The following is a 96946-nucleotide window of genomic DNA, read 5'->3' as shown; positions in this document are numbered from 1 at the left end:
GCATAGCAATCTCCTTTTCTGGAGATTGAATCACATACCAGCACCAACATGAACCCCGTTATGGGGACACGGCCTAGGTAAGGAACTCGTCATGTCCATCCTGCTTCTCACCGCGAGTCCGCGCCCCGGTTCGTATTCGACCCAGATCGCCGTCGAGCTTACGGAGCGACTAAAAGCGGCTAACCCTGCCACGGCGCTGGTTCATCGTGACCTCGCGGCCAACCCACTGCCACACATGGACAGCAATTTTGCTGTTGGGATCCGCAAGCCTGTCAGCGACCTGAACGAGGCGGAAGCCGCGATCATCCGCCTGTCGGATGAGTTGGTCGACGAACTCAGCACGGCGGAAACACTGGTCATTGGCACCGCGTTCATCAACCTGACCATCCTTTCGAGCCTTAAATCATGGATCGATTATATCGTCCGGGCTGGAAAGACTTTCAAATATACCGCTGGTGGCCCCGAGGGGATGCTTAAAGGCAAGAAGGCCTACATCGTGCTGGCCTCGGGCGGGACCTATTCCGAAGGGCCGGTGGCGGCACTTGATCACGCCACGCCATACCTGTGGGCCCTTCTGGCCCTCATCGGCATCACGGATGTCGAGCTGATCCGTATCGAAGGTGTGAGCCGCGGCCCCGACGCGGCGACAAACGCTATTACCCACGCGCGGGCTCAGATTGCTCGCATCGCCGCCTGAAGCCCCATTACCGAAGAGGAAATTCCCATGCAAGAGAACATTGTCTCTACGTCCGTTCCGCCTGTCGCCAAAATATTGCAGATCAGCCTCTGGACCGTTCAGACGCTTCTGTTCGTCACCTTCCTTGTGTTCGGCTACCAGAAGCTCTTCATGCCCGCCGAAGCTCTGGCAGCTATGTGGGGAACGCCATGGCCGACCCAATATCCAACGCTGTTGCGATTGACAGGCATCGTTGATGCGGCGGGTGGGCTTGGTATTCTTCTGCCCGCTTTTACCCGCATCCAGCCGCGTTTGACCGTTCTGGCGGCGCTGGGCTGCGCCGTGCTGCAAATCTTCGCCATTACTTTCCACGCCTCGCGTGGTGAATTCGCAGCCCTACCGCTCAACTTTGTTCTGCTTCCTCTCGTGGTCTTTGTCCTTTGGGGCCGCGGTAAGAAGGCACCTATCTCTCCACGGTGATTTTGGCAGACAGGACGCCGCCGCCATGGTCTCTTCCAATAAATTGTCTCGCAGGGGGCTGCTCGCTGGCGCAACGATCCTCACGGCGGGTGGGCCAGCCGTAGCCAGGGATGCTCCTACCGTTGACGGCGTGGTGATCCTGATCGACAGCAGCGATCCCTATGTTATGGGACACGCAATCAGCTATTCTTCCAACCTCGCCAAACACTTCGCCGACAAAGGCGCAAGACTGCTGATTGAGGTCGTCGCCAATGGCAGGGGCATCGAAGTGTTTCGAGCGGACAAGACAACGCTTGCCGAGCCGCTCGCAGCGCTACGCCAGATGCTGCCAGACCTCACCTACAGCATGTGCGCATCGTCCAAGGCAATTGCGGAAGCCAAGGAACATATCTCCATTCCACTGATACCCGACGCTGGGCTGGTCCCCTTCGGTATCGGGCGAGTGGTTGACCTGCAACTCAAGGGCTGGGCCTATATTCATGCGTAATGCTACGTTCGCTCCTTCCGTCTCCCTGTCCAGACGATCGCTACTGATGGCGGCGCCGGCACTGCTTGTAACTCCCCGCGCAAGTCATGCGCAGGGCAAGGATCCCGCGTGGCCTCCGGTGTTTGAAACGGTCCGCAGCCAGTTCACGCTGTTGGAACCCCGTGTGACGATGGCGCCGCTTCGGCTTCGGGATCTGCATGGCAAAGACGTCGTGGTGACAGCAAAGCCAGGACGTATCACGCTGGTCAATCTTTGGGCGACGTGGTGCGCGGCTTGTCGGGAGGACCTGCCGGTCCTTGCAAGCCTTGCCGGATCGCAAGGCAGCCAGCTTGATGTCGTCACGATTTGCACCGACACGGCGGACCTGCAGAAAATACGCACATTCCTCGATAGTATCCCTGTACAAAACCTCGCCTGCTACACCGACGTGTACAAAGCGGCAACCGGGTCATCCGCTTCGGTGTTCACGCTTACTGGCATGCCCACCACCTATCTGGTGGGGACTGGCGGTCGCATCGAGGGCTACATTACCGGCGCGGCCGAGTGGTTGTCGCCGGCAGGCGCAAGGTTGCTGCAATTCTATCGTGAGCAAATCTAGAGTGGTCCAACATCGGATCATACCGATCCAACGGGGATGCGAGCCACGAAAACAAACTGTTACACACGATGATCCGATACTTTCAAAGCCACGATCGACGAAATCGAACATCTGCGGATAGCGAATGAACGTGATCCCGACCCTGCAGAGGATGTGTCGGAAGACGCTCGCGAGGAGCGGGCAAATGACTGGCCGGCCGCAAGCATGTGAGTACGAAACCTGCGACCCGCCGTGATTGAGAATGTGGTATGCTACGGTGCCCCAATCTGTTTTGACAGATAACCTGAGATCCGCGTTTGATTTCACGGCAGGACGGCGTGGGCCGCAACTACGGATCCAAATAATTGATTCTAAAACACTAAAATTGAGAGCTGATTTCGAGAGGTGACGGAAATTTGCGGCAGCGCGAACGTCAAGGCTTAGTTCCGCCCATCGTCTGCGATCCGTTTCTCGAGCGCTCTCGCCTTCGATTTCAGATAGCGGTTCTTCCCCGCAACCTTTTCGATCGCAGCAATGGCAAGGTCGCTCGCGATATAGTCCGATTTATGCCCGAGATTGTGGACAACCAGAAACTCCGCACCCCTTATGTCGCGTGCGAGATGGCGCGCATGAACGTCAGGAGAAACGATCTCGTCCGCATCTCCCGTGATGATGACGGTCGGCGCTTTGATTTCGTGATATCGCCTGGAGGCGATCTCTGCCCAATTGCTCAGCGCCGCGATCTCCTGTGCGTTGTGACGAAAAGCTATGGGCCTTAGGGCCTGCAGGGCTTTGGTTTTTTCGATATAGCCGGGGGGTGGCGAATTCGGCGCGAAAACCTCCTTCGTTGCCCGATCGATCGCCAGAAGTCCGATCGAAAGAGCGACGATTGTACTGAACAGTGGACCGGTGATCGGCGCGCGCGCCGCTTGGTAATACCAGGCGATCCCGCCCGGCCATGGGTAGACCGCGGGCGACAGAAACACGAGCCCGACCACCTTTTCCGGATAACGGACCGCGAGAGCGGCGGCAATGGCCCCACCGAACGAATGGCCGACGATGATGGCCTTGCGGATACCGCGTTTTTCCATCAGGCGGGCTATTGCATCGGCCTGGCCATCGGGAAGGATATTCTCACTCCCTCCGATATCGGAGCGTCCATGACCCGGTCGATCGACAAAGAGCAACTCCGCCCTGCCCTCCAGCTTGTCGCGGAACGACAGCATCGGGTCATAGAGGCTCGTGCTCGCGCCATGGATGAAGACGATCGGCGGAAGATCGGCCTTTCCGGTTGCGCCGACAAGAACACTGTTGAGCTTGAAGCCGCCGACATCGATGCGGACTTGGCCCCCCGGCGGTTCGGCGGCCATCGCAGAAATGCCGAGAATATTCATTGCGAAAATCAGGGTGATGAGAATGGGGATAGGCCGAAAAATACGGTCGGTCATGATCTCTCTTGATAGGTTCGGGATCAACGCTGTTTGCAGCTAGAGACAAGACGAAGAGCAGACGTAAATAGTTTCAGCGCCACCGCGAAATATCATCGCGGCAACGGGAGATCCCCCTCTCCTTAGGAAAAGATCAAGATCTGCGGGCGACACCACTCGCAATCACCGGACCGGTGGGCAAGCCTGTCGGCGAGCCGCCAAATGGTTCTAGACTGACGGCGAAGGTCGCGCCCTCGGCCATGCTCCCGCGAAGGTCGGCCGGGATCACAAGTTCGCCGTCCGCGCCCGGTTGGAAGACGCCGAGCGACTTCGGATTGCCGCTGCCTGGCACCAGCCAAAGCTGCAGTGACTTCTCCCCCGTCCCGCTTGCGGCGACCGGCACAATGCGCAGACGGCCGCTTGCGGCGTCATAGGAAGCCAGCAGATTGACCTGATTATTCGGTGCGGAAAGTTCCGCCACCAGTGGCGTTGTGCTGTGCGTCGTTGGAACGGCGCCGGAAGTATAAACCAAGGCAATGATGGCGACAGCAGATGTCGCGAGCCAAAGCCGGCGCCAGAAAATGGCGGAATTCCAAAAACCATGGGATGGCGTTGCCAATTCGACAGGACCAAACAGGCGCCGCTCAATCTGCGTAAAGACGGCAGCGCTTGGCGCGAGCTCCTCATAATCGTCGTTGAACGATGCAAAGTCCGTCTGCCATCGTTCAATGACTGCGGCAAAGGCTCGATCGTTCGCGATGCGCTGCTCGACCCGGCGCCGCGCTTCAAGCGACAACACGCCGAGTACATATTCGCCGGCCAGGATTTCGTCCTGCGCGCGTCCACCTTGACCTTGATCGCCCGATGTCATCGCTGCATGCACTCTCTGAGTTTGAGTAGGCTCCGGCGCAGCCATGTGCGTACGGTATTCAAGGGAACCTTCAATTCCTCCGCCAGCTCGAGATAACTCAAACCGTCGACATAAGCGCTCCGAACCGCGCGGGCACGCACTGCATCCAGTTCCTGCATGCAGCTATCGATCCGACGGCCCTCGTCAGCGATCGCCACCTGCTGCTCCGGATCGGGGCTATTCTCGTCCGCAAGATCATAGGCCTCGTCAAGATCGTCGGCCACCGGCTTTCTTGCCCTGATAGTATCGATCGCATGATTGCGTGCGATCGCAGCCAACCAGACGGATGGCGCCCCCGCACTCGTTGCAAAGGTTTTGGAGCGCTGCCAAACCTTGATATAGATTTCCTGAAGGGCTTCCTCCGCGTCCGTTCTGTCCTTCAAAATACGAAGACATATCGAGAAAAGTTTCGGGTTCGTCGCCCGATACAATTTTGCAAAGGCCGCGCGATCTCCCATCGCGACGTGATTGATCAGAGCTGCGATCTCATTGCTTTGCATTCGGAAAGAACCTTCTCGCCCTCTGTATATAGAGACGGGAGATCTGGAAAAACAACCCGCATTCGTCGCGAAAACACGGCGTTGAGGAATGGCGAAGACGGGCTGCGTCAAGTCGCGAGCGTTAGCCATCAAGGTTGTTCGCGCGTTGTCTTAGCGCACCGTCGATCCCACTCGTGATCCATCGGCCGGCGCCGGAGGCGAAAGCAGAAAGAAGAGTGCCCCAGATGAGGTCCGCCACCGTAAGTGTCGTCGACCAGTTCTTCAGCGTTGCCTGGTTGGTAAGATCGTAAGCCGCATAGGCCGTGAAGCCGAGTACCGCGCCATGGAGAACCGCTATACCAAACGAGCCGGATACCAGTCCTGGGCGAATGGCAAGGAACGTCAAACCGGCGACATAGACGAGATAGAAGAGTACGGCGGGCGTCAGCCGGAAATCCGAAGTCAGCATATCGCCCATCGCCGGTCGATAGAGACGATCTGCCATGGTCACGAGCCAAATGCTGTCGATCGCCACGAAGACCGCCAGAGTGACGACATAGGCGATGATGTAAGTCTTCATGGAAAGCTTCGGCATGTCTGCACTCCGTTTGGCTAGTTGATGCGCGACCAATTGACGTCCTTGCAGAGGAGCCCCGCGAGCACGCAGCCTCTCGTGGTCATCGTATCGCCCTTGACGCTCACGCTTATCTTGTAGGTCAGGTTGCGCTGCGGATCGAAGGCCGTACCCGAGTACCCGCCGTCCGAAACCGGCTTGATCGTCATCGTCAATATGTCGCCGGCCTTCTCACTCGGAGTACCGGGCTTAATCCAGGTATTGGTGGCACAGATGTTCGATCCGCATGGCGCGATCCTTACCTTGGCATTGCCGTCACCGCGCGCCCACTGGCCATCTATACCAGCCGCATTGGCCATGGTTGCAGAACCCAAGCTCAACATTGCCGCAACCGTTACAATCCACTTGAAGTGCATGTCTCGTTCCATCGCTACCGCCCCTTAGGCTCGGAATGTTCGATCGTGTAGAATCCGACGTTGATCGCCCCCTCTTCGAAGCCGGCCTCGCAGTAGCAAAGGTAATAGTTCCAAAGCCGTCTGAAGCGGTCGTCGAAACCGAGGGCGGCAATTGCCGGCCAGCGAGCATGGAAACGCGACCGCCACTCGGCGAGTGTGCGAGCATAGGATTTGCCGAAATGCTCGGTCTCGATGAGTTTCAGGCCTGCCTTGGCGATCTCGGCCGCAACGGCGGAATCCGAGGGCAGGAAGCCGCCGGGAAAGATATATTTTTGGATGAAATCCGTATCCCGACGATAGGTTTCGAAACGGCGTTCCTCGATGGATATGATCTGCAGAACCGCCCGGCCGCCCTGCTTCAGGCATCGCTTCAGCGTCTGGAAGTAAGTTGGCCAATAGGCTTCACCGACGGCCTCGAACATCTCGATCGAAACGATACGGTCAAACTGTCCGTTCGTATCGCGATAGTCCTGCAACCGAAGATCGACCTGCTTGTCCCGGCCGGCCTTAAATACAGCATTCTTCGCCCAGGAGAGTTGCGAGGGCGAGAGCGTGATGCCGGTCACCTCCGCATCCGCTTCACAGGCAAGATGCATGGCAAGAGCGCCCCAGCCGCAGCCAATCTCGAGAATTGTCTCGCCGCCGCTCAATGAGAGCTTTTTGCGGACCCTCTCAAGCTTGCGCTGCTGGGCGGCTTCGAGCGTCGGTGTAGCCGCGTCCCAGATTGCCGAGGAATAAAGCATCGAAGGATCGAGCCATTCCTTGTAGAAGTCATTCCCGAGGTCATAATGCGCCTCGATATTCTTTCGGCTGCCGCGTTTCGTGTTGGCGTTCAGCAGATTTCCCAGACGATAGAGCAGCCGCATCAACGGGGATCCATGGATCGCCGGGGCAAGAGCCTCACCGTTCCTTGCCGCAAAGCGGATAGCCGCGGTCAGGTCCGGCGTAGTCCAGTCTCCATGGATGAAGCTCTCGGCAAATCCGATGTCGCCGCCAGTCAGAAGACGGCGCAGCATGCGCCAGCGTCTCACGACGATCGTAGCGTCCGGCCCGGGCTCCGATCCGGTTTTCTCGATCAATCCGCCTGATGGCAGTTCTATTCTCAATCGTCCATAGCGGATATTGCCGAGCAGCCGCTCAAGCAATCTGCCGCCAAAACCGAGCCGGTCCGTTTCGGTGGAAACATCGAGCGGAATACCGGGGGAATCTTCAAACGAGCTCATGAACCTCGACCTTGCTGTATGTGGGCGCTGTGTGCGGATGGGGGGCGAACGAGGGAGACGGGCATTTCCGGCGGACGCGGGTGCTCACGCAGACGGATGCCTTTCAGCCAGATCTTGAGGGCCTCCCAGTGGATGCCTCCGATCACCCTGAGCGTCAGGAACGGGATCGCGACGAAGGCTTTTAGCAAGGCGGCATCCGAAAGCTCCACGCGCCGCGCTACGTGCCGTGCCGTCAGCACCAGACCTTTGCAGTCGAACGTGTCGATCCGGATCACCAACGTGTCGGTGGGCAACGAAACATGAAAAGTGTAACGGAGGTCCATGTCCATGAACGGCGAGACATGGAACACCTTCTCGCAATGCTGGACGATCGCGTCACCGACTTCATCCTCGACGGGGATCATGTAGCCATGGCGCTCACCGAAGGTGTTGTCGACCTCCCAGAGGATGGCCTTGATTTGCCCGTTCCTGTCGTAACAGAAGAAAACGCTGAGCGGATTGAAGGCCCAGCCGAGAAGCCGCGGCATCGTCAAAAGCCGGATCGGGCCGCCGTCCGGTTCCACACCGACCGCACGCATGCAGCGCTCCACCTGCGCTCGAAGGTCCGAGCCCGAGCGGTCGCCGCGATCCCTGCGGTAAAATGAAAAGAGATTGAACCGATCGACGGAGAACCAGCGCAGCCGGCGATCGAGTTCATCAAGTTCATCGAGATCGATGAGCAGCGAATAGATGCGATAGGCGAGCTTATGCGCCTTCGGTGTCAGTCGCGCATGCGTCACATGGCCGGGAAAGAGGGCTGATTGCAGTATGGCCTTCATGCCAACACCTCTTGCGTGGTCGAGCCGATGACCGGCTTGCGAACAATGCGGGCGCTTTCCTGTGCCACCTGCCAGGGCCGGCGCAGGCCACCGAGATCTTCGGCCACGGCAAGTCCCGCCTGCATTCCGTCCTCATGAAAGCCGGAACCGAAATGGGCGCCGCAGAACCATGTGTTTCGAACGCCCTGCAGCGACCAAATCTCCCGTTGCGCCCGCTCCGTACCCATGTCGAAGACCGGATGTTCGTAGACCTCGCGGCGGATAATCGTCTCCTCGCGCGGCGATCGGCGTGGGTTGAGCGTCACGAAGGTCGGCGGAGCCTGGCCGAGCGGCTGCAGCCGGTTCATCCAGTAGGTGATTGACGGTTGGGTCGCCGCCTCGCGCGTGTCGGCGAGATAGTTCCAGCTCGACCATGCGGCTTGGCGCTTCGGCATGAGACTGGTATCACCATGCAGGACCGCTTCATTGCGGGAATAGGAAAACGCCCCGAGGATGCGCCGCTCCTGCGGGCTTGCGTCAGTCAGCATGCGCAACGCCTGGTCCGCATGGGTGGCGATCACCACATCGTCGAAGATATGCCGGCCACCCTGGGCGTCGATGATCTCCACATTGTCGGTACCGCGGCGGATCGCCTTTACCGGCGTCGAGAGCCGGATGCGATCTGCGAACCCGCTCGTCATCCGCTTCACATATTCACGGCTTCCCCCCTTGACCGTGCGCCAGATCGGCCGGTCCCAGAGTTCGAGCAGGCCGTGATTGCGGCAGAATTTCACGAAGTGCGCCGCCGGATATCGGCCGACCTCCATGGCCGGCGTCGACCAGATGGCCGCCGCCATCGGATAAAGGTGATCCTCGCGGAAAGCACGGCCATAGCCGTTGCGCACCAGATAATCGTCCAGCGAGATGCCACCCATCGTTGGCAGATCGTGTGGCGCTTTGCGATAGAAGCGCACGAGATCGCGCATCATCGACCAGAAGCGCGGGTTGATGACATTTGATTTTTGCGCGAACAGACCGAACCCGGTACCGCCGGAATATTCATAGGCCCCGTCGTTGAGCGATACCGCAAACGACATGCTGGAAGCAGCCGTCGGGACATCCAATATGCGAAACAGGGCGGTGAGATTGGGATAGGTGACCTCGTTGTAAACGATGAAGCCGGTATCGACCGAAATGCTGCCTGCTGTATCGTCGAAATCCACCGTATTGCTATGGCCACCGACGCGATCGGCCGCTTCAAATACGGTGATGTCGTGGCGCTGCGACAGCAGCCACGCGGCCGAGAGACCTGAGATACCGGTGCCGATGATTGCGATGTTCAAGCGACGGCCGCCCGTGTTTCGATCGTAATATCCCATGAAATCCTCTCTTCCGCGCGACGATCCCAGCCGTCTCTTCGGCCGCTTCGAAACAGTTACGAGAGGTCTCCACGACGAGTTTCACCAAGCCCGTATTTTTTTGATCGATTTTTTGACGCGGGACGAAACTAGTTTTGCCCACCCTCCGTAGATACGGGAACGAGCGCAATGACGCGTTCCGCAACGCGAGGGGTTTGATGGACTACCTTCTTCTGGCTTTCATCGCGATCTGCCTTTCCCTTGCAATGACGGGTGCCTGGACCGTGCAGCGCGAGACCGGCGCAAGCGGCTGGATCGATACGATCTGGTCCTTCGCGGTCGGGCTCGGCGGCATTGGCGCGGCGATCTTCGCCGGCGGCGCGGTTGACCGGCGCATCGCGGTTATCACCATCATCGCCGCCTGGTCGCTCAGGCTCGGCTGCCATATCGGTGCGCGCACCAGAGCTGGTGGCGAAGATCCGCGCTATGCCAAACTTGTCGAGGAATGGGGCGATTCGGCCCCCTGGCGTCTTTTCGTGTTCCTGCAGGTCCAGGCGCTTGCTGCCTTCATACTCGTGCTCGCCGTCTATCTCGCGGCCGCCAACACCGCGCCTTATCCACGCGCATCCGATCTCGTCGCCATCCTCGTCGCAGTCATAGCGCTCAGTGGGGAGGCAATCTCGGACGTACAGCTTGCCCGCTTCCGCAAGACGCCCGGCGCCAAGACTGCCGTCTGCGAGACCGGGCTCTGGCGCTATTCCCGCCATCCCAATTACTTCTTCGAATGGCTCGGCTGGTGCGTCTGGCCGCTCTTCGCCCTCTCAGCATCCCCCTGGAGCTGGCTTTCGCTACTCGCGCCGGCACTGATGTACTGGCTGCTGGTCTATATCTCCGGCATCCCGCCGCTCGAAGAACACATGCTGAGATCGCGCGGCGAGACGTTCCGCGCGCTGCAGACCCGCGTCAACGCCTTCTTCCCCGGACCCCGCAAACATGGAGATTTGCAATGAACATGTTGGCCTTCGCCATCAACACCGCAGAGCGGGCTCCGCTCACCGACGGCATGACGCTCGCAGCCATCGATTTCCTCTGCGGCCGCACCAAGCGCAAATTGGCTGCCGCGCCCGAGAAAGCCGAACGCGCTTTCCTTGAGACGATGAAGCATTTCCCCGTCGCCACCCATACCGATGAGGCGAACCGTCAGCACTACGAAGTGCCGGCCGAATTCTTCTCCCTGGTGCTCGGACCGCAGCGAAAATACTCAAGCTGCCTCTATCCGGGTGCCGATACGACGCTTGCCGCAGCGGAAACTCATGCGCTCCTGCAGACGGCGAAGCATGCCGACATTCAGGACGGCATGAACATCCTCGAACTTGGCTGCGGCTGGGGCTCCTTGTCGCTCTACATGGCGCGGCGTTTCCCGAATGCCCGGATCACCTCAGTCTCCAATTCAGCCTCGCAACGCCAATATATTCTACAGCAGGCGAAACAGCGCAGTTTGGACAATCTCTCAGTCATCACCGCTGACATGAACGATTTCTCGGCAGGTCAGACCTATGACCGGGTCGTCTCGGTCGAAATGTTCGAGCATATGTCCAATTGGCGCACCCTTCTCGAACGGGTCCACAGCTGGTTGAAGCCCGACGGCAAGCTTTTCCTGCACGTCTTCACGCACAGGGATTGCTCCTACCGCTTCGATCACTCCGACCCCGCCGATTGGATCGCCCATCACTTCTTCACTGGCGGTATCATGCCGGCTTTCGATCTGCCACACCGTTTCGGCGATCTCTTCAAGGTAGAACAGGACTGGCGTTGGTCGGGCACGCATTACCGCCGCACGGCTCTCGATTGGCTCGCCAACTTCGACCGGGAGATCGACCGCGTCCAGCCAATTCTCAAAAGCGTTTACGGCAAGGACGCCTGGCTATGGCAGCGCCGCTGGCGCCTGTTCTTCCTGGCAACAGCCGGCCTGTTCGGCCATGACAACGGCGATATCTGGGGCGTCGGCCACTATCTTCTGACGCCAGTCGCCTGATGTCGGGGCTTGGAATATCACCGGATCCTCTCACCCGGGCGAGCATCACGATCGCCTGGGTGATTATAGCGAACAAGCCTTTCTACCCGCTCTATGTCTGGTGGCTCGTAGGAAATGGCATTGTGGCTTCGCTCGGCACGCTGATTGCAGTACCTTTCTTCCTGGCCATTCCGTTTCTTGCAAGCCGCTCGCCGCTCGCAGCGCGCCTCGCGCTGCCTCTCATTGGTACGATCGATACGCTCTTCGAGACAAAGCTGTTCGGCACTGGATCGGGCACTGCGCTTTTCCTGGCACCCTGCATCATGCTGGCAGCGCTGTCATTTCATGGCGGAGAGAAATGGTGGCAGCGAGGCGTGACAGCCTTCATCTTTCTGGCTTTCATCATCTCGCGGATTTATATCGGCTTGCCACTTCACGCTTGGACGGACACAGATCTATCGACCTTGCTGAACCTCAACGCCTTCGCGGTCGCGAGCCTGATGGCTTTCATCGCGCTTCGTTACGCTGGCGTCCGATAAATTCCATTTATGAGGCTGGGAGACCCTGCCAGGATCGCTCCCCACGAAGGTCCCCGGATAGACCGCGCGTTCACCGGAGCTCTAGGGCTCCACGGCAATATTCGTTGGGAGCATTACAGCCCGAAGCCTCCCATGGACGATGAACATAGCGTGCATCTGTATCTTTGAGGGCGGGTATCCATTCCTTAGCGTACACGCCGTTCGGGTCAAATCTCTCCCCCTGAAGGATGGGATTGAAAATACGATAGTAAGGGGCTGCGTCGGTGCCGGTGCCCGCAACCCACTGCCAACTCGCGGGATTGTTGGCGGGGTCCGTATCGATGATGCGTGTCCCAGAACCAGGCCTCGCCTTCGCGCCAGTCGATCAACAGATGCTTGACCAGAAATGAAGCGGCAATCATGCGAACACGATTGTGCATCCAACCGGTAGCCCAGAGTTGGCGCATTCCGGCATCGACGATGCGGATAACCGATTCTACCCTGTGGCCAGGCCTTGAATGCCGCTGGGTCTCTTCTCCACGCCATACGGTCGAATTTTCGCTGCAGGTTTTGCGTGCTCAAATCTGGATTATGGTAGAGCAGATTATAGGAAAACTCTCGCCAGCCGAGTTCGGATAGAAATTTATCCGGCTTTCGCAGATTCATCTGCTGGTGTTCCGCTCCTGCAGCGATTGCCGCATGCCAGGCTTGGCGAACGGAAATGTTTCCGAAGCTGAGATATGGCGACAAATGTGACGTCAGATGTTTGTCTGGGCGATCCCGGCTCTCGGCATAGTCCGATAGCTGGTCGGCCAGAAAACGGCCGAGCTCATCCTGCGCAGCAGGCTCCCCATGCCGCCAAGCAGCTCGCAATCCGCCCGCCCAGTCAGGCGAGGAAGGCTCAAGCTTCAGCTCCTCAAGTTTCACCAAGAAGCGTGACACCCGATCCGGGTTGCTCGCGAACGTCATTCCGTTTGGTGTGGCAATTGGCACCGGCGGTCCGCCGAGCTTATTCACCGCTCGCCAGAAGGGGGTGAACATCCGAAACGGCTCGCCCGAAGCGTCTTTAATGGTCTTAGAAAATAAAATCGGCTTATTTTATGGACTTATGTGGAAAAAAGGGTTTCGGCTCAGGGTCTTAATATCGGCAAAGCATACGCGCCGGTCGGCGGGCTCGCTGCGGCACCCTCGAACGGCAGAGATGTATCTGGCCATGCGCCCTACCCTGCGGAAAATCTGTTTGCCGGACGAGCCAGACCCAGGCGTTCACGCAGTGTCCCGGGTTCGTATTCGGTGCGGAAAAGACCACGCTTTTGCAGTTCAGGAACCACCTGAGTCATGAAATTTTCCCAGTCTTCAGGCAAGAGCGGAAACATGAGGTTGAAGCCGTCGGCCGCACCCGAAACGAACCAGTGTTCCAATTCGTCCGCTACTTGGCGCGGCGTACCCGCGACAAGCGGGACGGAGCCGGTGTTGGCGATCTTGCGCGCCAGTTGCCTGATCGAAAGCCCCTTATTGGCCTCGTTCCGGACAATCGCAAGCCAGGTTCTCCAGCCATTGTAGCTGGCCTCTTCGGGCAGGTCTGGCACAGGGCCGTCGAGAGGGTAGATAGACAGATCCGTACCAGCCCAGCTCGACAGGAGATCGACGGCGACCTCATCAAGCATCAGTGATTCCAAATATGCCTGCTTTTCCTGCGCCTCGGAGGTCGATGAAGCCACGATCGGCAGGATGCCTGGCAGCAGCTTAAGGCTTTCGGCTTTGCGTCCGTATTTTGCCAGCCGATCATTGATGTCAGCGCGATAGGCAAGCCCTTCCTGCTCATTGCGAACAATGGCGAAATGCAAATCTGCTTGCGCGGCGGCGAGTTCCTTGCCGGCATCCGATGAGCCGGCTTGGACAATCAGCGGATGCCCCTGCGGCGGGCGCGGAACGTTAAGGGGACCTTTGACCTTGAAGTGCTTTCCATGATGGTTGAGGGCGTGCACATGGTCGCGATTGGCGAAAATGCCCGAGCTTTTGTCAATCACCAGCGCATCATCTTCCCAGCTGTCCCATAGAGACTTCACGACGTCGAGGAATTCGTTGGCACGCTCATAACGTGTCGCGTGATCGATGTTTGAATCGCGCCCGAAATTGACGGCCTCTTCCTCGAGTGCCGACGTCACTACATTCCAGCCCACGCGTCCCTGGCTGATGTGGTCGATCGAGGCAAACATTCTGGCAGTGTTGAAAGGCTCTGTGTAGGAAGTGGATGCAGTGACCAGGAACCCAATGTCCTTGACGACAGCGGACAGGGCGGAAACGAGTGAGAGAGGCTCCAGGCGGGGATTGGCATAATGGGTCAACCCGCTTCCATAGGTATCCCAGACGCCGAGATGGTCCGCAATAAAGATTGCGTCCAGCTTGGCACCTTCGGCAATGCTGGCAAGCCGACGGTAGTAGTCGAGATCGAGAAATTCGTGACGAGGCGCGCGTGGGTGCCGCCATGACAGGCGGTGGTCTCCCTGCGGATTGAAGAAGAAACCAGCCAGGATCATGCTTTGGCGCGACATTCCGCACTCCATTTCGGGGTTCAGGATGGTAAGACAATGCAGCGCCTGCTTCCTAGCATGCGCTTTCTGCGGCCAATTTAGGCAAGTTTACTTTCGGGTAAAAACGATTATTTCTACCGGAATGAAAAGCTCAGCTTAACTTTGGTGCATGCATGACTGGTGTTCTATCCCTTCGAGGTCTGCAGGCGTTCGAGGCTGCGGCCCGGTCAGGAAGTTTTGTCGCGGCCTCCGAAGAACTGGGGATTTCGGCGGCAGCCGTCAGTCAGCTCATTCGCGCCCTCGAGGAGCAGGCCGGACGAAAACTGTTTCACCGCGCCAATAGGCGTGTCGTGCTGACGGAAGCAGGAATGGACGTGTTTCCGCAACTTCTCAACGCCTTCGCGGACCTGCGCAGCGTTGCACGCGAGCTTGACGGGGGCGACCGCCGGTCCTCGCTGGTGATATCGGTGGCACCGTCGGTGGCGATGGGGTGGCTATCCGCGCGCCTGCCGGACTTCCTTCGCTTACACGGCTCGGTCGATATTTCCCTGCGCGGGGAAGATGATCCCGTGCCATTCGAACGTGAGCGGATCGATTTCCGTCTCTCCTATGGGCGCTCGCATTACCCGCAGCATCATGTGGAAGACATTGTCACTGACGCCGTCTATCCGGTCTGCTCGCCCGCATTCCTGGACAAATATGGGGGGGCGCTCTCCACCGAGAGCATGCTGGAGGCGACCTTGATCCACACGGACTGGGGACCTTCCGCCGCATCGTTCCCGTCATGGAGAACCTGGTTTGAAAAAGCCGGCTTGACACCAAACCGCCAGATGCAACGCGGCATCACGGCGAATTCATCCATGGCAGCGATCGATTTCGCTTGTGGCGGCTTGGGTATCGCGCTTGGTCAAGGACTGTTCTGCGCCGATCTGGTCGAAGCGGGTCGTCTGGTTGTCGCCACAAAACAGAGACTCCTGCTCGCAAATCCGTATTGCATCTACCTACCTCAGCGCAGCGCAAACCGCCCCTTGGTGACGTCGTTCAAAGCCTGGTTTGCGGCAGAGTGCGTGCGGTGTGTCGAATCGCCAGCGCTTGTCGCATGACCTGATGTATCGATAAAAACGGGCATCACAGATGGATCGCCGAGAAGCGCGAAACATTGCTCCTTCCAAATGTTGCGGGCGAGTTGCAATTCCAACCATGCCCATCGGCGCCTTGGAATGCCATGGCTCTATCGCACAACTTGAAGGCATGTTTTTCTATTGCCACGCAAAAGTTGATGATTTTCGACCACTTCACTCAAGGGTCTGTGCTATAATCTCCTAATGATATCATAGATTTGCTCACCTGCCGGAGTCGGGGTCACGCACGTTCTTTCGGGTAATTTCATGCGATCGCGATTTGACCAGCCACCGGCCGAGAACAAGACCATTTAAAATGCCACAGCTTGGTTTCTCTCAGTATAATCGTCCTAATCGGCATCATATCGAGGGCCGCCGTCTCTGCCGGACTGACGATGCTTGGGACGGCAGCGCTTATCAAAGAGCAACTTTTTCACCCCAATGACTATTAACAAACGGAGTAGCTTGCATGACATTTAAGATGATCACCGCCGTTGGTGCATTCGCGCTTATGGCCCTTTCAGCCGCGTCGGTACTCGCAGCAGACGATCCGCTGTCGGCAGCCCCGGCTGTGCGAAGCGACACCACGACCATCATCGTCGGTTCCGCGGATTTTCCTGAAAGTCAGCTATTGGCGACGATTTACGCCAAGGCGCTGGCTGCCAAGGGTGTTCCAGTGGAAACGAAGCTGAACATTGGCAGTCGCGAGGTATATATTCCTGCGCTGATCGACGGATCGATCGATCTTCTGCCGGAATATGCAGGCGCAACATTAAATTATCTCGACAAGAACGCCACCGCCCACTCGCCAAGTGATGTTGCCGCGGCCCTCAAGGTGGCCCTCCCCAAAGGAATCTCAATGCTGACGCCTTCCGCAGCACAGGATTCCGACAGCATTGCCGTGACGCGTAAAACAGCTGAGAAATACAAACTGAAGACGATCGCTGATCTTACACCAGTCGCATCGCAACTCGTGCTTGGCGGCCCGCCGGAATGGAAGACGCGCAAGGAAGGCATGATCGGCCTGAAAGATCTCTACGGCATAGAGTTCAAATCGCTAAGAGCGCTCGATGTGGGCGGACCTTTGACGCTTGCGGCACTCGTGAATGACCAGGTGCAGGTCGCAAATCTATTTTCGACTGACCCCGCTATCGCCGAAAACGACCTCGTTGTGCTGGAAGACGTCAAAAATCTTTTCTCCGCTCAGAACATCGTTCCGGTGATCGCCACTCCCAAAATCAGTGACGTCGTAACCAAGACGCTCGATGCGGTCTCTGCCGCTCTAACGACAACGGATCTTGTTATCATGAATGGCCGTCTGGCCAACCATGACAGCTTCGATGTCGTGGCCGGCGATTGGCTTGCGAAACACAAGTTGGACTGATTGCAATCAGGTGGGGCGCGGCGTTCGGCGCGCTCCACGCATGGCCTATCGTGTATATTTCCGAATTTATACGGGGTCTCGGAGATGGTGAATCGTGAAGACTTGCCATCTCCGCTCTATGGGTTTTGAACGAAGAAGACTCATGAAATCATGAGGTCCATATCGTCACAATTCGTTGCGCTTCAAAAGCAGGTGCTTGCCGCGATCCACGCCGGATCGCAAAGTGAGTTGGAACATTGATTCTGCCAATGTGAAGCAGTTGCGTATTTGACCTCAGTTCGAAGGAAAAGCCATGTTCGAAACCCTCACTGCCGCCCCGCCAGACAAGATCCTCAGCCTCTCGATTCTCTACAAGAACGACGAACGGCCGACGAAAATGGATCTCGGCGTCGGCGTCTACAAAGACTCGCACGGTGCGACCGTCATCATGCGGGCCGTGCGTGACGCCGAGAAGCGTCTTTATGAAAGCCAGACGACCAAGACCTATGTCGGCATGGCAGGCGATGAAGGTTTCAACAGGGCCATGCTGAAGCTGGTCTTTGGCGAGAACACCGATCTCTCGCGCATGTTCGCCTGCCAGACAGCGGGCGGCTCGGGCGCGCTTCGCACGATCGCCGATCTGCTTGTAAAGGCCAGGCCTGACGCCACCGTCTGGCTCTCCGACCCGACCTGGGTGAATCATGTGCCGATCCTGAAGGCTGCAGGCTTCAAAACCGCGACTTATCCGTATTTCGATCCCACCAGCGGCACGGTGAAGGCCGATGCCATGCTCGAGGGATTGAAGCAGGCGAAGGCCGGCGACATCATCCTATTGCATGGCTGCTGCCACAACCCGACCGGCGCCAATCTGACGATCGAGCAGTGGGCTCCGGTCGTGGATCTTCTCATCGAGCGCGACCTTTTCCCCTTCGTCGACCTCGCCTATCAGGGCTTCGGCGACGGTTTGGAGGAAGACGCCGCCGCCGTTCGCCTGCTCGCAAGCAAGGTGCCGGAAATGGCTGTCGCCACCTCCTGCTCGAAGAACTTTTCGGTTTACCGTGACCGCCTCGGCGCCGTCATCCTGATGGGCAAGAGTGCGGAGAGCGTAAAGATCGCCGGCAGCCAGGCGCTCGCTACCACTCGCGTACTGTATTCCATGCCGCCGGACCATGCGGCCGCCACAGTCCGCATCATCCTCGAGGACGATGCACTGCGCGCTGACTGGAAGTCCGAACTCGAAGCCATGCGGCTTCGCATGCTCAATCTGCGAAAGGGCTTTGCCGAGGCGCTCCGTCGCCAATCCAACTCCTCTCGCTTCGATTTTATTGCCGATCATCGGGGCATGTTCTCGCGGCTCGGCCTGACCGAAACACAGGTCGATCGTCTGCGAGACGAGTTCGGTATTTATATGGTCAGCGATTCTCGCTTCAACGTCGCGGGCCTCAGAGAGGATCGGCTCGACGACCTCGCCAAGGCCGTGGTTGCCGTGCTGTGAGGGAAGTTTGAAACACTTGAGGAGCCGGCGCGAGCCGGCTTTTCAGCGCGATGACATGCCCGGATCTTTGGACTGGGTATTTAAGGGCTCAAACCTCGCGTGATTAGGAGCCGTCGGGCAGTTCCCCATGCCTTCCGCGTGAACCGCTCATGGGGTTCCCATACCGATAGGTACGGCAAACAATTGTTCTCGCCGAGGTGATCAGGGTCATTGCGCAATGACTATTCACAGTCCTGATTGTCGGCCATCGAATTATATCGATACGCGCGCTGCGCGGTCGTTGGCGTGAATTTTCGGTGATGCGCCTCCAAATGCGGAAGAAGGGCGCCGATGGCATTCCACGCCTGCGTCTCTGTCTGCGTTTCCGGGCCTTTGAGTATATCTGCAATTTCGAGCAGTACGGCCTCACGGTCGATCGTGGTAACCTTGCCGTTGTCAACGACCAGACACCCGCCGATAAACACCTGATGGACGGCATGTCGCCCCCCGCGATGCAGAACGGCATCCGCCGGAGATGTTCTCATGTTGAGATGCGGGCGGCCAATCTTTCGCCGATCCATCAGCACGATATCAGCTTGCAGACCGGGTTCGAGCCGGCCCGTAAAGCCGCCGAAGCCGACGGATTTGGCGCCATGTTCCGTGGCCATCTGCAGCACAGCACCGGCATCGGGCCGGTCGTTCCACAGTCCGGTTTCGCGATGCAGCGCCCAGACAAGTTTCATTTCGAGCGTCATATCGCGATCGTCGGCGATGTTCGACTGGTCGATGCCGAGCGCCACCGGAATGCCGCGACGCCGCATCTCGTTGACGGGAGCAATGCCACTGCCAAGCCGGAGCCCCGAAGACGCGTTGTGACATATGGTACAGCCGCAGTCGGCGACTATGTCGAGATCGGCGCGGCTCATCCAATTGCCATGGCCAAGCGTCACATTGGGGCTGAGGCACTCGAGCGCCTTCAAATGCTGTACAGCGCTGTGACCGAACTTATTATGGGCAAAACCTGATTGCCGCTCGGTTTCCAGAAGATGCATATGCACCTGTGCGTCAGAGGTGCGCGCCGTTTCGAAGATCGTCTGGAGGCATTCATCGGTGCACCAGTGAAGGTTCGCCGGCGCGAGATTGATGCGGACATGATCGGGCTGCGCCGCCAACCAGCGCTCGCTGAGCGCTCTGTAAAACGCCATGAGCTCTACGATTGGCACTGCGGCAGCGTTAAGTTTTGGCGCAATCCACGCGCGCACGGCTTCGGGAAGGGCGGCAAGAACGTTTGCGTCGTCATCATAGGTCAGAATATTGCGGTCGCGGATCATGAAAGAGAAACCGGCCCGCATGCCGATCTCGGTATAGGCTTTAAGCGTCGCATCTGCCGTGGCCATCCAGCCATCCGGTGCGCCGGCAAATCCACTGTTGATATGCTGTACCATCGTGGTGCCACTTTCCAGCATCTCGATCGCCGAATAGAGCGTGTCGAGCCTGACATCGATGTGACGCATCGCCCGGAACTGCGGCAGCCATAATTCCAGCGGCGCAAAGGGCACGCCCTGCATCAAGGGAGTTATGCCGAAATGATGGTGGCTGTTGACCAGTCCCGGCATGGCAATCATGTCGCGGGAGCCAAACCGAGGAAGATGGTCGTTGCCATAGGCAACCGCCGGCATCGGTCCGATCTGAGCAATCATGCCGCCATCGACACGGATGCCCACGTCATGGCGCATCGCCATGCTGCCATCGGGCGCAAGGCCGCAAAGCACCGTCCCGGCTTCGATAATACAATCGGCGGTTCTCGACGTCGCTGCCGTCATTTCAGGTAGTCTCCGATAAGACCTAGGCGACGAGCAACCACAACACCATAGAGCGGGTCGCCATAGACCTTCATTTCCTCGCTTGCGGAAAAGGCAAGGCTGATATCGTGCTCATCATAACTCTGCGCGGCGATCGCGTGTATCTCGGACCAATCGGGGGCCTGTATGTTACGCCAGCGATCAACCACGACTTTGTCCGGTATCTCGGGAAAACCAAGCTCGCCCATCAACGCGGCAATACCCTGCCAGAATACCCGCAACATCCGATAGAGCGTTTCCTCATCGCAATGAGGTGCAAGCAGGCGGATCCAGTGTAGTCCGGTGATGACATGCAAGGCTGCAAAATGCTGGGTTGCGGCAAACAGCGAAAGGGCGGTGGATGCCATTAGCTCCATGGTCTCCGGCCCAATTTCAAGCCAATCGACGACGGGTGCAAACGCCGGCACGTTGCCGGCGTCCCGCATATTTTGCCACAACAGCTCATGCAGCTTCATGCCATGCAATGGTGCAATCTTTGCGGTCATCGCAAGCACTTCGGCTGGGTCGCGCGTTATGGGCGGCGTCCCCTTTGCTGATGGAAGCGGCAGATAGGTGGCGGCCCAATAGGCAAGCGCGATTGCGACATCTGCCTCGTTGCCTCGAAGAACGCCATAGGCCGTTCGCATCAGTGCGTGAAAAGCGCTGGCAGCAATACCGGCCGCAAGATCGGGGAGATAGAGCTGCAAGGCACCATGGATCCCCAGCCTCGTCAGCTCGCCTGAGAAGAATATACGCAGATCGGGTTCCCGCTCGCGCGCTCCGATTGCCGCTTTCCAACTGTTGCCATCGAGGGACGCAATCGGCTGAGCGAAGGGTATGAGCTGCTTTGCATCTCTGTAGTGATCAAAGAAGCGCCGAAGTTGAGGAGGCGCGCCACCGATGCGGTCGAGTGCCACGAGAACCATTGGGGCGTGATTGGCGAATGTGTGCGAAAATTCCGATCCCCACCCCGGCATGTCGGCCAGGATTGCCTCAAGGCCCTCGGCGGCTTCTTCATTGGAGATCGCTGGCATATTGAGCCTTTCTAAGAGTGGCGGCAGCACTTTCGGCGCCAGTCTCCGCCAGGAGCCGCAAGCGGATGGCAGAGGAGTGGGCATCACCGGATCGAAGCACGAGTGTTGTGACAAGCCCGTCGATAAAAGCCGCGTGCTGGGGACGGACGCCGGTGCCCGGATTGACCGGGAAAGCTGGAAACGATGCCGCCTGAATAGAAAGGCGCAGACAATGTCCCACCGGCACCGTCATGCACATCGGACGCATCTTGACGATAATCACCGATACGTTGTCTTGTACCATCATAGTCTTATGACCGGCGGTCACTGTGATGGCCGCCCCGTCCGGGGCGAGTGCACTTAAGGTGCAGTCAAGATCGAAGCTTGGTCGGTCGCAGGTCAAAAACAGCTCAACGTCCGGTGCTCCAACCAGAAAGAGCGGGCTGTCGAGAGGTTCCGAGGTATAGACGGCCACATCGGCCCGGTCATCGATCGCTGCCCTGTCGACAAAGTCCGATGGCGTCCCAAGATGCAGACCGACGCTTGGAGCTGGCCGCCATGGATCGTGCACCAGATAGTCGGAGCTCCAGGAGCCCGCCTTTTCGTCAAGCTTGCCATCGACACTCGTCGGCGCCGCCCGGCCGCTCGATCTGAGATGGAGCAACAACTCGTCGGTCTTCGGCAGGTTTTCGAAACCGACCCAGGCCTTCCTGCCTATATCGAACAGCCGGATTTTCGGATGGCGGTTTTCGCGGCCTTTCAGGACCTCGTCGAAAAACGCTATTATCTCCGGGTCGATCCCGCCTGCAGCTTCGAGCCCGGCATCCAGCGCGCCGACCCGTCGTCCCCAGGGGAGGTGCGACCAGGGTCCGACGGACAACCGCTGCAGGCAGGGACCCGACGAAAAAGCGTCAAAGGCCGCAAAGGTGCCCTCAAGCATGATGTCGTTCCATCCGCCGACATGCAGAACCGGAACGTCCAGCGTTACGCCCTCAAGCACCGTCTTTGGCGACCTTTCCCGCCAATAAGCCGGATCGTCGGCGGGCCAATCATGGTAATGCGTGTATCGCGATGCATGCTTCAACGCTTCCGGCTTTGCCGAAATCGGGTCGGAGTGCAACGATGGCAGAGCGGCGCGCAAGGCGTTGACGGCAGCAATGTCACCAGCCAGCCGGGCATTTTCAACCGCCATTTGACAGGCCCACACCTGGTTTGACTGCAAACGGAACCCGTCGCCCTCGAAGGCCCAATGATTGCGCACGTCGAAGGCTGCCATCGCGATCGCCATGGCATCAGGAACTTTTCCGCCCGATCGTTTCGCACCCGCAAGCGCCATGAACTGGTTCATGCCATGGTAGCTGAACCCGTAGCTCGCCACCCTGCCATTACCGCCGGCAAGATCGGCTGCCAGCGAAAGTGTGAGCGCGCCATCGGCGATATCGTCTTCGAGAACCCTGAATACGCCCTGCGAACCGCCCCTGCCCCGCACGTCCTGCACCAGAACGATATAGCCTTGGGCTGCATACCAGGCGGGATGTGCCAGAACGACCGTCGAGGCAACCTTGCGTCCGTAGGGCAACCGCATCACCAGAACCGGATATGTTTCCGGTCCGACGGGGCGATAGACATCGGCAGCCAACTGCACTCCGTCTGTCATTTGCATATGAAGAGTTTCGACGTCGCGGATCGCCAGCATGGCTTATCTCATTGCCGAAAAGCGGGTTTCGGAGGTGAGCTGGCCTATGTCAAAACTGCGAACGGCTTCGATAAGACGAACCAACGCAGCCGCAGCACGATCAAGAACGACCACACCCTTGTCGGCATCAGCATTGGCGGCATTGCCGCAAACGCCGGCCGGATGAAGATCCTGCGCCTGCCAGCCGAAGCCCACCGCGCCTTCTGCCGTTAGCAGGCTGCCGGACTGTTCGATGCCGACCGTTAGCGGCACAAAGTCTTCTGCCTTGTCCATGACGACCAGCTCTGGCGCAATAGCAAGCATCATGCTGGTTTCGATATCCCCGCCGTGGATACCATGAAGAATTTCCGCCGAAGAAAACAGATCTTCGACCGGCGCTATCCGGAACCAGGAGCAGGCAACCGCAAGCATATCGAGCTCCACACGGATATCACGGCAGGTCATGTCCATGAGCGAGATCTGCCCGCCATGCGAATTGAAAAGAATGAGCTTTCGGGCGCCCGCACGCTTCACGCTTCTGGCGATGTCGAGCCAGACGAGGCGCAGTGTTTGCCCGGAGATGGTGAGCGTGCCCGGATAGGCCAGATGCTCATCCGATTTGCCAACGTTGAGTGCCGGCAGGATCAAGACGTCGGCACCAGCGTCAAGCAAGAGCGTCATTCGATCAAGGATGCCGGCATTGATCGCCGCGTCCACCTTCACAGGAAGATGAGGGCCATGCTGCTCGATAGCCGCGATCGGCAATATGACGACCGTCTCGCTCAAATCACGGGAAGCGAAATCGGCGGTCGAGTGATCGGTCCAATAAAAAGAGGTCGTCATGAGGTACCCTCAAACACGATTGTCGGATTGATCCGCGCTTGCCGGACGCGAATTTGCCGTGGCAACACGATCTTCAAAATCATCGGAGACCGGCAGATCGGGCGAGGCATAGGCCGCCAATGCCGGCAGGATCGTTTCTTCCTGATCGAGAAGAAGCCGGCGCAGAACACCGCGCACGAGGCGGGGAACGCCATGCTTATGTCCGCTGATCGAGGTCGAGTGCGGGCCGTGGCTGATAAAACTGCTGCTGTTGAAGGCAAATACGCGGCTGAGCCAGGTGTCGGCAGCGTCTTTTGGGACAAAGCCGTAGAACGCATCGAGATAGGGAAGCTGTGCGAGACGAGCATCCTTATCGGCGTCCTCGGGCGTGTAGCGTTCGCCCCAAAGTGCAACCTTATCATGGATGCTTGTGAGTTCCGGTCGGGCAGCAAGGTCGATCTGCATGCCAGTCGCAAGCAGGAGATGGTCGAACTCCAAAATGCCGTCTGGCGTATCGACTCGGATTGCGTCCGCTTGCTCAGAAACCGCGAGCCACGGCGTGGCGGGGCGCAGCCGAAACCCGGCAAGACCCATGGCGGTTTCGAAACTCCGCACCGGCGGCGGCTGGTCGACGCTGCGGAAGAAGCGCGAAATATTCCAGCGCGTACTGTCGGAGAGATCCGGATAATGCGTCATCATCCCGGGTGTCTCAATTGCGCGATGCGGGTTCGTGCGTGGCAGCTTCTCACGCCGAAAGCAGAGATCGACAGAGGCAGCACCCGCTTCAAGAGCCTTGATCGCGTTGTCGAATGCCGATGCGCCATGCCCAAGCACGCCGACGCGCAAGCCCTTCAAAGCTTCAAAATCAATGGGACCATTTGTATGATTGAACCTGTTCGGCGGTAACCCCTCGGAGACGAAACCTGGAACTCGCCATGCACCCGCACCATCATATCCCGTGGCCAAGACAACTGCGCGCGCCAGAGACTTTTCCACCACGCCGCGGACATTGGTCGTGACGGCGATGACATCACCTTCAGGAGCCACGTCGACAACCTCGCAATGATTTGTAATCGCGATTTCGAAGACTTCGGCATACCAATCCAGATAGGCTTTCCAGTCCTTTCTTGGAATACGTGGAAGCTCCTCCCAGGCGTGACGCCCGTAAACTGTCTCGAACCAGCGACGCACAGACAGATTGACGACATTGAATTCGTTGCCGACCTGCGTTTTCGGGGTGCGCAATTCCTCCATGCGGGCAAAGGTCAGCCACGGCCCTTCAGCCCCTGGCGCCGCACTGTCGAGAACGCGCACGTTACTCACCCCATCCCACTTCAGCGCTGCCGCGATCGTGATGCCGGACTGGCCGGCACCGACGATGATGACATCGGCGATCTCTATTGCATCAGGCCGTTGCAGATCGGCGATCCATGGCGGGTTCGGATAGCCAAGCGCGGCAAGATCGGCGCGGGCGGCCTGCTTCAGGTCGTCAACCGTCATCCGCGGCACATCGGCGGGGGAGAATGTCATGTTTGATCTCGCAAATGAGCCGTACGTCCGCGTAGACGGCGTCGGCGATTAATCTCTGTCAGCGCCACGATCAGGGCAGTCAACAGGAGGACGACCACCTGCATCGCATTGAGGTCAGGCTTGAGTTCCCGCCGAAACTCCGATGCGACGATAAGGGAAAGCGGCTGCGTGCGGCCGGCCAAAAACATCGAGATTGTCAAATCCGCCAACGACAGAATAACCCCGATGGAATAGGCGGCACTCAGTGCGACATTGAGCTGCGGAAGCAGAACACGCCGGAAACTCTGCCACGGCGTAGCACCCAGATCCCGGGCCGCCTCCTCCAGCCGTGGATCGAGCCGAATTAACACGGCGGCGATGATCGTTGTGGTGAAGGGGACGGCAACAATCGTTTGTGCCAGAATGAGAGCTGTCGCTCCGCGTCCCAGTCCCACCCAGCTCATGAGCATTGCCTGCGCGATGGAAAGGACAGTCTTCGGCACGAGAAAGGGCACGAGGATCAAAACGGCAAATGCGCCCCGAAACCACATTCGCGGCGACGTCAGGGCCAAGGCGGCGACGAGGCCGATGAACGCAGCCAGAAGCCCGACAGGTTGGGCGATCAAAAAGCTGGTTATGAAGCCGTCCTGAAACGCCGCGTTGCCAACAAGATCGGCGTACCAGGCAAAGGTAAAGCCGCTTAGGGGAAAAGCCATCGTGCTTGACGCGTTAAAGGAAAAAATCGCGAGAACGACAATCGGCAGGTAGAAAAAGCAGGCCGCAAGACCAAGTGTGAACATCGCAAATCGGGTCATTTCAACCCCCGCCGGAAGACTGCCCTTGCACCGTTGAGCCGAAGAAGGACGGTGGCGAACCCGATGGCAAATGCGAAAAGGACGACAAGAAGGCTAAGGGCCAGAGCCGACGCCAGAGGCCAATCGAAGGCAGTACCGAACAGATTATCGATCATCGCCATCGGCGTCGCGCCCGACGTTCCGCCAAGAAGACTGGGCGTCATCATATCGCCGGCAGCCAGGGCAAAGACTGTAAAGACGCCGACGGCCAGCCCGGGAGTGGTCAAAGGCAGGATAACCTTCAAGAACGCATCCGATGGCCGGGCGCCGAGATCCCGGGCGGCCTCAATCAGCCTTTTGTCAATCAACTCGGCTGAGATCCAGATCGCCAGAACCATGAATGGCAGATTGTTGTAAAGCAGCACGAGATGCGTGGTGAACGGCGAAAATAACAGGAATTTCAAAGGTTCATCGATAAGACCGAGCCATTGCAGGACGGCGTTGATCAACCCTTCGGAGCCAAGAACGACACGCCAGGCATAAATTCGCACGATCTCGCCGGTGTAGAGCGGCGTCAGCAGGACGATACTTGCAATCCCCTTCCAAAGAGCAGGCAGGCGCGTCATCGAAATCGCTATCGGATACCCGACAAAAGTCGCCAGCACCGCCGTCCCCGCACCTGAGATTACTGCCTTGCCAATCAGAAAGGCGAAGACCGGATTGGTAAAAATCTGCGACCAGCTCTGTCCCGAAAATGCCGGAACCATCGTGAAGGCGTCGAGATCCACCTCAAAGAAGCTGAACACCAGGAGCAAAGCGAGCGGCAGAACGCAACCCACCAATAAAAGACATGCGACGGGCACGGCAAAATGCGCGCGGTGAAACACCAGGGCCATCACTCGACCCTCGTGATGAAGGCGCGATCGGGATCCAACGCCAGGCCGACATCCGTTCCTGGAGCAAGAGGATGATCCGCCATGAACCGCAAGGTGATGCCTTTCACCCCAGCTTCGATGAGATATCTGTCACCCTTGAACACGACATGTTGGATCGTCGCGTTTATCACACCCGCACCTGTGGCAATGCGAAGATTCTCAGGTCGAATGGCAAGCACCGCCTTATCCCCACGCGACAACCCCTCCACAGACGGGCACTGGGCGATGCCTATTGCCGTGTCGATCGCAGCCGATCCGGGGATCGCACCGCTGCCGGCAATCTCGCCGGGAATAAGTGTCGCAGCGCCGATGAAATCAGCAACGAAGGCGTTGGCGGGACGAGCATAGATCGTCAAAGGGTCGCCCCTTTGAACGATCCGTCCCTTGTTCATGACGACGACGATGTCTGAGAGCGCGAAGGCCTCGTCCTGATCGTGGGTCACATAGACAAAAGCGATACCGAGGCGTCGCTGCAGGTCCTTCAGTTCGATCTGAAGATGGCCGCGCATCTTTTTATCCAGCGCCGACAAGGGTTCGTCGAGCAGGAGCAGATGCGGCTCGGCGATGATCGCACGTGCCACCGCGACCCGCTGCTGCTGACCGCCTGAGAGCTGGTGTGGATATCGTTCGCCAAACTCCGCCATATGCACGGCGTCCAGCGCCCTTTTGACGCGCGCAGCCACATCGACATTGCTCTGGCGCCGAAGCGTCAGCGAGAACGCGACGTTCCCGAACACGGTGAGGTGCGGAAACAAGGCATAGCTCTGGAAGACGGTGTTGACCGGACGCCGCTCCGGCGGAACGCCGGAAAGCGAGCGTCCGTCAAGCACGATCGATCCCGCGTCCGGCGTCTCGAAGCCGGCAATCATGCGCAGTATCGTGGTCTTGCCGCAGCCCGAAGGGCCGAGAAACGTAGTGAAAGCTCTTTCCGGAATGTCGAGATCGACACTGTCGACCGCGCGGTCCTTGCCATAATTCTTGGTCAGGCCGCGGGCCGACAGCAAAAGCCCGGACCTTGACGGATCGGACACCATGTCAGGCGTGTTGACTTTCATCAGCTTGCCTTGACTTCATTCCATACCTTCAGCCACTCCGAGTAATTCTCCGGGGCGACGGGCCACATGAAGGATTTCATCACATCCATGTCGTCAACGAAGATCGTTTCCTGCTCCTCCTTCGACAGCTTGTCGCGAATAATGGACGAAGTGGTCGCGTAGTTGCCGATCTTGGCAATCTGGGTCGCGAAGTCTGCGCCAAGCAGATAGTCGACGAATTTATAGCCGATTTCGGTCTTTTCCGGAGACAGTGTTGCCGGCATGGCAAAGCAGTCGCACCAGCCCATGATCCCGGCTTTCGGCTTCGCCATCCCCATGTTCAACTTGTCTTTAAGTGCGTCATAGGGAACTCGCCACGAAAACGCACACGAGACCTCGCCCGTAGCAAAGAGGTTTGTGAGATCGCCGATCGTCTGCCAATAGGTACGCAGCAACGGCTTTTGCGCGATCAGCAGTTTTTTGGCTTCCGCCAGCTCCTTGGTCTCCATGAGGAAAACTTTGTCGCGCGGTATGCCGGCGACCAGACCGGCTATCCCTATGGATTCCAGCGCATAGTCGCGCATGGCGAGCTGGCCCTTGTATTTCTCGTTAAACAGTGTCGTGTAGTCAGGCTCGCTTTCGAACCTGTCTTTGCGATAGACAATCGGGTTGAGGCCCCAGAGGTAGGGAACCGCAAAATGCTTGCCCGAGGCATCAAGAACCTTTGGCGTCGTCTTGAAGACATCGTACATTTTGGCGGCATTTGGGATTTTGCCCATGTCGATTTCTTCAAGCAGTCCTGCCTTGATGTAGCGCCAGCTTCCGTTGAGGGACGGATTGATCATGTCCCAGTCAGACGCTGTCCCGGTTTTCAGAGCCGCGAACTGTGCGTCCTCGCTGGAGAGATAGGACAGCTTAACCTTGACGCCGGTCTGCGCTTCGAAGGCCGCAATATATTCAGGATGGCCGTTGGAATCCCAGGTCGCCCAGACCATTTCGGAAACGGCGGCTCTGGCGCTGCTCAACGAACCGAACATCCCTGCTGCCGCACCGGCCGCAATCCCTGCAAGCACTTCACGTCGGGTAATTCCTGAACCGGCCATCATGCCCTCATCTGGTTGGTATTGGACTGCAACCAGTGTGGTCCGTTTGGAACGAAACGGCCATAACCGAACATAAATAGACTATATTGCACCGCGAAGAGACCGGCAGCGGCGTGTTAATAGCGATCCAGCGCGGTTCAACCGAATGCGGGCGTTTTGGAGCGTATAGATTTAAGCGGTTCCGACGCGGTTGTATCGCTGGCACGAACGTCGGCTGCTACCGATTTTATCATCTGTCGCAACCAGACATGGTCAGGCGACTGATGCTTGCACTCGTGCCAGAGCATATAGAACTGCATCTGTCCAAGCTCGCGAGGCGCCTCCAGAACGACGAAGGGAAACGCTTGGGCGATCTGCTCCGCGAAAATTCGTCCAGTGGTGAAAACGAGGTCGGATTGGGCGAGGACATAGGGCGCAATTGCGTATTCCGGGACCGATGTGGCGATATTGCGTTTAAGGCCGAGTTCGATCAACCGCCCATCGATCGGGCTTAGGTGAGCGCGTTTATCTGGCGTCGGAGAAAGATGCTTTTCCGTCAGGAACTCTTCCATCCGGATAGGCTCGCTGCGGTTCGCCAGTCTGTGGCTTGGGCGCACGACGCAGACAATATCGGTCGTCAATAGAGGGGACATCCTCAGATATTCCGGTGGATGCGGCCAGTTCCCAATAACCGCATCGATGGACCCGTCCGCCAACTGGCTGAGAAGATCGTCGTAGCTCGGCATGTGGGACGCATCAACACCGACGTTGGGTGCCTTCTGTGCAATCCTCCCAACAAGTTGCGGTAGAAAAACGGCACCGAGGCAATTGTCGGCAATGATGCGGAAGTTTCGCCTGGCGTTTTTGGGGTCGAAGGTGGGATCGGGAGCAAGGTGCGTGTTGATCTGGCCGAGTATATCGCGCAGCGTCTCCTTCAATGCCAGTCCCCGTTCCGTTGGTACCAGCGCACCGCCAGACCTTACCAATAACGGATCGTCCAACATTTCTCGCAGTCTCTTGAGCGTCAGACTGACTGTCGGCTGAGCCTGACCCAGGAGGTCGGCCGTTCGCGACACGCTGCACTCCGTCAATAAGGTCAGTAGCGTGCGCATCAACCGCACATCCAAAGTGCCATTTGCCTGCCTTGTCATCGTCCGCCGTCTCCATCAACGTGGGTTGCGATCGTCGACGGGACACGCATTTTTCGTGCCAATCTGAGATTGGAGGCGCCTTTCCTATAATCCATCATCTCGGTCGCCAGCACGGCGCCGGAATGCACATTCTTTAAGCCGCTCGATTGCTTGACACTTTTTTGGTCGCCCCATAGACTTTTGACCAAACGATCAAAAACGTGGGAACAGACAATGACACATGACATTATCCTATCGCGCCGTGCGGTCATCGCATCGGGCATCGCTCTTGGTGTGAGCGCGCTTGCGCCCGCCGCTCGTGCCGCCGCACCGCTGAAAGTCGCCGGCATTCATGCCTCGCCGGTGGAGAATGCGTGGAACTCCTGCCTGCACAAGGCGCTTCAGGACGCGGCCAAGGAAGGCGTGATCGAGTATGTGTTCTCCGAGGGCGTATCGGGCACCGACTATCCCCGCGCCATGCGCGAATATGCCGAACAGGGCAACAAGCTGATCATCGGCGAAGCCTATGCGGTGGAAAAGGAAGCGCGCCAGGTCGCCGCCGACTATCCGGATACCGCTTTCGTGCTTGGCTCCAGCGGCGAGGCCGCCGGCGGCAATTTCGGCGTGTTCGGCACCTGGAACCATGACGGCGCCTATCTCGCCGGCATGCTCGCCGGCAAGATGACCAAATCGAACGTCGTCGGCTCGGTCGGCGCGATCCCGATCCCGGAAGTCAACATGCTGATCAATGCGTTTGCGGCCGGCGTCAAGGCGGTCAATCCCGACTGCAAGCATCTCGTCTCCTTCATCGGTACCTTCTTCGACCCGCCGAAGGCGCGCGAGGCCGGCCTGGCGCAGATCGACGCCGGCGCCGACATCCTGTTCGGCGAGCGCATCGGCACGGCGGATGCCGCCAAGGAGCGCAAAATCAAGTCGGTCGGCTCGCTGATCGACTACACGCCGCGCTACCCGGACACGGTGTTCGCCAATGCCATGTGGTATTTCCGTCCCATCCTCAATGCGGCGATTGCCGACGTCGCTGCCGGCAAGCCGGTTGGGCGCAATTACACAGCCTATGGTCTGATGAAGGATGGCGGCAGCGACATCGTTTATGTGAAGCGCGTGGCACCGGCGGATGCCGAAGCGGCGATGGAAAAGGTCCGCGCCGACATCAAAGCCGGCACCTTCGAGGTTCCCAAGGTGATGGAACAGCCGAAGTAATCCGGCCCGACTATGCCCCGCCATCCCTCCGCCGATGCCACTGACCTGGCCGGCGCCATCAAGGCCGGAAAGCTCACCTGCATGGACGCCATGCAGGCCGCTCTTAGCGAGCAGCAGGCTTCTCTTGGCGCGATAGCCTATCTCGACGCCGAGATGGGCCTTGCCTCCGCTCGGGCCATGGATCAGGAACGATCGCAACATCCGGACCGCTTTGCCGCTCGGCCTTTCGCCGGTGTGCCGACGCTTGCCAAGGATCTCGGCGGCCCCTTTGCGGGACTGCCGGTGACGGCGGGTTCGCGTCTGTTCAAGCGCGAGGGCGGCAAGGCCGATAGCGATCTTGCAAAGCGGTTTCGCGAGGCGGGCTTCTGCCTCTTCGGGCTGACCACCAGCCCGGAATTCGGCTTCTCCCTGGCGTCCGAGCCCGCCATCGGCCCGATCTGCCGTAATCCGCTGGACCCTGCCCGCACTGCTGGCGGCTCTTCTGGTGGTGCGGCGGCGGCCGTGGCGGCGGGTATCGCTGCGCTTGCCCACGCCACGGATGCTGGCGGTTCGATCCGTGTACCGGCCGCATGCTGCGGCCTTGTCGGCCTGAAGCCGACGAGGGGCGCGATTCCGGCCGGCCCTTCCTTCGGCAATCATCTCGGCGGCATTGCCAGCGAGCTCGCCGTGACGCGCTCGGTGCGCGATACCAGCCGGCTCCTTGAGACACTCTGCGGCAAGACCAAGGGGCCTTTTGCGGATATCGAGCAGATCGCGGCACAACCGGGATCGCTGCGGATCGGCCTGCTTGCCGACACAGGCGCACGCTATCCCACAGCGCCCGAACGGCTGCAGGCCATCGAAGCCGCGGCGCGCCTTCTCGAAACACAAGGGCACCGGTTAGTCCCCCTTGTCTGGAGCGATGTCGAACAGCCGGTCTTGGCCAGCGGACGCGCTTTTGGCGATATTGTCTCCGTCAATATCGCAGCCCTGGTGGATGGTCTCGACCTCGATATGCATGCCGCAGAAACGATGACACAGGCTTTCATCCTGCGCGGACGCGCCATGCCGGCAACAGCGCTCTGGGATTCACTCAACGGCGCGGTGCAGGCGAGCCGCAGCCTGTGGACCCTCTTCGACAAGGTCGATATCCTTCTGACACCGATGCTTGCCTCGCCGCCGCCGTTGATCGGATCCTTTCCCACCGATCATTCCGATACGGAGCTGCATCTCGACCGCATGACGGCTTTCGCGCCGCTTGCCTCGCTCGCCAATATCTCCGGCTTTCCGGCCCTGACGCTGCCCTTCGGCGCCGATGCCGATAACCTGCCCTTGCCCGTCCAGATCATGGCGCCGATGGGCAAGGATGCCCTTTTGCTGTCTCTTGCCGCCCGGCTCGAGGCGGAGGGACGCTGGCAGCATCGTTACCCGATCGCGGGGCTCCCGGCATGACCGGACCGGTCCTTGAAATAGACAGCGTCAGCAAACGGTTCGGCGACATCATCGCCAATGACGATATCTCGCTCACGCTTGCCAAAGGTGAGATCGTGGCGCTGCTCGGCGAGAACGGCGCCGGCAAGACGACGCTGATGAGCATCCTCTTTGGCCATTACGTGCCGGATACCGGGCGGATCCTGATCGACAGCACCGAATTGCCGCATGGCAAGCCGCGCGCGGCGATCAGCGCTGGCGTCGGCATGGTGCACCAGCATTTCTCCCTCGCGCCCAATCTGACAGTGCTCGAAAACGTCATGACCGGCACCGAAAAGCTCTGGTCGTGGCGGTCGCACACCGCCGCCGCGCGCAGGAAGCTGCTGGCACTCTCCGAGCGTTTTGGCCTGAAGGTCGATCCCGATGCCCGGCTCGGGGATCTTTCCGTCGGCGAACAGCAGCGCGTGGAAATCCTCAAGGCGCTTTATAACGACGCCCGTATCCTGATCCTCGACGAACCGACCGCCGTGCTCACCAATATCGAGGCGGAGAAGCTGTTTGCGACGCTCAAGGAAATGGCCCGCCAGGGTCTGTCGCTGATCTTCATTTCCCACAAGCTCGACGAGGTGATGGCCGCAGCTGACCGCATCGTCGTGCTGCGCGGCGGCAGGAAGGTGGCCGAGCGCGAGGCGTCGCGGACGGACAAGGCGGAACTTGCGGAGCTGATGGTTGGCCATCGGGTGACCCGCCCGGTCCGCGAGCCGGGCACGCCGGGCGAGGTCGCGCTTGAAGCGCGCGACGTGACGGTGAACATTGGCGGCGTCGAGCGACTGAAGAAAATCAGCTTCAACCTGCGCGCCGGCGAAATTCTCGGCATCATCGGCGTCTCGGGCAACGGCCAGACAGCACTCGCGCAGATACTCTCCGGCACGCTTGCCCGCACATCGGGCGAGCTTCTCTTCTTCGGCGAGCCCATGGGCAATCCCGACGTCGCCGAAGTCGTGGGAGCAGGCATTGGCCGCATCCCAGAAGACCGCAACAAGGAAGGTGCGATCGGCGAAATGGCGATTTGGGAAAACGCCGTGCTGGAACGCCTTTCCTCTTTCTCGAAGAACGGCCTGGTCGACCGGAAGGCCGGCATCGCTTTCGCGCAGGAGATCATCGCAGAGTTCGACGTACGGGGCGGCGCTCCGACAAGCCGCACCCGGCTGCTGTCGGGCGGCAATATGCAGAAGCTTATTCTTGGTCGCAACCTCCATCAGCGCCCGAAAATCCTCATCGCCGCGCAGCCGGCGCGCGGGCTGGACGAAGGCGCGGTGGCCGCCGTTCACGCCCGCATTCTGGAAGCACGGCGAAAGGGGACGGCAGTGTTGCTGATTTCGGAGGATCTCGATGAGGTCATTGCCCTGGCGGACCGTATCCAGGCGATCGTCGGTGGCAGGCTGTCGCCGCCGGTCGACGCCGAGGAGGCTGACGCCCGCATGCTGGGCCTGATGATGGCCGGAGAATGGTCGAAAACGCCGGAGACCATCCATGCGGTTTGAACGTCGCGAGCATCGCCCCCTCTACCTGATGATCCTGACACCATTACTCGCTGTCGTCGCTGCGCTGGCGCTGGCCGGCATATTGATCGCGATTGCCGGCGCGCCCGTTCTCGAAGCCTACCGACGCATCCTGATCGGCGCCTTCGGCTCGCGGCTTTCGGCAACCGAGACGCTGACGCGCGCCACACCTCTGATGCTGACGGGGCTTGCGGCTGCCGTCGCCTTCCGCGCCCGGCTCTGGAATATCGGCGCCGAGGGACAGTTCTATCTCGGCGCGATTGCGGTCGCCGCCTTCGGCTCGAACATGCTGGCCGGACTGCCGGCCCCGATCCTGATCCCACTGCTGCTCGTCATCGGCGCCGTCGCCGGGATGGTGCTGATCCTGATACCGCTCTGGCTGAGATTGCGTTTCTCCGTCGACGAGGTGGTGACCAGCCTGATCCTCAATTTCATCGCGGTGCTCTTCGTCTCCATGCTGATCGACGGTGTGCTGAAGGATCCCACGGCCTTCGGATGGCCGCAGTCTCAGGCGGTCGTCGATCATGCCATGCTGCCGAAGCTGATCGCCCGCTCGCGGCTGCATATCGGCTTTTTGATCGCCATCGCTCTGGCTGTCGTCGTCTATTTCGTCCAGTCGCGCACGGTGTTCGGCATGCGGTCGCGCGCCGCCGGCCTCAACCCTTCCGGCGCGGCCTTCGCCGGCGTGCGGCTCGGCGGCACGCTCGTCAAGGTCGCCTGCCTGTCAGGCGGGCTTGCCGGGCTCGCGGGTGCGATCGAGGTGATGGGCGTCAAGGGCTATGTGACCACCGATCTGTCGCCCGGCTTCGGCTATGCCGGCATCGTCGTCGCCATGCTCGCCAATCTCAATCCGCTCGGCGTGGTGTTGGCCGCCATCTTCACGGCCACCATGTTCGTCGGCGCCGATGGCATGAGCCGCAGCCTCGGCATCCCTACCTATATCGCCGATGTCACCGTGGCCCTATCACTGCTCACCATGCTGATCGCGGTGTTCTTCACGCAATACAGGATCCGCCGATGAGTGCGCTGTTCGACATCATCGCCTCCGCCGGGCTCTGGGCCGCCGTATTGCGCATCGCCACGCCGCTGATCTTCGGCACGCTGGGAGCCCTGCTTTGCGAGCGCGCGGGCGTGCTCAATCTCGGCATTGAGGGCATCATGACCTTCGGCGCGATGATCGGCTGGCTGTCGGTCTATCATGGCGCCGATCTCTGGACCGGCCTTCTGATCGCCGCGATCGCCGGCGGCGTCTTCGGCCTGTTGCATTCGGCGCTGACGGTGACGCTCGGCCTGTCGCAGCATGTCTCCGGTCTTGGGGTGACGCTGTTCGCCTCGAGTTTCAGCTATTATGTCTTCCGGCTGGTCGTGCCGGTGGCCGGAACGCCGCCGACCATCGTGCCGTTCCAGCCGATCAGCATTCCCGGCCTGTCGACCCTGCCCTTCATCGGCCCCGCCTTCTTCACGCAGACCGCGCCGACCTATCTGGCGATCCTGGTGGCGCTGCTCATGGCCTATATTGTCTTTCGCACGCCAATTGGGCTCGCGATCCGCATGACCGGCGAGAATCCGCATGCCGCTGAAGCGCAAGGCGTAAACCCGATGAAGGTGCGCTACGGTGCCGTGATTGTCGGCAGCGCGCTGATGGGAATGGGCGGCGCCTTCCTGACGCTCTCCGCCTTCAACAGCTTCTTCCCTACAATGGTGCAGGGCCGCGGCTGGATCTGCATCGCCCTCGTCGTCTTTTCCTCCTGGCGACCGGGCCGGGCGCTGTTCGGCGCCCTGCTCTTCGCCTTCTTCGACGCCTTCCAGCTCCGCCTGCAGACGGCGGTGCAAGGCGTGCCCTACCAGATCTTCCTGATGACACCCTATATCCTGTCCATAGTCGCGCTGGCCGTGATGAGCCGGCGCGCCCGCGTGCCGCAGGCGCTGATGCAGCCCTATCGGCGCGGCGAGAGATAATCCGGACTTTCACCTCTGACAGGCGCCTCGGTGGTAGGATCTCTTGTCACTGCACGTTATTTAACAAAAGCGCTTAAAAATACCGCCGCTCACAGCCAGGAGTCGTTTCCGACAGACGAAATCAATTTATACTATTCACGGCGATGTCGCGTTGTCTGCTACTTAACGGTTGAGGGATAATTCGGCTGAGGTGAATTCGCCGACTATCAATGACAAGCACCACCGCTTTGAACTTCATCTTACCGATGTGATGGCGGCGGGAGGCGCTATGTTTGTGCGGCAAGCGGGATCAATCAACCTATTTTCGATCCCGGCCGCATAAATGCTAAACGTTGAAATTTGATCCCTGCACCTTAAACACATTCGTGGCCCAGCTCCGCTGTGAGCGTTGCCATGAGACGATCCCATGCGTCAACGGCGGGCGTCAGCGTACTTACCAAGGGATCGAATTTTTTGCGCATAACGGCGCGGGCCAGAAGAAACTGCACGGCTTTGGAGGTTTCCGCGATTACTCCAGCATCGGCAGCGGCAGAGGCGAAACGCTTACCCTCGCCTAGCCACCGCAGGTAGCTTGCGACCAGCTCGAAATTCGCGCCTAACTGGCGCAGCGTGTTGAATGCATATTTGTGAAAGAAGCCGAAGGGTCGTTCAGCGATCGCCGCGGCCTGCGCCGGAAAGACGTTTGCGAAAGCGCGCACCGGGTTTTCCCAAGGTCTGCGCGCGAAATGACGCAGCATAAGGACTTCTGCCACCCGCCGCTGATGAGTCTCGCCAGGGACAGCCTTCGGGAATTTCGCGAATTCCGTATAGGGTAGAAAGGGCGGATCGCTTTCGGTTAAATGGTGTTGGAAGACACCGTCGAAATCCCCTCCTTCGAGATGATAGAAGCCGCCATTGTGGAAGTAATCCAGCGTGCGGCTTGCCACATTCATGCGGTTGATGGCGATGGTCGTCTTGCCATGCTCAGTTCCGTAGCTCGTTCCACGGGTATCTGGCATGAAAAAACTGTCCATCTCGACCATGCAGAGCCGTCCGCGCGTGATCTGTTCGGAGATATGGCTTTCCACCAAGTCGAAAATCGCGAGTTCCGTCGCCCGCACGCCATAGAGTGCTTCGAGGTCCTCCAGGGGAACCTTAAAGAAGGTGAACTGGTCGCCCTCGAAATCCTGCGTCAAAGTGAATGCGAGCATGGCCTCGGGAGCCACCCCCAGTGTGGCCAGCACCTCGATCCACAAATCGACATAGCAATTGGTCTCCGGCCACGTGCGCGTCCGCGCATGCAGCGGATGCGGCTCATAGCTGTTGGGCTCGATGGGGAACACAGCCTGCATGGAGATGGTCAGCCCCACAATTCTTTACGCACGCCTTCCGGCCATGCCTTCACATCGAGCCCATGATGATGGAACAGAGCCAGCGCGATGCGTTCCAGCCCAAAGCCGACACAGGCCGTGTAAGCCACCGAACCGTCATGGAGCGACAGGCCCCATTTCATGCCAAACTGGTCCTGATGATAGTTGAAGCTCATGCAGGCGGTCGGCTTTTCTACGCTGGTAATAGGGATGAGCAGTTCATATTTCAGGCTCTGGTCACGCTGGTTATTTACCAGCATACGGCCCACGCGACCGAAGAAAGGATCGTTCGCTACGTCGATCTCTACCGGCAGGCCGGCCTTCCTCATCATTTCCGTACCGCGTTCGATCCAGAGCTGGCGGAAAGCCATCACATCGCTCTCCGCGCCCATGCGCACATATTCGCGCATCCGAAAAAGCTGCTGGCGTGCCGGGTCCACCGAAGGTTCATGGCGGAAACAATAGGATTGCAGATCATAGAGACCGCCACCCTGCGGCAAGGGTCCGCGTTTGGCGATGGTGGGATAGAGGGGATAGCAAGCCGCCGGCGTCAGCACGATGTTGGTCGCCTTTTGCTCCAGTGTCCAATCCCTACCCTCGTCCATGCATTTGATAAGGTTGATGTGATCGAGTTCGCAGCCACAGAAGCTGTGTACCGTGCCTGCGAGCTGCGGAAAGCTCTTCATGTAGGCGCTTTTTTCGAAATAGGCGCGATTGATGCCGGGGGGAAAGCGGATGGCTTCCGCACCGTCATTGCCGCCGATGCGGTCGATGAAACGCTCGAAGGCGACAATAACGTCTTCGAACTGGCCGGAACGGCCGTAAAGACCGTCCACACCGGTTTCGATCAGCAGTCCGGCATCGAACAGCCGGTCGAGAAAAGATGCTGGCGTTTCCATGGCGATTATCCCAAAAGGCTCGTGTTCTGCTTGTGGATGAGCAGCATGGTTGCCGTGTTGCCCAGAATGCGCTCGTTGGAAATCATGAGCTGGGCGGAATGGGCATCACGTAGATGCCGCCCGAGGCTGTAGGGCGTACCATTCTTATAGCCCATGATGCCGCAGACCAGCATGGCGTGGTTGATAATCTGCAAAATGGTCTGTGACGTTGCGACTTTGAGATTATTCATCGCGATGGCAAAGCCCATGGAAGCCAGCTTATCGGGGTCTCGCTTCGCATCATTGTAGATCTTGAGGCAGGCGATAATCTCCGACTTCAACATTTGCAGCATGTTGGAGGCTTCCGCTACGCGTAGCGCACCCGGTTGCGGAGTGCCCGGATTGCGTCGGGCGGCCGCGCGCACGAAGGCCTGCGCGCGGCTCACTGCGTCGATAGCGATGCCGTACCAGAGCGAACCCCAAAGCGTGTGCGATTGGGCAAGCATGGATTGCGCTGCAATGTCAGCGAAAGGACGCGGCAAGATCTGAACTTTCAGTGCCTCGCCCCGGAAAACAAAACCTTCAGAACAGGTACCGCGCATGCCGAGCGCGTCCCATTCGTTTGTCTTTTCCAGCGTGTACTGGTCTTTTAAGAAAACGGTTATCACCTGATCGGAAGACACTGCGTCCTTGTGCGACCGAGACGTAATCAGGATGGCATCAGCATAGACGCCATAGGAGATGACTGTTGCGTTTTTCTCGAGTCGGCAAGTATCCCCGTCCACCTCGATGGCACAAATCGAATTGCGCAGATCGCCACCGATGCCGCCCTCTGTAGTGGCGGATGCCAGAAGCAGTTGCTTCTCCGCTATGTGGCGCAAGAAATCACGATGCCATTCCACCGACTGGCCATGTTCCACAACGCTCGAAAGCTTGATGTGGTGCATGGCGAAGATCATCGCGCTTGCCGCACAAGACTGGCCCAGAATGCAGCACGTTTCCGCGATCTGATCTATTTCGGCGCTTTCACCACCCATTTCACACGAGACCTGAATACCAAGCAATCTCTCGGCCTTCATGGCATCGATCGCCTCGTGCGGGAAGCGGCCCTCCTTGTCCACGCTATCGGCGAATTTACCCGCTATTGCCGCAACACGGTTTGCGCGCTCAATAAGATTGCTCCCCGCCCTGGCACTCATCACGCAGCCTCTTTGTCCTTGAGTATCTGGCTGATCGTTTGCTCGATCGCCTTGATGCTGGCGAAGGATTTCCGGTTTAGCGAGTGTTCGGGGAACTCAATATCGAATCTATCCTCGAGGCCTAGCATCAGCTGGATCGACGCGAAGGACGAAAGACCGGCGCTGTATAGATCCGCATCATCGGTAATTTCACCCACAGGCCTCGCAATGTCGGCAATTTGTGTCAGAAGTTCACGAATAGTTTCATTCATCTGTAGTCCCCCCTCGCTCGCGCGAAATTATTTCGTATGCAATCAGTCCGGTCCCGAGTAGAAAGTATATCCGTAAAATTCGTCCGATAAGGTGACTGTTTTCAAAGTCTTAGCTGCTAGAGCAATTTACAGCGCGCCCCTCCGGCTGTGCATTGCATAGAAAAAGCACAAGACTCCTACTGTCGCCTCCCGCTGGGTCTAGCTCATTTCGCGAAGCCACGAATGGGACATCCGCCTTTCAATTGGGCGTCGTCGAACTCCATCGGAGATATGGCAACGCCTTGCCCCACACCTGGCAGCATCGATTTATAGATGGACGTCGAAAGATCGGGGCTCTCAGCTTCTTTGGCGTGCCGTGTTCGAAAGTTCATCATGATCCGATCGTTCACATCGAGACTTGCGCCGCTCCTCTGCGGCAGTCGTTTGTTAAAGCTCAATCTGATACAATATTTGTCTTCCCATCCACCGATGGCCGTGATTGTGCCTGCTCAAGCCCCAAAAGCCGGAGGATCTCGGAAATGACGACCATCTGACTGTGCCGCACCACCACGGCATGATCGATGTCCGGCAAAAACGACAGGCTCGCCCCGGGCTGGGTACTGAGCCAACGCCCTTGAGGTCCAAAGTTCGCCATGCCCTCCAAGGCCCTGTCTTCATTCCACATGATGAGATTGAGCTTCCTGTTTCGCCGCAGTCCTTTCTGAAGTTCAGCACGCATGGACTTGGCAGCTCGGCCAGGATGTAAAGCTTGTTTGATGAGTGCCAGCTTAGGCACCAAGAAAGACCGTACTTTGTGCCGGAAGCGAAGATATTGGCGTATCTGCGCAGGGATCTTCAGATAGACTGATCGAATAGCCTCTATAGGCTCGGGGCGCTCAAGGGACGTACCCGGTATCCAACTAAGCCAGGCGTTGATCGGTAGGGCCTGGTCAATTTCTTCGCTTTCGATCAAAGCACGAAATGCGTGATAGCCGCCAGCACATACGCCAGCGACGGCGACGGTGGACACTCCCCGTCCCCTCAGAAAACGGGCAGCCTCATTCACTTCCGCGGTTCGCGAGGTCTCGTATACATGGAAATGGCCAGTTGCGTGGGCCGGACTTTCGCCGCATCCGCTGAAATCAAATCTCAAAGTCGCGAGGTTGTGCCCCGCCAACTCACGGCATGCACGGGTCGTGAAGCTCCCATCCCCTGCGCGCGGATTGGCGGATGTATTGCAAAAGATCAAGCTTCGCCGGGGCACGGAGCCGGTCGGCAGGCACAGAACGCCCATCAAGCCGTCGCCAAACTCCACGCCTTCTTCATGCCACCTTCCACCAGACAGGACCGCGGGCGGTACTGGCATATGCGAAAAGGGCTGATCCTCTATGGGGAACTTCGCATTGAGCCAATCAAGCGTCTCCGAGAAAAGCTGCCGGGGGACTTTACTCGCGCAACTATCTCTAAATAGATCCGCATAGCCGGTGAACGCGATTTGGTCGACATTTGGGCCAAGGCGGGATTTCAGCAGCTTAGCCGCGCTAGGGGCCGAAAGAAGCACCGGCGGGCATATGGCTGTGAAGGCAGGAATATCTAAACGCTCCAAATGAGCTAGGCTTTCCGGAGGCAGATGCAAGCCATAGACTTCTATCCCGTCCCTGCGAGTGTGCGCGGTCTTCGTCATCACACTCGCCAACGTCAGTTCCCGTATCCAGTGCTGTCCGGAGGAGAGAGGGTCCCACAACACGAGGGCAGAAGGCCGGACCTTCTCAACTCGGCTGCCGGCAAAGGTTGCACCAATACGCAATCCGTTCAGAATCAATGGGTGCTCACCACAAATCCGACGAACAAAGCGAGCCGCCTGCTCGACCCCTTCCAGCCATTTGGCTACCGTCTCCTCGCCGGCACTGAGGAACAGGGATTCACCTTCATCCCTCGGATCGTAGCGCAGAACCGCATAACCGTGCTGGGCAAGCATGTTGGCCCACTCGAACAAGGCACGATAGGTCCAAATCCGGTCTCGGCCGAGCGGCGGCACAATCACGACGCTGGCACGCACCTGCTGGCCCGGCCCTGGCAGATGCAAGGTTCCCGCATGCCCCTCGAACGCAACGGCGATAAGCTCTCCCTGTCCCCGTGGGATAAACGTGTTCACCATATCCCTGCATGCGCCCCTGTCTTTCGCAAAATCGCAGCTGAAATTGGCTCGGACCGATACTGCGCCCTCACAGAGTGAGGGGTCGGGCTGACCACCTTCAAAACAAGAGTCCACAACACCCCTCCCAATCCCAAGTTCAGATGAGTGATTATTAAGTAATTATTCTTATAATACCTCTACAATAGTTTGTTTACCTTCATTCTTGAAGGGAGTAAATATACTAAATTATGCACTCGACTTAACACATCTAGTTTTTGCGTATACTTTCACATTTATATTATAATTCGACTACATCAGTCGGGATTGGCGTTGAAATGATGGGAGGAGCGGTGAGAAAATATACCCCCTGAACGCGGGAATATTCTCTTGGTGTGGCGGAGTAAAACCCAGCCAGTGGGCGTTGGTGCATTGATCCCAGCTTGGACGGGTTCTGATCTTTGATGTCATCGACTATGTCTCCGTTGCGGAGCGCCGGACGGATTTCGGGCGTGCGCAGGTAATCATCTGGTTGAGGACGACGCAGCCGATGGCGACTTCCGTCTGCTGAGCCTGAAACGATCGGGCTCGTAGGCGCTGCCCTATGATGGCCTTGTATCGCCCGATGGCAGTCTCGACTGGCGCACGCCGGCCATAGGCTGGTGTGGCTTGCCACTTCATCCGTCCGTCTCTGTTCATTGCTGCGATATGCCGATCCCTTTGGCCGGAGGCCTTGTCGTCGGTGTGTTCGACAGCGTTGGCACGCGGGGGAATGACGATGGCGGCCGCGGTGCTATGGTTGATGACCGCGTCATAGGTGGGTGCTCCATCATAAGCGCCATCTGCGGTGAACTGTCCGATCGGAGTATGGATTTGGCCGAGCAATGGCGCCGCCTGTGAGGCATCGCCTATGTCCTGGTCTGTCATCGTGTGGGCGATGACTTCGCCACGATCGGCAATCGCAGCCAGATGAAGCTTGCGCCAACCGCGACGGAACCTGGCGCCACGCTTCTCCTGCAGCCATTGGCCCGCGCCATAGACTTTGAGGCTGGTGCTGTCGACCAAAACAGGGACTGGTCCGTCCGATGGAATCGGAAGATCGGGTCGCCTATCAGTTGATTTCCAGGTCCGCGCTCGACGGCTCAACGTCGTGTGATCGGGGACGGCCAGATCCAGACCCATCAATTGCAACACCGATCCAAGCAAGCCTTCCGTCTGACGCAGGCGCATGCCGAACACCAGGCTCAGCGTCAAGGCGGTTTCGATCGCCAGATCGGAATAGCGAGGCTGGCCACGACGCGTCGTTCGCCGTGGTGCAATCCACATGGCGATCGCCTCCGAAGTCAGCCACATGGTCAAGCCGCCGCGCCGCCGAAGTCCTGCCTCATACTCCTGCCAGTTTGTCACCTTGAATTTCATCTTGCCGATATGATGACGGCAGGTGGCGTTGTACTTGAGGGGCATGGTGACGACCCGGTTATTAGGGTCGCGGCTCGCCTACGCCAGTTCGATTAATGATCCACGTACCAATGCTATATGTCATTCCACGCACGCAGCGTTATAATCTAGACGCCGCTGCTGCAATCTTCAGCTACCATCAGCTCCCCTTGCTGAAGCCGCCACGACAGCTTCCGCGTTTCGTCTCAATTCATAGCTCATAACGGTACAAAGCCCGAGGCACAGCACCGAGAAGCCCAGCGCGGTATCATAGGCTGGCGATGATCTCGATCTTGCCTTCAATGACATGCTGCATTCGCGGCGCTTCAGGTTCCGTGATCTGTTGGATCAAGCCTTCGACCAGACTGCGGCCGACCACAACCATATCGACTGTGTGAGCGGCAAGCGGAACCGAGAGATAGCGACATATATGCGTGCTGTCGCGCACGACGATGTGGAAATCGCGTCCGACGGCAAGGCCCTTTCTGCGTGTCGCGCTGAGCGCGCCGAGCAGGCCAAGCTCGTTGGCACAGACAAGACCAGTGGGCGGGTCCGGCAGATCGAGCAGACGAGAAATCCAGCCTTCGCTGGCTTCCATGGTGAAATCTTCCTGGCCTACCAATTGCAGATCGATTGGTAGGCCCGCTTGTTCGGTCGCTTTGATGTAACCTCTCATGCGCGCCGCGCTGTATTGATCATCGCGGCTAAGGAGTTGCAACGCGACCCGGCGGCAACCTCGCGCGATAAGCATTTGGGTCGCCTCGAATGCTATTCCCTCATTGTCCACGTCGACGAAGGAATAATCAAGCGCGCTGCCGCTGCGGCCGAAGGCGATGAACGGAATCTTCCGCTCAAGAAGAAAAGGAATGCGCGGATCCTCCGAGACCATACGGGTAATTATGATCCCGTCGGAGCCGCCGGTCTGGATAAGAGTGCTGAGGTTTTCCTGAGGATCCTCTTCCGGTGTGGTGGAGAAGACGGACAGATTAAAGCCTCTTTCGCGCGCGGCAAGCGTCATGCCCTCGATCAAGGGAAGCTTTGCGATGTCTGATAGATAGTCCCTTGTTTCCATGGGCAGAATCGCGGTGAGCGTACGGGTGAGGCCCATGCGCAACGCGCGACCGTGCAGATTGGGGACGTAGCCGGCGGCGTTTGCTGCCGCCTTTACGCGCTGGATGGTATCTGGACGCACCTCAGGCCCATCTTTCAGCGCGCGAGAGACCGTGGTTACCGAGAGACCGAGTTCCGTAGCGATCTGCCTCAGATTAGGTCGCGAATTGAATGCCATGTCGCCAGTCAGTCTCTCATCGGTCGGCTTTCGAACATACTGCCTCTTCCACTGCGAAAATGGAAGCGGGGCCGGGGCCGATCAGATTCCACTTGACGAAATGCCTTAAGCTGGCAATCGTAACGTTACGATTGGCAAATTTGGCGAGAAAAGAAACAAAAGCCATCGTCCAGAGGTGAACAAAGGAGACTGATGATGCTTCGCATGCTGCGTCTAACCATGGCCGTTATTGCCATGAGCGCCACCGGTTCGCTGGCCGCGCAAACACTGACCATTACGACAGCCGGTGGCGACTACGGCGCTGCCATGAAGAAGGCGATGTGGGGACCCGCAGCGGCCGAGCTGGGTTTCGATGTCCGAGAAGAAACCCAAAGCGATGGTTTCGCTGCCCTCAAGATGCAGGTCACATCCGGCGCGGTGACAACCGACATCATTCATCTCGGATCGCCTGAGGGTGCGCAGGCTGCCGCTCAAGATTTGCTCGAGCCTTTGGATTACTCCATCATCGATCCGAACTCTCTGCCAGCCGGTGCCGAGTCCGCCTATTGCTATCCTTTTAGCTCCTATGGCACGGTGATGGCTTGGAACACCAAAACTCTCGGCAACAAGCCGCCAAAGACATGGGCCGAGTTCTGGGACGTGAAGGCTTTTCCCGGAACGCGAGCGCTTCGTGCAAATGCGCAGGACCTTATTGAAATCGCTTTGCTTTCCGAAGGGATTGCACCCAGTGAGATTTATAACGTGCTCAGTACGCCCGACGGCCTGAAGCGGGCTATCGCTCGCCTGGCCCAGTTGAAGCCGAATGTCTCGGTGTGGTGGACTTCTGGCGCTCAGTCGGCTCAACTCTTGAAGGATGGCGAAGCGGACCTCGTCGTCACCTGGAACGGTCGTGCCCAGAGCGTCAAGGCTGATGGGGGTGCTGCTGATTACAGCTTCAAGGGCTCCGTCATTGGAACTGATTGCCTCGCTGTTCCGAAAGGCTCTGCAAACAAGACAGCTGCGATGAAGCTGATTGCTGCGATGACCACACCGGAACGCGGCGCCAAGCTGACCGATTTCCTTGCCTATGGCCCAGTCAACCCGAAGGCTTACCAGGGAAATCTCATCCCGGTGGATCGCCTTCAGCTTCTGGCGACTGCACCCGGCAATGTCGAGACCTCCGTCTTCTCGAAAGCGGACTGGTGGGTAAAGAACGGCGATGCAGCCCAGGCTGCATTCGATGAGATGATGAACCGCTGACTATCTCCCGGAGCCGCTGTCAAAATGGCAATTACCTCACTTCCCATATCCATCGAGCGTGTTCGAAAAGCCTTCGGTAGCTATGTCGCACTGAGCGATGTTTCGTTGGATATTTCCGCAGGCGAATTCCTGACGCTTCTGGGGCCGTCCGGATCGGGGAAGACAACCCTCCTGATGGCATTGGCGGGTTTTGTCCGTCCCGACAGCGGCTCCCTGATCATCGGTGGTCGGGATGTTACCCGACTGTCTCCTGACAAACGCGACATTGGCATCGTTTTTCAGAATTATGCACTCTTTCCCCATATGAGCGTAATTGCCAACGTCGCCTATCCACTCCTCTTGCGGCGGGTCGCGAAAGCCAAGGCGCAAGACCGTGCTCTGGCAGCCCTCGCCCGCGTGAAGCTTGAGGGCTTCAGCGATAGGAACATCGCCGCGCTCTCTGGTGGCCAGCGGCAACGGGTGGCGTTGGCACGCGCAATTGTTTTTGAACCTCGCGTCATGCTGATGGACGAGCCGCTGTCTGCACTCGACAAGAACTTGCGAGAGCATATGCAGTTCGAAATTCGGCGACTGCACGATGATCTGGGTATCACCACGATCTACGTCACGCATGATCAGCGCGAAGCGCTGACCATGTCGGATCGCATCGCTGTCATGGATGCGGGGGCAATACAGCAAATCTCGACTCCCTTCGACATCTATCACCACCCAAGAAACCGGTTTGTCGCGGAGTTCATGGGTGAAGCCAACATACTTCCCGCGTCCAGCCTGATGCGGATCGGGGGGGCGGTAGATCCTGCTCCGGGGGAGGCAATGATCCGCGCGGAAAGCTTCTATCTGGATGCGGGCGAGGTCGGCGACGATGCGATCGCCATTAGCGGCGCACTGACGGCCAAGGCATTTCGCGGCGAAAACTGGCTGCTCAATCTTCGAACCGCATCCGGCACTGAGGTTATATTGAGCGTGCCGGCGACCCGTGCCGGAATTTGCGCTGGGCTGGAAACCGGCAAATTGGTGACGGCCTATGCCGCAGCGGCAGCCGTTCATTCCTTGCCCGAAGGGATGGTCAGATGAGCGCCGCCACCTACCTGAGGGACGCCAGGCGCGAGCGTCATTTCTATCTTGCTCTGGCGCTGCCAGCACTGCTCTTGATTGGTCTTGCGGCTATCGTTCCGGTTCTGTGGATTCTGCGTCAGTCCTTCCTGACCATCGGCGGATCGTTCTCGACCATCAACTACGAAAAGGTTCTATCCAGCAGCCTCACCTGGTCCGCGCTGGGAACCACGCTCGCTCTATCCGGCACGACGCTGCTCATCTGCATGATCCTGGGAATCCCCTTGGCGCTGACGCTCGCAAGCACCAGCAAGCGGATCGCGAACAGGGTGCTGATCCTGATCATGTTGCCGCTGTGGACTTCAATCCTGGTGCGCACCTACGGCTGGTTGGTGCTCCTGCGCAAGGATGGACTTGTAAATTCAACCTTGAAAAGCCTAGGCTTGATCGACGCTCCGATGCCGTTGATCTACAACTTCAACGGGACTCTGATCGGCATGGTTCACTACATGTTACCGCTCTTTGTCTTACCGGTTTACGCGGCAATACGTGACATTGACGGCAATGTGATACGCGCAGCGGCAAGCATGGGTGCAAGCCTCTGGTATTGCGTGAGAACCGTGATCCTTCCCCTTTCTGCTGGCGGAATCCTATCCGGTTCAACGATTGTGTTTATCTATACTCTCGGCTTCTTCATCACACCGGCGGTTCTCGGCGGCGGGAAGGTCAATCCGATATCGATCCGTATCGACCGGACATTATCCACCTTTCAGGACTGGGGGGCTGCAAGCGCTCTCGGCATACTCCTTCTGACTCTGGTCCTGCTGACGGGTGGCATGCTTTACGTCACGCGCTGGTATCTGACGCGGGATACATCCCATGCTTGATGCCTATCAGGACAAAAGGCTCAGCAGAATCCTGCTGTGGATCTACTCAGCCATCGTACTCATCTTCCTTATGCTGCCGACTCTCATCGTTGTGCCGCTGTCATTCTCCTCTTCCGATCTGCTGGAGTTTCCGCCCAGAGCTTGGTCGATGCGCTGGTACGAGGCCTTCTTTTCCTCACCTGCGTGGATGGCGGGGCTTCGTACAAGCCTGTTTCTCGGCGTCTCGACGGCGGCGATTGCCGTGCCTGTCAGTTTCCTCGCCTGCTTCGCCTTGAACAGGATTGGGGGGCGCCGCGCCGCCGCCATTTACGGTCTGCTGCTATCGCCTTCGGTGACGCCGGGCATTCTGCTTGCAATAGGACTTTTCTTCGTTCTAGCGAAACTCGGCCTCCTCGGCACCCTTTTGGGGGTCCTTGCGGGCCATGTGGTTCTGGCCATTCCCGTGGCCGTCATTGTTCTCCATCCCGCACTGAAGAGGTTCGACTGGGCTCAGACACAGGCAGCCCGCAGTCTGGGTGCTGGCTGGTTTCGAACCATGATCGGGATCATTCTGCCCCAGCTCGGGCTGAGCCTTGCGACAGCAGGATTGATGGCCTTCCTCACATCCCTCGACGAGGTGGTGATTTCCGTTTTTGTGGCGAACGGGCCTAACAGCACCTTGCCGAAGCTGATGTTTATTTCTCTCCGGGATCAAATCGACCCTACCATTGCGGCGATTTCCACACTCTGGACCGTGCTGATCTCCGCAATAGTCCTGTTCCTCAACTTGCGCGAACGCGATCAGACAGCCTGAAAGAGCCTCTATGACATATACATCAATCGGCGCAGTGATCCCGAAAACGGATATGGCCATCATTACGGGCTCCGCCAATTGGGGTCTTGCCTTTCCCGAAGATGTGGGAATGCCAGGCGTTAGCGTTCTGGCGCGAGATCTTTCCTTCGACACTCCTTATGGCGCTTCGGACAATTGGAAGCTCCTGGAATTCGACGCCAGCATCACGCCGGAAGGCCGAGCCAGACGGTTGCTGTGTATGTATTCCCATGGCAACCCGCGGGATCAAATCGACCATTCCTGCCACCGCCGCGCATTCTGGGTGCTGATGGAGTCCGGCGTGCGGCACGTACTCGCCTGCTCGACCGTCGGTGCGGTAAACAAGGCCATCCAGCCGGGCGACATGGTCATTTCGGCCGATATAATCGAGTTGACCCAGACCCCCTACTCGCTTCTGCCTGGTCGTCAACGTTTCGATTGCTCTGGCAAGCAGATCGTTTGCCCGCATGGCGCAAAAATCCTTGCTGAAACCGCAAGTGCAATCTGGCCGACGTCATGCCGTGTGCATGGACTAGACCAGGGGCTGGTGGCCGCACATGCATATGGCCCTCGCCTTACCACGCCTGCGGAAGCTCTTGCGTTCCGCACCATGGGAGCCGATGTCATCAATCATTCGATAGCGCCGGAGGCGACCTTGTCGCGCGAAATCGGAGCCTGTTTCGTGCCCTGCGCCTTCGTGACCGCTGGCTTCAACGACTATATGGATCGCAGCCGAGGTAGCTTGCTCCAAGAGGATGTCTTACCAAGCCTTTCCATGCTTGCCTCGCGCGTTGCACTGCAAGCCGCGGCCCGAATCCCAATAGAGGCCCCGTGCAGCTGCCAGAAACTCAAGTCGCCGCAGCCAGAGGCTCGCTATCTGCGCTACTGACAATCGTTGGCGTTCTGGCGCTACCCATCCGCAGCCTGCCGCTCTCATTGGCGACGGTTGCCCCGGCACCACTCGTCTCTTCGACCATGGCCGCCGCGCCGGCCAGGACCGCGCGAGCTTCCATGACGAAATCACCGGCAAGATCATCACCGAATTGAAGGCCGGACGCCTGCCCTGGGTTCCAACCCTAGGTGACTGCGGTGGCGAAGGCGCTGCTCGGCCTTTCGAGAGCCGCCGCCACTGGCTGGGACTATTCCGGGATCAACGTGCTGATTCTCCGAGAGTGTATCGCCAAGTTTTTTGAAGCAAGTTGCTCCTGAGCGGTTGGATCCGGATTAAGCGGCCATTTCGCCTGTGTAGTCAGCCCAAAGGGCAAACGCATCCGCTCTGGCGTGACGGCAAGACGCGGCGGCGAGTTTGTGGCGGCGGCGGAGGATCAGATTGATCTGGTCGTGGGCAGCAAGCAACCTCGACGTGACGCGGGCTCAGGGGAAATCGAAAGTACAGCCACACCGCATGCGCTATGATCTCCGCGGGGAGCGATGGCGCTTGTAACGGTGCGATATCGGCCTGGTTAGATGTTCAGAAGTCATGCCCCCTATACCATTCGGATCAGCACCAAAAGTTAAGGCGACGCTGCCCTTATCTCAGCCATCGGGGCCTGCTGTCCGAAGGGTGGGTTGCAACACACTATCCTCTCAGTCAGGGCGCTCTCGTCCAAACGCTCCGAAAATCGCCGCGATTAGCAGCTTAACTCCATCCTGCCCTGATTCCGAAAAGCAAATAACCGCTCTAGCGCCGCCTTATTAGCCTCGTTCCCACACGGACGTCCGATTCTCGCCCATCCCGGACGGCCAGCACTGACGTCACGCGGACGTCCATTGCTTCCTCAACCACTCGAAGCCTTTCTCCCAGCCACTCATCGGTGCGGTAGCACTTCGCCAATTTGAATTGCAGCCGCAAAGTGCTGTCCGACATCATCATTAGCGGAGCGCTTGCTCGATATTGGTGGGTCCGATTTCCCGCGATCAAAGGAATCGAATCGAAAAAACAGTATAATTTGTAATGCATACTTATTATTTTGCCAATTTTGGAGGACAATTATATACATCTGGTATGTTTATATGGTATATACCAAAAAATATACTATGGTAGACTTATTTATATTTCCGGAATCTGATGTAATTTTGCATCTATGACACTTTTACGTCGGGAATTATGGAAACACAGGAAACTATTGTATTTCGAAGCCGGCGTGGCCTCGCTAGTTTGCGTGCGCGGACATCTTGTGATGTTCCGCGAGAGGGAACAGCCGGATAGATGGAATGTGGCGGTTAATCACCGACGTTGTTCTGATCCGGCAAAGCGATTGGAGAAAAAATGAATATCAAGAGCCTTCTTCTCGGCTCCGCTGCTGCACTCGTAGCAGTTTCCGGTGCTCACGCGGCTGACGCTATCGTTGCTGCTGAGCCGGAGCCCCTGGAATACGTCCGCATCTGCGACGCATACGGTGCTGGTTACTTCTTTATCCCGGGCACGGAAACCTGCCTCAAAATCGGCGGCAAGGTTCGTACCGAAGGCAAGTGGTACGACGCCTACAGCCCGGACTCGCATTACGGCACGCTGTGGCACACCCGCGCCGAGCTGCAGTTGCAGACCGCAACTGACTCCGAATATGGTCCTTTGAAGACCAACACCGAAATTCGTTGGGACTGGCAAGAAGGTAACGCGACCGGCACCAACCTGCTGCACGCCAGCATCAGCCTCGGCGGCTTCACGGTCGGTAAGGAAGACTCGCAGTTCAACGTCTTCACCGGTTATGCTGGCGATGTTATCAACGACGACGTCATCGGTGATGGCCCGTACGAGCTGAACCAGATCACCTACAACTATGACGCCGGCAACGGCTTTACGGCTGTGGTATCGGTTGAAGACAGCAACTCTGGCCCGGGCGCAGTAGGCTCCAACGGCGAAGACAGCCACAACCATTACGCTCCTGACGCTGTTGCCGGTGTTGGCTACAAGGCCGGCGCATGGGCCTTCAAGCTCGTTGGTGGTTACGACTCGATCGTTGAAGAAGGCGCCATCAAGGCTCGTGTAGACGCTGACTTCGGCGTATTCTCGGCCTTCTTGATGGGCGGCTGGAACACCGACGGCGACAAGATCAACAAGTATGCGAATGGCGACTCGATCGGCCAGAGCTGGGGCGATTGGGCTGTTTGGGGCGGCGTTGGCGTTCCGGTCAACGAAAAGCTGAAGTGGAACCTGCAGCTCGCCTATACCGATAACAAGACCTTCGCCGCTACGACGAACGTCAAGTGGAACCCGGTTAAAAATCTGCTCGTCATGCCGGAAGTCTCCTACACCAATTGGGACTCCATCAATAAGGACCAGTGGGCTGGTATCCTGCGTTTCCAGCGCAGCTTCTAAGCCTGTTCAGATCTAATCTGATCTGAACTAGACCTCCGATCAGAGAGGAAGGTCCGGTTTCCCTCCGGACCTTCCTGTTGATTGTACTGAAAGCTGAGCGGGGATTAGTGTGAACCCCTCGGGCTGGACCAGCGAGAAGCTTCAAACTAAGCCGCCTGCTGGGCAAGTTGGGTTTCAAATTCTGCTGGTGATCGATGGCCAAGGGCGGAGTGCAACCGCTTGGCATTGTAGACCTCTTCGATGAACCTGGGCAATCGCTGGGCGACGTCCGCAAACGTCTTGTAGCTGGCGGGGTAGATGTCCTCGACTTTCAGGGTCTTCATAAAGCTCTCCGCTTGAGCGTTGTGATAGGGTTGCCGACAGCGCTCATCAGCGCGAGATGGGCTTTACCCATGCCGTCTCACGACGACGCCCGGTCCCAAGGGCGCCTTACGTCTTTCTGCCAACTAGGCCCAGTCGGCCCGAAGCTGCGACTTTGGCCGACTCGAAAAACAGATGGCGAACTCATGATCGAATAGAATCTGACGGTGCGCCTCACGCGGAGGGCTGCGTCATCCGAGACAAGGCGGCAGCAGCCAGGGCAGCCTTGCGGCCTCCGACCGCCACGAAGCGGACTTAAACCTCACCCGTATATTCGCCTCTCGCCGGATAGTCGTTCTTGATCGCGAAGTCCAAAGCCTGCACCATCTCTGCGAAAATCGGCCGCGCAAACGGCATGGATTGCACCGAGAGCCAATAGAGGGTTTGATTCGACCTGATCAAGAATACGCCCGGCTCTGAGAAAAGCTCAGGCTCCTCGATGCCGATCGACGTCTTTCCGCGCGAGGCGGAGATATAGAGACCCCATTGCCGGGCCACGCTCAAGGACAGGCCGTAACCGATGCGCAAGTGTTCGGCACCGATCTTCTCGGCCATTTGCCGGGCGCGTCCCTCACCGTCGGAACTCATGGCAATTGTGCGCACGCCGCGCTCTTGGAAGGCTGGCGTCAGCCGTTCCAGATCTTTGAGATAGTTTCCGCAGACGGGGCAGTGAAGGCCGCGATAGAAGCACACGAGCGTCATGAGCGATGGGTTTTCACTCGTGAGATCGAATTCTCCGTGCTGAAGAGTCTTGACGGTCAAATTGGGGGCCAGTGTCCTTGGGACCAACATCGATAGCTCCTTTAGGTGAATCTTCCGACGCCATGTTGACGCCACAGCCTCACCATTCCATGATTGTGATCATTATTGGTCCAGATGTCATGATCAAAAGTCTGAAAACTCTCCCAAAAGTCGATCGCCTAACGGCCTTCTTTGACGCGTTCGAGCTGGAAATCTCGCTGGAACCGCCGTCGATCAGCGATAGCCATACCCGGCTGTTTGTGATTGGAAAACCAGGAGGCCCTGCCGAACGGATCGTCCTGCACCCACGGGGCGACACGCCTCCTGAGCCATCGGCTTTGATAACCGCGGCGGTCGATTTCGAAGGGGCGCATAACCCGCTGATGAACGCTTTGCCGGACCGGATCGTGGTCGACGTCAGTGACATCCCTACCCTCCGCGACACCACGGCCGCCTTCATGGCGGAAGCGCTGGAATCGCGCTGCGGACGCAGTGCCGCCCTCAACCGGCTTTGCGAAGTCATCGTCCTGCTTATCCTGAGGTCGGCGATCGACCGCGGGGCGACTGGACCGGGTTTGCTGGCGGGTCTGTCTCATCCCGCGTTACACCGGGCGTTGGTGGCAATGCATGATACGCCAGCACAAGCCTGGAACAGCAATGACCTTGCTACGGTGGCTGGAATGTCACGAAGCCATTTCATGGCCCTGTTTCGCGACGTGGTCGGCACGACGCCGCAGGCTTATCTGACCGGATGGCGTCTGATTCTTGCTCGCCGGAAGCTCGCCGGAGGAGCAAAGGTGAAGGCAGTGGCGCGTCAGGTCGGCTTTGGCAGCGCGGCGGCCTTCTCTCGCGCATTCTTTCGGAAATTCGGAGATTGGCCATCAGTCCGGTCGTAGGCGCGATTGAGGTTACCGGGCAGTACTGCTGACTTTAGCGTGCCAGCTGGGAACCGAGGTTGCAGAGGTTGTTTCGTCGTGTCCGAGCTCCGTCGCCTTGAAGAGATTTGAACCGACGACCCACATAATCGCTTCGATGACAAAGGAAATAGACACAGAGCTTTGCGATCGACTGCGGTCGGCGCACCCACAGCCGTAAACAAACGAGCGATGATCGCTAAAGCTTAAGCCTCGCCCTTTTGCTTCGCTTCAACCCAAAGAAGCTACTGGTGTCCGGCGAAAACGATGCTCGCGTCACTTACGGTCGCAACATGGGAGTAGGCGGCTTGGCTGGCAGCCACCGCATCCGCGCGCATGATCGCGGTCACAATGACCTCATGCTCGCTGAAGGATTTGGCGAGGCGACCCGGTAGCCGAAACTGGGCGCGACGGAAGGGAGCCAGCCTTGCGCGGGTCTGTGTCACCAGCTCGAAAATATGATCGTTATGAGCGCCGCGATAGAGCTGGCTGTGGAACTCGGTATTGTAGGTGGCGTAGTCCTCCTCGGCGCCAATGCGCACAAGCCGCGCTGACGCACGATGGTCGAGCTCCAGGGTGCGACGCTCATCTACCGTCATTCGCTCGGCTGACAGGCGCGCGCAGATCGCCTCAAGCTCCGCCATCGCCTCGAACATCGAATGCAGGTAGCCGCCGCTGACATTCGTCACTACGGCGCTTCGGTTCGGCTCACGTCCAACCAGGCCCATGGCGCCAAGCTCCCGCAAGGCCTCGCGCACCGGCGTGCGCGACACTTCAAAACGGCTTGCCAACGATATCTCGTCGAGCTTCTCACCCGGCAAAAGCACGCCGGTTACAATCATGTCCGCAATGGAGCGCACCATCTGCTCGACGGTCGTTCCGGCTCTGATAATTTCTCTGCGCTTGACCTGCTTCAAGGGAACGAATCTACCTTCCAATTCTTGCATACAGATTTAAGCCAGTAGACACCAAAGTCAATTATTGAATTAAATATATGTTTTATAATGGTATTTATCCTCATTTCGTTGCTAGCGAAACAAGGCGGCAGCCCAAAAACTCCCAATACAGATTAAAAAAAGAGCAATATTCTTCATAAGGTTAATTTCTCGGCATAAATGTGCATGCACTTTCTACATGTTATTTTTAGCATACGATTTATGTGATAAGAATCAATATCTTATGATCTGGCACAGTGATTGCATACACTTTATCGTAACGCTTTCACAAACCGGCTTCCGCCCCAAGGAGCATGACCATGACCAGCCTCCTTTCCATGAATCGCCGCAATTTTCTCCGCACCTCCGCCGCCGGTGCTCTGATCAGCACCGTGCCGGGCCTTCTATCCTCCCGCGCCTTTGCCCAGAGCGCGCTCACCGTGGGCTTCATCTATGTCGGCCCCAAGGACGACTATGGCTATAACCAGTCCCATGCCGAGGGTGCAGCTGCCGTCAAGAAGATCTCCGGCGTGACTGTCGTCGAGGAAGAGAACGTTCCAGAGACTGTCGACGTCCAGAAGACCATGGAATCGATGATCAATCTCGATGGAGCGTCACTGCTGTTTCCGACATCCTTCGGCTATTTCGATCCCCATATGCTCGCCATGGCCGCGAAATATCCCGATGTGCAGTTCCGCCATTGCGGCGGCCTCTGGCAGGCCGGCAAGAACCCGGCCAATACCGGCTCCTATTTCGGTTACATATTCCAGGGCCAGTATCTGAACGGCGTCACGGCCGGCTATGCGACGAAGAGCAAGAAGATCGGCTTCGTCGCCGCCAAGCCCATCCCGCAGGTTCTGCAGAACATCAACGCGTTCCTCCTCGGCGCCCGCTCGGTCGATCCCGCCATCACCTGCCAGGTGATCTTCACGGGCGAGTGGTCGCTGGCCGTCAAGGAAGCCGAGGCCACCAATGCACTCATCGATCAGGGTGCGGATGTCATCACCTGTCACGTCGACAGCCCGAAGGTCGTGGTCGAGACCGCCGCCGGCCGCGGCGCCTTCGTCTGCGGCTATCACGCAAACCAGAGTCCGCTTGCGCCGGCCAAATACCTGACGGGCGCCGAATGGGCCTGGGGCAATGTCTATTCGGATTTCGTCAAGAAAGCACAGGCCGGCGAGAAGCTCGGCAATTTCGTGCGCGGCGGCCTGAAGGACGGATTCGTCAAGATGAGCCCGCTCGGCCCCGGCGTTTCCGATGAATCCCGCAAGAAGTTCGAGGCGACGCTGGCCCAGATGATGGCGGGCAGTTTCTCGGTCTTCAAGGGCGCGCTCAAGGACAACAAGGGCAATGTCGTCATCGCGGCGGACAAGAGCTACGCCGAAGATGCGATCGAGCTCGAGAGCATGGGCTATCTGGTCGAGGGTGTCGTCGGATCAACAGCCTGATCGCAGGGGGAGACGCGTCATGACGGCAGAAATTGACGACCACACCCTGTCTGTTCCGGCCGAAAGGCGGGCACTCCTGCGCCCCGCGCTCGAATGGCTTGCGCGAAGGGCGGAGCCGGTGGCCATCACGCTCGGCGCCATACTGGCGGGCACGGCGCTCTTCTCCCTCTTCATCCTTTCGGTCGGCAAATCGCCGACCGACCTCTATCGTTTCATATATACCGGCGGCTTCGGCAGCTGGTTTTCCATCCAGAACAGCCTGAGCCGCGCCTCTCCCCTGCTGCTCACGGCACTCTGCGTCGCGCTGCCGGCACGGCTCGGCCTCGTCATCATCGGCGGCGAAGGCGCAGTCGTGCTCGGCGGCGTGGCAGCAGCGGCGATTGCACTGCCGATTGCAGGCCTCTGGCCGCCTATCATCGTTCTTATCCTCATGGCATTTGCCGGCATGGTGATCGGCGGCATCTGGATCGGCCTTGCCGGTTTCCTGCGCCACTATCGCGGCGTCAACGAAACCATCTCGTCGCTTTTGCTCGCCTATATCGCCATTGCTCTGATGAACCAGTTCGTCGAAGGGCCATTGCGCGATCCGGCAAGCCTCAACAAGCCCTCCACGACGCCGCTGCCGCACGACTATATGCTCGGCAAGATCCCCGGCATGGACGTACATTTGGGCCTCGTCATTGGTATCGTCGCCTGCATCGCCTCCTGGATTCTCATCGAGATGACCAGCTATGGATTTGCCGCGCGCATTGCCGGCGGCAATGTCCGCGCGGCGCAGATCCAGGGCTTGCCTGTCGGCCGTCTCATCGCCGGCTTCACGGCGATTGCCGGCAGCTTCGCGGGTCTGGCCGGCATGATCGAAGTCGCCGCCGTCCAGGGCAGCGCCAATGCGTCGCTCGCCGCCGGCTACGGCTATACCGGCATCCTCGTCGCCTTCCTCGCACGACACAATCCGCTGGCGATCATCCCGGTCGCCTTTCTGCTCGGCGGCATCAATGCCTCTGGTGGACTCATCCAGCGCCGAATGGGCCTGCCCGATGCAACCGTTCTGGTCCTGCAGGGCACGCTCTTCGTCGTCATCTTGTTTTGCGAAACCTTCTACGGCCGCTTCAAGATCTTCAATCCCGACCTCTGGAAAAGGAGCGCATGATGGAAGACACCGCCATTGGTCTTTGGGGCGTGCCCCTTGCCATCTTCGCCGGCGCGATCCGCGTCTCGACCCCTTTCATCTTCGTCAGTCTCGGCGAGACGATCACCGAGCGCTCCGGCCGCATCAATCTCGGGCTCGAAGGCACGCTCGTTTTCGGCGCCATGACCGCTTATGCGATCGCTGTGCTCAGCGATTCGGCCTGGCTCGGCGTCCTGGCTGCCATGGCGACCGGCGCAATCTTCGGCACGGTACACGGCTGGATATGCAAGTGGCCGAAGGTCAATGACATCGCCATCGGCATCGCGATGATGCAGTTCGGCCTCGGCCTCGCCTTCTTTCTCGGCAAGCCCTTCATCCAGCCCGTTGCACCGCATTTGCCGGCGATACCTTTCGGGCTCTGGTCGAGCCTGCCGCCGGTGCAGGCCGCGCTCAACATCAATATCCTCTTCATCCTCGGCGCAGCACTTGCCGTCATCTTGTGGTGGGCACTGAAGAACACCAGGATCGGCCTCGTGCTGCGTGTCGTCGGCGACAGCACGGATGCGGCACGCGCCATGGGCATCAATCCCGATCGCGTCCGGCTGCTGGCAACGGCCGTCGGCGGCTCGCTGGCGGCAATCGGCGGCGCCTATCTCTCGCTCTATTATCCGGGCTCGTGGAACGAACGCATCTCCTCGGGACAGGGCCTGATGGCCGTGGCGCTGGTGATCTTCGCCCGCTGGAACCCGATCGGCTGCTTCGTGGCGGCACTTCTCTTCGGCGGCGCCGGCGCGCTCGGTCCGGCCCTGCAATCGGTCGGCGTGACCCAGGGATATTATCTCTTCTACGCCGCGCCCTATGTGCTGACGCTCGTCATCATGATCATCACTTCCTCGCCCACGCGCACGCTTGCCGGCGCTCCCGGCGCACTCTCGCTCACCAAATAGGGAGCTCTAGCTATGCCCCATCCCGCGACCGCCCCCGCAGACCAGACGCTGGCCTATATAGATGCCGATCCCTATGCCTGGCCTTATAACGGCGCCTTGCGACCAGACAATACCGCCCTCATCATCATCGATATGCAGACGGATTTCTGCGGGCCGGGCGGCTATGTCGACCACATGGGCTATGACCTATCGCTGGTGCGTGCACCGATCGAGCCGATCAAGAAGGTCTTGGCCGTCATGCGCGCCAAGGGCTATCACATCATCCACACCCGCGAGGGCCACCGTCCTGATCTCGCGGACCTTCCCGCCAACAAGCGGTGGCGGTCGCAGCGCATCAATGCCGGCATCGGCGATCCTGGCCCCTGCGGCCGCATTCTCGTGCGTGGCGAACCGGGCTGGGATATCATCGACGAGCTGAAGCCGATCGAGGGCGAGACGATCATCGACAAACCGGGCAAGGGCTCTTTCTGCGCCACCGATCTGGAACTCATCCTCAATCAGAAGCGCATCGAAAACATCATCCTGACCGGCATCACCACCGATGTCTGCGTCCACACGACCATGCGCGAGGCCAACGACCGCGGCTTCGAATGCCTGCTCCTCGAAGACTGCTGCGGCGCGACCGACTATGGCAATCACCTGGCCGCCATCAAGATGGTGAAGATGCAGGGCGGCGTCTTCGGCTCCGTCTCCAATTCCGCGGCTCTGGTTGAGGCCCTGCCCTGATGCCGTCAATGCGTGCCCACGTCTATCGTATCGCCGCCGATGGACCGGACGATGTCTCCGGCCTCGATGCACTTTTTGCCGGCGGCGTGTCCGCGAAGAATGTTGTGGCCGTGCTCGGGAAGACCGAGGGCAACGGCTGCGTCAACGACTTCACCCGCGGCTACGCCACCCGCAGCTTTGAAGCCCTGTTTCAAAAACACGGCGTCGAAGGTGTCTCGCTTGTCATGTCGGGCGGCACGGAGGGTGCGCTTTCCCCGCACTGGACAGTCTTCACTCGTGAAACGGTCGATGCCGTAGCCGGCCGCGCGCTTGCGATCGGCGTTGCCCGCACCCCGCATTTACCACCTCACGATCTCGGTCGGCGCGAACAGGTGCTGCTCGTCGCGGACGGTGTACGCAAGGCGATGCTCGATGCCGGCATCGATGATCCGAGGGATGTGCATTTTGTACAGATCAAATGCCCGCTACTAACGCTGCACCGCATCACCGAAGCGGAAGCCGAGGGCAACTCGCTTGCCACCCGCGACACATTGAAATCCATGGGCTTGTCGCGCGGTGCCTCTGCACTTGGCGTTGCCGTTGCCCTTGGCGAAGTGGATGCGCAGGAGATCGCCGATGCCGATATCTGCAGCCGTTACGAACTCTTCTCGCATTGCGCCTCCAGCTCGGCCGGCGTCGAGCTGACCGATCATGAAATCATAGTGCTCGGCATGAGCGACAGATGGTCTGGGCCGCTTGAAATCGACCACACCCTCATGCGTGACGCCATAGACGCGGCGTCCGTACGTGAAGCATTCCGGCGTCTGCCGCAGACAAGCCGCCTCGCCGCCGTTCTCGCCAAGGCGGAGCCCGATCCCTCCGGCAAGGTCGGCGGCAAGCGTCATACCATGCTCGATGATTCCGACATCTCGGGCACGCGCCATGCGCGAGCCTTTGTCGGTGGGGTTCTCGCCGGCGTCTTCGGCATCACGGATCTCTACGTCTCGGGCGGCGCCGAACATCAGGGCCCCGCCGGCGGTGGGCCTGTCGCTATCATCGTCGAAAAGGAGCATTGAAGTGAGCGTCATCCGCGATACTCCCCTTCCGCAAACCGGCAAGGCCGTCGGCATCGAAACGCTCGACATGACCATGCGCTTCGGCAGCTTCACGGCACTCGACCATGTCTCGGTCAGCATTCCGGCCGGCAGCTTCCATGCCCTGCTCGGCGAAAACGGCGCCGGCAAGTCGACCCTGGTCAAATGCATCATGGGCTTCTATCACCAGACATCCGGCTCGCTGTCGGTCGACGGCCGCGAAGTGACGATTGCTTCGCCGAAGGATGCCGCCGCCTATGGGCTCGGCATGGTCTATCAGCATTTTACGCTCGTGCCGTCGCTGACAGGCGCCGAAAACCTCGTGATCAGCCGCACGGAAGTCCCCGCCGTCATCAACTGGCCCAGGGAGCGCAAGGCGCTCGCAGCCTTCATGGAGCACATGCCCTTTCAGATTCCGCTGGACCGGCCGGTCAGCCAACTGGCCGCCGGCGAAAAGCAGAAGCTGGAGATCGTCAAGCAGCTCTATCTCGGCCGCAGCTTCCTCGTTCTCGACGAGCCGACTTCGGTGCTGACGCCGGCTGAAGCCGACGAGATGCTCGGTCTCGTGCGTGGGATGACCGAGCGCGGCGAGCTCACCGTATTGATGATTTCGCACAAGTTCCACGAGGTGACCAAGTTCGCCGATGCGGTATCGATCCTGCGTCGCGGCAAGCTCATCGGCAGTGGCAAGGTGGGGGAACTGTCGACCGCCGAGATGGCCGCGATGATGATCGGGGATGTCAAACTTGCCGAGCTCGATACTCGTATTCCCGTGACCGAAACGGCAAAAGCGGTGCTGCAGATCGAACGGATCAAGGCGCCCGACCGCTCCGGGCTGAAGACGATAGAGATCGATAGCCTAACGGTACATGCGGGCGAGATCGTCGGCATCGCCGGGATATCGGGCAATGGCCAGAAGGAACTCGCCGAGATCCTTGCCGGTCAGCGGCCGACGCAGGCAGGCTCGGTCACCGTCAAGGGCGCCGCCTATGGCGCCACGCGACCGGAGACACGCCGCAACAATGTCCGCTTCATTCCCGAGGAGCCGCTGCAGAATGCCTGCGCGCCGCGCATGAGCGTCAGCGAAAATCTGGCTTTCCGGACCTTCGACCTCAAGGAGAGCGGTGCCGATGCGATCTGGCTCAACAGGAACAAGATCAAGAAGGGCGCAACCGCCCTCATCGCCGATTTCAAGGTCAGGACGGCTTCGCAGTCCTCTCCGATCGCCGCCCTGTCCGGCGGCAATGTCCAGCGCGCCGTGCTGGCGCGGGAGCTGACGGGCGAGGTCGATCTGCTGATCGTCTCCAATCCCTGTTTCGGGCTCGACTTTTCCGCCGTCGCCGAAATCCGGGCCCGCATCATGCGAGCCCGCAATGCAGGGGCTGCCGTGTTGCTGCTGTCGGAGGATCTGGATGAGCTGATGGAAATGTCCGACCGGATCATGGTGATCTCCGAGGGCAAGCTCGTCTATGAGACTGCGGCCCGAAGCGCCGATATTTCGGTGATCGGCGCGCATATGGCGGGGCATCACTGATGGTGGAGATCCTCGCCCAACCCTTCGCCTTCCCCCTGCAACGCAATGCGGTCGCGCTGATCGTTATCGACATGCAGCGAGACTTCGCCGAGCCGGGCGGCTTCGGCGCAAGTCTTGGCAATGATGTCAGTCGCATCACCAAGATTGTTCCGGATGTGAAGCGGCTGATCGAAGGCTTTCGCAAGGCGGGCCTGCCTGTTATCCACACGATGGAATGCCACAAGCCCGATCTCTCGGATTTGCCTCCCGCCAAGCGTGACCGTGGCAATCCCACTCTCAGGATCGGTGATGAAGGCCCGATGGGACGCATTCTTATTGCCGGCGAGCCGGGCACGGCAATCCTGCCCGAACTGGCGCCCATCGATGGCGAGATCGTTATCGAAAAGCCGGGCAAAGGCGCCTTCTACGCCACCGAACTTGGTGACATCTTGAAGGACAACGGCATACGGCAGCTCGTCTTTGCGGGCGTGACCACGGAGGTCTGTGTCCAGACCACGATGCGCGAGGCGAACGACCGCGGCTATGAATGCCTGCTGGCCGAAGAAGCAACCGAAAGCTATTTCCCCGAATTCAAAGCCGCCGCCATCGCGATGATCCGTGCTCAAGGCGCGATCGTCGGCTGGACAGCGCATGTCGATGACATTCTGGAGGCTATCAATCATGCCTAGAACGACGCGAGAAATGCTGACGGCGGGCGGCTGGAAAGATCTGGCTTTCGGCCCGTTTCGCGAGGACGTCACCATTCATTGGATCCAGCCTTTCGAGGGCGATCAGCCCGGGGTTGCCCTTTTGAAATACGAAGCCGGCGCTTCCGTGCCGCGCCACAGGCATGAAGGGCTTGAAACCATTCTCGTGCTCGAAGGCGTACAATCGGATGAAGCCGGCGATTATGCCAAGGGCTGCTATATCGTGAATGCTGTGGGTACCGAGCATTCGGTTTGGAGTGACACAGGCTGCGTCGTGCTGATCCAATGGGACCGGCCCGTCAGAATATTGGAGGAACAGGCGTGACCGGTCCGGCTCTCGATATTTCGTCCCTGCATGCGTTCTATGCAGACGGAGGCTCGGCGACTGCGATCATCGAGGCTGTCTTTGCGCGTATTGCCGCGGTAAACGATCCCGGCATCTTCCTGCATCTTGCCGGCAAAGCGAACTTGTTGGAACAGGCGGCGGCTCTCGGATCCTTTGATCCGGTGGCAAAGCCGCTCTGGGGCGTACCCTTCGCCGTCAAGGACAATATCGACGTCGCGGGGATGCCAACCAGCGCCGCGTGCCCCGATTTCGCCTACATGCCCAAAGCCGATGCAACGGTCGTTCGGCTATTGAAGTTGGCTGGAGCGCTGGTGATCGGCAAGACCAACCTCGACCAGTTTGCAACCGGTCTTGTCGGCGTGCGCACCCCCTATCCTGTGCCACGCAACGCCATCGACCCCGCTTTGGTGCCCGGCGGACCGAGCTCGGGCTCTGCCGTCGCGACGGCACAGGGCATCGTGAGCTTTGCGCTCGGCACCGACACCGCGGGCTCCGGGCGCATTCCCGCGGGCCTTAACAATATCGTCGGCCTGAAACCCAGCCTCGGCGCATTGTCGACCACCGGCGTCATTCCCGCTTGCCGCACGCTAGACTGCGTCTCCATCTTCGCTCTGACGGTGGATGATGCATGGCGGGTCTTCGAGGTCGTGGCGCGCCATGACGCCACGGACGCTTATTCGAAAACCGTTCCAGCTGATGATTTCGGCCGAACGCTACCGACCCTAACCATTGGTGTGCCGGCAAAGGCGGACCGACTGTTTTTCGGCGACGCCGTCATGGAAGCGGCCTACGACGACGCCTTGCGCATGTTGATGGAACTGGGCCATCGCCTGGTGGAGATCCCCTTCGGCGATTTTTACCAAGTGGCAAACCTGCTTTATGAAGGCGCCTGGGTCGCGGAGCGCTATGCCGCAGTGAAGGATTTCTTCGACACCAAAGAGGCAAGCTTTCATGCCATCACGCGTAAGATCTATGGGGGCGCCAAGCAGCTTTCGGCCGCAGATGCCTTCAAAGGCCTCTATGCGCTGCAAGCATTGAAACAGAATGTTACCCCGCTGATCGCTTCGGTCGATCTCTTCTGCGTACCGACCGCCCCAACGCATTATACACGCGCGGACCTTGAGGCTGAGCCGATCCGCGAGAACTCGCGTCTCGGTACTTATACGAATTTCGTCAATCTGCTCGATCTCTGCGGCATCGCCGTGCCGACAGGCATGCGCAGCGATGGTCGTCCAGCCAGCGTTACCCTGCTGGCGCCTTGGGGACGCGATGGTCTCGCAGCTTCGCTTGCTCGTGATATTCACAGGGCCAGCGTCTTGACGCTAGGCGCCACCGGCTGGCCTCAGCCGACGGCGAAAGACACGACCGCCGTTGACGAGGCCGAGTTGATTGATATCGTGGTCGTCGGTGCCCATCTCTCCGGCATGCCGCTGAACGCACAGTTGCTCGCCCTTGCCGGCCGCCTTCTGCGGACAGCACGAACATCGGATTGCTACCGGCTTTATGCCCTACCGGGGCAGATACCAACCAAGCCGGGACTCATCCGTGTCGCAGAAGCGACAGGCGGTGAAATCGATGTCGAGATCTGGCAATTGACGCCTGCTGCTTTCGGCCAATTCGTCGCCGCCATCCCATCGCCGCTCAGCATTGGTACCATCTTCTTATCTGATGGTACTTCGGCCAAGGGATTTCTGGTCGAGGCCGCCGCCATCGCTGACGCGACTGATATTACGCATTATGGCGGATGGCGCAGTTATGTTGCGGCAGCGACGTAGAGCCGGCGAGAGATGCATTCGAATTCCCTGCCCTCAACCGCGAGCGAAGAAACTATCCCCTCCAAGAAGTAGAGAAGTTTCACCTATTGAGCAGCCAACCATCAGCATGTGACAAATCCCAGTTCTTCATGGGATACGAACCGGCGACCCTGCAAATAATCCGAGAGGGTCAATGGCGCTCCCAATCCTCGCGAAGCAACGACATCAAGACGAGATCTTGACGTCCTCCAGGCACACGCAACGATGCCCGCATGACGCCCTCCCTGACAAAACCCAGCTTCTCATAAAGGCGGGCGGCGTGCACATTCGACGGAAGCACATCGAGCCACAGCCGGTCGAGACCATGGTCGGAAAAAACCCATCGGCAGATTTTACGCAAAAATGCCGAGCCGTAGCCGTTTCCCGGTGGCGATACTGCGATCCGGTGCAACTGGGCTGTTCCCATGCCATCATCGTCGCGGCGAATGACGGCAAACCCCACCAATTCGCCGGCGTTGCGGCAGAGAAGATAAGTGCAGGTCGGCGCCTCCATCCGCCTGCGATGCTCTGTGGCGTCGTAACTTCCGACCAGCGCCTGATAACCGGGACTGCGCTCGATCGACATGATGAAGGGAATGTCGGCGGCACTGGCCGCCTCGACCGTCAGGGACTGTGCAGTGGCGCTCTGGCGCATGTCTTTCTCGATCATGATCAGCCTCGGCGGGGCCTGAGCGTGTCGAGTGCCGCTTCGCGCCATCCATCCGCGCGCGTGAGGTAGGCGACCGTTTCATAGCCCGCCGCCGCGATCGCGGCCAGCGACTGGTCTAGCCCGACACCCACCGTCTGCGCCCCGTGGCTATCATCCCCGAAGGTCACGCGAATGCCCATTGCCCTTGCCCGCTCCAGGATCTGCGGCAGTGGATAGACCGGCCCATATCCGTTGCGGAATGCTGCGCAGTTGACGTCGAGAACACCGCCAGAGCTCCCGATCGCCTCGAGCGTTGTCTCGATCGCGCGCAGTGCGCGCGGAGAGAAACTGAATCCGGCCGGCTCATATTTGCGCACCAGATCGAGATGCGCAACGATATCGGGCCGGAGCGATTCGACCATGTTCGTCACGGCATCGAAATAGGCGATTTGCAAGGCTTCCGGTCCGCCGAGATCTGCGGTCAGCGCGGCTGTGTCCGCCGGAGAGAAATCGACCCAGCGGCCACAGATGTCGTGGACGCTGCCAACGATATAGTCGAACGGATAGGCATCCCGCAGCGCCATCATGGCCTGAAGCCATCCCTCGGGCGGAAGCGTTTCCGTTTCGAACCCGACGAACAGCTCGATCTCCCCGGCACAGGCATCGCGCAGGTCGAGGGCACGTGCTACATAGGCTTCGAAAGCAGCCGCAAGACCGGCTATACCAAGCTTTTCCTCGCCGGGATAAAGATCCTGGGCGCGGTAGCGGGGGCAATGTTCGCTGAGCCCGTAATGCGTGAAACCGCGTTCCATGGCGGAATCGACAACCTCTTCGAGCGTCGATGTGGCATGCGCGCAGAACTCGCCGCTATGGCCGCCGTGATAGCTGAACCAGACCATGATAGTTTTCCTTAGGGGCCGGAGAAACACGAGAGGCCGCGATCGTCGTGAACGACAGCAGTCACCGGAGCCTCCGGTCATTTGTCATCTGCAAGATACGCGCAATCGATGTGCGTGCATTCAGTCCTTCGCCGGGGAACGATAGATCGCGCCGTTATAATCCTCGATCCGGCTGATCATGAGATCGTCCAGTTCGACGAACCCGGCATCGATCTCCTCATCCCCCAATGTGAGGATCGTCAGCCCCAGAAGGGGGGAGCCCGGCTGTTCCGGCATAGAGTGATCATAGGTGAGGAAACTCGACGCGGCGCACCAGATCATCCGCGTTTCCCGGATGTCAATCTGGACGGTTCGATGCATGTGACCGGTGACGACGGCGCGGACGCTATGATCGCGGATCAATCGTCGCAACCTGTTTCTGCCCTCAGCCATCAGCGCCCAAGCGGGCCGGTCCGCCTCTTCCCAGTCATTCAGGAAAAGCGGCATATGAGTGAAGAGAACCGGCTTGCGCGATCCCCGCGTCGCGAGGGCGTCTTCGAGCGCCTGCCACTGGGCCTCTTCCTCCGCCAGGCCAGTGCCAATGATCTGGCTGTTCAGACCGATCAGGCGCCAACCCGACAGCCGATCGGAATTCCAGTATGAAGGCCCGTATTGCTCTTCCCACCGGGCCAGCCGTTCGCTGTTGCAGGGCTGATGGCTGGCGCGGGAAATATCGCCGACATCGTGATTGCCCGGAATGGCAAGCCACGGCGGGCTCAATGCTTCCAGGGCAGCCCTTCCAAACAGCAAGTCCTCTGGCTGCTCGGACCCTAGCAGGGTCAGGTCGCCCAGAATAATGGCGAGATCGATATCGAGCCGGGCATTCACATGCGCAACGATCTTCTCCCAGTTGGGTACGAAGACGGGATTGGTCGATCCGATATGGGGATCCGAGAGAATGGCGATTTTCAAGAGAAGTGATCTTTCACAGTCAGATATTCAGAGTGTCCGGATATGGGCTGGACAAGCGATCGAAGCGACCGGCGGGCCCGAACCCGCCGGCTTTTTCGAGAGCGTTCCAGAATGGAGGCGCCGAATTACTGCGCAGCCATCACACCGGCCACATGTTCGCGGATCTTCGGCAGGGCTGCGTCGGGCGTGATCTTGCCACGCTGCAGCTGGTCGAGGATCGGCGCAACGCCCTTCCAGACATCATCCGCGGTATTATTCGGGTAGGCGAACCACGGCATGGCGGCATTCATCGACTTGAAAACTGTCTGGAAGTTGGGATGTTCGGCATAGAAGCCTTCCAGCGCCTTGGCGGTCTGAACGTTGACCGGCATGTAGCCGCTGGCCCTGGAAACTTCCGCTTGAACCGCGGCGCTGGTCATGTATTTGACGAACTCCCATGCGGCAGCGCGCTTGGCTGCATCCTTTGCAAGCACCATCAGGGCGTTGCCGCCGGCTGGCAAACCGCCCTTCTTGGCATCGATCAGCGGGAAGCGGACAGTGCGCATGGTGAAACGGTCGCCGATGGCGGTCTCGTAGGCGACGAGATCGGAAGGCGACTCGACGACCATTCCGATCTTGCCGGCGAAGAATTGCTGCTGGGCCGGCTTCGGATCCGCGTAAACCGACATCCCCGTCTTGACCGCCATGTCCTGGGTGATGCGGAGCGCTTCCAGGCCGCCCTTGTCGTCATAGCCGATACCACTGTTTTTGGCATCCAGCATCTGGTCGCCGGCGCCCATGACCATCATCTGCCAGTACCAGTCATCGCTGAGCCCGCCGACCGAGAAGCCGATGCCTTGGACGCCATTGCCGAGTTTGCTGATCTTAGCAGCCAGATCGATCACGCCGTCCCAGGTGGTCGGGAACCGATCGACGTTTCCACCGGCCTTTTCGACCAATTCCTTGTTGACATAGAGAAGCGGCAGCGATGCGGTGAACGGCATGGCATACTGCTCGCCCCTTATCTTCGCGAGGTCGAGAATGGCCGGTGCATAATTCGCCGTCTGCCAATCATTGCCTTCCTTGGCCAGCATGGGATCGAGCGACTGTGCTTCGCCGCGGTCCTTCATCACGCCGGCGATCGTTGGCAGCGAGGAATAGGAGGCGAGATACACGTCCGGCGCCGAACCGGTCATCATGCCGCGAATGACGCTCTGATCACCGGCACTGTAATTGGCCGCCGGGGCTTGATCATTGATGGTGATTTCCGGATGAGCCTTCTTGAACCCTTCGAGGATGGACTGCATGAAGGGCAACTGGGTATGATAGAAGTTCAGCGTCACTGAATCGGCCGCATAGGCCGGTGCAGTCCCAACCAGGGTCAGGGCCGCAGCCGCGAGGATGGCTTTCATTTTCATTGTGATTCCTTCGGAGTGGATTGGTCTTGACTTGCGTCTCTGCCCGGTGGCCGCCGGGCAGAGACGCATTATTTGACGCCGGTCATCGTCACCCCCTGAACGAACCTGCGCTGGGCAGCGAGGAACAGCAGGATCAGTGGTGCGGTGACCAGGGTTGCGCAGGCCATCAGAGGCCCGAAACTGTCGCCGCCTTCCTGGCCCCGGAAGAACAGGAGGCCCAGTGTCGGCGGCGCCAGATCGATGGATCTGATCACGATCATCGGCCAATAGAGATCGTTCCAATGGAAGGTGATCGAGAAGATCGAGAAGGCGGCAATGGCGGGCGTCATTGCCGGCAGGATGATGCGGATGACGATCTCCACTTCACTCATGCCGTCCAGGCGCGCTGCCAGAAGGATCTCGTCGGGGAAGGAGCGAATGAACTGGTGGAATAGGAAAATCGCAAAGCCTGAGGTCAGGTAGGGCACGATGACGCCGGTATAGGTGTCGAGAAGCCCGATCTTGGCGAGCACGATGAAGATCGGCAGCGCGGTTGCCTGAGCGGGAACGGACAGGCTGATCAGCACGATCGCGAAAATCAGGCGCCGGCCGCGAAAATCGAATTTGGCCAGCGCATAGGCGCAGGTGACCGTTGTCAGGATCTGGAACAACAGGATGCCGCCGGTCATGATCACGCCGTTCAGCATGAAGCGCGGCAATGGGCTGTCGAACAGCGCTCGGGTATAATTGTCGGCGATCGAGGTGAGGATCGGCGGCGCGTCATGCAGGCTGCCGAAAATCTGCCCCGGGGCCTGGGTAGAGGCCCGCCACATCCAGAAGAACGGATAGATCATCAGCACGGCGCCGCCCAGCAGCACGGCATGCGCCAGAATCTGGCGAAGGGAGAAACGGGCCATCAGAAATGCGCCTTTCGATTGCCGAACGCCACCTGGACGAGCGAAAACGCGCCGATTAGCATCAGATAGACGACGGTAAGTGCACTGCCATAACCGGCCTTGAGCCCGGTGAACGTATCGATATTGATCTTGTGCAGGAGCATTTCCGTCGCGCCATAGGGACCGCCATTGGTGAGCACCGCCACCGTATCAAAGACCTGGAATGCCTGGATGCAGCTCAGGACGAAAACGACAATCGTCGTAGGCGCCAGAAGTGGCCAGGTGAGATAGCGTAGCCGATCCCAGAAACCGTCCATTCCATCCAGCGCGGATGCTTCTTTCAGCTCGCCGGAAATCACAGTGAGGCCCGCCAGGAAAAGGATCAGGTTGAAGCCGATCAGGTGCCATATGCCGATGATTGCAAGCCCGATCAGTGCCAGCGTTCCGTCGGCGAAGAAATCGAGCGGCGGCAGGCCGAGCGCCGTGAACAGGCTTGCCAAGGGTCCGATATGCCCGTTCAGCAAATAGCTCCAGACGATCGACATCGCCGTCAGCGTCGACGTGACCGGCAAAAAATAGACGATCTCGTAGAAGCGCCGCGAACGGCGGCGACCATCCAGCAGCACAGCAAGACAAAGCGCACCGAAGACCGAGACCGGCACGACGATCGCCGTATAGATCGCACTGTTGCGTAGCGCGCTCCAGAAGAATGGATCCGCGAGCATGCGCGTGTAATTGCCCAGCCCCACGAAGTTCAGCGTGATGCGCCCGAGGCGGTAATCGGTCAGGCTAATCAGCAATTCGATGAAGACGGGCGCCACCACCGTTGCGACCAGGAGAATGAATGCCGGCGCGGAGAACGCACGGCCAAGCGACGCATGACTCCATTCCGCGGTCCGCATCTCGCCCGCGTTCAGCTTGGCATCAAAGCGTGTGTTCACGACGATCCTCCTGTGCCAAAGCCGCCTGCATTTCCGTGGCCCTGACGCGCCGACCGGCGGCATCGAAAACGAGCGCCGCACCTTCGGCGATCTTCAGCGTGATCCTTTCACCGACATTCCGGCCCTGGTTCAATCGGGCAAAACTCTCCGGCCGCAGCTGCACGCGCACGCTGCCTGTGCCGATCTCCGCACCGTTACAGCGGATGCCGACCTCGTTGCCGGTGAACTCGACCTGTTCCACCGGCAGAGAAAAGTCGCCAGCACCGGCATCGGTCGGGTGCAGTCGTTCCGGCCTGACGGCCAGCTGATAGATCCCGTCGGCGATGCCTTGAAGCATCAGCCCCAGCGGCCGACCATTCACGAACATGGCGCCCCCTCTGATCGTTGCCAGCATCTCGTTGATCGCAGACGTGCCGACGAACCTTGCCACGGAAAGATAGTCCGGCCGGTCATAGATCTCTTCCGGTGCAGCGCATTGCCTGATCTCTCCGCCCTCCATGACGGCGATCCGGTCCGACATCGCCATGGCCTCGGTCTGGTCGTGGGTGACATAGATGAAGGTAATGCCAGTGCGCCGGTGTAGATCGACGATCTCCTCGCGCAGCTGCTGGCGCAGTTTGGCATCGAGATTGGAGAGCGGCTCATCCATCAGGAAGACGGCAGGATGCCGGACGATGGCCCGGCCGACGGCAACGCGCTGCCGCTGACCGCCGGATAATTGTGCTGGTTTGCGGTCCATGAGCGCCTCAAGGCCAAGCTGCTTCGCCACCGTTGCAACCTCTTTAGCGATTTCGCTGCGGACGCCACGCACTTTCGATGAAAGGATGGCGGCGCCCGGCAGGCGCTGCCGGAATGAGAGGCGGGACATCTCCAGTGGCACCGCTATATTGGCCCGGACCGTCATGTGCGGGTAAAGCGCGTAGGACTGGAAGACCATGGCGATGTCGCGGGCCTTCGGCGGCAACGGTGCGACGTCGCGATCACCGATCAGGATTCGACCACCAGTGCAGGGCTCGAAGCCAGCAAGCAGGCGCAGCAGCGTCGACTTCCCACAGCCGGAAGGCCCAAGAAGCGTTAGAAATTCGCCCTCACGGATGTGAAGGTTGATGCGCTTGAGTACCTGGGTGCGATCGAACCGCTTTTCCAGGTTCATGATATCGATGGAATGACCTACCATATCCGCCACTGCTCTATCTGCGGCCATCCCGCCCGGAGGTGATCGCCCAATTCCGCTTTGCGCGCTGACCGGTGTCAGGCGAAGTCCAGCCGGTCGAGGCATCTCGACACCCGGCCCGGTTCATGTCGTCAACACGCCTTCCTCTATGGGTCATTCTTAACGTTCAGATGACACGCGCAACATAATTGATGATTTTTTATCTTTATTTTATACGATGATAGACTCCATAAATAACGTATGAGTTACTTCTATGCACTCCTAAGCTATTGACGCAGGCCGCGAAAAAACCCTATCGAATGATGGCGAGGAACAAGCCGAAGCAGGCGCGACCTGGATGATGGCCCAAGCAAAATGCATGCGCATTGATGGGAGCGAGAGGCGTCTTGACGGAAGAGAAGAGTGCGGAAGCACGCAAACAGCCTCGGCGCAGACACCCGCGCAGACCCGATCTTTCACAAACGCGTATCCTTGATGCCGCTGTTGTGGAATTCGCGGCGAACGGGCTGACAGGGACCCGCGTTGAGGCCATCGCCGAGCGGGCTGAGATCAACAAACGGATGATCTACCAGTACTTCGGCAACAAGGAACTGCTCTATCAGGCCGTCATCGAGAAGGTCTATCGCGATGTCTGGGATGCCGAGGCGGCACTGAACCTTGACCAGCTCCCTCCCCGCGACGCGCTGATCGCACTGGTGACATTCGTCTGGAACTATTATCTCGAACACCCGGAATTCATCACCATTCTGAATTCCGAAAACCAGTTGAAGGCCGTGCACTTTCGAAAGTCCCGCATTTTGAGGGAAGGCGCAGCCAACTCGCGGCCGCTTGTCGATGACATTCTGCGGCGCGGAGAGGAGGACGGCACATTTCGTGCCCGGATTGACCCGATTCAGTTAGGCCTCACAATTACGTCAGTCTGCTACTACTACTTCACCAACCATGCCACGAGCTCTATCGTCTACGGGCGCCGGTTGATGAACCGTGCAGCTTTGGATGAGCGGCTCGCTTTCAACATCGATACGATTTTGGCTATCGTCGCACCGATCTAAGCCCATAAGCAATTGATATTCAGAGCGAACGCCCGTGTTTGAGCTCTTAGCTCTTGATAGGATATGAACCGGTGATCGCATCATCGTACAAGGTGTCGACAGGAAAGCGGGTCGTCGTTTCGCACTGTTTAGCTTAGGGCTGCAGTGATCAGAACAGAAGGCTAGCCGGCTACCGCCCCGATCATGGATCGTGCAACAGGTCGAACATCAGCTTGAAGAAGCGATCCGCATCCACCTCATAGGCAATCCGAGCATTGTCAGGCTCGCCCCGCTCCTTCCAGAAATCCGCGACAGTGGCGCCGAAGGCATAGGTGCCGGAAAGATCCACACCGATATGGGCGGGACGGGTCCGCACCAGGGTAGGATCGATGGCGAGCCCCAGGGCCTGCGGATCGTCTATAGCGTCGCCGACCCCATGGAGTTGCGGTGAAGCTTCTCGTAGAACCGTAGCCAGTCCATGACCAGTCGACCGAGCGGCGTGTCGATGGTAGCAAGTTCCGCATATTGCGGTGCCTCGATCAGAACCTGCATGGTCACGTCGAGCCCGATCAGGCGATGTCAGGTTGTCTGCGGCTTAACGGTTCGTGGATAATGGGGTTGAGATGAGCAAGCCCACCATCAGCTACAAGAACCACCGCTTTCCGCCTGAGATCATCGCCCATGCTGTCTGGCTGTATTTTCGGTTCCCTTTGGGCCTGCGGCTGGTCGAGGAAATGCTGTTGGAGCGCGGGATTGTTGTGTCTTATGAAACGATCCCGCGATGGGGCCGCAAATTCGGCCCGGCTTACGCAAAGCAGTTGCGCAGAAAGAAGCCGTCGCGAAGGGACATCTGGCATCTGGACGAGATCGTCCAGACCCGCCGCGATACCAAGGCCGCCAAGCGATTGCTGATCAGGCTGCTAAGGAAGCAGGGTCTCGTGCCGAAGCGCATCGTCACCGACAAACTGCGTTCATGCGGCGCGGCAAAGCGGGAAGTCATGCCAGATGTCGAACATCGATCTCATAAGGGGCTCAACAACCGGGCGGAGAATTCTCACGTACCATTGCGAAAACGAGAACGGATGATGCAGAGATTTCGATCAGTCGGCGGCTTGCAACGCTTCACATCGATCTTTTCGGCAGTCCGAAATCTCTTCGTCGCACCGCATCAAAAACGCTCCGCTCTGGCCACCCACATTCATCGGATCCGCGCCATGGCCCAATGGAAAGCCGTGACCGGCGCGAGTGCCTGATTTCTCAGGCACACACCTTGCTTGATCATTGATGAAACAACGTGACATCGCCCCGCGATGTTTTCTTTTCCGAAGTCGAGCGCCGGGAGAATTCACGCATGTGCGCCTGCGTTTCGTGGGCCTGTGGCGGACGGATCGTCATCGATACCGGCTATCGCCATGACCTCGTCGCGTCAAAATAATCCACGCATTCCCGGAAGAAGATCGGCTGAGATAGCGTTCCAGACAATCAGCCGCCAGTCGAGGGCTCCGGGTCATCCTGGCGCGGGGCTGCTTCGCCCTCTTGGCGGATGCTTCGTAGTACCTCCAACGCCGCCTCTCGCAACTCCGGTGCGAAAAGACGCCGAAACCGTGCCTCATGTGCCTCGATGATGGCGCGCACCATCTCGAGCCTCTCCATGCCGTTCCTCGTCAGACGAAGAGCCTGCGATCGACCGCCGACGGGAGCCCGGTCGACGAGCCCGGCCTTGGTTAGCCCGACCATCAGGGGAACCATGTTGGCACGCTGGATGCCCAGGTTACGTCCGAGATCGCTCTGGGTACAGCCGGGATTGGCGTCGATCAGCGTCAGAATGGACGCTTCGACCGGCCTGAGGTCTATGGCCTGAAGCCTTGAGCCCAAGTCGGCCATCATCACGTTGGATGCCCTCCTCAGCTGATAACCTAGCAGGGTCTCAAGCGGATCGGTCAGTTTCGATGTGCGGGAGTCGATATCCATAATCCGCCTATAATGCTATTGCGCATAACAATCAAATAATGCTATGAGACATAACATTATCGGTGCGGAGGTCATATGCCGGTATTGGAGGAATCCCGTTTGAAGAATTCCGGCAGGCGCGCCGCGATCGATTGATCTGCGAAGCAACAGCTCTCCCGGCTCATTAACAGCCGCGCATTCGCGTCGGCTGGCGTGGGGCGTCTCATTTCGATTGCACCGCGGCCCAAATGGCCCCGCAAGGCTTACTGTATTCCATGCAGGTCGCGACCTCGCGGCCGGTTCCCTTTTGATGCGCAGGCCCGAACGGCAAGAAGGACACCGTCATGACAACAGAACATTCCGAAAAAGATACCGTCGCCTTTGTCGTTGACGCCGGCATAGCCTGGGTCAGCTTCAATCGCCCGGAAAAACGCAACGCCATGAGCCCAGCGCTCAATCGGCGCATGATGGAGGTTCTGGACGAACTCGAGTTTCGGGTCGATGTCGGCGTGCTGGTGCTGTCCGGTGAGGGGACTGCCTGGTCCGCGGGCATGGATCTCAAGGAGTATTTCCGCGAGACCGAGGCCCATGGTCTGCAGGGCACGCGAAAGGCGCAGCGCGAAAGCTATGGCTGGTGGCGCCGGTTGCGCTGGTATCAGAAGCCGACCATCGCCATGGTGAACGGCTGGTGCTTCGGCGGCGGTTACGGACCGCTTTTCGCCTGCGACCTCGCCTTTGCCGCCGATGAAGCCAAATTCGGACTGAGCGAGATCAACTGGGGCATCCTGCCCGGCGGCGGCGCCGCCAAGGTGGCCACCGAACTCACATGCTTCCGCAATGCCATGTACCATGCGCTGACGGGCGAGAATATTGACGGCAGGAAGGCGGCCGAATGGGGTTTCGTCAACGAGTCCCTGCCGCTTGCGCAGCTGAAGGCGCGCGTGACCGATGTCGCCAACATTCTGCTGCAAAAGAACCCCGTCGCCCTCAAAGCAACCAAGGATGCCATCCGCCGTGTGCGTGAGATGACCTACGACAATGCGGAGGACTATCTGGTCCGCGCTCAGGAAGCCGCCAACAGCTACGACAACGAGGGGCGCAAGGAGGGCATCAAGCAGTTCATCGACGACAAGACCTACAAGCCCGGTCTTGGTGCCTACGACAAGTCCAAGCACCAGGCCTGAGGAGCCCCCCACCATGACGGTCGAGATCATTAGCCGACTTCCATCAAACCTCCCCGACGGTTCGATGGAACGACTGTTGCGCCCGAGATCGGTAGCGATCGTCGGCGCCTCAGACAAACCCGGCGCGCTTGGCGCCTCGGTGCTCTCCAATCTTGACCGCAGCGGTTATGCAGGCGTTATTCATCTTATAAACCCCAAACGGACCGAGATCGGCGACCGGCCCTGCCTCGCCTCGATCGATGACCTACCGGACGGGGTGGATGCGGCGGTTCTTGCCGTTCCGCGCGCAGCCGTGCTTGCCTCCATCGAGGCACTTGCCCGCCGTCGCGTCGGCGCAGCCGTCATTTTCTCGGCGGGCTTTGCCGAGGGCGGTGACGAAGGGTTGGCCGATCAGCGCGAGATCGCTCGCATAGCGGCCGAAGTGGGAATGGTGATCGAGGGGCCGAACTGCCTTGGGATGGTCAACCATGTTGACCGTATACCGCTGACCTTCATCGAAACCGGTGCAGAGGAACTCGGCAACCGGCCGGGTATTGCGATCGTGTCGCAAAGCGGCGCCATGGCTGCGGTCCTCGGCGTGACCTTCGCCAGCCGTGATCTGGGCCTATCCTACTCGATTTCGACTGGCAACGAAGCCGCAAGTGGTGTCGAGGACTATGTGGAATTTCTGGTGGAGGACACATCCACGCAGGTCATCGCGATGATCGTCGAACAGTTCCGCAAGCCATACCGCTTTCTTGCCGCGGCGCGCAAAGCAAGCGCAAAGGGGAAACGGATCGTCCTGCTTCACCCCGGCCGGAGCAGTGCGGCGCGTGAATCTGCCGCGACCCACACAGGCGCCATGGTTGGCGACTATCAGGTCATGCGCGCCAAAGTCGCGCGGGCCGGTGTCATTTTGGCCGAAACGCTCGAGGAACTCGGCGATATCACCGAGATCGCCCTGCGCTGCCCGGTGCTTCCGGCCGGAGGGCCTGCCGTGCTTGGCGAGTCCGGCGCGTTCAAGGCCTTGACGCTCGATCTATGCGAGGAGCTCGGGCTCGATCTTCCCCCGATAGACGATGATACCGCGCCAGCGCTGCGCGCCGTCCTGCCGGCATTCGTCGGCGTCAGCAATCCGCTGGATCTGACGGCACAGGGCCTTGTCGAGCCGGACCTTTATGAAAGGACGCTCACCGCACTCTTTGACGATGCCCGTTTTGCCAGCATTGTCGCCTGCATCATCCAGACGGACCTTGTGACCTCAGGCATCAAGCTGCCGCCGATCCTGAAAGCCGTGCGCGAGCGCAAGCCGGAAAAGCCGCTGATCTTCGCAGGACTCGATGAGGGCGCCCCTATCCCGGCGGACTATATCGCGCAGTTGCGCGCGCTCGGCATCGTCTATTTCCCGTCGACCGAACGAGCCTTCCGGGCGTTGAAACGCATCGATGAATTCGCGGGGCGCGACGTCACCGCCTCCACCGCGCCGCCGGTCGCGATTGCCGGTCTCCCCTCCCAGGGAGGTGTCATACCCGAATATCGCGCCAAGCAGATCCTGGCGCCGCTCGGGATTCCCTTTCCTGAAGGGCGCCTGGCAACGACCCTGGAGCAAGCCCTCGCGGCCGCCGCCGCGATAGGCTATCCGGTCGTGCTGAAGGCGCAATCGCCCGATCTCAGCCACAAGAGCGATGCGGGTGGCGTCATCATCGGATTGGCGGACGCAGCCAGCCTCGAGGAGGGCTGGACCAAGCTGCACGTCGATGTCGCGCGCCATCGCCCAGACCTGATCCTGGACGGCGTGCTGATCGAAGCCATGGGCAACCGCGGCATCGAGCTGATCATCGGCGCGCGCAACGATCCGGACTGGGGACCGGTGATCCTGGCGGGCTTCGGCGGCGTTACGGCTGAGATTTTCAGGGATGTTCGCATTCTGACCCCCGACCTGCCCGATGACGCCATCATCCGCGAGCTATATCGGCTGAAGAATGCGCCTTTGCTGCGCGGCTTCCGCGGCTCACCGCCGCTTGACGTTGGCGCGGCCGCCCGGATCATTGCCTCGCTCGGCCGACTGCTGCTTGCCGAGCCGACGATCCAGGAAATCGACCTCAATCCCGTCGTGATCTATCCCGACGGCGAAGGTGCGGTGGCGCTGGACGCCCTGATGCTGACCGCATCCGATTGAACTGCGAAACCCACATGATTGAGAAATGATCACGGCCAGTCGGAATAGCCCGATGAGAGCATGTCGCTCCGGGCGACTTCCGTCTTTCTGGCGAAATCGCGGTAGGTCGCGGGGGAAAATCCGGTCCTTTTCTTGAAGAAATGACTGAAATAGGTGGGGTCTCGAAATCCGAGACTGTCGGATATCTCCTGGACCGTGCGAGCCGACCGCTCCAGCCGCAACTTCGCCTCCTGGACGACGCGCTCATGCAGGAGCTGGACGGGCGAGCGGCCAAGCGCACTGCGGCAGATCGAATGCAGGCGATCGGTGGTAACGCCGAGCTCCCGCGCATAATCGCTGATCGGCCGGTGCTGCCGGAACCAGATCTCCACCAGCTGCCGGTATCGCTGCAGGATCGAGGCGCCACCGCCACGGCCGCGCTGCTCGGCCGCCTCGCTGCCGCCGGTGCGCCACAGCGTCATGAGGATCAGCCGCAAATAGGCGGAGATGACCATCCACGAAGCGCGCGAGGGATCGCCAAGCTCCCGCACGAAGCCCGCCACAAGCGGCTGCGTCTCTTCCACGGCATACGGCCTCGGCTCGTCCGTCAGCCAGGGCCTCTCGCTGAAGGTCCGCAGCGCATAGGATTCCGCCTGATCGCCGATCGCGTCCACCATGATCTGCGGCGACGCGCCGATCAAAAAGCCTGCGGCACCGGCCGAGATACGCAGCTCACACCGTGCCTGCGGCGGCAGATAGGCAAGCGCCGGCCCTTGCAGCGATCGTTGCTCCTCCGGCTCGAACAGCAAGGCGGCGGTTCCCGCCTGCAGCAGAAACAGATGGTGGAAATCGGCATAGATGCCTTTCTGGAAACGGAGCGTCCGGTGTGACAGCGACGGCTCCCGCCACTCGCCATGCGCATGATGATGGATGCCGCCATCGGAAACCATGGATCTCTCCCCCTGCCTGCATCGCGAATCCTTGGCCGGGAAAGCCAATTAATCGCAATATTAACCCAGAAAAACACATTCCTTCCGAATTGCAATGGCGTAGTCTCATCTCATGAGCCTCTGGGAGGAGGACTCCGCACAACAGATACCGATTGCGAGGCCGCATCCCGGCCGCGACTGAGCGTGCGCGCCTTCTCCCATCGATGCGAGTGCGGGAAAGCCCGCAGAGAACCGGACGATGGCGATGTTTGTGGCAAAGCTTCTGATCGATGACGAGATGGCGGATGCGTTAGATGCATCCACCTTCGAATGCCTTGATCCGGCAACCGGCGATGTCGCGACCATCGCGCCGGCGGCCTCGACATTTGACGCAGCGCGGGCGGCCAATGCCGCCGCCGCGGCCTTTCCCGCCTGGTCGGAACTAGGTCCCGGTGAACGCCGCGCACTGCTTAACCGGGCGGCAGACATTCTCCTTGCACGATCAGCGGATTTCGTGGCGGCGATGGTCGGAGAGACCGGGGCGACCGCCCTTTGGGCCAGGATCAATTGCGAGCTCGCTACCGACATGCTGCGCGAGGCCGCCGCGCTGACCACCCAGGTGACCGGCGAGATCATTCCCTCGGGCATTTCCGGCAATATTTCGATGGCGGTGCGCCAACCGGCGGGCGTCTGCGTCGGCATCGCGCCCTGGAATGCGCCGATCATCCTTGGCGTCCGGGCGATCGCCATGCCGCTTGCCTGCGGCAACACGGTCGTACTCAAGGCCTCCGAACTCTGCCCGAAGACCCATTGCCTGATCGGAGAGGTCATGCGCGAGGCGGGCTTCCCCGCGGGCGTCGTCAATGTCGTCACCAACGCTCCGAAGGATGCCGCTATCGTCGTGGAGGCGCTGATCGCCCACCCCGCGGTGCGCCGGATCAACTTCACCGGCTCGACGCGCGTCGGTCGGATCATTGCCGAGACAGCGGCGAGGCATCTGAAACGCTGCTTGCTCGAACTCGGCGGAAAGGCACCCTTCATCGTGCTCGCGGACGCCGATATCGATCAGGCCGTCCGTGCGGCGGCCTTTGGCGCCTTCATGAACCAGGGCCAGATCTGCATGTCCACCGAGCGCATCATCCTGCTCGACGCGATCGCCGATGAATTCGTCGAGAAATTCAAGGCGAAGGCCTCGACCCTCGTGGCCGGAAATCCACTCGATGGCAACACGCCGCTCGGAACGATGATCAGCGCCGAGGCGGTGCGGCGCATCAAGGCGCTCGTCGACGATGCCTTGCAAAAAGGAGCGGTCGTTGTTTGCGGCGGACAAGCGAACGGCATGCTGGTGGATGCAACCGTGGTCGATCATGTGACGCCCGCCATGCGCCTCTATCGGGAGGAAAGCTTTGGACCGCTGGCGGCAATCATTCGCGTCGACAGCGTCGACGAGGCCGTCACCATCGCCAACGACAATGAATACGGACTGTCTTCGGCAGTGTTCGGCCGCGATATCAACCAGGCGCTGGCTGTCGCCAGGCGCATCGAGGCAGGCATCTGCCACATCAACGAGGCAACCGTTTCCGACGAACCGCAAATGCCCTTCGGCGGGGTCAAGTCGAGCGGCTACGGCCGTTTCGGCGGCAAGGCCGCGATCGACGAATTCACCGAATTGCGCTGGATCACGCTGGCATCCGGCACGCGGCACTATCCGATCTGAGCCGCACTACGGCGGTCGACCGGCAAGACTGAAGAAGCATGGGGCGAGAGGGCTCCAAAAGGGAGGAACGATTGCATGACCAACAATCTCATCGGAACGAGAATCAACCCCGCATCGTTGACGCGCCGTTCGTTCATAGCGGCGACAGCAGCCGGTAGCGCGGCACTGGCGCTTGGCGGGCGGGCAGCATTTGCCGCCGACGGCGACACGCTCAAGGTCGGCTTCATCAGCCCGCGCACCGGCCCGCTTGGCGGCTTCGGCGAGACGGACGGATATGTGCTGGAACTGGCCCGCAAGGCGCTGACGGCCGGACTACAGGCGGGCGGCAAGACCTGGAAGGTGGAAATCCTCGACCGGGACACACAGTCCGATCCCTCCCGCGCCGGGCAATTGGCGAAGGACCTGATCAACAACCAGGGCATCGACCTGATGCTGGTCGTTTCCACCCCGGAAACCATCAACCCTGTGGCCGACGCCTGCGAGGCGGCCGGCGTACCCTGCCTGTCGACGGTCATGCCTTGGGAAGCCTGGTATTTCGGTCGTGGCGCCAAGCCGGGGGCGCCGTCGCCGTTCAAATGGACCTATCATTTCGGCTTCGGCGTCGGCGAGTTCCTCAAGACCTATATTTCACAGTGGAACCTGATCGAGACCAACAAGAAGGTCGGCGTCATGTATCCCAATGATGCCGACGGCAACGCCATCCGCGCCAATCTGGCCCCGGCCCTTTCCAAGGCCGGCTTCACCATCGTCGATCCGGGCGCCTATGAGACCGGCACGACCGACTTCTCGGCGCAGATCGCCCTCTTCAAGCAGGAAGGCGTCGAGATCTTCAACTCTTTCCCGATCCCGCCGGATTTCGCCGCCTTCTGGCGTCAGGCGGCCCAGCAGGGCCTGACCCAGCAGATCAAGATTTGCCAGGTTGCCAAGACCGGGCTCTTCCCCTCCGACATCGAGTCGCTCGGTGACCTCGGCGTCAATATCAGCAGCGCCGCCTACTGGCATAAGGCATTCCCCTACAAGTCGTCGCTGACGGGCGTGTCCGGGACGGAGCTTGCGGACGGCTACGAAGCATCGAGCGGCAAGCAATGGACGCAGCAGCTTGGCGCCAGCCTCTCGCTTCTCGACGCCGGTTTCGACGCCCTGAAGGCCAGCACCGACGTCAAGCGCAAGGAGTCCGTGGCCAAGGCGATCAGCACGCTGAAGACCACGACGATTGCCGGCAAGGTCGACTTCACCAGCGGACCGGTCGCCAACGTCTCGCCCGGACCGATCATCGGAACACAATGGGTAAAGGCGCAGGAAGGTTCCAAATTTGCGCTCGACTATGTCGTCACCGAAAACGTCACCGACCCGAACGTTCCGGTCGGCATCAAGCTCATCCCCTACAATGGGTAACGGCACCGTGCAGCGACGAGATCAAAAGGAGCGGCCGGGCGAAGCCTTTCTCTCGGCTAACGGGATCCACAAGCGCTTCGGTGCGCTTGTGGTTCTCGAAAACCTCGATTTTTCCATGGGTGATGGAGACGCGGTCGGCATCGTCGGGCCTAACGGAGCGGGCAAGACGACGCTGCTCAGCGTGCTTGCCGGTGCCTTTCCGCCAAGTGCCGGGACCGTCACGTTCGACGGCGCTGACGTCACGGCGCTGTCGGCGGCCGATCGCTGCAGGTCGGGACTGGTGCGGACGCATCAGATCCCGAAACCCTTCAGCGGCATGACCACCTTCGAGAATGTCTTCGTTGCCGCCTCGCACAGCGATGCCGCCAGTCGCGACGAGGCCTATGAGCGCGTCGTCGATTCGCTGACGCTATGCGGCATGCTCGGCGTTGCCAATCGCCGAGCCGACACGCTCGGCCTGCTCGACCGGAAACGCCTGGAATTGGCGCGAGCGCTTGCCACCAAGCCGAAACTGATGCTGCTCGACGAGATCGGCGGCGGCCTGACCGACGGCGAGGCCAGCGAGCTGGTGGATACCATCCTCGAATTGCGCCGACGCGGCATCGGCATCATCTGGATCGAGCATATCGTCCACATCCTGCTGCAGGTGGTCGAACGGCTGATCTGCATGGATGCCGGCAAGATCATCGCCGATGGCGAGCCGAAGGCGGTGATGAGCAATGCCGAGGTCGTCAAGGCCTATCTCGGAGGGACGCCGGCATGAGCCTTCTCTCCATCCGCGACCTCGACGTCCGCCACGGCCTGCTGCAGGCGGTGCGCGGCGTCAATTTCGATATCACCGAGGGCGAGGTGCTGGCCCTGGTCGGCGCCAATGGCGCGGGCAAGACGACGCTGCTGCGATCGATTGCCGGCGCCCATCTTCCCGCTGTGGGCCAGGTGTTTCTCGGCGGCCGGGATATAACGACGGTGCCCTCCCACAAGCGGATCGCCATGGGCATCGCTTTGGTACCGGAGGGGCGGCGTCTTTTCTCTCAGATGACCGTCGAGGAAAACCTGCTGCTCGGAAAGACCTCCGGCCGCAAGGGCGACTGGACGATCGAGCGGGTCTTCGATGCCTTCCCGAACCTGAAGCCCCGCCGCCGCGCCAAGACCGGCCACCTCTCCGGTGGCGAGCAGCAGGCGACCGCTATTGGCCGGGCGCTGATGAGCAATCCCGACATTCTCCTTCTCGACGAAGTTTCGCTCGGCCTGTCACCGCTTGTGGTCGATCGCGTCTATGCGCAGCTACAGGCGCTGCTGTCTTCGGGAACCACCATCGTTCTCGTCGAACAGGACCTCGGACGGGCGATGAGCGTCGCCAGCCGCGTCATCTGCATGCTGGAGGGACGTGTCGTCCTCGACAGGCCGGCGGCAGGTGTTACCCGCGACGAAATCACCAAGGCCTATTTCGGGCTGCATCATCGGGCAGACAGCGACAGGAGCGCATCGTGATCAATACCTTGCTCCAGGGGCTGCTGCTCGGCGGCTATTATGCCGTCATCGCCTGCGGCCTGTCCTTCATGTTCTCGGTCATGCGCATCATCAACCTGGCGCATGGCAGCCTGGCGGTTGCGGCGGCCTATGGCCTCTGGCTGCTGGCCTCCAAGTTCGGTATCTCGCCCTTCGCAGGCCTGCTGATCGTCTTGCCCATAATGGCGGCCTTCGGCTGGCTGCTGCAACGTTTCGTTCTCGAGCGCAGCGCTCGCGGCGGCACGCTGTTGCCGATCCTCACCACCTTCGGCCTGTCGATCGTCATCGACAACCTGCTGTTCGAGCAATTCGGCGCGGACACGAGATCGCTGGCGCCCTTTATCGGCAACCTCTCCTACGCGTCCTGGCAATTGCCCGGTCATATCTTCGTCGGCAAGCTCGCTGTGATGATGATGGCAACGGCGATCACCATTCTCGGTGGGCTGCAGTTCTTCCTCAGCCGCTTCGCCCTTGGCCGCGCGATCCGCGCCACGGCGGAAGATCCCGATACGGCAGGTCTCGTCGGCATCGACGCCCGCAGGGTGAATGCGATGGCGACCGCGATCACGATGGTCACCATCGGGATCGCCGGGGCATTCCTCGCCATGCGGGCGACCTTCAGTGCCTATGCGGGCGCGCCGCAACTGCTCTTTGCCTTCGAGGCAGCCGTCATCGGCGGCGCGGGCTCCCTGTGGGGCACGCTGGCTGGCGGCATGGTCCTCGGGCTCGCCCAGTCGCTTGGCGCGCAATTGCATCCGCAGGGCTTTCTGATCGGCGGGCACGTTGTGTTCTTGCTGGTCGTCTTCCTGCGGCTCTTCCGGTCCGGCGTGCCAACCTTCAGCAAAATTCGCGCATTTTTTCTTCGGAGCCCGGCATGACCTTCGCCTCCAACGGCATATCCATCGAGCGCTGGACAAAATCGTCGCGGATGGCGCTCGCCGCCATGGCGCTGGCGCTGGTGATCCTGGCGCTTGCCCCCGCCTTTCTCGGCGCCGGCATGATCGACCGGATGACCGCCCTGTTCATCTACGTGATCCTTGCCGCCATGTGGAACGCACTGGCCGGGTTCGGCGGGCTCGTCTCGGTCGGCCAGCAGGTGTTCTTCGGCCTTGGCGCCTATTTCACCATCCGGCTCGCGGATGCGGGGCTCAATCCCTTCGTTGCGCTGTTTGTCGCCGCGATCGTCACCGGCGCGCTATCGATCCCGCTGTCGCTGTTCATGCTGCGGCTCAAGGGCGGAGAATTTGCTATCGGCATGTGGGTCGTGGCCGAACTCGTCCATCTGCTCGTCAATCTCGACCGCCTCATCCAGGGCGAGACCGGCACATCGCTGATCTCGCTGAACGTCTACGACAGCACCACCCGGCGCGCGACGATTTACTGGCTGGCGCTGGTTGCCATGGCGGCCCTGCTCGGCGCCCTGTTCACGCTGATGCGCAGCCGCGCAGGAGCCGCCATGCAGGCCATCCGTGACAATGAGGACGCGGCAACCTCCGTTGGCGTGCGCGTCATCGCCACCAAAAGGCTGCTCTTCGTTCTTGCCGCCTTCGGCATCGCGGTTGCCGGTGGCCTTTGGCTGGCGACAGCCACCACCTTCCAGCCGAAGACCTATTTCAGCGTCCAATGGACCGCCTACATGATCTTCATGGTTCTGGTCGGCGGCATCGGAAAGTTCGAAGGCGCGATCCTCGGCGCGATCCTGTTCTTCGTCATCGAGACACTCTTCGGCGGAACCGGCGTCTGGTACCTGATCGGCCTCGGCGCAACAGCCGTGCTCTTCTCCCTTTACCTACCGCACGGCCTCTGGGGAGAGATCGAACATCGCTTCGGCCTGCAACTTCTGCCGGTCGGCTACCGGCTGACGCTGCCGGACCTCCTGAAAGACAAACGATAGCGATCGGCGGATTTTCCGATCCCGTCGAGAAAGGTGAAGACTATGCTTTTCGGCAAGACCATTCTGATCACCGGCGTCGCCTCCGGCATTGGCGCACGCACCGCCGAGCTGGCGGGTAACCTGGGTGCTGATGTCATCGGTGTCGACGTGCGCGAACCGCCCCAGGCGCCCTCCTCCTTCATCAGGGGCGACATCTCGACCCCCGCCGGCGTCGCGGAAATCGTCCAGCAATTGCCCAAGCATATCGACGCACTCGCCAATGTCGCGGGCCTCTCGGGCAATACCGGTATTGTTGCAACGCTGGCGGTGAATTTCTATGGGTTGCGCGCCCTGACAGAGGCGGTGGCGCCGCGGCTTCGCGAAGGCGGAGCGGTGGTCAACGTCGCCTCCATCGCCGGCTATGGCTGGCGCGCAAATCTCGAGCGGGCGAAGACACTGACCGCCATAGAGGGTTTTCCGGGTATCGAAAGCCTTGCCGCCAAGCACGGCCTGAAGGATGAGGAAGGCTACCCTCTCTCCAAGGAACTCCTTCTGCTCTGGACGATGCGCGCCGCCCACCAGCCGCTGTTCAAGGAGCACGGCATCCGCGTCAATGCCGTCAGCCCTGGCCCGGTCGAGACACCGATTCTCAGCCAATTCCGTGCGGTCCTCGGCGACGAACGCGTCGACAGCGATATCACCCGCGTCGGCCGCGCCGCAACTGCAGCCGATATCGCGCCAGCCATTCTCTTCCTCTGCTCGGATGGCGCACGCTGGATCAACGGCACCAACCTTGCCACCGACGGCGGCCTCGAGGCCTCCATCAACGCCTCGGTTCTCGGCTTCTAGTTTTCGTTTTCATCAGGAGACAGACATGCATATTTCCCTTCTCATCAACGGCGTGGACTGCGCCGCCGCCAGCGGCCGGACCTATGACCGTATGGATCCCTTCACCGAAGAGCTTGCAACCCGCGCGCCCGCGGCCGGCCTCGATGATGTCACGGCAGCGATCGAGGCTGCGTCGGCGGCCTTTCCCGCGTGGTCGAAGACCGGACCCGGCCAGCGCCGCGCGATCCTGATGAAGGCCGCCGACATCATGGATTCGAAGGTCGGCGAATTCACCCGGCTGATGATCGAGGAGACGGGAGCCACCGCCCCCTGGGCAGGCTTCAATGTGATGCTAGCCGCCAACATCCTGCGCGAGGCCGGCGCGATGACGACGCAGATTTCCGGCGAGATCATTCCCTCGGACAAGCCCGGCACGCTCGCCATGGGCGTTCGCCAGGCAGCCGGCGTCTGCCTTGCAATCGCCCCCTGGAACGCCCCCGTCATCCTCGGCACCCGCGCCGTCGCCATGCCGATTGCCTGTGGCAACACGGTCATCCTCAAGGCATCCGAACAATGCCCGGGCACGCATCGCCTGATCGCGACGGCGCTCGTTGAAGCGGGCCTGCCGGCAGGGGTCATCAATGTCATCACCAATGCACCGGAAGACGCGCCGCAGATCGTGGAAGCGCTGATTGCTCATCCAGCCGTACGTCGCGTCAACTTCACCGGCTCGACCAAGGTCGGCAAGATTATCGCCGAACTCAGCGGCCGGCACCTGAAGCCGGCGCTTCTGGAACTCGGCGGCAAGGCGCCGCTTGTCATTCTCGACGATGCGGATATCGACGGCGCGGTGAATGCCGCAATCTTCGGCGCCTTCATGAACCAGGGCCAGATCTGCATGTCGACGGAACGGATCATCGTCCACCAGGCGATCGCAGACGAATTCGTCGCCAAGCTCGCGGCGCATGCCGCAAAACTTCCGGCGGGCGATCCGCGCGGCCATGTCGTGCTGGGCTCCCTCATCAGCCTCGACGCAGCCAAAAAGATGGAAGCACTGATCGCCGACGCTGAGGCCAAGGGCGCAAAGCTGGTCGCCGGCGGCAAGCGGACCGGCACGGTCGTCGAGGCGACCCTTCTCGACCACGTCACGCCCGCGATGCGCGTCTATGCGGAGGAGTCCTTCGGGCCGGTGAAGCCGATCATCCGCGTGGCGGACGAAGACGAGGCGGTGCACGTCGCCAATGACACCGAATATGGTCTGTCGTCGGCGGTCTTCAGCCGCGATGTTCAGCGGGCGCTCGCTGTCGCAGCCCGCATCGAGACGGGGATCTGCCACATCAACGGCCCGACCCTGAACGACGAAGCGCAGATGCCGTTCGGCGGCGTGAAGGGCAGTGGTTACGGCCGCTTCGGAGGCAAGGCGGCCATCGCCGAATTCACCGACCTGCGCTGGATCACCATCGAAGATTCGGCTCAGCACTATCCGTTCTGAGAAAACAGGCGGCGGGCATCCGAACGCCGCCCAACAGCCTTGGTGCATCGATGGCGGCGTGAACGGATTCCGATCTTCGATGTTGTTGGCTATGCTGTGGCGGCGCAGTAGCGGGCAGATTTCGGGCGTGCGCACGCCAACATGCGATTGAGAGCCGAGCAGCCAAGGCCGACCTCTATCTGTTGCGCTGCGAATGATCGTGCCCTCAGCCGCCCTCCAATGATCGACTTGTATCTACCGATAGCGGTCTCAACGAGGCACCGCTTGCCGTAACCGGTGACGGCCTGCCAATTCATCCGGCCGTCATTGTTGACTGCCGCGACATGCCGGTCCCGCTGGCCGGGAGGTTCCGTATCGGCTCGCTCGACCGCGTTGGCGCGCGGCGGAATGATCACGACAGCACCGGCGCTGTGTTTGTTGACGGCGGCATAAGTCGGCTTGCCGTCATACGCACCATCGGCTGTGAACTGGCTGATTGAGGTGTCGATCTGATCGAGCAGCACCTCCACCTGCGAGGCATCGCCGGTCTCCCGGTCAGTCAGGGCGTGCGCGATGATCTCACCGCTATCGGCATTCAGCGCCAGATGCAGTTTTCGCCAGCTCCGCCGCGATCTGGCGCCGTGCTTTTCCTCCGACCACTGGCCAGCACCGATGCCAGTAAGCCCTCGGTCTGGCGCAGTCGCAGGCCAAACGCCAAGCCCAGCGTCAGAGCGGTCTCGATCGCCAGATCGGAATAGCGCGGCTGGCCACCTCGGGTCACCCGCTTCGGCGCTTGCCAAGACGACAACGCTTCCCCGGTCACCCACAGCGTCAGGCTGCCGCGTCGGCGAAGGCCTGCCTCATATTCCCGCCAATTCGTCACCTTGAACTTCATCTTGCCGATGCGATGGCGGCGGGCTGCGTTATGTTTGAAAGGCATGAAAATGAACAGCCGACTATTTCTATCGCCGTTCCACTAAAGCACCACCGCCAACGATCCGTGCACAAGCGCCATCTTTCGGCCTTCAATAGATTTTTTGCAACAGAGCCCCGAAGTCTACGGCCCATTCCTCAATGAGGAATTACTGGGTTCAGCGCTGGCGCCTGTACGCAATCAACTCGCCGCCTGACCGCCCCACAAATGCTTATGTTCCCCTCGGATCCCGGCACTAACGCTGACGCTTACCGAAACAATCAAGCGCACTAGGTATGATTCAGCAGAATGGAATGCTCGAAATATTGAAATCGTTGGAAATACTTATGCGATTTCCGGATCGGTTATCTTTAAACCTATAGGGGCAATCCCCACGTCATCTTCCGTTATGTCTATCAAGGCTACACCGATGTGAGACCCCTCACGACCACGCTGTCCCTCAGTGGGGACTGGAGACGCGCGGTCATCTTTCCAAACAATGAGCAGCCCCGGCATTCGACGCGCCCTTAGTGCGTCGAGCGCATAGGCGCAATCTCCCCGTTTTATCAACCATACACCAACCGGGCGGCAGTCGGGTGGACGAACCCGTGCGCCTTTAGGAGAGAAAAGATGGAAGCCCTACCCAATCTCAGTTCGATGGAATGGAAGGCGATAGAAATCGCCGTCCCGGTCATCGTGCTGGCAATCCTGTTCCGGTGGAGCGGCATGATCCGCTATATCCCGAACGACAGGCTCGGTATTCTCGAAAAGCTGTGGAGTTTTCGCGGCTCCGTCAAGAACGGCTTCATTGCGCTCAACGGCGAGGCCGGCTTCCAGCCGGAAGTTGTGCGCGGCGGCCTACATTTCTTCATGCCGTTCCAGTATTCGATGCATCGAGCCAATCTCGTGACCATTCCGCAGGGGCAGATCGGCTATGTCTTCGCCCGTGACGGCGGGCCGTTGCCGCCGACACAGACGCTTGCGTCGAATATCGAAGCCGACGACTTCCAGGATGTGCGCGGCTTTCTCATAAAAGGCGGCCAGAAGGGTCCGCAGCGCAAGATCCTGCGCGAGGGCACCTATGCCATCAATCTCGCCCAGTTCATCGTGCTCACCGCGCAATCGACCTATGCCGTCAACCTGAACTCGTCGGAACAAAGTCTGTTTGCCGACATGTCCACGCTGATAACGGAGCGGAATGGCTTCGAACCCGTTCTCATCCATGACGCCGAGGACATGATCGGCATCGTCACCATCCACGATGGTCCGGCGCTGCCGGATGGCGAGATCATTGCGCCGACCGTTGCCAACGACCCGAAGGATCTAAACTTCCACAACAATTTCCAGGATCCGGAGAAGTTTCTCAATGCCGGCGGCTACCGCGGTCGACAGTTGCAGGTGCTCGCCGACGGCAGTTATTTCCTTAATCGCATCTTCGCGACCGTCGAGTTGGTAGAAAAGACCATTATCGGCGTCGGCACCGTTGGCGTCGTCGTCTCCTATAATGGCCGCCATGGCACGGATATATCCGGACAGGCCTACCGTCATGGCGAACTGGTCGAAATGGGCGCCCGTGGTGTCTGGTCGACGCCGCTACTACCAGGCAAATATGCGTTCAATACCTATGCCGGCAATATCGTCATCGTGCCGACCACCAACTTCGTACTCAAATGGACGAAAGAACAGTTCGGCGAACACAGGCTGGACGAGAACCTGTCGGAAGTGTCGCTGATCACCAAGGATGCGTTCGAGCCTGTGCTGCCGCTGTCCGTCGTCGTGCATATCGACTATATGAAGGCGCCACTCGTGGTACAGCGTTTCGGCGACATCAAGCGGCTGGTCGAGCAGACGCTCGATCCGATGGTCTCGGCCTACTTCAAGAATATCGCCCAGACAAAGACGCTGATCCAGCTTTTGCAGGAGCGCAGCGATATCCAGCACAAGTCGGGCGAGGAGATGCGCGAAAAATTCGCCTCCTACAGTCTCGAACTGCAGGAAGTGTTGATCGGTACGCCGCGCGCGGCCAGTGGCCAGAACAGCATAGAGCAGATCCTGATCCAGCTGCGCGAGCGTCAGATCGCGGTCGAAAAGGTCGAGACTTATAAATTGCAGGAGGCAGCCGCCATTCAGGAGCGCACGCTGCGTGAGAAGGAGGCGCTCGCCCAGCAACAGGCCAATATCACCTCGTCCGCGCTCGCCATCGAGATCAGCGAGAACGAGGGCAAAGCGCAACTCGCTCGCACCCGTCAGCAGGCGGAAACCATTCAGGTCACGGCCAAGGCAGAAGCCGAGAAAGTGCGCCTCGCCGGCCTGGGCGAGGCCGACCGGATCAAGGCTATCGCGCTTGCCGATGCCGAACGCATCAAGGCGACCGGTTTTGCAGATGCCGAGAAGGTGCGCGCCGTCGGTCTGGCGGAAGCCGAGGCGACCGAGAAAAAGGTCGCGGCCTTCGGCGGGCCAGATTATCAGCTCCACTCGCAGGTCCTCATGCGCTTCGCCGAGGCGATCGAGAACGGCAGGCTGCCACTCGTGCCGCAGATCCAGGTCGGCGGAGCCGGTGTTGAGAAGGGTGCCGCCAATGGCCTTGTGGAAATGATGCTGTCGATGCTGGTCGCCGACCGGCTTGGGTCGCGAGGTTCGCCGGCTGCCGTGCCCGCACCGGTCGAGCAGCATTGATTGTGGATGGGCCGGTTATGCCGGCCCATTTTGCATCCGGTCTATAGATGCGGATGCCGTTATTAGCAGGCGTGCGAACGAAAACGAAATGGTCGCCCGGCGCAGGATCAGAGTTCCGGGTATCGCCTAGACTGCTGGTATATCGACATCAAGGCGTCGGCCTTGTGACATTCGCATCAATGTCGAAATGGAGCAGCCTGCTTGGGGATGTCATGTCTGGACGGCACCCGTTTGACGATGTGAATTTGGCCGGTGTTTGAGCTTCGCGGGGCGGGTGCAGTCATGACATCACCACTGCGATTGCTGCACCAATGCCCGCAAGCGTCAGAAATCGCACTAGTTACGATAAGGCGGCCGCGCGACTATGCCAGAATCATAATCGGGTTGAGGGGCGGCGGTTGTTTCGCCCTCCGAAAGCTCGCAGGCGAATAAGATCGGCTGGTCGACGCTTGGTGCGGGCCGCTCATTCAACAGGACCGCTACGGCTGCTGCCGCGATTTTTTGGATCGGCTGCTTCATCGTCGTCAGGCGCGGGATTGTCATGCTGGAAAGCGGGATGCCGTCGAATCCTGCAATGGAAAGGGCTGCAGGTACGGGGATTCCCAGATCATATGCCGCCCGCATGCAACCGATCGCCTGCTGGTCGGAGCTCGCAAATATCGCGGTCGGGCGCTCGTTGCGCGCACGCGCGAGGAGATAATTTCCTGCGGAACGACCACTTTCATAGTCGAAGGCGGCCTCGGCAATCAGCGGTGACCCGGCATTTTGCACGCTGTCGCCGGCCTGCTCCATCGCGTCCAGATAGCCCTTGAAGCGATCATTGGCGGGGACCGAATGTTTCGGGCCAGAAATGAAACCGATGCGGCGATGACCGAGTTTCAAGAGATATTCGACGCCCAGCCGGACCCCGTTGCGGTGATCGGCGGCTATGCCTGAATATCCGGGCATAAGACGGTCGATGACGACGATCGGCAGCCCTTTCGGCAGTTTCAACGTATGGAAATCGTTGCTGGGAACGAGGATAATGCCATCCACCTTTCGGCTGGTCAGTTGCCTGATCCGGTCTGCCTCCTTCGCTGCATGATCGAAGGATGTCATGACGATGATGTTGTAACCGTGATTTGCGGCGGCTTGCTCGGCAGATTGGACGAGTTCCGAAAAGAAGGGATTGGTCAGATCCGGTATGATAATGCCTATCAAGCGACTGACTTTGCTGCGCATGCTTCTTGCAGATGGGTCGGGCATATAGCCAAGTTCATTGATGATGCCGTTAACGCGAGCCCTCAGTTCCTGCGTGACGGAGGGGTGGTCATTCAAAACTCTCGAAACCGTCCCGGTAGAAACTTCTGCAAGCTTGGCGACGTCTCGAATTCCGACCTTTGGCATAACAGAAACATATGTCCTTTTCTTCATCGTCACCGACCCGGAAAGGTGCCTGACTGTGGCTCTCAGCTGGTGGTCTCTACTGCCCTAGTCGAAGCGCCGCATCTTCAATTTGGTTGCCGACACATTGGGACAAGGAAACGGTTCATCACGCATACTGCAGCAAGTGCCATAAATTGCAATCCATACTGGTTTTTGTGTTATTTTCGGCGCCTTGACAATGCCTGGGAGCGTTGCTACCCAATAGGCGTGGAAACGGTTCATTGTCGTTGACAACTCAGGTGGAGCTGAGCCCAGGACCGTTCGGGAGGAGAAAAATGTCCAATTCCAAGAAGCATGAATCCGTCTTGATCAACGCACCTCGCCGTGCGGCGCTGAAGCTCGGTCTTGCCGGTACGCTGGTGCTTGCATTGTCTTGCGGCGTGTCGCCCGCCTTCGCGGCCAGCAAGCCCAAGGTCGGCCTGATCATGAAATCCTTGTCCAATGAGTTCTTCAAACAAATGAAGGCCGGGGCCGACAAATATGCGGCTGAGAACAAAGACAAGTTCGACTTCAAGGCCGTTGGCATGAAGGACGAACGTGACTTCGCTTCGCAGGTCGATGCCGTCGAAAACTTCGTGACGCAGAAATACGACATCATCGTTGTTGCGCCTGCCGATTCAAAGGCGATGGCCACGCCGCTTGCAAAGGCCGTGAAAGCCGGCGTTAAGGTTATCAACATCGACGTGCCGCTGGATGCTGATGCCAAGAAGGCAGCCGGTATCGACCTTGCTTTCTTCGGACCTGACAACACCGAGGGCGCCAAGCTTGCGGGCGATGCTCTTGCCAAGGATCTGGGGCCGGGCGCCAAGGTCGTGATCCTCGAAGGCAATCCTGAGGCCGACAATGCCAAGGAGCGCAAGGTAGGCTTCATGGACTCCATCAAGAGTGGCAAGCTCGAGCTTCTCGACAGCAAGACCGCGCATTGGGAGACGGAAGAAGCCAACACCGTCATGACGAATTTCCTGACCAAATATAAGGATATTCAGGGCGTCATGGCTGCAAACGACTCCATGGCTCTCGGCGTGGTCAAGGCTCTGGATGCGTCCGGGCAGAGTGGCAAGATCAAGGTCGTCGGCTTCGATAATATTCCGTCCGTCAAGCCGTTGATCAAGGACGGCAAGATGCTTGCCACCGTCGAGCAATATGGTGCCGAGATGGCGGCCTTGGGCATCAAGTATGGCCTTCGCGAATATGCCGGCGAAAAATTCTCCGGCTGGGTCAAGACGGACGTCACGCTCGTCACTGCCAAGGACATCAAGTAGTCCTGCTTCGGCTTCGAGGGTAAAGGAAGCGCCGGCTGCGGCCGGCGCTATCCTCCACCCAGCGGCTGATCGTTGATGCCTCCGGATAAGGCCGTTTCTGCGCTTTGCCGGTGCGTGCAGCGCGGAAGAGTAGCCGTCTCCAATTCGAAATAGAACATGCACGAGGTGGACGTGTCAGGCACGGCAGATGACTTCATCCTGAAGCTGGAAGGAATAGGCAAGCGCTTCCCCGGCGTCGTTGCGCTCAGGGATGTTTCCATTCGGATCGGCCGCGGCAAGGGGCACGTTCTTCTCGGCGAGAACGGTGCTGGAAAATCCACCCTGATCAATCTGCTCGGAGGTGTGTTCAAGCCAGACGACGGCCGTATCCTGTTTGACGGCGAAACCTATAGTCCAACGTCGCCTCTGGAGGCTTTCAAAGCGGGTATCCGCGTCATCCATCAGGAACTGCATCCTCTTTCCAATCTCACGGTTGCCGAAAACCTGCTCTTTGAGCATCTGCCTCGCCGATACGGCCTGGTGAACTACAAGGAAATGAATGGCAGAGCGGCAGAGCTCCTGGCGGAGGTTGGTCTTGACGTGGCGCCGACGACACTTGCCAGCCGCTTGAGTGTGGCACAGCTGCAGCTGCTCGAGATCGCCAAGGCGCTCTGCTACGAAAGCAAGCTTCTGGTTCTCGACGAACCGACGGCGACCTTGACCTCCAAGGAGGTCGATCGCCTCTTCGAAATTCTGAAACGGCTAAAGGCGCGGGGCGTCACGACGCTTTACATCTCCCATAGGCTCGAGGAGGTCTTCGAGGTCGGCGACGATGTCACTATCCTGCGCGACGGCCAGCATGTGATCACGCGGCCGCTCGCCGGATTGAGTATTCCGCAGATCGTTGAACTGATGGTCGGGCGGACGCTGTCGGACCACAACGCGTTTCGTGGCGATAGCGTCGTCTCCGGGGAGGCGCTCGGCGTCTCCGGCTTGAAGGTGACACGAAGCAGCCCGGACCTGTCATTTTCCGTCGCCAAGGGCGAAATCGTCGGCATAGCGGGCCTCGTTGGCAGCGGTCGAACGGAGGCGGTTCGCGCCATATTCGGCGCCGATGCCAAGGCTGCCGGCGAAATTCGCATCAATGGCGAGCCGGTCGAGATCAATTCGCCGAAAGATGCCGTTGCGGCAGGGCTGTGCCTGGCAACCGAAGACCGCAAGATGCAGGGCTTGATGCTCGACATGAGCTGCGCCGAAAACACCACCATCACGGATATCGGCAAGATCTCCCGCAACGGTTTGATCATGCGAAAGACGGAGGATGATCATTCACAGCGTCTTGTGCGCGAACTCCGTATCAAGACCCCCTCGATCCGTCAGGCCGTTAGAACCTTTTCCGGGGGCAATCAGCAAAAGGTGGTGATTGCTAAATGGCTGTTCCGTGGCCCCAAGGTGCTGATTTTCGATGAACCGACCCGCGGTATCGACGTGGGTGCGAAGGCCGAGATCTATGAACTCCTGTCGAAATTTGCCGCTGAAGGCAAAGGCGTTCTGGTCGTGTCGTCCGATCTGCCGGAGCTCATCAGCATCTGCCATCGCATCATCGTGTTGTCGGATGGCAAGATAGCCGGCGAAGTATCTCGGGAAGAATTCGAAGAGGGCAAGATCCTCTCACTTGCTTACAAGGAGTACAGTCGTGTCCGAGAACGTTGAAAACAAGACCGAGGCAAAAGAGAGCAGCGTCTGGGACAAGCTCATCCGGATTTCGATGAAGGAAGCGGGCGTTGCCATCGCTCTCGTTCTGATCCTGATATTCTTCTCGGTGACGGCACCCTATTTCGCGACGCCAGAAAACTTTCTGAAGATCTTCGTGCAAATTGCGATCAACACCGTGCTTGCTTCGGGCATGACCTTCGTCATTCTCGTGGGCGGGATTGACCTTTCAGTCGGCTCGCTGCTTGCCCTTTGCACGGTCATTGGCGCGACGATCATGGTCGATCCGAGATTCTCCCCCTGGCAGGCGATCGTGCTCGCATCACTCGCCTCGATGGGTACCGGTGCCGTTCTTGGGGCGGTCAACGGATGGGTCTGCGAGAAGTGGAAGCTCCCGTCCTTCATCGTCACGCTTGGCATGTTGAACGTCGCAAGCGGCCTGGCACGCGTCGTCAGCGATAACTCCACCATCACCGGCCTGCCACAGCCCTTCGTCGATTTCGGCAACCTGATCTTCTGGGACATACTCCCGTCGATCTTTCTCATTGCGATGGTCGTTGTCCTCATCGGCTGGTTCGTGCTGCGCTACACAGTGTTCGGCCGCTTCGTTTTCGCGGTCGGCACGAATGAAGAGGCGGTGCGGCTGTCGGGGCATGAGCCAAAAAAGATCAAAATTGCAGTCTTCACGATCTCCGGACTGACGGCAGGCATTGCAGCCATGGTTTACCTGCTTCGCCTCAATGTTGGCAGCCCGGTCGCAGGTATCGGCTATGAGCTGAATGCCATCGCTGCCGTCATTATCGGCGGCACCAGCCTTTCGGGCGGCAAGGGCTCGATTGTCGGAACGCTGGTGGGCGCGTGCATCCTGCAGGTGCTGTCCACGGGCTTGCAGCTCTTGGGCGCCGACGACAACATCAAGCCGATCGTCATCGGCGCCGTCATCGTGCTGGCAGTCATTCTCGACAGTTATCGAGGCCGGTTAATGCGAATGCTCGAGACGCGGTAATTTTGCAACGCAGCGCCAACGCCATATGAAGCCATTGCCGAACTACTGGCCGCCTATTGCGATGATGGTGGTCTTCATCGGGCATCGTCGACTTAACGGAATGTGGAATTCGATGTGTGAAGAAGGTTTATGACAGACCGTGATCCACTCGA

At 59.4% G+C, this 96946-nt stretch carries 87 protein-coding genes and 5 pseudogenes; 47 read left to right on the top strand and 45 right to left on the bottom strand.

Annotated features, from left to right (window positions below):
* Positions 1-91 precede the first annotated feature (91 nt).
* The 4 genes from AB6803_RS28670 to AB6803_RS28655 are packed head-to-tail and all read left to right on the top strand — an operon-like array spanning position 92 to position 2241.
* The gene (locus tag AB6803_RS28670) at positions 92-697 is read left to right on the top strand and encodes an FMN-dependent NADH-azoreductase (RefSeq protein WP_371112086.1); all 606 of its coding nucleotides are present in this window, start codon (positions 92-94) and stop codon (positions 695-697) included.
* Between the two features lie 27 nt (positions 698-724).
* Positions 725-1156 carry a DoxX family protein gene (locus tag AB6803_RS28665; RefSeq protein ID WP_371112085.1) on the top strand — a complete coding sequence of 144 codons (432 nt, stop codon included), beginning with the start codon at positions 725-727 and terminating at the stop codon, positions 1154-1156.
* Positions 1157-1181: 25 nt separating this feature from the next.
* Positions 1182-1643, top strand: a complete 462-nt coding sequence (locus tag AB6803_RS28660; protein WP_371112084.1) for a DsrE family protein — start codon at positions 1182-1184, stop codon at positions 1641-1643.
* Positions 1644-1689: 46 nt separating this feature from the next.
* Complete coding sequence (locus AB6803_RS28655) at positions 1690-2241, top strand: TlpA disulfide reductase family protein (protein WP_371112083.1); 552 nt, start codon at positions 1690-1692, stop codon at positions 2239-2241.
* Between the two features lie 419 nt (positions 2242-2660).
* Here AB6803_RS28655 and AB6803_RS28650 read toward each other — a convergent pair whose 3' ends face one another.
* The 8 genes from AB6803_RS28650 to AB6803_RS28615 form a co-directional block, all read right to left on the bottom strand.
* Positions 2661-3668, bottom strand: coding sequence for an alpha/beta fold hydrolase (locus tag AB6803_RS28650; RefSeq protein ID WP_371112082.1), 1008 nt, complete (start codon positions 3666-3668; stop codon positions 2661-2663).
* A 133-nt stretch (positions 3669-3801) separates the two neighbouring features.
* A complete protein-coding gene (locus AB6803_RS28645) occupies positions 3802-4518 on the bottom strand; it encodes an anti-sigma factor domain-containing protein (protein WP_371112081.1) in 717 nt (238 codons plus the stop codon).
* The gene (locus AB6803_RS28640) at positions 4515-5057 is read right to left on the bottom strand and encodes a sigma-70 family RNA polymerase sigma factor (RefSeq protein WP_371112093.1); all 543 of its coding nucleotides are present in this window, start codon (positions 5055-5057) and stop codon (positions 4515-4517) included. The genes AB6803_RS28645 and AB6803_RS28640 overlap by 4 nt, the downstream gene beginning before the upstream one ends.
* A 121-nt stretch (positions 5058-5178) precedes the next feature.
* Positions 5179-5616, bottom strand: coding sequence for a DUF2177 family protein (locus AB6803_RS28635; RefSeq protein WP_371112092.1), 438 nt, complete (start codon positions 5614-5616; stop codon positions 5179-5181).
* 32 nt (positions 5617-5648) lie between these two features.
* Positions 5649-6026 (bottom strand): DUF2147 domain-containing protein, encoded by a 378-nt coding sequence (locus AB6803_RS28630; RefSeq protein WP_371112080.1) that lies wholly within the window; start codon positions 6024-6026, stop codon positions 5649-5651.
* A gap of 14 nt (positions 6027-6040) precedes the next feature.
* Positions 6041-7288 carry a class I SAM-dependent methyltransferase gene (locus AB6803_RS28625; protein WP_371112079.1) on the bottom strand — a complete coding sequence of 416 codons (1248 nt, stop codon included), beginning with the start codon at positions 7286-7288 and terminating at the stop codon, positions 6041-6043.
* Complete coding sequence (locus AB6803_RS28620) at positions 7285-8106, bottom strand: DUF1365 domain-containing protein (RefSeq protein ID WP_371112078.1); 822 nt, start codon at positions 8104-8106, stop codon at positions 7285-7287. Before AB6803_RS28620 ends, AB6803_RS28625 begins: the two co-directional genes overlap by 4 nt.
* Positions 8103-9464 (bottom strand): NAD(P)/FAD-dependent oxidoreductase, encoded by a 1362-nt coding sequence (locus AB6803_RS28615; protein WP_371112077.1) that lies wholly within the window; start codon positions 9462-9464, stop codon positions 8103-8105. The genes AB6803_RS28620 and AB6803_RS28615 overlap by 4 nt, the downstream gene beginning before the upstream one ends.
* A 197-nt stretch (positions 9465-9661) precedes the next feature.
* On the opposite strand from AB6803_RS28615, the gene AB6803_RS28610 reads away from it, so the two are divergent.
* From AB6803_RS28610 to AB6803_RS28600, 3 genes are read left to right on the top strand one after another with little or no spacing between them, the layout of a single operon-like run.
* Entirely contained in the window at positions 9662-10453 is a 792-nt protein-coding gene (locus AB6803_RS28610) for a DUF1295 domain-containing protein (protein ID WP_371112076.1), read from the top strand.
* Complete coding sequence (locus AB6803_RS28605; protein ID WP_371112075.1) at positions 10450-11478, top strand: cyclopropane-fatty-acyl-phospholipid synthase family protein; 1029 nt, start codon at positions 10450-10452, stop codon at positions 11476-11478. Before AB6803_RS28610 ends, AB6803_RS28605 begins: the two co-directional genes overlap by 4 nt.
* 59 nt (positions 11479-11537) lie before the next feature.
* On the top strand, positions 11538-11996 hold the full coding sequence (locus AB6803_RS28600; RefSeq protein ID WP_371112074.1) for a hypothetical protein: 459 nt from the start codon (positions 11538-11540) through the stop codon (positions 11994-11996).
* Positions 11997-12066: 70 nt separating this feature from the next.
* Here the strand turns inward: AB6803_RS28600 and AB6803_RS28595 are convergent, their stop codons facing one another.
* From AB6803_RS28595 to AB6803_RS28575, 5 genes and pseudogenes are all read right to left on the bottom strand, one after another.
* Positions 12067-12318, bottom strand: coding sequence for an FAD-binding domain-containing protein (locus tag AB6803_RS28595; RefSeq protein ID WP_371112091.1), 252 nt, complete (start codon positions 12316-12318; stop codon positions 12067-12069).
* Positions 12203-12442, bottom strand: coding sequence for an FAD-binding domain-containing protein (locus AB6803_RS28590; protein ID WP_371112073.1), 240 nt, complete (start codon positions 12440-12442; stop codon positions 12203-12205). The genes AB6803_RS28595 and AB6803_RS28590 overlap by 116 nt, the downstream gene beginning before the upstream one ends.
* 79 nt (positions 12443-12521) lie before the next feature.
* Positions 12522-12641: pseudogene (locus tag AB6803_RS28585) on the bottom strand (hypothetical protein); the annotation flags it as partial.
* Positions 12642-12733: 92 nt separating this feature from the next.
* Positions 12734-12880, bottom strand: a complete 147-nt coding sequence (locus AB6803_RS28580; RefSeq protein WP_371112072.1) for a hypothetical protein — start codon at positions 12878-12880, stop codon at positions 12734-12736.
* Between the two features lie 315 nt (positions 12881-13195).
* Positions 13196-14515, bottom strand: coding sequence for an LLM class flavin-dependent oxidoreductase (locus AB6803_RS28575; protein WP_371112071.1), 1320 nt, complete (start codon positions 14513-14515; stop codon positions 13196-13198).
* A gap of 167 nt (positions 14516-14682) precedes the next feature.
* Between AB6803_RS28575 and AB6803_RS28570 the strand changes: the two genes are divergently transcribed.
* The 3 genes from AB6803_RS28570 (at position 14683) to AB6803_RS28560 (ending at position 18488) form a co-directional block, all read left to right on the top strand.
* Positions 14683-15612: a LysR substrate-binding domain-containing protein gene (locus AB6803_RS28570; protein WP_371112070.1), complete on the top strand. Its 930-nt coding sequence runs from the start codon at positions 14683-14685 to the stop codon at positions 15610-15612.
* 487 nt (positions 15613-16099) lie between these two features.
* Positions 16100-17014, top strand: a complete 915-nt coding sequence (locus tag AB6803_RS28565) for an ABC transporter substrate-binding protein (protein WP_371112069.1) — start codon at positions 16100-16102, stop codon at positions 17012-17014.
* Between the two features lie 292 nt (positions 17015-17306).
* Positions 17307-18488 carry an aromatic amino acid transaminase gene (locus AB6803_RS28560; protein ID WP_371112068.1) on the top strand — a complete coding sequence of 394 codons (1182 nt, stop codon included), beginning with the start codon at positions 17307-17309 and terminating at the stop codon, positions 18486-18488.
* A gap of 221 nt (positions 18489-18709) precedes the next feature.
* Here AB6803_RS28560 and AB6803_RS28555 read toward each other — a convergent pair whose 3' ends face one another.
* The 10 genes from AB6803_RS28555 to AB6803_RS28510 all read right to left on the bottom strand — a co-directional run bounded on the left by AB6803_RS28555 (position 18710) and on the right by AB6803_RS28510 (position 30323).
* Complete coding sequence (locus AB6803_RS28555) at positions 18710-20290, bottom strand: amidohydrolase family protein (RefSeq protein WP_371112067.1); 1581 nt, start codon at positions 20288-20290, stop codon at positions 18710-18712.
* Positions 20287-21342 (bottom strand): questin oxidase family protein, encoded by a 1056-nt coding sequence (locus AB6803_RS28550; RefSeq protein WP_371112066.1) that lies wholly within the window; start codon positions 21340-21342, stop codon positions 20287-20289. The genes AB6803_RS28555 and AB6803_RS28550 overlap by 4 nt, the downstream gene beginning before the upstream one ends.
* Positions 21323-23017, bottom strand: a complete 1695-nt coding sequence (locus tag AB6803_RS28545) for a CocE/NonD family hydrolase (RefSeq protein WP_371112065.1) — start codon at positions 23015-23017, stop codon at positions 21323-21325. Before AB6803_RS28545 ends, AB6803_RS28550 begins: the two co-directional genes overlap by 20 nt.
* Positions 23018-23020: 3 nt before the next feature.
* Positions 23021-23839, bottom strand: coding sequence for a creatininase family protein (locus AB6803_RS28540; RefSeq protein WP_371112064.1), 819 nt, complete (start codon positions 23837-23839; stop codon positions 23021-23023).
* A 9-nt stretch (positions 23840-23848) separates the two neighbouring features.
* Positions 23849-25348 (bottom strand): NAD(P)-binding domain-containing protein, encoded by a 1500-nt coding sequence (locus AB6803_RS28535; protein WP_371112063.1) that lies wholly within the window; start codon positions 25346-25348, stop codon positions 23849-23851.
* Positions 25345-26142 (bottom strand): ABC transporter permease, encoded by a 798-nt coding sequence (locus AB6803_RS28530; protein ID WP_371112062.1) that lies wholly within the window; start codon positions 26140-26142, stop codon positions 25345-25347. Before AB6803_RS28530 ends, AB6803_RS28535 begins: the two co-directional genes overlap by 4 nt.
* Positions 26139-27017 carry an ABC transporter permease gene (locus AB6803_RS28525; RefSeq protein ID WP_371112061.1) on the bottom strand — a complete coding sequence of 293 codons (879 nt, stop codon included), beginning with the start codon at positions 27015-27017 and terminating at the stop codon, positions 26139-26141. Before AB6803_RS28525 ends, AB6803_RS28530 begins: the two co-directional genes overlap by 4 nt.
* Positions 27017-28111, bottom strand: a complete 1095-nt coding sequence (locus AB6803_RS28520) for an ABC transporter ATP-binding protein (RefSeq protein WP_371112060.1) — start codon at positions 28109-28111, stop codon at positions 27017-27019. Before AB6803_RS28520 ends, AB6803_RS28525 begins: the two co-directional genes overlap by 1 nt.
* Complete coding sequence (locus tag AB6803_RS28515) at positions 28111-29196, bottom strand: PotD/PotF family extracellular solute-binding protein (protein WP_371112059.1); 1086 nt, start codon at positions 29194-29196, stop codon at positions 28111-28113. Before AB6803_RS28515 ends, AB6803_RS28520 begins: the two co-directional genes overlap by 1 nt.
* A gap of 134 nt (positions 29197-29330) precedes the next feature.
* Complete coding sequence (locus AB6803_RS28510) at positions 29331-30323, bottom strand: LysR family transcriptional regulator (protein WP_371112058.1); 993 nt, start codon at positions 30321-30323, stop codon at positions 29331-29333.
* A 213-nt stretch (positions 30324-30536) separates the two neighbouring features.
* Here AB6803_RS28510 and AB6803_RS28505 point away from each other — a divergent pair, with 213 nt between their 5' ends.
* The 5 genes from AB6803_RS28505 to AB6803_RS28485 are packed head-to-tail and all read left to right on the top strand — an operon-like array spanning position 30537 to position 36454.
* On the top strand, positions 30537-31523 hold the full coding sequence (locus AB6803_RS28505) for a BMP family protein (protein WP_371112057.1): 987 nt from the start codon (positions 30537-30539) through the stop codon (positions 31521-31523).
* Positions 31524-31535: 12 nt separating this feature from the next.
* Entirely contained in the window at positions 31536-32954 is a 1419-nt protein-coding gene (locus tag AB6803_RS28500; protein ID WP_371112056.1) for an amidase, read from the top strand.
* Positions 32951-34477, top strand: a complete 1527-nt coding sequence (locus AB6803_RS28495; protein ID WP_371112055.1) for an ABC transporter ATP-binding protein — start codon at positions 32951-32953, stop codon at positions 34475-34477. The genes AB6803_RS28500 and AB6803_RS28495 overlap by 4 nt, the downstream gene beginning before the upstream one ends.
* On the top strand, positions 34467-35516 hold the full coding sequence (locus tag AB6803_RS28490; RefSeq protein ID WP_371112054.1) for an ABC transporter permease: 1050 nt from the start codon (positions 34467-34469) through the stop codon (positions 35514-35516). The genes AB6803_RS28495 and AB6803_RS28490 overlap by 11 nt, the downstream gene beginning before the upstream one ends.
* On the top strand, positions 35513-36454 hold the full coding sequence (locus tag AB6803_RS28485) for an ABC transporter permease (protein WP_371112053.1): 942 nt from the start codon (positions 35513-35515) through the stop codon (positions 36452-36454). The genes AB6803_RS28490 and AB6803_RS28485 overlap by 4 nt, the downstream gene beginning before the upstream one ends.
* A 353-nt stretch (positions 36455-36807) precedes the next feature.
* On the opposite strand, the gene AB6803_RS28480 is transcribed toward AB6803_RS28485, so the two are convergent.
* The 7 genes from AB6803_RS28480 to AB6803_RS28450 all read right to left on the bottom strand — a co-directional run bounded on the left by AB6803_RS28480 (position 36808) and on the right by AB6803_RS28450 (position 44969).
* The gene (locus AB6803_RS28480; RefSeq protein ID WP_371112090.1) at positions 36808-37785 is read right to left on the bottom strand and encodes a DUF1839 family protein; all 978 of its coding nucleotides are present in this window, start codon (positions 37783-37785) and stop codon (positions 36808-36810) included.
* An 8-nt stretch (positions 37786-37793) separates the two neighbouring features.
* Complete coding sequence (locus tag AB6803_RS28475) at positions 37794-38702, bottom strand: amino acid--[acyl-carrier-protein] ligase (protein ID WP_371112052.1); 909 nt, start codon at positions 38700-38702, stop codon at positions 37794-37796.
* Positions 38703-38707: 5 nt separating this feature from the next.
* Positions 38708-39880, bottom strand: a complete 1173-nt coding sequence (locus tag AB6803_RS28470) for an acyl-CoA dehydrogenase family protein (RefSeq protein ID WP_371112051.1) — start codon at positions 39878-39880, stop codon at positions 38708-38710.
* Positions 39880-40131: an acyl carrier protein gene (locus AB6803_RS28465; RefSeq protein ID WP_371112050.1), complete on the bottom strand. Its 252-nt coding sequence runs from the start codon at positions 40129-40131 to the stop codon at positions 39880-39882. The genes AB6803_RS28470 and AB6803_RS28465 overlap by 1 nt, the downstream gene beginning before the upstream one ends.
* Positions 40132-40564: 433 nt before the next feature.
* Positions 40565-42268: a hypothetical protein gene (locus tag AB6803_RS28460; protein ID WP_371112049.1), complete on the bottom strand. Its 1704-nt coding sequence runs from the start codon at positions 42266-42268 to the stop codon at positions 40565-40567.
* Positions 42269-42718: 450 nt separating this feature from the next.
* The gene (locus AB6803_RS28455; RefSeq protein WP_371112048.1) at positions 42719-43708 is read right to left on the bottom strand and encodes an IS5 family transposase; all 990 of its coding nucleotides are present in this window, start codon (positions 43706-43708) and stop codon (positions 42719-42721) included.
* 241 nt (positions 43709-43949) lie between these two features.
* On the bottom strand, positions 43950-44969 hold the full coding sequence (locus tag AB6803_RS28450; RefSeq protein ID WP_371112047.1) for a LacI family DNA-binding transcriptional regulator: 1020 nt from the start codon (positions 44967-44969) through the stop codon (positions 43950-43952).
* A 192-nt stretch (positions 44970-45161) separates the two neighbouring features.
* Here AB6803_RS28450 and AB6803_RS28445 point away from each other — a divergent pair, with 192 nt between their 5' ends.
* The 6 genes from AB6803_RS28445 (at position 45162) to AB6803_RS28420 (ending at position 52278) form a co-directional block, all read left to right on the top strand.
* Positions 45162-46208, top strand: a complete 1047-nt coding sequence (locus tag AB6803_RS28445; RefSeq protein ID WP_371112046.1) for an ABC transporter substrate-binding protein — start codon at positions 45162-45164, stop codon at positions 46206-46208.
* A gap of 24 nt (positions 46209-46232) precedes the next feature.
* Entirely contained in the window at positions 46233-47282 is a 1050-nt protein-coding gene (locus AB6803_RS28440) for an ABC transporter ATP-binding protein (RefSeq protein ID WP_371112045.1), read from the top strand.
* Complete coding sequence (locus tag AB6803_RS28435) at positions 47279-48148, top strand: ABC transporter permease (protein WP_371112044.1); 870 nt, start codon at positions 47279-47281, stop codon at positions 48146-48148. The genes AB6803_RS28440 and AB6803_RS28435 overlap by 4 nt, the downstream gene beginning before the upstream one ends.
* Positions 48141-48941: an ABC transporter permease gene (locus AB6803_RS28430; protein WP_371112043.1), complete on the top strand. Its 801-nt coding sequence runs from the start codon at positions 48141-48143 to the stop codon at positions 48939-48941. The genes AB6803_RS28435 and AB6803_RS28430 overlap by 8 nt, the downstream gene beginning before the upstream one ends.
* A gap of 10 nt (positions 48942-48951) precedes the next feature.
* Positions 48952-49848, top strand: a complete 897-nt coding sequence (locus AB6803_RS28425) for a 5'-methylthioadenosine phosphorylase (RefSeq protein ID WP_371112042.1) — start codon at positions 48952-48954, stop codon at positions 49846-49848.
* Between the two features lie 1380 nt (positions 49849-51228).
* On the top strand, positions 51229-52278 hold the full coding sequence (locus AB6803_RS28420; RefSeq protein ID WP_371112041.1) for a porin: 1050 nt from the start codon (positions 51229-51231) through the stop codon (positions 52276-52278).
* Positions 52279-52424: 146 nt separating this feature from the next.
* Here AB6803_RS28420 and AB6803_RS28415 read toward each other — a convergent pair.
* Both AB6803_RS28415 and AB6803_RS28410 read right to left on the bottom strand, forming a co-directional pair.
* Positions 52425-52625: pseudogene (locus AB6803_RS28415) on the bottom strand (integrase core domain-containing protein); the annotation flags it as partial.
* Between the two features lie 268 nt (positions 52626-52893).
* On the bottom strand, positions 52894-53430 hold the full coding sequence (locus tag AB6803_RS28410; protein WP_371112040.1) for a peroxiredoxin-like family protein: 537 nt from the start codon (positions 53428-53430) through the stop codon (positions 52894-52896).
* Between the two features lie 32 nt (positions 53431-53462).
* Here AB6803_RS28410 and AB6803_RS28405 point away from each other — a divergent pair, with 32 nt between their 5' ends.
* Positions 53463-54275 (top strand): helix-turn-helix domain-containing protein, encoded by an 813-nt coding sequence (locus tag AB6803_RS28405; protein WP_371112039.1) that lies wholly within the window; start codon positions 53463-53465, stop codon positions 54273-54275.
* A 263-nt stretch (positions 54276-54538) separates the two neighbouring features.
* On the opposite strand, the gene AB6803_RS28400 is transcribed toward AB6803_RS28405, so the two are convergent.
* A complete protein-coding gene (locus AB6803_RS28400; protein ID WP_371112038.1) occupies positions 54539-55210 on the bottom strand; it encodes a GntR family transcriptional regulator in 672 nt (223 codons plus the stop codon).
* 338 nt (positions 55211-55548) lie between these two features.
* Here AB6803_RS28400 and AB6803_RS28395 point away from each other — a divergent pair, with 338 nt between their 5' ends.
* The 9 genes from AB6803_RS28395 to atzF are packed head-to-tail and all read left to right on the top strand — an operon-like array spanning position 55549 to position 64892.
* Entirely contained in the window at positions 55549-56676 is a 1128-nt protein-coding gene (locus AB6803_RS28395) for a BMP family ABC transporter substrate-binding protein (RefSeq protein ID WP_371112037.1), read from the top strand.
* A gap of 19 nt (positions 56677-56695) precedes the next feature.
* Positions 56696-57826 carry an ABC transporter permease gene (locus tag AB6803_RS28390; protein WP_371112036.1) on the top strand — a complete coding sequence of 377 codons (1131 nt, stop codon included), beginning with the start codon at positions 56696-56698 and terminating at the stop codon, positions 57824-57826.
* Complete coding sequence (locus AB6803_RS28385) at positions 57826-58752, top strand: ABC transporter permease (RefSeq protein ID WP_371112089.1); 927 nt, start codon at positions 57826-57828, stop codon at positions 58750-58752. Before AB6803_RS28390 ends, AB6803_RS28385 begins: the two co-directional genes overlap by 1 nt.
* Positions 58753-58764: 12 nt before the next feature.
* The gene (locus AB6803_RS28380) at positions 58765-59478 is read left to right on the top strand and encodes a cysteine hydrolase family protein (protein ID WP_371112035.1); all 714 of its coding nucleotides are present in this window, start codon (positions 58765-58767) and stop codon (positions 59476-59478) included.
* Positions 59478-60533, top strand: a complete 1056-nt coding sequence (locus AB6803_RS28375) for a ring-opening amidohydrolase (protein ID WP_371112034.1) — start codon at positions 59478-59480, stop codon at positions 60531-60533. Before AB6803_RS28380 ends, AB6803_RS28375 begins: the two co-directional genes overlap by 1 nt.
* A 1-nt stretch (position 60534) precedes the next feature.
* Positions 60535-62085: an ABC transporter ATP-binding protein gene (locus AB6803_RS28370; RefSeq protein ID WP_371112033.1), complete on the top strand. Its 1551-nt coding sequence runs from the start codon at positions 60535-60537 to the stop codon at positions 62083-62085.
* On the top strand, positions 62085-62753 hold the full coding sequence (locus AB6803_RS28365; protein WP_371112032.1) for a cysteine hydrolase family protein: 669 nt from the start codon (positions 62085-62087) through the stop codon (positions 62751-62753). Before AB6803_RS28370 ends, AB6803_RS28365 begins: the two co-directional genes overlap by 1 nt.
* Complete coding sequence (locus tag AB6803_RS28360; RefSeq protein WP_371112031.1) at positions 62746-63096, top strand: cupin domain-containing protein; 351 nt, start codon at positions 62746-62748, stop codon at positions 63094-63096. Before AB6803_RS28365 ends, AB6803_RS28360 begins: the two co-directional genes overlap by 8 nt.
* Positions 63093-64892, top strand: a complete 1800-nt coding sequence (atzF, locus tag AB6803_RS28355; RefSeq protein ID WP_371112030.1) for an allophanate hydrolase — start codon at positions 63093-63095, stop codon at positions 64890-64892. The genes AB6803_RS28360 and atzF overlap by 4 nt, the downstream gene beginning before the upstream one ends.
* A gap of 169 nt (positions 64893-65061) precedes the next feature.
* On the opposite strand, the gene AB6803_RS28350 is transcribed toward atzF, so the two are convergent.
* The 7 genes from AB6803_RS28350 to AB6803_RS28320 all read right to left on the bottom strand — a co-directional run bounded on the left by AB6803_RS28350 (position 65062) and on the right by AB6803_RS28320 (position 71799).
* The gene (locus tag AB6803_RS28350) at positions 65062-65565 is read right to left on the bottom strand and encodes a GNAT family N-acetyltransferase (RefSeq protein WP_371112029.1); all 504 of its coding nucleotides are present in this window, start codon (positions 65563-65565) and stop codon (positions 65062-65064) included.
* A gap of 17 nt (positions 65566-65582) precedes the next feature.
* Positions 65583-66458, bottom strand: a complete 876-nt coding sequence (locus AB6803_RS28345) for a histidinol-phosphatase (protein ID WP_371112028.1) — start codon at positions 66456-66458, stop codon at positions 65583-65585.
* A 120-nt stretch (positions 66459-66578) separates the two neighbouring features.
* Entirely contained in the window at positions 66579-67409 is an 831-nt protein-coding gene (locus tag AB6803_RS28340; protein WP_371112027.1) for a metallophosphoesterase, read from the bottom strand.
* 125 nt (positions 67410-67534) lie between these two features.
* The gene (locus AB6803_RS28335; RefSeq protein WP_371112026.1) at positions 67535-68806 is read right to left on the bottom strand and encodes an ABC transporter substrate-binding protein; all 1272 of its coding nucleotides are present in this window, start codon (positions 68804-68806) and stop codon (positions 67535-67537) included.
* Between the two features lie 68 nt (positions 68807-68874).
* On the bottom strand, positions 68875-69702 hold the full coding sequence (locus AB6803_RS28330) for a carbohydrate ABC transporter permease (protein WP_371112025.1): 828 nt from the start codon (positions 69700-69702) through the stop codon (positions 68875-68877).
* Positions 69702-70622 (bottom strand): carbohydrate ABC transporter permease, encoded by a 921-nt coding sequence (locus AB6803_RS28325; protein ID WP_371112024.1) that lies wholly within the window; start codon positions 70620-70622, stop codon positions 69702-69704. The genes AB6803_RS28330 and AB6803_RS28325 overlap by 1 nt, the downstream gene beginning before the upstream one ends.
* The gene (locus AB6803_RS28320) at positions 70606-71799 is read right to left on the bottom strand and encodes an ABC transporter ATP-binding protein (protein WP_371112023.1); all 1194 of its coding nucleotides are present in this window, start codon (positions 71797-71799) and stop codon (positions 70606-70608) included. The genes AB6803_RS28325 and AB6803_RS28320 overlap by 17 nt, the downstream gene beginning before the upstream one ends.
* A 383-nt stretch (positions 71800-72182) precedes the next feature.
* Here AB6803_RS28320 and AB6803_RS28315 point away from each other — a divergent pair, with 383 nt between their 5' ends.
* Positions 72183-72848, top strand: coding sequence for a TetR/AcrR family transcriptional regulator (locus AB6803_RS28315; protein WP_371112022.1), 666 nt, complete (start codon positions 72183-72185; stop codon positions 72846-72848).
* 181 nt (positions 72849-73029) lie between these two features.
* Here the strand turns inward: AB6803_RS28315 and AB6803_RS28310 are convergent.
* A pseudogene (locus AB6803_RS28310) lies at positions 73030-73400 on the bottom strand (nucleoside hydrolase); the annotation flags it as partial.
* A gap of 3 nt (positions 73401-73403) precedes the next feature.
* On the opposite strand from AB6803_RS28310, the pseudogene AB6803_RS28305 reads away from it, so the two are divergent.
* Positions 73404-74080, top strand: a pseudogene (locus tag AB6803_RS28305) (transposase).
* A gap of 229 nt (positions 74081-74309) precedes the next feature.
* Here AB6803_RS28305 and AB6803_RS28300 read toward each other — a convergent pair.
* A complete protein-coding gene (locus tag AB6803_RS28300) occupies positions 74310-74798 on the bottom strand; it encodes a MarR family winged helix-turn-helix transcriptional regulator (RefSeq protein ID WP_371112021.1) in 489 nt (162 codons plus the stop codon).
* Positions 74799-75121: 323 nt separating this feature from the next.
* Here AB6803_RS28300 and AB6803_RS28295 point away from each other — a divergent pair, with 323 nt between their 5' ends.
* Positions 75122-75961, top strand: a complete 840-nt coding sequence (locus tag AB6803_RS28295) for a p-hydroxycinnamoyl CoA hydratase/lyase (RefSeq protein ID WP_371112020.1) — start codon at positions 75122-75124, stop codon at positions 75959-75961.
* Positions 75962-75974: 13 nt separating this feature from the next.
* On the top strand, positions 75975-78119 hold the full coding sequence (locus AB6803_RS28290) for an acetate--CoA ligase family protein (RefSeq protein WP_371112019.1): 2145 nt from the start codon (positions 75975-75977) through the stop codon (positions 78117-78119).
* 29 nt (positions 78120-78148) lie between these two features.
* Here the strand turns inward: AB6803_RS28290 and AB6803_RS28285 are convergent, their stop codons facing one another.
* Entirely contained in the window at positions 78149-79048 is a 900-nt protein-coding gene (locus tag AB6803_RS28285; RefSeq protein WP_371112018.1) for an AraC family transcriptional regulator, read from the bottom strand.
* 244 nt (positions 79049-79292) lie between these two features.
* Here AB6803_RS28285 and AB6803_RS28280 point away from each other — a divergent pair, with 244 nt between their 5' ends.
* From AB6803_RS28280 to AB6803_RS28245, 8 genes are all read left to right on the top strand, one after another.
* Positions 79293-80744: an aldehyde dehydrogenase gene (locus AB6803_RS28280; protein WP_371112088.1), complete on the top strand. Its 1452-nt coding sequence runs from the start codon at positions 79293-79295 to the stop codon at positions 80742-80744.
* Positions 80745-80819: 75 nt separating this feature from the next.
* Positions 80820-82139: an ABC transporter substrate-binding protein gene (locus AB6803_RS28275; protein WP_371112017.1), complete on the top strand. Its 1320-nt coding sequence runs from the start codon at positions 80820-80822 to the stop codon at positions 82137-82139.
* A 7-nt stretch (positions 82140-82146) separates the two neighbouring features.
* Positions 82147-82902 carry an ABC transporter ATP-binding protein gene (locus AB6803_RS28270; RefSeq protein ID WP_371112016.1) on the top strand — a complete coding sequence of 252 codons (756 nt, stop codon included), beginning with the start codon at positions 82147-82149 and terminating at the stop codon, positions 82900-82902.
* Positions 82899-83630, top strand: coding sequence for an ABC transporter ATP-binding protein (locus AB6803_RS28265; protein ID WP_371112015.1), 732 nt, complete (start codon positions 82899-82901; stop codon positions 83628-83630). The genes AB6803_RS28270 and AB6803_RS28265 overlap by 4 nt, the downstream gene beginning before the upstream one ends.
* Positions 83627-84526 carry a branched-chain amino acid ABC transporter permease gene (locus tag AB6803_RS28260; RefSeq protein WP_371112014.1) on the top strand — a complete coding sequence of 300 codons (900 nt, stop codon included), beginning with the start codon at positions 83627-83629 and terminating at the stop codon, positions 84524-84526. Before AB6803_RS28265 ends, AB6803_RS28260 begins: the two co-directional genes overlap by 4 nt.
* Positions 84523-85542 (top strand): branched-chain amino acid ABC transporter permease, encoded by a 1020-nt coding sequence (locus AB6803_RS28255; protein ID WP_371112013.1) that lies wholly within the window; start codon positions 84523-84525, stop codon positions 85540-85542. The genes AB6803_RS28260 and AB6803_RS28255 overlap by 4 nt, the downstream gene beginning before the upstream one ends.
* 42 nt (positions 85543-85584) lie before the next feature.
* Positions 85585-86370: a coniferyl-alcohol dehydrogenase gene (locus tag AB6803_RS28250; RefSeq protein ID WP_371112012.1), complete on the top strand. Its 786-nt coding sequence runs from the start codon at positions 85585-85587 to the stop codon at positions 86368-86370.
* Between the two features lie 25 nt (positions 86371-86395).
* Positions 86396-87841, top strand: coding sequence for an aldehyde dehydrogenase (locus tag AB6803_RS28245; RefSeq protein ID WP_371112011.1), 1446 nt, complete (start codon positions 86396-86398; stop codon positions 87839-87841).
* Between the two features lie 89 nt (positions 87842-87930).
* On the opposite strand, the pseudogene AB6803_RS28240 reads toward AB6803_RS28245, so the two are convergent.
* Positions 87931-88760: pseudogene (locus tag AB6803_RS28240) on the bottom strand (IS5 family transposase).
* A 603-nt stretch (positions 88761-89363) separates the two neighbouring features.
* On the opposite strand from AB6803_RS28240, the gene AB6803_RS28235 reads away from it, so the two are divergent.
* On the top strand, positions 89364-91409 hold the full coding sequence (locus tag AB6803_RS28235; protein ID WP_371112010.1) for an SPFH domain-containing protein: 2046 nt from the start codon (positions 89364-89366) through the stop codon (positions 91407-91409).
* 336 nt (positions 91410-91745) lie between these two features.
* Here AB6803_RS28235 and AB6803_RS28230 read toward each other — a convergent pair whose 3' ends face one another.
* Positions 91746-92795 carry a LacI family DNA-binding transcriptional regulator gene (locus tag AB6803_RS28230; protein WP_371112087.1) on the bottom strand — a complete coding sequence of 350 codons (1050 nt, stop codon included), beginning with the start codon at positions 92793-92795 and terminating at the stop codon, positions 91746-91748.
* Between the two features lie 314 nt (positions 92796-93109).
* Between AB6803_RS28230 and AB6803_RS28225 the strand changes: the two genes are divergently transcribed.
* From AB6803_RS28225 to AB6803_RS28215, 3 genes are all read left to right on the top strand, one after another.
* The gene (locus AB6803_RS28225) at positions 93110-94096 is read left to right on the top strand and encodes a sugar ABC transporter substrate-binding protein (protein WP_371112009.1); all 987 of its coding nucleotides are present in this window, start codon (positions 93110-93112) and stop codon (positions 94094-94096) included.
* Between the two features lie 156 nt (positions 94097-94252).
* Complete coding sequence (locus AB6803_RS28220) at positions 94253-95788, top strand: sugar ABC transporter ATP-binding protein (RefSeq protein WP_371112008.1); 1536 nt, start codon at positions 94253-94255, stop codon at positions 95786-95788.
* The gene (locus AB6803_RS28215) at positions 95772-96794 is read left to right on the top strand and encodes an ABC transporter permease (RefSeq protein ID WP_371112007.1); all 1023 of its coding nucleotides are present in this window, start codon (positions 95772-95774) and stop codon (positions 96792-96794) included. Before AB6803_RS28220 ends, AB6803_RS28215 begins: the two co-directional genes overlap by 17 nt.
* Positions 96795-96946: the final 152 nt, after the last annotated feature.

This window comes from Rhizobium sp. RCC_161_2 (assembly GCF_041355235.1).
In the GTDB taxonomy this organism is placed as follows: domain Bacteria; phylum Pseudomonadota; class Alphaproteobacteria; order Rhizobiales; family Rhizobiaceae; genus Rhizobium.
This window is presented reverse-complemented; position numbering and strand designations above follow the sequence as displayed.

Coding starts and splice junctions, on each gene's coding strand:
- AB6803_RS28485 (WP_371112053.1), top strand. CDS start 35,513: ATGAGTGCGCTGTTCGACATCATCGCCTCCGCCGGGCTCTGGGCCGCC.
- AB6803_RS28505 (WP_371112057.1), top strand. CDS start 30,537: ATGACACATGACATTATCCTATCGCGCCGTGCGGTCATCGCATCGGGC.
- AB6803_RS28435 (WP_371112044.1), top strand. CDS start 47,279: ATGAGCGCCGCCACCTACCTGAGGGACGCCAGGCGCGAGCGTCATTTC.
- AB6803_RS28460 (WP_371112049.1), bottom strand. CDS start 42,268: ATGGTGAACACGTTTATCCCACGGGGACAGGGAGAGCTTATCGCCGTT.
- AB6803_RS28620 (WP_371112078.1), bottom strand. CDS start 8,106: ATGAAGGCCATACTGCAATCAGCCCTCTTTCCCGGCCATGTGACGCAT.
- AB6803_RS28320 (WP_371112023.1), bottom strand. CDS start 71,799: ATGGTAGGTCATTCCATCGATATCATGAACCTGGAAAAGCGGTTCGAT.
- AB6803_RS28335 (WP_371112026.1), bottom strand. CDS start 68,806: ATGAAAATGAAAGCCATCCTCGCGGCTGCGGCCCTGACCCTGGTTGGG.
- AB6803_RS28365 (WP_371112032.1), top strand. CDS start 62,085: ATGGTGGAGATCCTCGCCCAACCCTTCGCCTTCCCCCTGCAACGCAAT.
- AB6803_RS28375 (WP_371112034.1), top strand. CDS start 59,478: ATGCCGTCAATGCGTGCCCACGTCTATCGTATCGCCGCCGATGGACCG.
- AB6803_RS28250 (WP_371112012.1), top strand. CDS start 85,585: ATGCTTTTCGGCAAGACCATTCTGATCACCGGCGTCGCCTCCGGCATT.
- AB6803_RS28410 (WP_371112040.1), bottom strand. CDS start 53,430: ATGTTGGTCCCAAGGACACTGGCCCCCAATTTGACCGTCAAGACTCTT.
- AB6803_RS28670 (WP_371112086.1), top strand. CDS start 92: ATGTCCATCCTGCTTCTCACCGCGAGTCCGCGCCCCGGTTCGTATTCG.
- AB6803_RS28510 (WP_371112058.1), bottom strand. CDS start 30,323: ATGACAAGGCAGGCAAATGGCACTTTGGATGTGCGGTTGATGCGCACG.
- AB6803_RS28385 (WP_371112089.1), top strand. CDS start 57,826: ATGGAAGACACCGCCATTGGTCTTTGGGGCGTGCCCCTTGCCATCTTC.
- AB6803_RS28630 (WP_371112080.1), bottom strand. CDS start 6,026: ATGCACTTCAAGTGGATTGTAACGGTTGCGGCAATGTTGAGCTTGGGT.
- AB6803_RS28275 (WP_371112017.1), top strand. CDS start 80,820: ATGACCAACAATCTCATCGGAACGAGAATCAACCCCGCATCGTTGACG.
- AB6803_RS28465 (WP_371112050.1), bottom strand. CDS start 40,131: ATGAATGAAACTATTCGTGAACTTCTGACACAAATTGCCGACATTGCG.
- AB6803_RS28655 (WP_371112083.1), top strand. CDS start 1,690: ATGGCGGCGCCGGCACTGCTTGTAACTCCCCGCGCAAGTCATGCGCAG.
- AB6803_RS28570 (WP_371112070.1), top strand. CDS start 14,683: ATGACTGGTGTTCTATCCCTTCGAGGTCTGCAGGCGTTCGAGGCTGCG.
- AB6803_RS28650 (WP_371112082.1), bottom strand. CDS start 3,668: ATGACCGACCGTATTTTTCGGCCTATCCCCATTCTCATCACCCTGATT.
- AB6803_RS28295 (WP_371112020.1), top strand. CDS start 75,122: ATGACAACAGAACATTCCGAAAAAGATACCGTCGCCTTTGTCGTTGAC.
- AB6803_RS28380 (WP_371112035.1), top strand. CDS start 58,765: ATGCCCCATCCCGCGACCGCCCCCGCAGACCAGACGCTGGCCTATATA.
- AB6803_RS28255 (WP_371112013.1), top strand. CDS start 84,523: ATGACCTTCGCCTCCAACGGCATATCCATCGAGCGCTGGACAAAATCG.
- AB6803_RS28550 (WP_371112066.1), bottom strand. CDS start 21,342: ATGCCAGCGATCTCCAATGAAGAAGCCGCCGAGGGCCTTGAGGCAATC.
- AB6803_RS28390 (WP_371112036.1), top strand. CDS start 56,696: ATGACGGCAGAAATTGACGACCACACCCTGTCTGTTCCGGCCGAAAGG.
- AB6803_RS28665 (WP_371112085.1), top strand. CDS start 725: ATGCAAGAGAACATTGTCTCTACGTCCGTTCCGCCTGTCGCCAAAATA.
- AB6803_RS28235 (WP_371112010.1), top strand. CDS start 89,364: ATGGAAGCCCTACCCAATCTCAGTTCGATGGAATGGAAGGCGATAGAA.
- AB6803_RS28225 (WP_371112009.1), top strand. CDS start 93,110: ATGTCCAATTCCAAGAAGCATGAATCCGTCTTGATCAACGCACCTCGC.
- AB6803_RS28500 (WP_371112056.1), top strand. CDS start 31,536: ATGCCCCGCCATCCCTCCGCCGATGCCACTGACCTGGCCGGCGCCATC.
- AB6803_RS28535 (WP_371112063.1), bottom strand. CDS start 25,348: ATGACATTCTCCCCCGCCGATGTGCCGCGGATGACGGTTGACGACCTG.
- AB6803_RS28395 (WP_371112037.1), top strand. CDS start 55,549: ATGACCAGCCTCCTTTCCATGAATCGCCGCAATTTTCTCCGCACCTCC.
- AB6803_RS28565 (WP_371112069.1), top strand. CDS start 16,100: ATGACATTTAAGATGATCACCGCCGTTGGTGCATTCGCGCTTATGGCC.
- AB6803_RS28430 (WP_371112043.1), top strand. CDS start 48,141: ATGCTTGATGCCTATCAGGACAAAAGGCTCAGCAGAATCCTGCTGTGG.
- AB6803_RS28495 (WP_371112055.1), top strand. CDS start 32,951: ATGACCGGACCGGTCCTTGAAATAGACAGCGTCAGCAAACGGTTCGGC.
- AB6803_RS28640 (WP_371112093.1), bottom strand. CDS start 5,057: ATGCAAAGCAATGAGATCGCAGCTCTGATCAATCACGTCGCGATGGGA.
- AB6803_RS28245 (WP_371112011.1), top strand. CDS start 86,396: ATGCATATTTCCCTTCTCATCAACGGCGTGGACTGCGCCGCCGCCAGC.
- AB6803_RS28625 (WP_371112079.1), bottom strand. CDS start 7,288: ATGAGCTCGTTTGAAGATTCCCCCGGTATTCCGCTCGATGTTTCCACC.
- AB6803_RS28440 (WP_371112045.1), top strand. CDS start 46,233: ATGGCAATTACCTCACTTCCCATATCCATCGAGCGTGTTCGAAAAGCC.
- AB6803_RS28300 (WP_371112021.1), bottom strand. CDS start 74,798: ATGGATATCGACTCCCGCACATCGAAACTGACCGATCCGCTTGAGACC.
- AB6803_RS28290 (WP_371112019.1), top strand. CDS start 75,975: ATGACGGTCGAGATCATTAGCCGACTTCCATCAAACCTCCCCGACGGT.
- AB6803_RS28545 (WP_371112065.1), bottom strand. CDS start 23,017: ATGCTGGCGATCCGCGACGTCGAAACTCTTCATATGCAAATGACAGAC.
- AB6803_RS28515 (WP_371112059.1), bottom strand. CDS start 29,196: ATGATGGCCGGTTCAGGAATTACCCGACGTGAAGTGCTTGCAGGGATT.
- AB6803_RS28230 (WP_371112087.1), bottom strand. CDS start 92,795: ATGCCAAAGGTCGGAATTCGAGACGTCGCCAAGCTTGCAGAAGTTTCT.
- AB6803_RS28265 (WP_371112015.1), top strand. CDS start 82,899: ATGAGCCTTCTCTCCATCCGCGACCTCGACGTCCGCCACGGCCTGCTG.
- AB6803_RS28425 (WP_371112042.1), top strand. CDS start 48,952: ATGACATATACATCAATCGGCGCAGTGATCCCGAAAACGGATATGGCC.
- AB6803_RS28610 (WP_371112076.1), top strand. CDS start 9,662: ATGGACTACCTTCTTCTGGCTTTCATCGCGATCTGCCTTTCCCTTGCA.
- AB6803_RS28525 (WP_371112061.1), bottom strand. CDS start 27,017: ATGGCCCTGGTGTTTCACCGCGCGCATTTTGCCGTGCCCGTCGCATGT.
- AB6803_RS28575 (WP_371112071.1), bottom strand. CDS start 14,515: ATGATCCTGGCTGGTTTCTTCTTCAATCCGCAGGGAGACCACCGCCTG.
- AB6803_RS28635 (WP_371112092.1), bottom strand. CDS start 5,616: ATGAAGACTTACATCATCGCCTATGTCGTCACTCTGGCGGTCTTCGTG.
- AB6803_RS28360 (WP_371112031.1), top strand. CDS start 62,746: ATGCCTAGAACGACGCGAGAAATGCTGACGGCGGGCGGCTGGAAAGAT.
- AB6803_RS28530 (WP_371112062.1), bottom strand. CDS start 26,142: ATGACCCGATTTGCGATGTTCACACTTGGTCTTGCGGCCTGCTTTTTC.
- AB6803_RS28220 (WP_371112008.1), top strand. CDS start 94,253: ATGCACGAGGTGGACGTGTCAGGCACGGCAGATGACTTCATCCTGAAG.
- AB6803_RS28540 (WP_371112064.1), bottom strand. CDS start 23,839: ATGACGACCTCTTTTTATTGGACCGATCACTCGACCGCCGATTTCGCT.
- AB6803_RS28475 (WP_371112052.1), bottom strand. CDS start 38,702: ATGGAAACGCCAGCATCTTTTCTCGACCGGCTGTTCGATGCCGGACTG.
- AB6803_RS28480 (WP_371112090.1), bottom strand. CDS start 37,785: ATGCAGGCTGTGTTCCCCATCGAGCCCAACAGCTATGAGCCGCATCCG.
- AB6803_RS28450 (WP_371112047.1), bottom strand. CDS start 44,969: ATGGCATTCAATTCGCGACCTAATCTGAGGCAGATCGCTACGGAACTC.
- AB6803_RS28555 (WP_371112067.1), bottom strand. CDS start 20,290: ATGACGGCAGCGACGTCGAGAACCGCCGATTGTATTATCGAAGCCGGG.
- AB6803_RS28520 (WP_371112060.1), bottom strand. CDS start 28,111: ATGAAAGTCAACACGCCTGACATGGTGTCCGATCCGTCAAGGTCCGGG.
- AB6803_RS28560 (WP_371112068.1), top strand. CDS start 17,307: ATGTTCGAAACCCTCACTGCCGCCCCGCCAGACAAGATCCTCAGCCTC.
- AB6803_RS28330 (WP_371112025.1), bottom strand. CDS start 69,702: ATGGCCCGTTTCTCCCTTCGCCAGATTCTGGCGCATGCCGTGCTGCTG.
- AB6803_RS28490 (WP_371112054.1), top strand. CDS start 34,467: ATGCGGTTTGAACGTCGCGAGCATCGCCCCCTCTACCTGATGATCCTG.
- AB6803_RS28285 (WP_371112018.1), bottom strand. CDS start 79,048: ATGGTTTCCGATGGCGGCATCCATCATCATGCGCATGGCGAGTGGCGG.
- AB6803_RS28615 (WP_371112077.1), bottom strand. CDS start 9,464: ATGGGATATTACGATCGAAACACGGGCGGCCGTCGCTTGAACATCGCA.
- AB6803_RS28420 (WP_371112041.1), top strand. CDS start 51,229: ATGAATATCAAGAGCCTTCTTCTCGGCTCCGCTGCTGCACTCGTAGCA.
- AB6803_RS28590 (WP_371112073.1), bottom strand. CDS start 12,442: ATGCGCCAACTCTGGGCTACCGGTTGGATGCACAATCGTGTTCGCATG.
- AB6803_RS28470 (WP_371112051.1), bottom strand. CDS start 39,880: ATGAGTGCCAGGGCGGGGAGCAATCTTATTGAGCGCGCAAACCGTGTT.
- AB6803_RS28660 (WP_371112084.1), top strand. CDS start 1,182: ATGGTCTCTTCCAATAAATTGTCTCGCAGGGGGCTGCTCGCTGGCGCA.
- AB6803_RS28445 (WP_371112046.1), top strand. CDS start 45,162: ATGATGCTTCGCATGCTGCGTCTAACCATGGCCGTTATTGCCATGAGC.
- AB6803_RS28405 (WP_371112039.1), top strand. CDS start 53,463: ATGTTGACGCCACAGCCTCACCATTCCATGATTGTGATCATTATTGGT.
- AB6803_RS28645 (WP_371112081.1), bottom strand. CDS start 4,518: ATGACATCGGGCGATCAAGGTCAAGGTGGACGCGCGCAGGACGAAATC.
- AB6803_RS28280 (WP_371112088.1), top strand. CDS start 79,293: ATGTTTGTGGCAAAGCTTCTGATCGATGACGAGATGGCGGATGCGTTA.
- AB6803_RS28345 (WP_371112028.1), bottom strand. CDS start 66,458: ATGGTCTGGTTCAGCTATCACGGCGGCCATAGCGGCGAGTTCTGCGCG.
- AB6803_RS28605 (WP_371112075.1), top strand. CDS start 10,450: ATGAACATGTTGGCCTTCGCCATCAACACCGCAGAGCGGGCTCCGCTC.
- AB6803_RS28350 (WP_371112029.1), bottom strand. CDS start 65,565: ATGCGCCAGAGCGCCACTGCACAGTCCCTGACGGTCGAGGCGGCCAGT.
- AB6803_RS28455 (WP_371112048.1), bottom strand. CDS start 43,708: ATGCCCCTCAAGTACAACGCCACCTGCCGTCATCATATCGGCAAGATG.